This window comes from Microbacterium sp. Z12_35, from assembly GCF_058310475.1.
In genome coordinates this window covers 1,803,870-1,917,793 of the sequence record NZ_JBZEGJ010000001.1, presented here as the reverse complement: position 1 = coordinate 1,917,793, position 113,924 = coordinate 1,803,870, and the positions used below count along the sequence as shown (strand labels likewise).

Here is a 113,924-nt window from a genome sequence, read left to right as displayed (position 1 = left end):
CCCGGTCGACGCCGTCACCGCCGGGCACATCTATGCCGTCATCGGGCTCAAGGACACCACCACCGGTGACACGCTCTCCGATGCGCAGCACCAGGTTGTGCTCGAGTCGATGACGTTCCCCGAGCCGGTCATCGAGGTCGCCATCGAGCCGAAGACGAAGGCCGATCAGGAGAAGCTGGGTCTCGCGATCCAGAAACTCGCGGAGGAGGACCCGACGTTCCGCGTCGAGCAGAACTCCGACACCGGTCAGACGGTCATCCGCGGCATGGGCGAGTTGCACCTCGACATCCTCGTGGACCGCATGAAGCGGGAATTCAAGGTCGAGGCCAACGTCGGCAAGCCGCAGGTGGCGTACCGCGAGACGATCAAGAAGGCCGTCGAGCGTCACGACTACACGCACAAGAAGCAGACCGGTGGGTCGGGTCAGTTCGCGAAGATCCAGTTCGCGCTGGCACCTCTCGAGGTCACGGCCGACAAGACGTACGAGTTCGAGAACAAGGTCAGTGGTGGCCGGATCCCGCGCGAGTACATCGAGCCGACCAACCAGGGCTTCCAGGATGCGATGGCTGTGGGCGTGCTCGCGGGCTACCCCATGGTCGGCGTCAAGGCGACGCTGACCGATGGCGCCGCGCACGACGTCGACTCCTCGGAGATGGCGTTCAAGATCGCCGGTTCCATGGGCTTCAAGGAGGCCGTGCGCAAGGCGAACCCGGTCATCCTCGAGCCGATCATGGCCGTCGAGGTGCGCACGCCCGAGGAGTACATGGGCGACGTCATCGGCGACCTGAACTCCCGTCGTGGCCAGATCCAGTCGATGGAAGACGCCGCAGGCGTCAAGGTCGTCCGGGCCAACGTCCCGCTTTCCGAGATGTTCGGCTACATCGGCGATCTCCGCTCGAAGACCTCGGGCCGCGCCGTCTACTCGATGGAGTTCGACAGCTACGCCGAGGTTCCTCGCGCGGTCGCTGACGAGATCATCCAGAAGACCAAGGGCGAGTAACACTCGCCCGGATGTCGGGGGTTCCCGAGCCTGGCGACGGGCCCCCGGCATCCAGCAAACTCAATACCGACTCTCTAGTAATCTGAGAACCATCCCCGTAGCTGTCCGGTCGCAACCCAGTGCCCGGAAGTCCTACACGAACGTCCTGAGGAGGACCCAGTGGCTAAGGCCAAGTTCGAGCGCACCAAGCCGCACGTCAACATCGGAACCATCGGTCACGTTGACCACGGCAAGACCACGCTCACCGCCGCGATCTCGAAGGTGCTCGCCGACAAGTACCCGTCGTCGACCAACGTTCAGCGCGACTTCGCGTCGATCGACTCGGCGCCCGAAGAGCGCCAGCGCGGCATCACCATCAACATCTCGCACGTCGAGTACGAGACCCCGAAGCGTCACTACGCCCACGTCGACGCCCCGGGCCACGCTGACTACATCAAGAACATGATCACCGGTGCCGCACAGATGGACGGCGCGATCCTCGTGGTCGCCGCGACCGACGGCCCGATGGCTCAGACCCGTGAGCACGTTCTGCTCGCCAAGCAGGTCGGCGTGCCGTACCTGCTCGTCGCGCTGAACAAGGCCGACATGGTCGACGACGAGGAGATCCTGGAGCTCGTCGAGCTCGAGGTCCGCGAGCTGCTCTCCAGCCAGGACTTCGACGGCGACAACGCTCCCGTCGTCCGCGTCTCGGGCCTCAAGGCTCTCGAGGGTGACGAGCAGTGGGTCAACTCGATCGTCGAGCTCATGGAAGCCGTCGACGAGTCCATCCCCGACCCGGTGCGTGACAAGGACAAGCCGTTCCTCATGCCGATCGAGGACGTCTTCACCATCACCGGCCGTGGCACGGTCGTCACCGGTCGCGCCGAGCGTGGCACGCTGGCGATCAACTCCGAGGTCGAGATCGTCGGCATCCGCCCGACGCAGAAGACGACGGTCACCGGTATCGAGATGTTCCACAAGCAGCTCGACGAGGCGTGGGCCGGCGAGAACTGTGGTCTGCTTCTTCGTGGCACCAAGCGTGACGACGTCGAGCGCGGCCAGGTCGTCGTGAAGCCGGGTTCGGTTACGCCGCACACCAACTTCGAGGGAACCGCGTACATCCTCTCGAAGGACGAGGGTGGCCGTCACAACCCGTTCTTCACGAACTACCGCCCGCAGTTCTACTTCCGCACCACGGACGTCACCGGCGTCATCACGCTGCCCGAGGGCACCGAGATGGTCATGCCCGGTGACACCACCGAGATGTCGGTCGAGCTCATCCAGCCGATCGCCATGGAAGAGGGCCTCGGCTTTGCGATCCGTGAGGGTGGCCGCACCGTCGGCGCCGGCACGGTGACGAAGATCCTCAAGTAAGTCTTTCGACTTCACCGACAGGGGTCGGGCCTTCGGGCCCGGCCCCTGTCGTCGTATCCGGAGGCTGCCGTTTGTTTCGTTCAGATGAACAAACTGGGACTCAGTTAGCGGTCAGTTGTGGTTTTCCTGAGAATCTCGATAGATTGACGGAGAAGTAGCGGGGAAAGGTGCCACCTCCCCCATCCAGTTCGATCGCGGATGGATCTACGTATCCCTGCTTCGTGTCCTCTGCACGAAATCCAGCATCGGAGTATCGAATGAAGAACCTTCACACAAAGTTTGCCGCTGTCGTCATCGCGGCCGCCGCCTTCACCGCCGTTCCCGCCGCCGCCATGGCCGCTGGATCCGCCGCCTACCCCGACACCCAGGTCGTCTCGGGTGCGGCCGCTCTGGCGCCCGGCGCCAGCGCCACCTACGTCTTCGGCGGGTTCACTCCCGGTGAGGACGTCACCTTCACCCTGACGGGTGAGAGTGTCGCCGACCAGCACCTCGCCATCGTCCGCACCGCGGTCACCTCCACCACCGAGGTGAAGACGGCCGCTGCCGACGGCACCGCATCCGTCGTGGTCACCCTGCCCTCGAACGCGACCGGCACGTACACGCTGACCGCTGACAGCGCGTCGGTCGACCCGGCCAGCGTCACGATCTCCGTCGCTGCTGCCGGCGGGCTGCCGGCGACCGGTATCGACGCCGCTTCCATGACCAGCGTCTGGATCGGTGGTGGCGCCCTGCTCGCCGCCGGTATCGCCGTCACGAGCGTCGCGATGATCCGTCGTCGCCAGGCTCAGGAGAGCTGAGACCCGCATTTCGCACGAAGGCCCCTCGTCCGCGGACGAGGGGCCTTCGCCGTTCCGTGTCCAGCCCTCCCGGAGATCTCGGCCGACCGGGCACAATGGCGAGAATGGATCGGAAGGAGCACCCATGGGTGTGGATGACATCGTCAACAAGGGCAAGCAGTTGTTCGAGCAGAACCGCGACAAGATCGAGGAAGCGCTGAAGTCCGAGCGTGCCGAGGATGTCAGCGACCGCGTTCTCGATGGTGCGGCCGACGCCATCAAGAAGGTCGTTCCGCAGGAGCACCGGGCCAAGGTCGACGAGACGCGCGCGAACGTCGACAAGCACGTCGGCAACCAGTAGCCGACACCACAACACCGCAGGCTCCCCGCATGAGTGCGGGGAGCCTGCGGTGTCGGAGCTTCGGTCAGCGGCCGTCGGCCTGCAAGCGGCTGATCTCCCGGGCGACCTGATCCTGCCGTACGCGGAAGGGCGTCCGGCCGTAGATCAGCAGTCCCGCGATGACGGCGGCGACGGTCATCCCGAGGAGGGACCAGACGGGCCAGAAGTAGCCGCCCGGTGTGGTGAGCCCCCAGACCAGCAGCTGTGCAGCCGCGGCCAGGACCCAGAGGCCGATGATCGCCTTGTAGACGTTCTTCGCGACGACGATCCGGCGGGCGCGACGTTCCAGGGTGTATTCGTTCGTAGACATGATTTCTCTTTCTGGCTGCAGATCGCAGCCGGGTGTGGTGCGGTGGAAGGGCCGGCGGTCAGGATGACGCGACGGTGGAAGGGCGGGGGCTACGGCTGAATGCCGGAACCTTGCCGTAGAGGGTGGTGACGAGCAGCCCGAGCGCGATGCCGATCGCGCCCCCGATCCCGACGCTCACCCACGCGTCGGCGAGTCCTGCCGCGGGGTTCCCGTCGAAGTAGAACAGCGAGCGGATGCCGTCGACGATGGGGCGGAACGGTGCGAAGCTCGAGGTCCACTGGAAGAACGGGGGAGTGGCCTCCAGAGGAACGGTTCCGCCGGACGAGGCCATTGCCAAAGCGATGAAGAACACCGTGTTGACGAGGGCGCCGATGCCGGGGCCGAAGATTGCGAAGACGGTCAGGGCGCTGGCGCCGACCGCGGCGATGACGGCGCTGGAGAACAGCCAGAGGGCCCAGGGGTCCCCGATCGGGATGCCGATCACCTGTGTCGCCATCGTCTGCAGCACGAGCGCGGCCACCGGTGAAGCGATCAGCAGGATGGAGAGCTTTCCGAGGTACGTCCGCAGACGTGATGTCGGTACGAACGGTCGTCGCTGGACGACGGGGCCCACCTCGCTCGGCGCGAATCCCAGGGCGGAGTCGACGAGCGGCCCGATCAGGGATGCGCCGATGAACGCGATGAGAACAAGGATGAGTGCGTAGTAGAAGGCGCTGGTGCCGAGGCCCGCATGTGCGGGCAGCGGGTCGAAGGCGGTCGAGGTGATGTCGAACGGTTCCGCCAGCAGTGCGGCATTGGCCGCAGGCAGCGGAGCAGCACCGGCCGTGAGACGGGCGCCGAGCTCCTGTGCGACGCCATGAAGCAGCGGGACCACGTTGCCGCTGAGCAGCCCGTTGCTGAGGCCGCCGTCACCGGCGTTGGCGAAAATCGTCACGGTCGGTACGGATACGGGCCCACCGGTGGGCAGCAGCGTGGCTATGGAAGCGTCGAAGTCCGCGGGGAGCACGACCGCACCGGCGATCCGGTCCTCCTCCATGGCGAGCGACATCTCCCCGTCGGTCATCCGGGTGAAGGCGATCTTTCCCCCGCCGCCGTCCTCGATGGCATCGGCGACCGAAGAGGCCAGAGCCGGCGCGCTCCCGGACTGTTCCTCGACGACGAGCCCCACGGGGAGGTTCTCGAGGTTCGCCTGCGGGTCGGTCGTGCTCGACAGATAGATCGCGGGGAAGAGGGCGGAGATTCCGAGGATGAGCATCAGCGGGATGAGCCACGTTCGGAAGTTGGTCAGAACTCGTGCAGCGGACATTTCGAGCCGCTCCTTTTCTAGATAGTCAACTATCTATGAGTAAGATAGTACAGATATCCAAAGGAGTCAACATGAGGATTTCTGAACTGGTCAGCCGGGCCGACGTGCCCCTGGCAACCGTGAAGTTCTACATTCGAGAAGGCATGCTTCCGCCCGGCCGGGTGACGAGCGCCCGCCGCGCGGATTACGACGAGTCGCACCTGCAGCGGCTCCGGCTGATCCGTTCACTCACTGTCGTCGCGGGATTGCCGCTGAACCGTGCGAAGCGGATCCTCGAGATCATCGACCATCCCGAGGGCTCGCTGTACCACATGCTCGGGCAGGCCATCGAGGCGCTGGCGGGCAGTGCGGCGTCCGATGCGGCGACCCCCGGGGAGGGCGAGTCCGCGTCCCCGCGCGCTCGGGCCGCGCTGACCGATCTCGGGCCTGCGTACGCGAGGTCGGAGGATCGCATGGCGGCCTTTGCTCAGCTGGACGCTGCGCTGGCCGCAGCGGAGGAGTCGGGGGTCACCATCGACCGGGCGCAACTTCGGCTCTACGGAGAGCACATGGCAGCCATCGCTCGTGCCGAAGTCGACGCGTTGCCGCGCGAGAACCCGCGGGCCTCGATCCAGTACGCGGTGCTCGGTACGGCGCTGGGGGAGCCGGTATTGGCGGCGCTCCGCAGACTCGCCCACCAGAATCTCGCCGCGGGTCTCGAGGACAGCACGCGCTGATACGGGGCATCCACGCCGTCGTCGTACTTCCTCCGCTCCCACCACCTCATCCCTTCTTTCGGCGATAGGACTTAAGGCCCCATCCCAGGGTCCCGGGCCGAAGGGCCCTTCCGTGTTGCCAGAGCGCCGGTTTACGTTCGGTGCGCCAAAGGGTGCTGGTCACCCCGTCGACATGCGTCAACGAGGTGGTCATGATCAGAGGCACACACAGGGGGGCGGCTCCCGCCCCGCGCCGACTCGGACTGGGGCGCCCGTGGTACAGCGGCGGTGTCGTGGCACTGCTGACCGCGGTGCTCGTGTTCACCGGCGCCGGTGCGCCGGCCATGGCCGCTGTCACCCCTCCTGCCGGCCCGGCGGAGTCCGCCGCATCCGTCCCGCCCGAGCAGGACGCGCCGCCCGCGCCGGAGGCGCCCGCTCCTTCCCCGGCGCCCTCGCCGGAGCCCGCGCCGCCTGAGCCCGCGCCGCCTGCGCCCGCGGCGCCGGTCCCCGCGCCGCCCGAAGAGCCCGCCGCTCCCACCGCCGAGCCGGTGCCGCCCACGGAGGGAACCACCCCGGCACCGACCCCCACTCAGCCGCAGCCCGCCCCGCAGGCCACGGACGAGCCCGCGGATGTGGGCGTCCTCGCCGTGCCCGAACCGGGCTCCACCACGGCCGTGATCACCGTGAAGGTCGGCTCCGACCGCACCGGGATCACCGGGGTGACGAACCTCGCCGGCGTGGTGCTCCTGCTGAACGAGGGCGGCGCGTCCGGGCCGAACGGCACGCGCCCCGACGGGGTGGCCGGCACCGCCGACGGATGGGCCAAGTGCACGTCGGACGCCGCCGGGGACTGCTCGTTCATCGTGCCCAACACCGGCGTGGGGGCGTTCGGCTTCCCCCAGGCCAATCGCGACGACCGGTACTGGGTGGTTCAGGCCAGCGTGCCGGAGGGGTACTACGCCAACCCGTCGCTGCGCACCGGGCCCGGCACCGGAGGCGGCACGGCCACCGCGTACCAGTTCCGCACGGGCACCCAGTTGCGGGCCGGCAACGTCTACAGCTCGCAGAACGCCAGCAACTTCATGCTGTCGTCGGGCTCGCAGGCGACGGCATCCGGCGGCATCTGGCAGCAGTCGCGCAACAATCCGACCCTGAGCGCCTCCTGCGGCCTCGACGTCGCGCTGATCCTCGACCTATCGGGGTCGGTCGGATCCAGTACGGGGCAGCTGAAGGCCGCCGCCGACACATTCGTCGACTCGCTCGCGGGGACTCCGTCGCGCATGTCACTGTTCTCCTTCTCCACCGTCACGCCGGCGGAGGGGGCCAGCGCGAACTACCCGAGCCTGACCTCCGTGGCCACGGCCACCCAGGCCGATGCCTTCAAGAACCGGTACGCGAACTGGACGGCGGTGGGCGGCACGAACTGGGACCGGGGACTCGGTGTGGCGGCTGCGGCGAACACGGCGGCGAACAACTTCGACCTCGCCGTGATCATCACCGACGGCGATCCCACCCTCTACAACCAGCCCTACCAGGGGCCGGGCAACTTCAATCGCTTCCGCGAGACCGAGAACGGCATCTTCTCCGCCAACGCCCTGAAGGCCGGGCCGGCAGGCGGGTCCCCCACACGGCTCATCGCATTCGGCGTCGGTGACGGAGCGAGCGGCGCCGCGACGGCGCTGAACCTCCGCGCCATCTCCGGCCCCACCGCCTACGACGGTTCCAACGGCACGTCGGCCGACTACTACCAGACCGCCAATTACGCCGCTGTGGGGACGGCGCTGCGCACGCTCGCCCTCGGCAACTGCGAGGGAGACCTGACCGTCACCAAGCAGATCGTTCCCGCGTCCGCTCCGGCCGACTCGATCGAGGGGGCGACGCCCGCCGGCGCCGGCTGGCAATTCACCAGCGACATCGGCACGCCCGGCGTCACGACGCCCGAGCCGGTGCTCACGACGACCGCGACCGGCACGGGCACGGTGAGCTACCGACTGGAGTACCCCGGCGGCACGGATGCGGCAACGGTGACCGTCACCGAGGCGCAGCAGCCCGGGTTCACGCTGCAGCCGGTGGACGCGCAGAACGCGGTGTGCACGAATCTGAACACCGGTGACCCGGTCGTGCCCACTGCCTCGCCGACGAACGGCTTCACGGTCACCGTGCCCAGCACGCAGGCGGTCAACTGCACCGTCTACAACCGCGCCCCCTCGCCAGAGGCCGACATCACCGTGAGCAAGAGTTGGATCGTCAACGGCGTGACGTACGAGGAGGGCGCGCAGCCGAGCGATCTCTCCGCGCAGCTGCAGCTCACCGGGCCGGACGGCGCGGGCGCGACCGGTCAGGGGTGGGGCGTCACGCGGACCGGATACGCCCAGGGCGACACCGTCACCCTCTCCGAGCAGCTCACCCTCATCGACCCCACCCTGTGCACCGGCACCTCCGCGGTGACCAGCGTCAACGGACAGACCGTCCAGACGCCGCTCGGCGACGGGTACGACCTGGCGCTGACGCAGGCGCAGAACACCGCGACGATCACCAACACCGTCACGTGCGAGAGCCGCCTCACCCTCGCCAAGGAGGTGGACGGCGGCGACGCCGATCCGACCAGCTGGACGCTCAACGCGTCCTTCCTGCCCGACGCACCGGTTGCCGATGGACTCCCCGGGTTCTCCGGTGCATCCGGTGCCGACGAGGCGACGTCGCAGGAGGTCACCCCGGACGCCCGCTACCAGCTCTTCGAGAGCGGCGGCGACGCCCGCTACGTGCAGGTCGACGAGCGTACCGACCTGCAGGCCAACCCCCTGTCCACGGGGTCGGCGACGTGCATCCGCGTCGACGAGAACGGCGACAGGTATCCCGGCAGCGGCTACTCGGACGGGATCAACGGCGGCGTGAACGTGCCCCTGGGCTACCGCGTGCAGTGCACCTTCGTGAACCAGGACGCCCAGGTGACGCTCCTCAAGAACGTCGTCAACGACGACGGCGGTTCGGCCACGGCCGACGAATGGGAGCTCACGGCCACCCCGGCGACCCTCGAAGGTCTCACGCCCACCACCGTCACCGGATCCGAGGAGGTCTCGGCGGCGAGCATCATCCAGGTGCGCCCCGACCACGTGTACACCCTCACCGAGGAGTCGGCCGTCGAGGGGTACGAGTTCTCGCGTCTGCAGCAGCGCGTGGGCGAGGAGTGGGTGGATGTCGAGGCCAACCCCGATCCGGCCGGCTACCCGCGGCAGAACGCGGCGGGAGACTGGGAGGTCACGGTCCCGGCTCTCGGCAGCCCGGTGTACCGCTTCGTCAACGACGACGTCGCCCCCACCCTCACCCTGGTGAAGCGGGTCGTCACCGACACCGGCGGCACCGCGGTCGCAACGGACTGGACCCTCACGGCGACGACCCCCGATGGCCCGAACCTGAGCGGCGCGAGCGGCACCCCCGCGGTCACCTCGCAGGCTGTGACAGCAGGGGTCCCCTACACGATCGGCGAGACGGGGCCGGACGGATACGACTGGACGACCCTGAGCTGCACCGGATATCCCGACACGACGAGGGCGGCTCCGGAGCTGACCCTCCAGCCCGGTGACGCCGTCACCTGCACGCTGACCAACGACGATGTCGTCGTCCCGGTGACGATCGAGAAGTCCGACGGCGCCGCGGCGCAGTCCGCCGACGGGATATGGACCATCCGCTACCCCGTCGTCGTCACCAACACCAGCAGCACCCTGCCCACGACCTACTCGCTCACCGACGTGCCCGGCTTCGACGCCAGCTTCACCGTCCTCACACAGGGGTGGGAGGGCGCGCCCGATGTGACCGACGTGCCTCTGGAGGCCGGCGGCACCGACGAGTACACGTACGTGATCACGGCCGAGGTGAACCGCACCCCGGTCGACGCGTCGGCGCTGGAGTGCTCGACGACCGGAGGCGGATTCTTCAACACCGCCGAGGCGACCTACCCCGGCGGCGAGGCGAGCGACACCGGATGCGCCGTCCCGGCCGCTCCGACCGTCGAGAAGATCGCGCAGCCCTCGGTGCAGAACCTCACCACGGGCGAGTGGACGCTCAGCTACCGGGTCGCCGTGGCCAACCCCAGCCAGATCGAGCTGGCCTACGATCTCACCGATATTGCCGGGGAACTGCCCGCCGGCGTCACCGGGGGTACGTGGACGGCCTCGGATCCCGTTGCCGTCGGCGGTGGCACGTTCGTGCGCAGCCCCGATCCCGTGGGAGACGGGCCGCTCGCGACCGGCACGCTTCCCGCCGGTGCGACGCACACGTATACGCTCTCGCGCACCGTGACGGTGGCCGCATCCGTCGGCGACGAGGCGCTCACCTGCGGCCCGGTCATCGGCGAGGGCGGCGGCGTGTGGAACACCGCGACGGTCACGAACGGCATCGCCGAGCCCTCCTCCTCCGACTGCGCTCAGATCGAGCGCCCCGACGCCGACGTCACCAAGACGGTGACCTCGACGCGGCAGCTGGCGGACGGCACGTGGCAGATCACGTACGACATCGCGGTGGCGAACGCCTCGGATTCGCTCGCGGCGGTCTACAGCCTCGACGACACCCTGCAGTTCGGCGGCGACATCACGGTCGAGGGTGCCACGTGGACGGGCCCCACCGGCACGGGTGACTTCGCCGCCGACGGCACGGCCACCCTCGCGACGGACCGCGCACTCGCGCCGGGCACCACGGAGACCTACACCGTCGTCGCCCTCGCCGGCATCGACGCGGCGGCGTGGGAGGGCGGCGAGCTCGCGTGCGACGGCACGACGGCCGGCGGGTTCCTGAACACCACCACGCTCACCGTCGCCGGCGAGGAGGTTTCGGCCTCCGACTGCTCGGAACCCGCCCTGCCGACGATCGAGAAGGTCGGCGTCGCGGTGACCCAGGATCCCGACGCACCCACGCGATGGACCGTCACCTACGACCTCACCGTCACCTCGGGCGGCTACGACACCTTCTACTCGCTCGCCGACAGCCCGTCCTTCCCGGAAGGCGTCACCCTCGACGCCGGGACGGCCCAGCGCACCGACACGGAGGTCCAGCCGCTCCTGCCCGTGACTCGCGGCGTGGACTTCGTCACCGGCGTCCCACTGGCCGCCGGTGCGACCCACGTGTACCGCGTGACGTGGCAGGTCGAGCTCACCGATGCCTACAGCGAGGATGACGCCGCCTGCACCGGCGAGGCCGGCAGCGGGTTCTTCAACGCCGCCCTGCTGCAGGTCGGCGACATCCCGATCGACGCCACCGACTGCATCCCGGTCGACGAGCGGGTGTACCCGTCCGTGGCGAAGACGGTGACGACCACCGAGCAGGACCCGCAGACGGGCCTCTGGACCATCGAGTACGACCTCCAGGCGACCCTGCCCCCGCTCGGCGAAGACAACCCGAAGGGGCTGTCGGCGGCGTACGACCTCACCGACGCGCTCGATTTCGGCGACGGCATCGAGATCCGCAGCGCCTCGTGGTCGGGACAGTCCTCCGGCGACTTCACGTTCTCGCCCGAACCGGCGATGCTCGCCTCCGGCACGGCGATCGCGGCCGGGGCGACCCACACGTACACCGTGCGCGTGGTGGCCGCCGTCACCGCCGCCGCGGTGGAGGGCGGCACCACCGCGTGCCTGCCCGACGGGGCGGGCGGGTTCCTCAACACCGCGCAACTGACCTCGGCGACCGTGGAGACCGACGTGCGCGCGTGCTCGGAGCCGGTGTTCCCGGAGGTGGAGAAGACCGCCGTGGGCGAGGCGGTGCTCGACCCCGACACCGGGCTGTGGTCGGTCGTCTACGACATCGCCGTGCGTTATCCCGACGGCGCCGCCGACCCCCTTCCGCCGCTCGGGTACGTCCTCACCGACGTTCCCGACCTTCCGGAGGGCGTCGAGCTGGCCGGCGAATGGACCGCGGAGGCGGGCACGACCGACACCCCGGCACCGGACCAGCCCTCGTGGGACGGCACCGGCACGTGGACGATCGTGAGCGGCACCTTCGACCCCGCCGCCGACGGCGTCCGGGAGCACCTGTTCACCATCACCGCGCAGGTGCGCATCACCGCGACGCCGACCGGCGAGCCGGTGCAGTGCGACGACATCGAGGCACCGGGCATCCCCATCACCAACACCGCGACCGTCGTGTCGGGCGGGTACCGCGCCGACGACGACGCGTGCGAGCTCGTGCCCTTCGACGACGTCGGGATCGTCAAGACCACCGACGGCGTGGAAGGACCGCTGGAAGCCGGCGCCACGTTCGACTACGTGCTCACGGTGACGAACAACGGCACCCTGGATGCGACGGACGTGAGGGTCGCCGACCCCGTTCCGAGCCGCCTGATCGTCACCGCGATCGATCTCTCTGCGGCCCCAGGCTGGTCGAACGACAACGCGCCGGCGCTCGTGGACGAGGACAACGGCGTGGCGCTGAGCGCGGCGCGGCTCGCGCCGGGTGCGAGCGCACAGATCCGGCTCTCGGTGACGGTGGATGCGCTGCCTGCCCCCGACGTGGTCGCGCTCGGCCCCGACGACCCTGCGCCGACGCCGGAGCTGCCCGCGAGCGCCCTCGTCAACGAGGCGTGCGTCACGGCGGTGGGCGACAGCGACCCGAGCAACGACTGCGACGACGTCACGGTCCAGACCCGCGACATCGCCGCGGCGGTGTTCACGCGCTGCGTGACGGATGTCCCCACCCTCGGCTTCACCCTGGTCAAGACGCCCGATCTCGTGGCCGAGCCGGTCGAGCTTTCGTGGACGCCGGATGGTGCGAGCACGGCGACCGATCCGGCCTCGGTCGAGCGGTCCTACCCCGGAGGGTCGACGATCCACACGGACGAGTTCCCGTGGGTGGGCGTGACCTCCACGCCCGCCGGCATCGGGATCGACAACGCCGGCCTGCGGCCGCTGCGCGCGTCGGACTACGCCCCTGGTGGCGGGTATTACCTCCCCGGCACCACGACCGTCATGACGCCGGAGCAGCAGGCGCAACTCGTCGTCAACGGACTCATCGTCGATCCCAGCGAGGCCGACTTCGCCTGGCGCGGCGCCACCACCCTGACGCTCACCGTCAACCCGAGCCAGACGTTCCGGATAGCCGCGATGCCCGCCGGCGGAGACTGCGCGGCCGCGCGCCACTCGGAGGTGCGGATCGAGAAGACCACCGCCGTCGAACGCGTGGCGCCCGGGGGGGAGTTCTCCTACCAGCTGGAGACCGCCAACGTCAGCGACGACTCCGCGGCAGAGGGGGTCGTCGTCACCGACGAGATCCCGGCGGAGATCCGCATCACCGGCGTGTCCTGGCCGGGGGAGGGCGACCCCGACGTGTTCCCGAACTGGCGCACGTGCGCCGTGTCGGGCCAGAACAGCACCGGATACGGCGGAACGCTGCGCTGCGAGCTGTACGGGCCGCTTCATCCGGCCGGATCGGGGCTCGGCGCCTCCAGCGCCCCGACCATCACGCTCGACGCCATCGCGAGCCCGACCGCGGGCCAGCGCACCATCCGCAACATCGCCGTCGTGGAACACCACACCTTCGGCGACCCGGACGATCGCGGCACCGACAGCGACGACGCGCTCGTGCGGGTGTCGACGCTGCCGGCCACCGGCGGCGGGCCCGAGCTCGCGCTCCTCCTGTTCGCTCTGCTCGCCCTGGGTGGGGGAGCGGCGGGACTGCTCCTGCGGGATCGACGCCGGGAGGCGGATGCGCCGACGTCCTGAGGCCTGCGGTCCCGGATGCGACACGCCCGGGTTTGCGACACGCCCGGGCTGCACGTAGACTAGGGCAGTTCCACATTCCGGGAGCCGCCACGTGCGTGCTCCGGATCACTGCCAGGGCAGTGCATAGGCAGCGCGCAAGCGTGACGACCTAGGCCGCGGGCAGCAGAACAACACACCGACCCCCTGTGCTCCCTCCGGAGCCGTGCGTCCGCGCGCGGGGCGGGTCGGGCCGGATGCGAAAGCGTGCGGTTTGACAGCAGAACAGCGGTGCAGCATCGCCCGAAAGGGTGCCGAAGTGCCAGGCGCGCAAGCGCCACCGTGCGTCCAATGCCCGTGGTCCTAATGAACACAGTGGTAAGACGCGAGAAAGAGAGTGAGCAGACAATGGCGGGACAGAAGATCCGCATTCGCCTGAAGTCGTACGATCACGCCGGACTGGACTCGTCCGCGCGCAAGATCGTCGACACCGTGACCCGCGCCGGCGCCACGGTCGTCGGCCCTGTGCCGTTGCCGACCGAGAAGAACGTCGTCGTCGTCATCCGGTCGCCGCACAAGTACAAGGACAGCCGCGAGCACTTCGAGATGCGCACCCACAAGCGCCTCATCGACATCATCGACCCGACGCCCAAGGCCGTCGACTCGCTGATGCGTCTCGACCTCCCGGCCGACGTCAACATCGAGATCAAGCTCTGAGGTCCGACATGGCTGATATCAACTCCAAAGTTTCGAAGGGACTGCTGGGCACCAAGCTCGGCATGACCCAGGTTTGGGACGCGAACGGCAAGCTCGTTCCCGTCACCGTCATCGAGGTCGCTCCGAACGTCGTCACCCAGGTGCGCACGCCGGAGAAGGACGGCTACAACGCCGTTCAGATCGCCTACGGCCAGATCGACCCCCGCAAGGTGAACAAGCCGCTCACCGCCCACTTCGAGGCGGCCGGCGTCACCCCTCGCCGCCACCTCACCGAGGTGCGCACGGCGGATGCTGCTGACTACTCACTCGGTCAGGAGCTCACCGTGGAAGGCCTCTTCGAGGCCGGCCAGCTGGTCGACGTCGTCGGCACCAGCAAGGGCAAGGGCACCGCGGGTGTCATGAAGCGCCACAACTTCAAGGGCGTCTCCGCTTCGCACGGTTCGCACCGCAACCACCGCAAGCCCGGCTCGATCGGCGCCTCGTCGACCCCGAGCCGTGTCTTCAAGGGCATGCGCATGGCCGGCCGTATGGGTGGCGAGCGCGTGACCGTCCTCAACCTCACGGTGCACGCCGTCGACGCCGAGAAGGGTCTGCTGCTCGTCAAGGGCGCGGTTCCCGGCGCACGCGGCCGCATCGTCTACGTCCGCAACGCAGTGAAGGGTGCCTGATTCCATGGCTGACTCGACTCTCGCGCTCGACGTCGTGAAGGCAGACGGCGGAAAGGCCGGCTCCGTGGAGCTGCCCGCCGCCCTGTTCGACGTCAAGACGAACATCCCCCTCATCCACCAGGTCGTCGTCGCGCAGCGCGCGGCGGCTCGCCAGGGCACGCACTCGACCAAGCGTCGTGGCGAGGTCTCCGGTGCCGGCCGCAAGCCCTTCAAGCAGAAGGGCACGGGTAACGCCCGTCAGGGCTCGATCCGCGCGCCGCACATGACCGGTGGTGGCATCGTCCACGGGCCCAAGCCTCGCGACTACGGCCAGCGCACCCCCAAGAAGATGATCGCCGCCGCGCTCCTGGGCGCACTGAGCGACCGCGCTCGCGGTGACCGTCTCCACGTCGTCGACTCGTTCGGCATCGAGGGCGCCCCGTCCACCAAGGCGGCTGTGGCCGTCGTTTCCGCTCTCGCTCCGGCGAAGAGGAACGTCCTCGTCGTGATCGAGCGCGGTGACGAACTCGCCATCAAGAGCGTCCGCAACCTCGCGTACGTCCACGTGCTGAGCTTCGACCAGCTCAACGCCTACGACGTGCTCGTCTCCGACGACATCATTTTCACCAAGGCCGCCTACGACGCGTTCGTCGCGTCGAAGGCCGGCTCCACCGAGGAGGTCTCGGCATGACCGTCAACAAGGACCCGCGCGACGTCATCCTGAAGCCGGTCGTCTCCGAGAAGAGCTACGGGCTCATCGACGAGGGCAAGTACACGTTCTACGTGGACACCCGCGCCACCAAGACCGAGATCAAGCTCGCCATCGAGAAGATCTTCGGCGTGAAGGTCGCTGCGGTGAACACGCTGAACCGCACCGGCAAGGCACGCCGCACCCGCTTCGGGACGGGAAAGCGCAAGGACACCAAGCGCGCCATCGTCACGCTCAAGTCGGGCACCATCGACATCTTCACGGCTGTCGGCTGACGGTCGGGACAGAAGGACTCCAACTATGGCTATTCGCAAGTACAAGCCCACGACCCCCGGTCGCCGCGGCTCGTCGGTGGCGGACTTCGCTGAGATCACCCGATCGACGCCCGAGAAGTCTCTCCTCCGCCCGCTGTCCAAGACCGGTGGTCGCAACAACCAGGGCCGCATCACGACGCGTCACATCGGTGGCGGCCACAAGCGCCAGTACCGTCTGATCGACTTCCGTCGTAACGACAAGGACGGCGTGGACGCCAAGGTCGCTCACATCGAGTACGACCCCAACCGCACCGCGCGCATCGCACTGCTGCACTACGTGGACGGCGAGAAGCGCTACATCCTCGCGCCGAACAAGCTGAAGCAGGGCGACGTCGTCGAGTCGGGTGCCGGCGCCGACATCAAGCCCGGCAACAACCTGCCGCTGCGCAACATCCCCACCGGTACCGTCATCCACGCCATCGAGCTTCGGCCCGGCGGCGGCGCGAAGATGGCCCGTTCGGCCGGCGCCTCCGTGCGCCTGGTCGCCAAGGACGGCCCCTACGCGCAGCTGCGCCTGCCCTCCGGTGAGATCCGCAACGTGGATGCACGCTGCCGCGCGACCATCGGCGAGGTCGGCAACGCCGAGCAGTCGAACATCAACTGGGGCAAGGCCGGCCGCAACCGCTGGAAGGGCATCCGCCCGACCGTCCGCGGTGTCGCGATGAACCCGGTCGACCACCCGCACGGTGGTGGCGAGGGCAAGACGTCCGGTGGACGTCACCCGGTGTCGCCGTGGGGCCAGAAGGAAGGCCGCACGCGTCACGCCAACAAGGAAAGCGACAAGCTGATCGTCCGCCGTCGCACCGCCAGCAAGAAGCGCAAGTAGGTAGGAACAGAAGATGCCACGCAGTCTTAAGAAGGGCCCCTTCGTCGACGAGCACCTGCTTCGCAAGGTCGTGTCGCAGAACGAAGCGGGAACCAAGAACGTCATCAAGACCTGGTCACGTCGCTCGATGATCATCCCGGCCATGCTGGGTCACACCATCGCAGTGCACGACGGTCGCAAGCACATCCCTGTGTTCGTGACCGAGACCATGGTCGGTCACAAACTGGGCGAGTTCGCCCCCACCCGCACCTTCCGCGGCCACGTGAAGGACGACAAGAAGGGCCGCCGCCGCTGACGCGGTGGCGCTGAGAGGAGAGAGAAATGGTGGAGTCCATCGCACGTGTGCGACACATCCGCGTGACCCCTCAGAAGGCTCGTCGTGTCGTCGCGCTCATCAAGGGGAAGCAGGCCGAAGAGGCTCTGGCGATCCTGAAGTTCGCGCCGCAGAGCGCGAGCGAGCCGATCTACAAGCTCGTCGCCTCGGCGATGGCGAACGCTCGCGTCACGGCCGACAAGACCAACGAGTACCTGGATGACGCCGACCTGTACGTGGCCAACGCGTACGTCGACGAGGGCACGACGCTCAAGCGTTTCCAGCCCCGCGCCCAGGGTCGCGCATTCCAGATCAAGAAGCGCACGAGCCACATCACGGTCGTGCTCTCCACGCCGGCGGTCGCAGACGCTGCGACCGGCGCCGACGCCGGCACCACAAAGAAGGCGAGCAAGTAATGGGACAGAAAGTCAACCCGTACGGCTTCCGCCTCGGTATCACCACGGACCACGTGTCGCGGTGGTTCTCCGATTCGACGAAGCCGGGCCAGCGTTACGCCGACTACGTGGCCGAGGACATCAAGATCCGTCAGCTCCTGAAGACGCAGCTCGACCGCGCCGGTGTGAGCAACATCGAGATCGAGCGCACCCGTGACCGGGTCCGCGTCGACATCCACACCGCCCGCCCGGGCATCGTGATCGGCCGCCGTGGAGCCGAGGCCGAGCGCATCCGTGCCGACCTCGAGAAGCTCACCGGCAAGCAGATCCAGCTGAACATCCTCGAGGTGAAGAACCCCGAGGCCGACGCTCAGCTGGTCGCGCAGGGCATCGCCGAGCAGCTCTCCGCACGTGTGGCGTTCCGCCGCGCGATGCGCAAGGGGCTGCAGGGCGCGCAGCGCGCCGGCGCCAAGGGCGTCCGCATCCAGGTCTCCGGCCGCCTCGGCGGCGCCGAGATGAGCCGGTCGGAGTTCTACCGTGAGGGCCGTGTGCCGCTGCACACGCTTCGCGCGAACATCGACTACGGCTTCTACGAGGCGAAGACCACCTTCGGCCGCATCGGCGTGAAGGTCTGGATCTACAAGGGCGATCTCACCAACAAGGAGCTCGCACGCGAGCAGGCCAGCGCGCCGAAGTCCCGCGGTCGTGACGACCGTGGCGACCGTGGCGACCGCCGTCCGCCGCGGGCACCCCGCAACGAGGCCCCCGTGGCAGAAGGAGCGCCGGCGTAATGCTCATCCCCCGCAAGGTCAAGTTCCGTAAGCAGCACCACCCGGGACGCTCGGGTCAGGCCACCGGTGGCACGAAGGTCTCGTTCGGCGAGTTCGGCATCCAGGCCCTCACCCCCGCGTACGTGACCAACCGTCAGATCGAGTCCGCTCGTATCGCGATGACCCGTCACATCAAGCGCGGCGGCAAGGTGTGGATCAACATCTACCCCGACCGACCCCTCACCAAGAAGCCCGCCGAAACCCGCATGGGTTCCGGTAAGGGTTCGCCGGAGTGGTGGGTCGCCAATGTCAAGCCGGGCCGCGTCCTGTTCGAGGTCGCGGGCGTCAACGAGGAACTCGCTCGTGAGGCGCTGACCCGTGCCATCCACAAGCTGCCCCTGAAGGCACGCATCATCAAGCGCGAGGAGGGCGACGCGTAATGGCGATCGGCACCAAGACGCTCGCACCCAGCGAGCTCGACACGTTCGAAGACTCCCGTCTCGTGGAGGAGCTGCGCAAGGCCAAGGAAGAGCTGTTCAACCTGCGCTTCCAGTCGGCCACCGGGCAGCTCGAGAGCCACGGCCGCATCCGTGCGGTCAAGCGCGACATCGCGCGTCTGTACACCGTGATCCGCGAGCGTGAGCTCGGGATCCGTGCAACGCCCGCGCCTGTCGAGACCACGAAGGCGAAGAAGAGCAAGGCCAAGAAGGCGGACGCCGCTGACGAGGCCGTGAAGGAAGAGGCTGAGTGATGGCCACCACCAAGAAGACCGCTGAGGTCGCCCCCGAGCAGGCCGGTCACGAGAGCTCCGAGCGCGACGTCCGTGACGTCAACGCCCGTGGTTACCGCAAGGCCCGTCGTGGCTACGTCGTGAGCGACAAGATGGACAAGACCGTCGTCGTCGAGGTCGAAGACCGCGTGAAGCACCCGCTTTACGGCAAGGTCATCCGCCGCACCTCCAAGGTGAAGGCGCACGACGAGGCGAACGCGGCCGGCATCGGCGACCTCGTTCTCATCAACGAGACCCGTCCGCTCAGCGCCACCAAGCGCTGGCGCCTGGTCGAGATTCTCGAAAAGGCCAAGTGATCGCATGATTCAGAACGAATCCCGAATCAAGGTCGCCGACAACACCGGCGCCAAGGAGCTGCTCACCATCCGTGTGCTCGGCGGCTCCAACCGCCGGTACGCGGGCCTGGGCGACGTCATTGTCGCCACGGTCAAGGACGCCATCCCCGGCGGCAACGTCAAGAAGGGCGACGTCGTGAAGGCTGTCGTCGTTCGTGTCGTCAAGCAGACCCGCCGTCCCGACGGCTCTTACATCAAGTTCGACGAGAACGCCGCCGTGATCCTGAAGAGCGACGGGGAGCCCCGCGGCACCCGCATCTTCGGGCCGGTCGGTCGTGAACTTCGTGACAAGAAGTTCATGAAGATCGTCTCGCTCGCACCGGAGGTCATCTGATCATGGCGAAGATCAAGAAGGGCGACCTGGTTCAGGTCATCTCGGGCTCCAAGCCCGAGCGCGGCGGAGATCGCGGTAAGCAGGGCAAGGTCCTCGAGGTCCTCGTCGAGCAGAACCGCGTGATCGTCGAAGGCGTGAACTACGTCACCAAGCACACGCGCGTGGGTCAGACCCAGCGCGGCACCAAGACCGGTGGCATCGAAACCTTCGAGGCCCCCATCCACATTTCCAACGTCGCCCTCGTCGACCCCTCGACCAAGAAGCCGACCCGCGTCGGCCATCGTGTCGAGGAGCAGGTCAAGGATGGCGTCAAGCGCACGGTTCGCGTGCGCTTCGCGAAGAAGTCAGGCAAGGACCTCTGAATATGAGCACCGCGACTGCCGCGGCGGCTGGCAAGATCCAGCCCCGCCTGAAGCAGAAATACCGGAACGAGATTCAGCCGAAGCTGCAGGAAGAGTTCGGGTACACCAACGTCATGCAGATCCCCGGCCTGGTCAAGGTCGTGGTGAACACCGGCGTCGGTGAAGCCGCTCGCGACAGCAAGGTGATCGATGGTGCGGTCGACGACCTCACCAAGATCACCGGCCAGAAGCCGATCGTCACGAAGGCACGCAAGTCGATCGCGCAGTTCAAGCTGCGTGAGGGCCAGCCCATCGGCGCGCACGTCACCCTCCGCGGTGACCGCGCGTGGGAGTTCATCGACCGGCTCGTGAACCTGGCGCTGCCCCGCATCCGTGACTTCCGCGGCCTGTCGGACCGCCAGTTCGACGGCACCGGCAACTACACGTTCGGCCTCCAGGAGCAGGCAGTGTTCCACGAGATCGACCAGGACCGGATCGATCGGGTCCGCGGCTTCGACATCACGATCGTCACCACCGCGAAGACCGACGAAGAAGGCCGCTCGCTGCTGCGTCAGCTCGGCTTCCCGTTCCGCTCGGCCGACACCCAGGCCTAAGACCCCCACCCATTCATAGAAGGTCGTCTGTCGCGTAACGGCAGCCGAAACCTCATGATCGAAAGAAGCATCACATGACGATGACAGACCCGGTCGCAGATATGCTGACCCGTCTGCGCAACGCGAACTCGGCACACCACGACTCCGTGTCGCTGCCGAGCTCCAAGCTCAAGACTCACATTGCCGACATCCTCCAGCAGGAGGGGTACATCGCGGGATGGTCCGTTGAGGACGCCCGCGTCGGCCAGACGCTGACGCTCACGCTGAAGTACGGCCCGAACCGCGAGCGGTCGATCGCCGGCATCAAGCGCGTGTCGAAGCCCGGCCTGCGCGTGTACGCACGCTCGACCGAGATCCCCACGGTTCTCGGTGGCCTCGGCGTCGCCATCCTGTCCACCTCCTCCGGTCTGCTCACAGACCGCCAGGCCGAGCAGAAGGGCGTGGGCGGAGAAGTCCTCGCCTACGTGTGGTGATCTGACATGTCGCGTATTGGACGTCTTCCCATCGACATCCCCTCCGATGTCACCGTCACGGTGACCGGTTCGGATGTCGCCGTTCAGGGCCCCAAGGGTGAGCTGTCGCTCACCGTGGCGCGCCCCATCGAGGTCAAGGTCGAGGACAACCAGGTCTTCGTCTCCCGCCCCGACGACGAGCGCGAGTCCCGGTCGCTTCACGGCCTGACCCGCACGCTCATCAACAACAACATCATCGGTGTCACCCAGGGCTACACCAAGGGCCTCGAGGTCGTCGGCACGGGTTACCGCGTCGCCCAGCGCGGCGGCTCGGTCGAGTTCGCCCTCGGCTTCTCGCACCCCGTGCTCGTGGAACCCCCCGCCGGGATCACGTTCACGGTCGAGGGCAACAACCGCGTCACCGTGAGCGGCATCGACAAGCAGGCCGTCGGCGAAGCCGCGGCCAACATCCGCAAGATCCGCAAGCCGGAGCCGTACAAGGGCAAGGGTGTGCGGTACGCGGGCGAGGTCGTGCGTCGCAAGGCCGGAAAGAGTGGTAAGTAGCCATGGCTCTCAAGTCAAAGTCTGACGCCCGCAGCCGTCGTCACGGGCGCCTTCGCAAGAAGGTCGTCGGCACCGAGGTTCGTCCTCGTCTCGTCGTGACCCGCTCGGCGCGCCACGTCTTCGTCCAGCTGGTCGACGACAGCAAGGGCCACACCGTGGCCTCTGCATCCACCCTCGAGACGGACCTGCGTGCCCTCGACGGTGACAAGACCGCCAAGGCCCGCAAGGTCGGCGAACTCGTCGCCGAGCGCGCGAAGGCCGCCGGTGTCACCGACGTGGTCTTCGACCGCGGTGGCAACCGGTACGCAGGTCGCGTCGCCGCGATCGCCGATGGCGCCCGCGAAGGAGGGCTGAACCTGTGAGTGACAACAAGGAGACCGAAGTGACCGACGCGTCCCAGGCCGCACCGGCCACGGCCGAGACGGCCACGGCCGGCACGGCCGACGCCAGCCGCGAGCCTCGTGAGGCCCGCCGCGGCGGCCGCGAGCGCAACCCCAACCGTGGTGACCGTGGATCGCGCGACCGCAACGAGAGCCAGTTCCTCGAGCGCGTCGTGACGATCAACCGCGTGTCGAAGGTCGTCAAGGGCGGTCGTCGGTTCAGCTTCACGGCCCTCGTGGTCGTCGGAGACGGAAACGGTGTCGTCGGCGTCGGATACGGCAAGGCCCGCGAGGTGCCCCTGGCGATTTCGAAGGGCGTCGAAGAGGCCAAGCGCAACTTCTTCCGTGTCCCGCGCGTCGGCTCGACCATCCCGCACCCGGTGCAGGGTGAGGCCGCAGCCGGTGTCGTCCTGCTTCGTCCCGCGGCTGCCGGTACCGGTGTTATCGCCGGTGGCCCGGTGCGCGCCGTACTCGAGTGCGCCGGCATCCACGACATCCTGTCGAAGTCGCTCGGCTCGTCGAACACGATCAACATCGTGCACGCGACGGTCGCCGCACTGAAGCAGCTCGAGGAGCCCCGTGCCGTGGCCGCTCGCCGCGGCCTGGAGTACGACGCCGTCGTGCCCGGCATCATCATCCGCAACGAGGCCAAGGCCGCCGCTGCGGCGAAGGCAGGTGTCTGATGGCGAGCCGACTCAAGGTGACCCAGATCAAGTCCAAGGTGAGCGAGAAGCAGAACCAGCGTGACACGCTGCGCAGCCTCGGTCTCAAGCGGATCGGCGACGCTGTCGTCCGTCCCGACGACGCGCAGACGCGCGGCTACGTCAAGACCGTCGCCCACCTCGTCAAGGTTGAGGAGATCGACTGATGGCTGAAAACGAAACGGCGGCCGACAAGCCCGCCAAGAAGGCGCCGGCGCGCAAGCCCGCCGCCGCCAAGGCGACCAAGCCCGCCGCTGCGAAGACCGCTGCTCCCGCGACGCGCCCCGGCGTGCTCAAGGTGCACCACCTCCGGCCGGTCCCGGGTGCCCACACCGCGAAGACCCGTGTCGGTCGCGGTGAAGGCTCCAAGGGTAAGACCGCGGGCCGTGGCACCAAGGGCACCAAGGCCCGTTACTCGGTGCGGATCGGGTTCGAGGGTGGCCAGATGCCGCTGCACATGCGTACTCCGAAGCTGCGCGGGTTCAAGAACCCGTTCCGCGTCGAGTACCAGGTCGTGAATCTGGAGAAGCTCGCGGAGCTGTACCCCGCCGGTGGCGAGGTGACCGTCGGCGACCTCGTCGCCAAGGGTGCTGTGCGCAAGAACGAGAAGGTCAAGGTGCTCGGCACCGGCGACATCTCGGTGAAGCTGAACGTGACGGTCGACAAGGTCTCGGGTTCTGCCGAGCAGAAGATCGTCGCGGCGGGCGGCTCGGTCAACTGACCTCGCCTGCACCTCAGAGGGCCGGAGAGCGCTAGCCTCCGGCCCTCTGGGTTACCCTGGTTGTCTGTGCGCCTCTGCGCGCCGGAACCACTCTGGAGGAATCCACTTGTTCAGCGCCATCGCGCGGGTCTTCCGCACGCCTGACCTGCGTCGCAAGATCGCCTTCACCTTGGGCATCATTGCGATCTACCGGTTCGGCGCACACATCCCTACGCCGTTCGTGGATTTCCCCAACGTGCAGTCGTGCCTCGACCAGCAGGGCACCACTGAGGGCCTCCTGTCCCTGGTGAACCTGTTCTCCGGTGGCGCCCTCCTGCAGCTGTCGATCTTCGCGCTGGGCGTCATGCCCTACATCACCGCGACGATCATCGTGCAGCTGCTCCGCGTGGTCATCCCGCACTTCGAGACCCTTTACAAAGAGGGCCAGGCGGGCCAGTCCCGTCTGACGCAGTACACCCGCTACCTCACGATCGCCCTGGCGCTGCTGCAGTCGACCACGCTCGTCACGGTGGCACGCAGCGGGCAGCTGCTGGGCGTCGGTATCCCCGAGTGCGAGAACCTGCTCACCAACGACGTGTGGTGGGCGCAGCTGCTCATGATCATCACGATGACCGCCGGTACCGGCCTCATCATGTGGTTCGCCGAACTCGTCACCGAGCGCGGCGTGGGCAACGGCATGTCGATCCTCATCTTCACCTCGATCGCCGCGACCTTCCCGGCCGCCATGTGGTCGATCTGGCAGGCGCGCGGCTTCGAGGTCTTCCTCCTCGTGCTGGGCGTCGGAATCCTGGTCGTCGCTCTCGTGGTGTTCGTCGAACAGTCGCAGCGCCGCATCCCGGTGCAGTACGCGCGCCGGATGGTGGGGCGACGCACCTACGGCGGCACCAACACGTACATCCCGATCAAGGTGAACATGGCCGGTGTCGTGCCCGTCATCTTCGCCTCGTCGCTGCTGTACATCCCCGCGCTGATCGCCCAGTTCAACCAGCCGCAGGCGGGGCAGGAAGCCCCCGGCTGGGTGGTGTGGATCTCGCAGTACTTCACCACGGGCGACAACCCGCTGTACATGCTGGTGTACTTCCTGTTGATCATCGGGTTCACCTACTTCTACGTCGCGATCACGTTCAACCCGGTCGACGTCGCCGACAACATGAAGCGCTACGGCGGCTTCATCCCCGGCATCCGGGCGGGGCGCCCGACCGCGGAGTACCTCGACTACGTCCTCACCCGCATCACGCTGCCCGGGTCGATCTACCTCGGCCTCATCGCTCTGCTGCCGCTCATCGCCCTGGCCACGGTCGGTGCCAACCAGAACTTCCCGTTCGGTGGCGCGTCGATCCTGATCATCGTCGGTGTCGGTCTCGAGACGGTGAAGCAGATCGACGCGCAGCTTCAGCAGCGTCACTATGAAGGGCTCCTCCGCTGATGACCTCAGCCGCACGTCTGCTCATCGTCGGTCCGCAAGGATCGGGCAAGGGCACCCAGGGTGTCCGCATCGCCGAAGCGTTCGGCATCCCCGTGGTCTCGACCGGCGATGTGTTCCGCGCCAACGTCGCGGACGGCACGGAGCTGGGGACGCAGGTGAAGGAGATCATCGACTCGGGTCGCCTGGTTCCCGATGAGCTCACCAGCGCCGTGGTGCGCGACCGGTTGTCGAAGGAGGATGCCGCGAGCGGGTTCCTCCTCGACGGCTACCCCCGCAACCTCGCTCAGGTGCTGCAGCTCGACGACTTCCTCGAGGGGCGCGCGGAGACACTCGACGCGGTGATCGCTCTCGTCGTGCCGCGCGAAGTGTCGATCGAGCGGCTGACCAAGCGCGCCGAGGAGCAGGGTCGCGCGGACGACAGCGACCAGGCCATCGCTCACCGCCTGGCGATCTACGAGTCCGAGACGGCGCCGATCCTCGGCGTCTACGGCACCCGGAACATCGTCGACGAGATCGACGGGGTGGGGACGCTGGATGAGGTGACCGAGCGCATCTTCGCAGCGCTCGAGTCACGCGGCCTCGGTCGTTCGACCGCGGCCTGACGTGATCTTCCGCTCCTCCCTCTACAAGACCCCCGCGCAGCTGCGGGCCATGATCGAACCCGGCCTGATCACCGCGGCCGCGCTGGACGCGGTGCGCACGATGATCGCGCCGGGTGTGACGACGCTCGAGCTCGATGCCGAGGCATCCCGCGTCATCCGCTCGCGGGGCGCTCGCTCGAACTTCCAGCTCGTGCGCGGGTACCGGCATACTCTCTGCACCTCGGTGAACGAGCAGGTCGTGCACGGGATCCCCGGCGACCGCGTCCTGCAGGCGGGCGACCTCGTCTCGGTCGACGCGGGGGCGGAGCTGCAGGGGTGGAACGGCGATTCGGCCATCAGCGTCGTCGTGCCCGGGGATGCCCCGGCGGAGGTGGTGGCCGCGCGGCGGCGGCTGTCGGAGGTGACCGAAGGGTCGCTGTGGGCCGGGATCGCCGCGCTGGCGTCGGCGTCGCACCTGGGTGAGGTCGGTGCGGCCATCCAGGATCACATCGAGGCGCACAGTCCTTCGACGGGCGCGTACGGCATTCTGCGCGATTACGTGGGGCACGGCATCGGCCGCAAGATGCACGAGTCGCCGAGCCTGTTCAATTACCGCACGCCCGAGCCCGGCGCCGAGGTTCGTCCCGGACTGGCCGTCGCGATCGAGCCGATGGTGGTCGCGGGCGACCAGGAGACGTTCGTCGAGGACGACGGGTGGACCGTCTCGACCCTCGACGGGTCGGACGGCTCACACTGGGAACACAGCGTCGCGGTGCACGCTGGTGGCATCTGGGTGCTCACTGCGCCCGACGGCGGCGCGGAGCAGCTTGCCCCGTTCGGCGTGATTCCCAAGGAGATCGAGTAATCATGGCTGCGGAGCGCAAGGTCAACTGGTTCGCCATCGGCGTCACCGCCGCCGTGGTGGTCGTGCTCATCGGAGTCGCCGTCGCCGTGTGGTGGGGGAACGCCGTGGCGAACTCCGCCGGCGAGGCGCCGGACAGCCCCGTCGTGGATGCCTCCACCGGAGCGATCGCCGTCGGTGACGGCCCGGACACGGTGGACACCTACATCGACTTCATGTGCCCGATCTGCAACCAGTTCGAGCAGGCGTACGGTCCGACGCTCGAGGAGCTCGTCGCCGACGGCAGCATCACCCTCAACATCCACCCCATCTCGATCCTGGACCGCGCCTCGGACGGCACGGAGTTCTCGACGCGCTCGGCCGCTGCTGCGTACTGCGTCGCCGAGGACGCTCCCGATGCCGTGCTGCCGTTCGTGCAGGGGATGTTCGCGAACCAGCCGGAGGAGGGGTCGTCGGGCCTGACCGACGAGGAGATCATCGCGATCGCCCAGCAGGCCGGAGCTTCCGGCGATGTGGCCTCGTGCATCACCGACGGCACGTACACGCGCTTCGCCACGGCGATGACCCGCGAAACCCCCGAGCAGGAGGGCTCGCCCGGCATCTCGACGCCGACGATCGTGGTGAACGGCCAGGTGCTGGCGAACGCCACCGACCTGACCGGCGACCCCCAGGCCGACATCGTGGCCCGCCTGAATTAGCCCCCTCGTCCCTCCCGTCCCTCGTCCCTCCCGTCTCGTCCCTCGCACCCCCGGCGAGAAACGACATCCCGGACGAGAAACGGCGCGACGCGTCATGTCTCGTCCGGAACGTCGTTTCTCGCTCAGCGGGAGCGCGGATGGGGGCGGAGGGTCGCCAGCATCGGGTGCTGGGGAGCGAAGAGCTGCGGCACCCCGGCGTGCGTGAGGGCGGTGCAGAGGGGGGTGACGCGCGTCGCTCCGGCCAGATCCCAGCGGGCGAAACCGCGCTCGTAGCGTCGGAGGCGGTCTTCGCGCTGCTTCTCTTTGCGGATCCGTTGCGCCGCCTCCCCGGGGTCGGTCGTGTACTTGTCGTAGCCGTCGGATTCGCCGATCGCGCGGTACGTCGGCCAGTAGAAATCGGAGCGGTCCTCGAATCCCTCGTAGTGGAACACGTGCTGGAGCTGCGGGGGAGGGAAGCCGCTCCACTCCATCACGGCCCGGCTGACCGATTCGCCGACCGACTCCGCGCGACCATCCAGCCGGGGGAGTGCCCACCGCAGGCGCCTGCTCCCTCGGCCGTTCACCTGGGTGCCGGCGATCTGAGTCAGGAACTCCGGGCTCAGGATGGTCGGGAACGCACGCAGTGCGGCGTCACCGACGGCGAGTCCGAAGGCCGGTGGGAGGGCGCGGATGAGATCGACCGTGGTGTCGGCCGGGGACGTGAGGGAGATGCTCCCCGCACTGATCACGCGCGGGTCGGCGCTCGTGTGGACGGCCACGTCGCCGAACCGCTGCGATCGAGCCCGGCCGGGGTCGTACACGTGGATGTCGCGGGGCTCGCCGAACAACGGGAGGCCGAGGAGAGAAGCGGCGGATTCCAGGCAGAAGACCGCTCCCGGCGAGACCGACGCGAAGGCGTGCACTCGCGCCAGGTAGCGTTCCCAGGGTTTGAGTCCCTCCCACAGGTGGCGCGGCGCGTACACCCCGGGTCGTACTCTCACGCGGCGATCGTCGTTGCGGAGGCGCAACCCCGCGTCTTCGGCGTCCCGCGTGCGGAGGAGGGGAACGGGAGACGGTGCGAGCGTGTGACCGGAAAGAAGCAGCATCCCGCCATGGTGGGCCCGCGGATGCGCAGCATCCCCGCGCTCGCGCTTCCCCGTGGAGAACCCGCGCCATCCGCCCGCCGGGGAGGAGGAGTGCGTGCGCCCTCCACGCCCGCGAGAAACCACAATCCGGACGAGACAGGATGCGTCGCGCCGTTTCTCGTCCGGATCGTCGTTTCTCGCGGGACGAGGGCGGGCGAGGGCGGGGCGAGGGCGAGGGCGGACGGGCGAGGGCGGCTCTGGTTGCTGGACGGCGCAATACCACGTATGCTTGATCTTTGGTGCGTTGCGCCTCTATTGGCGTGTCACAGCACCGAACCCCATCCACCGCAGACCGACCGGTCTGCAACAAGCGATAGCGAGTATATGGCGAAGAAAGACGGTGTCATCGAGATCGAGGGTGTCATCTCCGAGGCCCTGCCCAACGCGATGTTCCGTGTTGAGTTGACCAACGGACACAAGGTGCTCGCCACGATTTCCGGCAAGATGCGGCAGAACTACATCCGCATCATCCCCGAAGACCGTGTCGTCGTGGAGCTCAGCCCCTACGACCTCACGCGGGGCCGAATCGTCTACCGCTACCGCTAAGACCGGTCGAGAAGTAACGGCCGCGCTCCGGCGCGGTACGAAGACAGCGAACAGGAAATCATGAAGGTCAATCCCTCCGTCAAGCCCATCTGCGATCACTGCAAGGTCATCCGCCGCCACGGCCGGGTGATGGTGATCTGCAAGAGCAACCCGCGTCACAAGCAGCGCCAGGGTTGACGTTCCGGCTGGGCGCGGCGGCTTAGCCGACGAGCCGCAGCCCTCACGACCACAACTGAACACATAACGGCAGGATCAGAACCCGCATCGGGGCAACCGGATGCGGGGGACACCTCGGGGCGGAGGCCCGGGCACCGATCCTGCTCCACACCTCCACGACACTCCTTTGGAGATCCGCATGGCACGTCTCGCCGGCGTCGACATCCCGCGCGACAAGCGCGTGGTCATCGCCTTGACCTACATCTACGGCGTTGGCCGTACCCGTTCGAACGAGATCCTCGCGGCAACCGGCATCGGCCCGGATGTTCGCGTCAAGGACCTTACCGACGACCAGCTCGTCGAGCTCCGCGACCACATCGAGGGCACCTACAAGGTGGAGGGTGACCTTCGCCGTGAGGTGGCCGCCGACATTCGCCGCAAGGTGGAGATCGGCTCCTACGAGGGCATCCGCCACCGTCGCGGCCTCCCTGTGCGCGGGCAGCGCACGAAGACCAACGCGCGTACCCGCAAGGGTCCGAAGCGCACGGTCGCCGGCAAGAAGAAGGCGCGCTAGGCTCCGCCGGCGCCCCAGGATTTAGGGAGAACCGCACACCATGGCACAGGCCAAGTCCGCTGCGCGCAAGCCGCGTCGCAAGGAGAAGAAGAACATCGCGTTGGGCCACGCCCACATCAAGTCGACGTTCAACAACACGATCGTCTCGATCACCGACCCGTCCGGCGCTGTCATCAGCTGGGCGTCTTCCGGTGGCGTGGGCTTCAAGGGCTCGCGCAAGTCCACCCCGTACGCCGCGGGCATGGCGGCCGAGTCCGCCGCCCGTCAGGCGCAGGAGCACGGCGTGAAGAAGGTCGACGTCTTCGTCAAGGGTCCGGGTTCGGGTCGCGAGACCGCGATCCGCTCGCTGACGGCCGCCGGCCTCGAGGTGGGGTCCATCCAGGACGTCACCCCGCAGGCGCACAACGGCTGCCGCCCGCCCAAGCGCCGCCGCGTCTGACCCAGTCCCCCTCTCTTCCACGCGGATGCCGCGGGGTTCCGCTCCTGCGGAGCCCCCGGCATCCCCGAGTACAACTCAACATCTCACCCACCGCACGTGTCATATAGCGGGCACGTGATCGAAAGGAACCCATAGTGCTCATCGCACAGCGTCCCACTCTGACCGAGGAGAAGATCGGGGAGTTCCGCAGCCGCTTCGTCATCGAGCCGCTCGAACCCGGCTTCGGTTACACCATCGGCAACGCGCTGCGTCGCAGCCTCCTGTCCTCCATCCCCGGTGCCGCCGTCACCAGCATCCGCATCGACGGCGTACTGCACGAATTCAGCACCATCCCGGGTGTGAAAGAGGATGTCACCGAGATCATCCTCAACATCAAGCAGCTGGTCGTTTCCAGCGAGCGCGACGAGCCCATCACCGCCTACCTGCGCAAGACCGGCGCCGGCGAGGTCACCGCGGCTGACATCTCCGCCCCCGCGGGCGTCGAGGTGCACAACCCGGATCTGGTGATCGCGACCCTCAACGACACCGCCAAGTTCGAGCTCGAGCTCACCATCGAGCGTGGCCGTGGCTACGTCTCGGCGACCCAGAACCGCAACGAGTACGCCGAGGCCGGTCAGATCCCGATCGACTCGATCTACTCGCCGGTCCTCAAGGTCAGCTACCGCGTGGATGCCACGCGCGCCGGGGAGCGTACGGACTTCGACAAGCTCGTGCTGGACGTCGAGAGCAAGTCCTCGATGGCCCCGCGCGACGCCGTCGCTTCCGCCGGCCGCACCCTGACCGAGCTGTTCGGCCTCGCCCGCGAGCTGAACGTCGAGGCCGAGGGTATCGAGATCGGCCCCGCGCCGGTGGAGACCGTTCTCTCCAACGAGCTGGCCATGCCGATCGAAGACCTCGACCTGTCGGTGCGTTCGTACAACTGCCTCAAGCGCGAGGGCATCAACAGCGTGTCGGAGCTCGTCGCCCTGTCGGAGACGCAGCTCATGAACATTCGCAACTTCGGTCAGAAGTCGGTCGACGAGGTGCGCGACAAGCTCACCTCGCTCGGTCTGTCGCTCAAGGACTCGGTGCCCGGATTCGACGGCGCCCAGTTCTACGGCGGCTACGACGAAGAGACCGTCTGACCGCGGCTTCCCGACACGAGACCTTCCAGGAGTAACTGAGACATGCCCAAGCCCACGAAGGGTCCCCGCCTCGGCGGCGGTCCCGCCCACGAGCGTCTGCTGCTTGCGAACCTCGCCGCGGCCCTGTTCACGCACAAGTCGATTCAGACGACCGAGACCAAGGCCAAGCGCCTGCGTCCGCTCGCCGAGCGCCTCATCACCTTCGGCAAGCGCGGCGACCTGCACGCGCGCCGCCGGGTGCTGAGCGTGATCGGTGACAAGGAGGTCGTGCACGTCCTCTTCACCGAGATCGCGCCGCTGGTCGCCGACCGCCCGGGTGGCTACACCCGCATCACCAAGATCGGCAACCGGAAGGGCGACAACGCCCCGATGGCTGTCATCGAGCTCGTCCTGGAGCCCGTGACCCCGAAGGTGAAGTCCACCAAGACGTCTCGCGCGACGGCACCCGCCGCCGCACCGGTCGCCGAGGACGCACCCGCCGAGGACGCACCCGTCGCCGAGGATGCTGCCGAGACCGAGGTGACCGACGAGGTCACCGAGGCGGATGCTGCGGACGACGCGTCGGCCGAGGCCGGTGCCGAGTCGCCCGAAGAGGGCGAAGCCGCCGAGGCTGCTGCCGAGGACGCGAAGAAGTAGCATCCTTCCCGGATCGACCGAGACCCCCGTCCATTTCGGACGGGGGTCTCGTCGTAGGCTGAATCGGTGACGGATGAACGAGTGATGGATCTCCCTTTGGCCGCGCGAGTACCCGCGCCCGTGCAGATCGCGGCGCCCCAGCACCCCGAGGTGGCGCGCTGGCGCGGCGCGACACCGGATGACATCGACGCGATGCACGCGCTGCTCGCTGCAGCCGGCCGGGTCGACCACCCGACGTACACCACCCCGCGGGAGGAGGTCGCCGACACGTTCGCGGTGGCGCACATCGACCATGCGCGCGACACCGTCCTCGCGTTCGCCGCGGATGGCACCCTCGTGGCGGTCTCGAGCGCGATCTTCCACCCCTCCCGCGACATCGCCCCCAAGGTGTATTTCGACGGCGCGGTGCACCCCGAGTACCGCCGGCGCGGCATCGGCGCGGTCGCTCTGCGTTGGGCGTACGACCGCGCCCTGCAGCACCTGGCCTCGATCGACGCTCCTCTCCCGGGCCAGGTGGCCTTCTACACCGAGGAGCGGAACACGGATGCGGCGGCCCTCGCCGAGCGGCTGGGGATGGCCACGGAGCGGTGGTTCACCACGATGGTCCGCGACCTCGGCGACCCGATCCCGCAGCGACCCGCGCCGGACGGCGCGTCGCTGGAGGCCTACACGCCCGACCGGGCGCTGGATGCTCTCGCTGCGCGCAACGACGCGTTCCGCGACCACTGGTCGAGCCTGCCCTCGGCCGAGGACGCGTGGCGGACATTCGTCGACGGCCCCTTCCTGCGCCCTGACCTGTCCACCCTCCTCGTCGAGGACGGCCGCATCGTCGCGTTCTGCCTCGCCTCGGTGAACGAGGACGACTGGGAGGCGCTGGGAGCGCCGAACACGTACATCGACCTCATCGGTGTCGTCCGCGATCGTCGTGGACGCGGCTACGCTCCCACCGTCGTCGCCCGCACTCTGGAGGCTGCCCGTGCGGCCGGGCTGCAGAAGGCGGTGCTGGACGTGGACACGGCCAGTCCGACCGGTGCCCACAGCCTCTACGAGCGCCTGGGATTCTCAGCCACCGATCGCGAGCGCGTGCTCACCCGCCACTTCTGACGAGACCAGCGGAGCCCTCCATCAACCCCGATTAGGCTGAGCGGGTGCGCATCCGTCTCGATATCGCCTATGACGGGACGCACTTCCGCGGCTGGGCGACTCAGCCGGGCCTGCGCACCGTGCAGGGCACGCTCGAAGCGGCGCTGACCCGCATCCTGGGCACGCGACCCCGGCTCGTGGTGGCCGGCCGCACCGACGCGGGTGTACATGCGTTGGGCCAGGTGGCCCACATCGACCTCGACGAGGCGCAGCAGTTGCGCCTGCCGCAGGGGCGCCGTGGGGGAGACCCCGTCGCCGCGCTCGCGGGCCGCGTGCGGGGGATCCTCGGTGCGTACCCGGACGTGACGGTGACGCGCTCGAGCCTCGCTCCCGACGGATTCGATGCGCGCTTCTCCGCGGTGTGGCGCCGGTACCGCTATCGGCTGGCCGATGCCGCGGCCGGATACGATCCGCTCGAGCGGCACCGCACCACCACGGTGCGTGCTGTTCTCGACGAGGCGGCGATGGATGCTGCCGCTCGGTCGCTGATCGGTCTCCACGACTTCGCCGCGTACTGCAAGCCGCGGGATGAGGCCACCACGATCCGGACCCTGCTCGATTTCCGGTGGGAGCGGGATGCATCCGGCGTGCTCGTCGCCGAGGTGAAGGCGGATGCGTTCTGTCACAGCATGGTGCGCGCGCTCGTGGGTGCGTGCGCCGCCGTGGGAGAGGGGCGCCTGGACATCGGCGAGGTCGCGCAGATCCGGGACGGGGGCATCCGCACCCCAGCGACGAAGGTGCTCGCCGCCCGAGGGCTCGCGCTCCTCGAGGTGGGATATCCGGCAGACGACCTGCTCGCCCAACGGGCCGACCAGACCCGCAATCGCCGCGATGCGGAGTGACGGCTATGAGCCCACTTGGGGAACGCTGAGGGTCCGTGTCAATCCTCTCCGTCCGCCGGCACGGTATGCCAGGGTGGGAACGAAATGAGAGTCATCTCGTACAACTTGCGCAAGCACCGCGCCGCCGGCGAGCTGGTCACGCTGGTCCAGCGCCACGGTGCCGATGTCCTCTGTCTGCAGGAATGCGACACCCGGGAGATGCCCGACGAGATCGGGGGCCTGCGGCTGGCCGAGGCCACGCAGCGCAACCGCTTGGGGCTCGCCGTCTACTACCGGGCCAACACCTTCCGTCCGGTGGAGGTGCGCGCCATCGCGCTGAAGAAGTCGTTGCACGACTACGTGCTCCGGCCCGCCGAAGAGCGGATGCTGGGGGTGCGTCTGCACGACATCGACCACGGTCGCGACATCATCGTCGCGTCGTTCCACGCTGCCCCCCTGACCGCGTTGAACTCTCTCCGACGGCATCAGATCCGGACGGCGCTCGCGGAGCTGCAGAACCTCGGGGCGGGGCTGCCGGCCCTCATGGTGGGCGACTACAACTACCCGGTGTTCAAGGAGAACCTCGGGCAGCAGGTGCGAGCGCAAGGGTACGAGCTGACGCTCAGCGACGCGCGCACGTACACGAGGTACCGGTTCTTCCGTGGCCACTACGACTTCGCCACGTCCTACCTGTTCGACATCGAGAACATCAGCACGCTGCCACAGGGGTCGAGCGACCATCTGCCGATCCTCGTCACCGCCCAGGTGTCCGCGGCGCGAGCGGCCGACGTGGCCTGAGCCGCACGGTGCCTTAGGCGGCGTCCCGCCGGCGCCGGACGACGGCGGTCGCCACCGCGACGGCCCCGCCCGCGACGGCCAGCGCGCCACCGCCGACCCAGATGCCCAGGTACGGACCGAAGTCCGCCCCGGTGGCGCTCAGGCCGTTGACGGTGACGGTGACGGTGTCACCCGGCGACGACGAGGTGAAGACGGCGATCGTATAGGCGCCTCGCGCGTCGGAGGGGAAGGTGAGGCGCACGGGGTCCAGTCCGCCCTCGGCGTTGGTCGTGGCGTCGCGGAAGGTCGCTGTGGAGACGGCAGCACGCACCATGCCGAACGTCACGTCGGCACCGTTCTCCCCGGTGACGGTGATGGTCGCCGGCTCGTTCGGGGCGAACGTGCCGTCAGCGACGGTGAGGCTCACGGTGCCGCCGGGTTCGATCGCGGCATCCGACACGCGCGCCGCGTCATCGTCGGGGTATGCCGTGGCTGCCATTGGCACGGCGAACACGGCGCCGGCTGCGAGCGCCACGGTGGCGACGACGCGGGGGAAGAGCTTATTCATCGAACCGCTTCCGGGGGAGGGAAGGAACTGCGCACAGCGCGACGCCAGTCTATCCTTCCGAGGGTCGGCAACCGTCGGGGAGGGCGGCTGCCTCGACCGGGTGAGCGGTGGGGGTGGTGACGACATCAAGGCTCGGGGTATGCGGCGTCCGGACCCGTATCGACGCCGTCGCCTCTTCTCCTGGGCGGAGGTACGTCGCCCAAGACAGAACGCGCCGACCGTCGTGCACTCCTCCGCCGAAGCCGACCGTCTCACCGGGTACCGGGCTCGCACCCTCCGCGGTGACGATCTCCGATCCGGCCGGCAGATAAAGGTAGGCCACGCTCTCCGTCGTGCCTGGGGGAGTACCGAAGGCGCCCCCGCCCGTGATGTAGTCCGGCAGGGACGCCGCATCCGCCGGCGCATCGCTGCGCAGCCGCACCGTCAGCACCGCATCCGGCGACCCCTCGGTGTCGGTGCACCATCCCACCGCCGTGGCGACGTTCATGTAGTAGTCCATCTTCGAGCCCGTGCCGTCGTTGAGGTACACGCCGAATTCGGTGCTCTTCGCATCCGTGTGCGGCAGGCGCCCCTGCAGGCTCGTGCCGTCCAGAATCGCCTGCTCGGCCGGGTCGGCGTTCCACAGGTACAGGCGCCGGTCCTGCCCGGCCTTGCCCAGTGCCGCGATGAGTTTGGCGGGATCCACGGCGCCGGATGACAGCGTGCCGAACACGGCCGCGGTGGCGGCGGCGAAGAACGCGTCTTGATCGACCGGCCGCTCGTAGCGCTGGTACACCTCGTTGAGCAGGAGGGGCACCGCCGTCTCCGCCGACAGCACGTCGCCGGTGGGGAGCGTCACAGGTCCCGTCGCTTCGAGAAGGTAGGACAGGGCCACCGGGTCCACCGCGACGACTCCGCTGACCTCGGTGCCGAACTCGCGCTTCCACATCTCCCGCGCGAGGGGCGCGCCGACGGTGAAATCAGGAACCTGCGTGACGTTCTGCACGTAGAGCGCGGGCCGCTCGTGGTAGATCTGCTCGACGTCGGCGGGAAGCTGCAGCACCGAATCGGTGTATCGCCGGAAGTCGCTCGTCGAGCCCTGAGCGCTGAGCGCGATCGTGCCACCCTCGGCGTGCACAACGGCCATGGCGCCGGCGATACCGCCCAGCGAGCGCCACTCGGCGTTGTTCTGGAAGAGCACGAGATAGTCGCGCGGCCCGTTGGCACCCAGCATCGCGGGCATGAGAGCCGTGGCCCGCTGCAGGGCGTCGGCGCCGGATGCGACATCACGGAAAAGGGTCTGCACTTCTGTGATCGGCTGACGCAGCGGCGCGACGAGCGCATCGGTGGGGATGCTGGCCACCTCGGCCGACGCGTCGGCGAGGCGCGCGGCGCTCCGGGTGGCCGGCTCGTTGAGGGCCGCGAGGGCAGCGATGTCGAAGCGGCCGTTCTGAGGCCGGAGCGAGTCGACCGAGAAGGAGGTCGCGACCTGGGCGAGGGGGGCGATGGCGTGGGTGGCGACGTCGTCAGCGGCCTGAGTGATCGTCGAGATCGCGCTCAACTGCGGGCCGATCCACGGCACGCCCTCGGCCAGCGCCCAGACCGGGTCGCCGGTGAGCGAACGGGCGGCGGACGTGTCGCGGGCGATCCTCTCCACGACGTCGGCCGCCTTCGACGGGTCGGCGAGAGCGGCCTCGGCGTCAGCGGCGGAGGCGCGGGCGTCGGTGAGGTGCCCGTAGGCGAGCACACCCCGCACGCCGATCCACACCGCGCCGAGAACGACGACGGCCAGCACGGCGGCGAGAATCCACGCGACGACGCGGCCCGCGACCTCTCGAGAGCGGCTCACGGGGTATTCGGTCACCCGATTCACCCTAGGCGAGCCCGGGGGGATGTCCTACGCGAGGGGGTGGGTCCGCTCCCCCTAGACTGGCGGCGAACGACGAAGGGTGCCTCATGGTTCGATCCGCCGGTCGCCGCGCACGAGTCGGCGCCGCGGCCGCTCTGACGGCGGTGTTCGCCCTCACCGGTTGTGGACCCGCCCCGTGGGATGTCGCCGACGCCGGAGGCGCGACGCCGACGCCGACGCGCTCCGCACCCCCCGTCCCCCAGCCGGTACCCAACGACCTCTCCAGCGGATCGACCGAGCGTGCGCTGCAGGCAGGCGCCGTCGCGGCCGCTGTCGACTACTGGTCGACGCTCTCCATGGACGAGTGGACACCCGGCGCTCTGAAGCCGATCAGCATGTCGATGACGACGACGGTCACACCGAACGACGGCCAGCAGGTGGGTTTGCAGCGCGTGTCGATGATCGCCGTCCCTGCCAACGCGACCGAGACCTTCCCGCCGCTCGAGGCCCAGGTCGACCAGTCGAACCAGACCGCCGGGTATCCCGTCCTTCCGCCGTACAGCTACTCGCAGACCTTTCGCATCGGCGCCGTCCCCGACGCCGCGACGCATGTGACGCTGCAGTTCACGTACGAGTTCCTCGTGCAGACCACACCGACCTCGAACGAGTACGCCAAGCAGACCGCCACCGACGGCGTCCGGATCGCCATCGCCGGTGGGGGTGCCAGCCCCAGCGCCACCGACGACTGAGGCTATGCGCCGATCCGCTGCCAGCGGTCTCCGCCGCGCTCCGATGCCTCGTCGCAGGCGTGCTGCGCGGCGGCGAGCAGGGCGGCGAAGTCGTATCCGACGACGTCGGCCGGCGCCCACCCGACGCTCGCCGATAGTTGCACGGAGATCGGCTGCGCCGCATCCATCTCGGTGATCTCCCGGAGCAGCGTGCGGACATGTTCGCGCAGCACGGCGCCGGGGCGGTCGATGAGCACGACCATCCGTCCGCGGCCGTCACGACCGATGTCCGCCTCGGCGGGGAAAGAGGTCCGGACGGTTCGCTCGAACCGCTCGACGATGCGGGCGAAGGGGGCATCGCCCGCGGCCGCGCGGATCTCCTCGGGGTCGTCGATGCGCACGGCCAGCAGCGCCCACGACGTCTCGGCGCCGGCGCGCGCGCGGGCGAGGCGGTCGGTGGCGGTGACGGTGAACTGCGGCCAGGACGCTGCGGTGTGGACGCCCACCGGCGAGACGGAGGTGAAGAACAGCAGGCTCACCGTCGCGCAGACGAGGTAGATGAGCATGCCCAGTGCGTTGAGCGTCCGGACGAAGGCGAGATCACTGCCGATGCCGGTCGGGAAGACGAGCCCGACGAGCAGCGTGAAGGCGCCGACGATGAGGAAGGCCGCCGAAACCAGACCGAGCGGGATCACCAGGCGGTCGTAGCGGTCGGCTGAGCGGCGGATCTCCAGCAACGTCAGGCCCGCGAAGACGGATGCGCCGAAGAACAGCACGCGGAAGATGAGTCCATACACGTCGGTGCCGCCGGCGAGGACGAGGGCGGCGGCGGAGACCAGCGACTGAACCAGCCCGATCCAGGGGAGGGCGCGCACACCACGTCGCGCTCGGAAGCCCGACCAGATGAGGGCGGGCGCGCCGAGCATGAGCCCCAGCCCGAGCAGTCGCACCGGTTCGTTGCCGAGCGCTTCGCCGGCGAGGCTCACCCATGTGCTCACCATGGCCAGGATGAAGGCGAGCGACCACAGCAGCGATGGGCGGGAAGGGCGCTGGAGGAAGCCCAGCCCGATGATCATGACCGTGCCAAGCGCGGCAACGACGGCCTGAGCGATCCCGAGATTTTCAACGGCGAGCGAACCCATGGACTGCGTCATGCCTCCGCGCCGGTCGGCAGGCTGATCGTTACCGTGGTGCCGGTGCCCTGCTCGCTTTCGACGCCAAGCGTACCCCGATGCTCTTCCACAATTGTGCGCACGATCCCCATTCCGAGCCCCGTGCCGGGGGTCGAGCTTTCCTGAGCCGTCCGCGCTCGGAAGTAGGGGTCGAAGATGCGCGGGATGTCTTCCGCGGCCATGCCGATCCCGGTGTCGGCGAAGTCCAGGACGACTCGCCCGTCGCGCTGCCTGCCCGAGATGCGGACCGACCCGCCCCCGGGGGTGTACTTGATGGCGTTGCTGAGGATGTTGTCGATCGCCTGACGCAGCCGGAAGGCGTCGCCGCGCACGGGAAGAGCCTCCGGGGCGTCGATCGTCACCTGCACACGGCGTCCGTCTGCCGCCGGCCGGAAGGACTCCAGCGACGCGTCGAGGATGCGGCGGCAGTCGGCGGAGGAGTCCACCTTGTGATCGCGCGCCTCGGCGCGCGATCCGGCGAGGATCTCGGAGATCAGGGTCTGCATCCGCTCGGCGGCGTTCTCGATGACCTGGAACTGCTCGCGGGTCTTCGGTGCCAGAGCGTCTCCGTCGAGGGCCAGTTCGGCATGACCCATGATCGCCGTCAGCGGGTTGCGCAACTCGTGGGAGACGACCGCCGCGAGTCGCTCGCGCGCCCGCTCGGCCTCGATGAGGGCGGTGATGTCGTGGACGATGAGCAGCGTGGTGTCGGGCTCGTCGGTGGAGGGGGTGAGCCGTCGCGTGGATGCGGACAGCGCGTGCCATTCGCCGTGCGTGTCGAACAGCCACACCCGCTCATCCTCGAACAGCTCGCCGCGTGCGGCACGGGCGAACGGGCGGTCGCTTTCGGGCAGAGGCTCCCCCCGTAGCGCGGCGTACTCCACCGAGCCGCCGGGGCGCTTGGGATCGTCGCGGTCGATGGCGTACAGCGACACATATGTCTCGTTGAGGGCGAGCACCTCGCCACCGCGGGAGAGGCGCGCGATGCCGGTGTCGAGGCCGTTGAGCATCTGCGAGACGCGCCGCTCTTGGCCGCTCACGCGGGAGAGCGTGCCTTGGAGCCGGCTGGCCTGCCGTCGCAGGAGGTGTTTGAACGCACGGCTCTGACGGGCGGAGAGGTACGTCGTGAGACCGATGAAGGTCAGTGCGAGGAGGACGACCATGAGCCGCACGGCGGTATCGGGGCCCAGGCCCGTCAGCGTGGCGTCCAGGATGATGACGGCCCCCACCACGGCCAGGGCCGTGATGAGCGCGGGCAGGGCGAAGTGCGTCGCGATCCAGATGATGGGGAAGACCCAGAAGAACCCGAACCGCAGCTCACTGTTGAACGCGAGGAAACTGACGCCGACGAGGTCGACGAAGGGCACCAGCAGGACCGCGTCCCGCGGCACGCGACGCCACGGCACGATGAGGGTCACCGCCGTCAGAGCGATGATGATCGCGATGCCCGTGGAGAAGGTCCAGAGGCCGAAGAGCGTCGGCTCCAGCGCCTGCACCACGAGTACGGTGACCACGACGCTCGCCGCCAGCACGAGCTGCAGCAACCAGATCGATCGGGTCCGGCTCTCGGGTGAATCGCCCTCTTCCTCGGGAAGAAGGCCATCGGCAGGCGACGTCGCCGGGAGGCTGTTCGCGACTGCCATACGGTGCAGTCTACTGACCCGGGTGTCCCCGGCCGCGCCATCCAGGCGGGCCTGTTTCTGATGACGGTGACCGCGCTCGCCGCAGCTTTCTTGCGCGAACCTTGCGGTGGTGCTGGCGAGACATGGGGCGTTCCTCGCGGCGGGTGTCGGAGTGTTGTTCCTGCCGGCAGCGCCGACGACCTCCGCAGATCAGGAAGAGAAACCGTGAACAAACCGCGCACCTCCCTCGCCCGCCCGGCGAATGCGCCTTTGTTCGCGCACCAGGACGTTCCGACTGCATCGGATGCAGGATTCCCGGACGAGTTCTCTTCCGTGCTGGAGAACACCACGGTCCACCGGTCGACCATCGGCTGCATCATCCCCGCGTACAACGAGGAAGAGTCGATCGCCGAGGTCATCGAGGCCCTGCTGAACCAGACGCGGGTGCCCGACGTCATCCACGTGGTGGTCAACAACACCTCTGACAACACGGTCAAGATCGCCTCGCAGTACAGCGGCCCGCACGAGATCTCCACCGACCTGGGCGAGCAGTTCACCGAGGTCTTCGTCCACGACATCGGCAAGAACCCCGACAAGAAGGTCGGCGCGCTCAACTACGGCTACTCCCTGGTCGAGGGTTACGACTACCTGCTCGGGGTCGACGGCGACACCATCGCCGACCCGAAGGCAGTCGAGTACCTCGAGTCGGAGGCCGTCGCCGACTCGCGTATCGGCGGCATCTCGGCGATCTACTCGATCGACGACCGCCGCATCAAGGGCCTCCTGGCGAGGTTCCTCATCGCCGGCCAGCGCACACAGTTCGCGGCATTCAACCTGCAGAATCTGCTGCGCGGCCGCAACATGGCGGTGCTCGGCGGACAGTTCTCGATCTTCGCCACGAACGCCCTGCGCGACGCGATGCAGCAGAACCACCAGAGCACGCCATGGGTGCGCGACTCCGAGGTCGAGGACTCTCTGCTGTCGTTGCAGATCAAGAGCGCCGGCTACCTCACCAAGATCAGCCCCTACGCTCGCGCGAACGTCGGCGGGATGACCACGCTCTCCGGCTACGACGCACAGCAGGTCAAGTGGACCTACGGTGCCATCGAGCTCATGTGGCCGGGTCAGCGTGGCGACACCAAGGGCCAGCCCTTCCACCCGAATCTGCGGGTGCGCTGGTTGGAGAACTTCGGCATGCTGACGAACCTCTTCGTGCGCGTGGCGTTCTTCACGCTGCTGGCCGGTTCGCTGTCGATCAATGCGTTCGTGTTCTCGCCGTGGTGGCTCATCCCGGTGGGGATGGCGATCGCGCTCAACATACGCATCGCCCGCACGATGAAGGAATGCAACGCTCGCGACATCCTCTTCGCCGCCATCTTCCTCCCCGCCGAAGCGTTCATGTGGGTGCGTCTCAGCCACTTCGTCCGCTCCTGGAGCCGGTTCTTCTCCCGCAAGAAGGTCGACAACTGGGCCATGCAGGCGCAGGCGGAGAAGGGCGGGGGGCTCGGCCACTGGGCCCCGCTGATCGTCCTCCTCGCGGTGGCGGTGGCGATGGCCGTCGTCTGGAACCTCGTGGGTCCGGTCGTGCAGTCCTCGATCCTCTGGATCGGCTGGCCGATCGTCGGTGTCGTCACCGTGCTGCAGACCGTGCTCATGGTGGGAAAGCTGTTCCGTCGCCAACACGGATACAAGGTCTGATGCGACCTGAACGCATCAGAAATGCGGGTGCGCTGGCCCTGGGGAGGGCCGGAGCACCCGGAAACCCCTCTGCTGTTTGGGGCTGCAGAGGCTGGTAGATCCCTGGGGTGATCTACCGGGCGGTCGGGGAGGAGAAGTGCAATCGGAAGGGCGGGCTGCCCGGGCCCTGCCTCCGGAGTGCACTTCTCCTCCCGACCTGCGTCCGGCCCTCGATCGAGTGGCCGCCCCCGGATGCTGCGCGAGCGACCGAGACGAAGCGTCGCCCCGTGCCGCGTCGGAACGGGTCGGCCCTGCCCCCCGGACGCTGAGCGAGCGTAGCGAGACGAAGCGTCGCTCCGGCGTGGGACCCTTCGTCTCGGTCGCTGCGCTCCCTCGCTCAGGGTCCGGGACCGGTCCGTCTCGGCTCCCGGACGCTGAGCGAGCGCAGCGAGACGAAGCGTCGCCCCGTACCCCGTCGGGACCGGTCCGTCTTGGCCCCCGGACGCTGAGCGAGCGCAGCGAGACGAAGCGTCGCCCCGTGCCGCGTCGCCCCGTGCTCGGTGTGACCCTTCGTCTCGGTCGCTGCGCTCCCTCGCTCAGGGTCCGGGACCGGTCCGTCTTGGCCCCCGGACGCTGAGCGAGCGCAGCGAGACGAAGCGTCGCCCCGTACGCGGCCCGGAAACTCTCTGGTGTGCGCTCCCGCCGGACAGGAGCGAGTGACGGGGAGACCACGCGTCAGCGCCGTCGTGTGCGGCGGCTCCATCCGGGAAGCTCGTCGTAACGGCCGGCGATGAGCAGCTCTTTCTTCGCCCGGCTCCATCCCTGAATACGCTTCTCCCAGCCGAACGCCTCATCGATACGATCGAACTCGCTGAACCACACCAGCTCCACGGGCAGACGCGTTCGCGTGTACTGCGCGCCTTCCCCGAACTGGTGCTGCGCCAGGCGCAGGTCGAGATCGGTTGTGCTTCCCGTATAGAGGGAGCCGTCGTGACACCTCAACATGTAGACGAAGCCCATGCCCGCACGGTAGCTCGCGTCACGTCGGGGTGCGGGGCCGGGGCGGACGGATGCGGATAACCGGCGTTCGCCGGCCCTTGGGGAGAGCGCTCTGTTGTCGACCGAGGGGGACCCTTCGTCTCGTCGCTTCGCTCCTCGCTCAGGGTCCGGGGCGGGCGCCCCTCGCTCGGGGTCCGGGGCGGGCGCCCCTCGATTCGGTCCGGGACCGGGACCGGGACGGGGCTGGGGAGGGCGGCGGACCCTTCGTCTCGTCGCTTCGCTCCTCGCTCGGGGTCCGGGGCGGGGGCTCCTCGCTCAGGGTCCGGGACGGGGGCTCCTCGCTCAGGGTCCGGGGCGGGCGCCCTCGACTCGGTGCGGGACCGGGAGGGGACGGGCTGGGAGCGGGGGCTACGGGGCGAGGTGCTCGGAGGTCAGGCGATAGCCGACACCCCGCACGGTCTCGATGTACCGCGGTGTGGTGGGGTTGTCGCCCAGCTTGCGGCGCAGGTTCGTCATATGGGCTTCGATCGCCCGCTTGTCGGCGTCGCCGACGAAATAGCTCGTGACGTACGACTCACCACGCAGCACCAGCGTGAGATCGGCCTTGCTCCGCACCCGGCGCTTGGACTCCAGCAGGGTCGCGAGCAGATCGAACTCGGTGCGGGTCAGTTCCAGCTCGTCACCACCCAGCAGCACGATGCGGCTGTCGGGGTCGAGCTGCAGGTCGCGGTGCACCAGCCAGGTCGCGTCGATGACGGCCACTTCGCCGGTGATGCGCTCGGCGACCTCGGTGCCCGGAGCAGTCTGCGATTCGGGGCCCTGCGTGGAAGGCACCAGGACCGGACCCGTTGAAGGGCGCTCGTCATATGCCACCGGCAGTTGCGTGGGGACGGACGCGTGCTCGCCCGGACGCATGCCGGGGATCGTCTGCGTGACCGGACGTGCTCCGGGGAAAGTGGGCCCGACCGGCCCCTGCTGCGCAGTGCCGGAGATCGCTTGCGTTCCCCCCGCGCGCGGGCGACGAAGGAGCGCCTCGATGCGGGCACGCAGTTCACGGGGGCGGAACGGCTTCACCACGTACTCGTCCGCGCCGGCACCGAGGCCGAGCACGACATCGGCCTCGTCCTCGAGTCCGGTCAGCATGATGATGTAGGTGTCGGACTGGGCGCGAATGCGGCGTGCCGCCTCAAATCCGTCGATGCCCGGCATGTTGACATCCAGCGTTGTGACCAGCGGCTGATACGCGATCACCGCGCGAACGCCGTCGATGCCGTTGCCGACCGAAACGGTCGAGAACCCAGCCGATTCGAGGACCTCTACGAGAAGGTGCCTGATATCCGGATCATCCTCGACGATCACGGCGGTCTTCTGCGCGTCCGCAGAGTCGCTCATGCTTTCATCGCCTCACTCGATCCGGTCGCTGTGTGTCGAGCGCAATCTTCGCATACTTCGGGGCCACCCATATGCCTGCGCCCCCATGCGTGGCGGATCCGCGCTTCAGCGCGCCTTCCGCGTCAGTTCAACGGCCGCCTCGGGCCACCACTCTCCAGCGGCGGGGCCGCCGGAGCAGGTGCCATCACTCTCGCCGGGGGGCTTGATCCACAGGTTGGTGTCGACCACACCATCGCCGTACGTGCCGCCCGGATCGCCGACCAGTCGCCCGGGCGGATTGCACCAGTCATCCCCGTCCGGGCCCGCCCCGTTGCGGGATGTATCGATGATCGCGTGGGCGCCGTCGAGCAACTCCGACAGCTGATGCGCGTACTCGAACTCCGCCGACGTGGTCTGGTAGTTGGACACGTTGGTCGCGAAGCCCCGCACCTGGTCGAGCACTCCGACGTCACGGATGAGGCGGGCCATCTCCTCGGCGGGGAGCCAGCTGGAATGGCCCCCATCGAGGTAGATCCACCTGTTCACGCCCGCCATCCGGTCCACCGCGCCGGAGAGCTGCTCGATGCGCTCGTTCAGGTTGCCGCACTCGGGAGCGAGGGCCAGGCTGTCGGGTTCGAGGATGACGATCTGGGGAACGTCTTGCGCGTTGCGCAGCGCCTGCCCGATGCGCTCGGTCCACGCCACGTACGCGTCCGGCTCGAGCCCCCCGGCGGAGTGCTGCCCGCAGTCACGCCCGGGCAGCCCGTAAACGACCACGGCGACGGACGCCTCCTGCTCCCTGGCCTGCCAGGCCAGGTGGGCGATGCGGTCCGCGACCGTTTCCAGCGGGTCGGCCTCCGGCGTCAGCCAGTAGGCCGTGGGCTGAGCCGCCAGGTACTCGGCGGCCGCGATCTCGTCGGGGGTGACTGCATCCCCGTCAGCCAGGGCGCGCGCCGCCTTCGAGTCGTCGGGAGCGACAACGGTGGTTCCTACGGCGGGTGGGCGGGCGGAGATCATCTGGAAGAAGGTCTGGGCGTGGATGCCGACGAGAGCGATGGCTGCGATGAGTCCGACGACCGCGAGAGAGACGCCGCCGATCAGCAGGATCTTTCGGATGCGACGACGATTCGCCGGTGGCGAGGTCGGTCTCATCATTTCCCTGGACTCTATCTGAGAACGCCCCGCGGACGGCGAAGAAAAGCCCCCGGCGGCGGATCGGAGTGAACGCCGTCAGGGGCTCGGCGACCGGTGCCGGGCCGCCAGGCACAGTATACGTGACGTGTCCCCCTTTTGGGGGACAAGAAGCACCCGCGGTGGAGGTGCGCAGATGGTTAGGCACGGGGGCTCGTGATGGTTAGCCGAATCCGCGTAGTACGCTCCGGACGTGGGAAAACTGGTTTACGCAACCTCCGGTGGATCGTTCGACATCGAGGATCGGACGTTGTCCCACCTTCGCGTGATCTTCATGAACAAGCTGCGCCGCGGCGAGCCCTTCATGTTCCATCACAGCGTCGGCGACGGCAGCGGGTCGCGGAGCTTGTGGATTCACCCCTCCGTCCCGCTGGTGTTCCACTTCTACGGCAGCCGGGCGCCGTCGCTCAACCGGCGTTGGGTGGATGACCTCATGCACGAGGCGAACGGACCCAACGGGCTGTTCCTCGTTCCCGAGCCCGACGCCGAGTCGGTGGGCGTACTGCAGGAGCGCGCCTAAGCGCACTCGTCGTCGACGGCCGCGCGCACGCGGTCGAGGAATGTTGCGACGTGCTGCGCCTCGGTCGGTGTGAGCGCCGAGGCGAACTCGCGGATCCGCGCGGTGAGCGGGTCGATGTCGGTGAGGTCGATGCTGCGGTCGAACGGGACGACGAACTTGCTGCGGCGATCTCGCGGGTTCGACTCGAAGGCGATGAGTCCTCCCGCGTGCAGGCGATCGAGCATGCCGGTGACGGATGCGGTGGACACCGCGAGGTGGTGCGCGATCTCGGTGGGGGTGACTGATTCGCCGTCGTCCGCGCGTTCGAGGATGTAGCGCATCGCGGCGCGCGCATTCTCGGTCGGACCGCAGGCGTTCTGGCGCCGGCGGGACAGCCGCGACTCGGAGAGGCGGAGACGCTCGACCGCCCGCACGGCATCGTCGAGCCTGTCCTGAGTGGCCGTTGGAGTCATGGGCATCCTCGCGTGGAAGCGGTCCTCGTATCGGGTAGGCCCAGTGTAGTTAGCCGAGGTGACTACTCAGGAGGTGAGGTTTCTTTGTTCACGCGGTGGCCACCTTCCCTCGCTTGCTGAGTAGCTAGTTTGCCTAGTAACGTGCGGATAACAGATCAACCGATCGTCGGCAGAGAGGACCGCATCATGGGGTACCTGTTTTACGGGAACACGGACCAGCCCATCGAGGTCTCCGACCGACTGCTGGCGCACATCAAGGTCGTCACGGCGACGAAGCTCCGTCGCGGGGAGAGCTTCACGCTCTCCTGGCGACACCCGGAAGACATCCCAGGCGGTCGCTCCACGATCTGGATGCACCCGGCCATCCCGCTGCGTTTCGTCTTCACCACGGCGGAGCCGGAGATGCTCAACCCCGTGTACCTGAAAGAACTCGCCAACTCGGCCAACTCTTCGGGTGGCCTGACGGTCGACCTGGCCACGCCGGTGCCCGCCCACAGCGACGCGCCGCAGGCCAAGACTGCTCGCGTAGCCGTCCCCGCACACGCCGCGTAGTTCCTCCGATACCTCCGCTAGGGGCTCGGCGACGGTGTCGCCGCGGCTCCGAAGACTCTCAGGAAGGTGCGGCGGCTTCGCGCCTTGTCGACCTCGTCGCCGGGCGGGGTATCGCTCATCTGCGCCTCTCGGACTGCGCGACCGAATGCGTCTCAGCGTAGGGGCGCGCCCGGATGCGAGACGAGACACCGGCTCCGCCGTCCGGTCGCCCGGTACTCGCGCGATCCGCGGCCGGCGACGGCCGCCGAGCGGCGGGGGAACCGTTCGGCGACCGTACGCCGGTCCCATCGGAGCGTGACACCTGTGCTCGACGACGGGAGCCCGGGGGACCCATCGTTACCGGGGGAGGCGACGACCACCCCATTGTGCGGCGGTCCAGGCGTGCACGGCGCGGGGTTGACGGAGCGGGGATTCGCACTTTTCGCTCCGCTGTACACCCGCCATCCAGACCGTGTCGATAGCGTCGGGGAATGACGAAGCCGCACGCGCCCGAGACGCGGGCGCGGCTCTGGGCCGCCGTCGGTGCGACCACCGCCGTCGTCGCTCTCGCGGTCGTGCTCATCCTGGCGCTCGCGCAGGGCGGTGCGCGCTCAGCAGGGTCGAATCCGTCCGCCGCCTCGGGGGACAGCTCCTCGCCCGAACCGTCGCCCACGGTGACGGCGACGGTGACGGCGACGCCCGGGTCAACGCCCCGCACCGCGCCACCGCTGCGGATGGCGGTCGTCGGTGACTCGATCAGCCACGGCGGTGACAGCCCCGATTTTCCCCGCGGCGCACTCGGGGAGCTCTCCTGGGTGCGGTGGGCTGTAGGTGACCGGCTGACGTTCGCCGGCGGCTGGGCGGTGCCCGGGGCGCAGACCGAGGCGATGGCCGACAACGCCCAGCCCTACGACGCCGACGTCCTCGTCATCCTCGCCGGGACGAACGACCTGGCCTTCGGGGTGCCGCCGGAGCAGACGGCGGCCAACCTCGCCCGGATCGCGGACACGACCGGCGTCGCGCGGGTCGTGCTCGCCAGCATCCCGCCCAACGATTTCGGCGCCGACGCGGTGACGCGTTACAACGCCGCCCTGCAGCAGCTCGCCGCCGACCGCGGCTGGGAGTTCGCGGATGCCGCGGCGGGGCTGCGGACCGAACAGAACACCTACCGCGAAGGATTGACGTGGGATGGCGTGCATCCCACCGTCGAGGGCGCACGACTGCTCGGCGAGGCTCTTCGCGGGCACATTCTCAACTGACGACAAGGAGACGACGTGCGCACATTCGCCCGATGGATGCTGGGGGCCGCGGTGCTGCTCGCGGGGCTCAGCCACGTGTTCTGGGCGCGCCGCGACTTCCAGGCGCAGGTGCCCGACTGGGCGGTGGCCGCCGGGCCGCTGGACAAGGATGCGGTCGTGGTGGCGTCCGGCGTCGTGGAGATGGCGTTCGGGGCGGCCCTGATCGCGCTCCCGCGTGAGCGGCGCCGGATCGGGGCGGCGCTCGCCGCGTTCTTCGTGGCGGTCTTCCCCGGCAACGTCGACCAGTGGCTCAAGAAGCGATCGGCCTTCGGGCTCGACACCGACCGCAAGCGTCTCGTGCGCCTCTTCTTCCAGCCCGGTCTCGTCGCCTGGGCGTGGTGGTCGACCCGCTAACAGCGCTCGAAGACGTACTCGGGGTCGGAGGGCGTTGACAGCTCCCGGTCCCGGAGCACGACCGACTCCGGCACCGCCGCGTCCGCGCACATCTCGGCGAACGGCCGGGGGAGAGCGTCGGTGTACTCGATGTCGAGCACACGCTCGCCGTAGACGGTGGCATAGGAGCCGCACTCGTCGTAGGCCGCGCATTCCTCGGTGACGGCGAAGTCGAAGCCTGCTTCGGCGGAGAGGAGCGCCGCGTACTCGGCCGCGTTCTTCTGCGCGGTGGCAAGGCCGGAGCGATGGGCGATCGCGACAAGCTCGGTTGCCAGGGCGACGTTGTCGTCGACGTCGAGGGCCCCGTCGGAGCGCGTGAAGGTGTCGAGGTTGTCGAACTCCACCGCATCGAACCCGGCGGCGGCGCATCCCTCGATCCACGGACCGGCAATGGCGGCGATGGCGGCCCGGCTCTCGGGTGAGGACGTGTCGAGGAGCACCTCATCCGGCCAGTCCGGGTCGATCACCGGTTCACCGTCGCGCAGCAGCAGCGTGCCGTCCGGCCAGTTGTCCTGTTCGCCGGGCTGGGTCTGAAAGCCGTTGACGTAGCAGATGGAGTACGCGTCGGCGAGCGGCTCCGCGGACCGGTCGCGCACGACGATCTCCACTCCGGCGGGCGGCGGGTACGCGCCACCGAGCTGGTAGTCCAGCGGTGCGCCGGCCGGGGGGAGGATGATCCGCGGCGAGATTTCGGGCGCGCTGCATCCCGAAACGAAAGCCGCGGCGCACACGAGGAGGGCCAGGAAGCGGTGGCGCCCCCTCGCCCTCCTCGACCTCGGGGTCATCGTGTCGGAGAGTCCGCGGAGTCCGGGGAGCCCTTCACCGCGCGGGTGCGCAACAGGCTCGCCACCGTCGCCACGGTGATCGTCACCGCGATGAACGTGAGGGAGAACCAGATCGGGATCTCGGGCGCCCACGCCACGGCCTCGCCCCCGTTGATGAACGGGAGTTCGTTCTCGTGCAGAGCGTGGAAGACGAGCCTCACGCCGATGAAGGCGAGGATCACTGCGAGGCCCTGAGCGAGGTAGACGAGCCGCTGGAGCAGCCCGCCGATGAGGAAGAAGAGCTGGCGGAGCCCCATGAGCGCGAACGCGTTGGCGACGAAGACGATGTACGACTGCTCGGTGAGGCCGTACACGGCAGGGATGGAGTCGACCGCGAAGATGAGGTCGACGAAGCCGATCGCGATGATGGTCAGCAGCAGCGGAGTGGCGTACCGGCGGCCGTCCCTCTTCAGCGTCAGGCGGTCGCCGTCGTACTCCTCGGTGACCGGAAGATGGCGGCGTACGAACCGCATGCCGCGGCCATCGGTGGGATTGCTCTCATGGTGCACGAACGCCTGACGGTAGGCCAGAACCAGCAGCAGCGCCCCGAAGAGGTAGAAGATCCAGGAGAAGTTCTCGATGAGGGTGGCCCCGACCGCGATGAAGGCGCCGCGCAGGATGAGCGCGATCACGATGCCGATCATCAGCACTTTCTGCTGGTAGATCCTCGGCACCGCGAACCCGGTCATCACGATGAGGAACACGAAGAGGTTGTCGATCGACAGCGCCTTCTCGGTGAGGTAACCGGCGTAGTACTCCCCGCCGTACTGCCAGCCCCACACCAGGCCGACCACGATGCCGAACAGCAGCGCGAGTCCGATGTAGAACGCCGACCACCGCGCGGATTCCCCGATGCTGGGCGCATGGGCCTTGCGCACGTGTGCGAAGAACTCGTAGATGAAGAACGCGATCGTGACGGCGATCGTGATCGCCCAGACGAGGAAGGGAACGTGCATCGGGACTCCTAGGAGGGTCGGCGTATCTGACGCCAAGGTCTCCTCCACCCGGAAACCGGGCCGACGGGCCGGGACGCTACGTAGAGTCCGTATTGACGGGTCCGCCGCGATGGGAGTACTCCCCTTGCTGCAACGACACTAACGGATCGTGCCGGCGAGAGGGCCGCGCACTGTTCTGGCGCGACGATGGGTGCGCCGGCGCGACGGGTGTGTGCGCTTTCGCTCGCAAACTCGTAACCACCGCGACACAGCCGTGGAGTACGGTCTGACTCATGGCTAGCCGCAAGGGAAAGTCGCGCTCGCGAGCGCCCATCCGTTCGCCGTACCGTCAGCCGATCTGGCTGGTCGTGGGGGTGTCGATCATCGCGCTCGGGACGATCGTGCTCGTCGTGGCTGCGTTCCTCACGTTCGGCCGCTGAGCCGGCGGCGCTGCTCTCCCGTCACAGGGCGCGGAGCCTCACAGGGCGCGGAGCCTCACAGGGCGCGCAGCTTCTCCAGCAGCGGCTCGGCGACCTCCGACACGAAGCGGTCCTGCTGCTCGTCGCCGACCTGCAGGATCGCGATGTCGGTGAATCCCGCGTCGACGTAAGGGCGCACGCTCTCGGCGAGCTCGTCGAGGTCGGGTCCGGTCGCGATCGACTGGGCGACGTCTTCCGGACGCACGAATTGGGATGCGGCGGCGAAGCCCGCGGGCGTCGGGAGGTCGGCATTGACCGCCCACCCGCCGCCGAACCAGCGGAACTGCTCGTGCGCGCGTTCGAGGGCCTTCTCGCGGTCGGGGTCCCAGCTGATCGGGATCTGGCCGATCTTGCGTGACTCGCCCGACTCGGATCCGCCGAGCGGGTGCACGGAACTCCACTTCTGCACGAGCTCGGCGTCGGGCTCGACGGCGATCATGTGCTCGGCCAGGTCGGCGAAGCTGTCGATCGACGCGTCGCCCGAGACGGCGACGCCGATCGGGACCCCATCGTCGGGGCAGTCCCAGATGCGCGCCGAGTCGACGCGGAAGTAGTGGCCCTCATAGGTGACGAGGTCGCCGGAGTGCAGTTCGCGGATGACCTCGAGTGCTTCGACGAGCATGTCCTGCCGTACGGAGACGGCCGGCCACCCCTCGCCCACGACGTGCTCGTTGAGGTTCTCGCCCGATCCGACGCCGAGGGTGAACCGGCCTTCCGAGAGAAGCTGCAGGGTGGCGGCCTTCTGCGCGACCACGGCGGGGTGGTAACGCATGGTGGGGCAGGTGACATAGGTCATGAGCCCGATGTTGGAGGTCGCGTAGGCGACGGCGCCGAGCACGGTCCACGCGTAGGGCGCGTGGCCCTGCGACATCAGCCAGGGCGAGTAGTGATCGCTGGAGACCAGGAAGTCGAACCCGGCGGTTTCCGCCTTCACGGCGTAGTCGACGAGCTGGCGGGGTCCGCTCTGCTCGGTCATGAGGGTGTATCCGAAACGCGTCATGGCGTCCTCCTTCGCAGGCTGCTCCTCGGCACGATACGGAACGCGACCTCGGCAACAGCGGGGGTTGCGGCCGGCGGATGGATGCGGCAGGGGCCGAGCCGCGAGTCATCATCAGATCCCGCTTCCGGTGTCAACCCTGAAACACTCTGCGGCGTGCGGGCCGCACCATGGGGCATGTGATTGACTTCCTCGGCGCCCGGCGTCGCACCGTGTGGCTTGCGATATGCGCTGGACTTGCGATCGGGGGAGCGTGCATCGCGCTGGCGGCTGGAGCGATCTCGGTGAGCGCCGTCGTTGACGCCGCCCTGGCGTCGCAGGGCGCGGGCGCGGCGGATGCCGCCGCGTTCCCCGGCATCCTCGGGGGTGTGGGTCTCCTGGCCATGATTCTGGGCGCGGCAGGCTTCGTCTGGCTCGTCTTCGCCGACCGCGCGCCCGGCTGGATGGCTGCCATGGCTCAGCGCGCGACCCCGGTATCGGCCGGACCGCGAGTCGAGCCGGCGCTCCAGGCGTCACTGGCCGGTCCCGGCGCATCCGAGTCCTGACCGAGCTGAGCCGTACCGGGCCGCCCGCCCGTATGGGCGCGCCGTTCGGGAGGTAGATGCACGTGGGGGAGGCCGGATGCTTGGGGCTCCGGACCTCCCGTTGCGGCATCTCCTCCCCGGGCGCCCGTTTGTCAGCGGCGTCGGGCGTTCGTCGCCGCATCCCCGTTCGTCGCATCGCCATTCGTCGCAGCGTCGGCCCGCGAGCGGCTTTTTCGGGGAGCGGTGTGCCGTTCGGGGAGCGGCGTGGCGTTTGGGAGGGGATGTGCACAGGGGAGGGCGGGTGTTGGGGATTCGGACCTCCCGGGGTGACATCTCCTCCTGAGGTGCACGCCTGTTGGCGGCGCGGGCGTCCGGTGGAATGCGCGTGGGGATGTCGGGTGTGCCGTTGGGGAGGGGATGTGCACAGGGGAGGGCGGGTGTTGGGGATTCGCCCCTCCCGAGGTGACATCTCCTCCTGAGGTGCACGCCTGTTGGCGGCGCGGGCGTCCGGTGGAATGCGCCTGGGGATGTCGGGTGTGCCGTTCGGGAGGGGATGTGCACAAGGGAGGGCGGATGTTGGGGATTCGGACCTCCCGCGGTGACATCTCCTCCTGAGGTGCACGCTCGCCGGCAGCGCGGGCGTCTGGCGGAATGGGTGCTTTGATCCGGGTGTGCCGTTGGGGAGGGGATGTGCACAGGGGAGGGCGGATGCTGGGGATTCGACCTCCCGAGGTGACATCTCCTCCTGTGGCGCACGTTCGCTGCACCCATCGATTGGGAGTGGCGTCTTGGTCCCACCCCGAACCACCCAACACGCCCCGGTGGCGCCTCCTGTCGAAGGGGCGGGTCTGGGAGGGGGAGACTTGTCAGGTGCCCATCATCGACAACGCCGTGTACGTCGGCGGCCGCCGCATCCAGAATCCCGAGAGCCTCGAGCAGACCTTCGAGTACATGCGGGCCAAGCAGGGAATGGCGTGGATCGGTCTCTTCCGGCCCACTCGTGAGGAGCTCGACCAGGTCGCCGCGGAGTTCTCGCTGCATCCCCTCTCCGTCGAAGACGCCCTGTCGGGGCATCAGCGGGCCAAGCTCGAGCGCTACGGCGACATCCTCTTCGCCGTCCTGCGTCCGGCGCGGTACATCGACTCCGCCGAGACGGTGGAGTTCGGCGAGCTCCATGTGTTCGTCGGCCCCGACTTCGTCGTCACCGTCCGTCACGCCGAGGTGCCCGACCTGGCACATGTGCGCCAGCGGATGGAGGCGCAACCCGAGCTCCTCGCGCGGGGCCCGGAGGCGGTGCTGTACGCGATTCTCGACGAGGTGGTCGACGAGTATGCGCCGGTGACCGCCGGCCTGCAGAACGACGTCGACGAGATTGAGGACCAGCTCTTCTCCAACGACGGCGGCGAGCTGTCGCGGCGCATCTACGACCTGTCCCGCGAAGTCATCATCTTCCAGCGGGCGGCCGAGCCGCTGAAGGGGATGCTGGAGTCGCTGCTCGACGGAGCCGGAAAGTACGGCGTCGACCTCGAACTGCAGCGGTCGCTGCGCGACGTGCTCGATCATTCGCTCCGGATCACCGACAAGCTCGGGTCGATGCGCGCGATCCTCGAGAACGCGCTCACCGTCAACGCGACCCTGGTGACGCGGCGACAGACGGAGACCGCGCTGACGCAGAACGAGCAGGTGAAGAAGATCTCGGGGTGGGCGGCGATCCTCTTCGGTCCGACGCTCGTGGGCACGATCTACGGAATGAACTTCACCTACATGCCCGAACTGGACTGGGTGTGGGGGTATCCGATGGCGCTCGCGCTGATGGCTGCGACCTCGGTGACGCTGTGGGGCGTCTTCCGCAAACGCCACTGGCTTTGACGCCCACCTGCTTCTGACGCGCACCTGGCGCCGACGCGCCCACGGCGGCGCGCGCGGGTGGCCCGCGGAATCCGCCCGCTCGCCTCCGGAGCATCCGCCGCCCGTCCTCGCCCGAGGCGAGGAGATCTGCCTGGGCGAGGATGGATGCGGCGGATAACGCCCTCGGTCGGGCAGATGCCCTCGCCCAGGGCGAGGACGCTCCCCTTCTTACCCTTACGGCACGCGGTAGCCGGCGGCCCGGGTCAGGGCGTACCACTCGGCGCGGGTGAGGGGCAGGTCCGATCCGAGGGCGGCGCCCGTGACGCGTTCGGGCGTGGTCGTGCCGAGGACGACCTGCATGCCCGCGGGATGCCGCGTGATCCAGGCCGTGGCGACCGCAATGGGCGGCACGTCGTAGGCGGTGGCGAGGTCGTCGATCACCGCGTTCAGCTCCGGGTAGTCGGGCGAACCGAGGAACACGCCACCGAAGAACCCCGACTGGAACGGCGACCATGCCTGCACCGTGATGCGGTTGAGGCGGCAGTAGTCGAGGATGCCGCCGGCGTCGCGGGTGACGGACTGGTCGATGTCCATGTTCCCGGCGAGACCCTGGGTAATGATCGGGGCGTGCGCGATCGACAGCTGCAGCTGGTTCGCGACGATCGGCTGGCGGACGGCGGAGCGCAGCAGGTCGATCTGCCGGGGCGTGTGGTTCGAGACGCCGAAGGCGCGCACCTTGCCGGCCGCCTCGAGCTCGTCGAATGCGCGGGCGACTTCCTCCGGCTCGACCAGCGCGTCGGGGCGATGCAGGAGCAGGATGTCGATGTAGTCGGTCTCGAGCGCACGCAGCGAGCCCTCGACCGCCTCCATGAGGTGCTCGTAGGAGAAGTCGAAGTACGGCCCGTCCTTGACGATGCCCGCCTTGGTCTGGATCGTGATCTCGGCCCGCTCCGACGACGAGAGCCGCAGTGCTTCGGCGAATCGCCGCTCGCACTGGTGCGTGTCGGAGCCGTAGATGTCGGCGTGGTCGAAGAAGTCGATGCCGGCGTCGCGCGCGGCGGAGACGAGCGTGCGGATCTCCTCGTCGCTCTTGTCGGTGATGCGCATCATGCCGGCGACGACGTTGGGGGCGCGGAGGCCGGTGGGGCCGAGGGGAACGGTTCTCATCGCCCCACGCTAACGCGCGCACGGCCGGGGATGGGTAGGTTCGGGGTATGACCGACCTCACGCGCCCGCAGACCCCCGACCCGTATCCGCTGCTTCCCGCGGTCGCTTCGTTCGAGGTCACGAGCGACGACATCACCGACGGGCAGCCGCTGAAGCCCGAGCAGGTCGCCGCCGCTGCGACAGGCGCCGCGACCGGCGATGTCTCCCCGCACCTGCGTTGGTCGGGCGCGCCGGAGGGCACGAAGTCCTTCGTCGTGACGTGCTTCGACCCGGATGCTCCGACTCCGAGCGGGTACTGGCATTGGGTGCTCGTCGACCTCCCCGCATCCGTCACCGAGTTGCCCGCCGGTGCCGCCGCCGCCCCGCTTCCCGGAAACGCGTTCCACGTGCGCAACGACGGCGGTGAGCCCGGATTCGCCGGCGCCGCGCCGCCGCAGGGCGACCAGGTGCACCGGTACTTCTTCGTCGTCCACGCCGTCGGCGACGACACCCTGGGGGTGACGCCCGAGGTGACGCCGGCGGTGGTGTCGTTCCAGCTCGCGTTCAAGACCCTCGGGCGCGCGATCATCCACGGCACGTTCCAGCACTGAAGGGCACCGAGATGACCTGGACGGATCGCTTGGGATTCTTCGGCGTGTGGATGCGGGGCAGCGACATCCAGCCCGCGCTGGCGCGCGAGATCGAGGCGCTGGGCTACGGGACGGTGTGGCTGGGCGGGTCGCCGCCCGCCGACCTCGAGCACGCCGAGCACCTTCTGGATGCGACGGAGTCGGTGGTCGTGGCGACGGGCATCGTGAACATCTGGAAGTCGGATGCGGCGGAGCTGGCCGACTCGTATCACCGCATCGTGGCGAAGCATCCCGGTCGGTTGATCCTCGGGATCGGCACGGGTCACCCCGAGGCCACGGCCCATCGCGCGCGGCCGTTACGGGCGATGTCGGAGTATCTCGACGTGCTCGACGAGCGCGACATCCCGGTCGATGATCGGATCATCTCGGCACTGGGTCCGCGGATGCTGGCGATCGCTGCCGAGCGGAGCGGTGGCACGCATCCGTATCTGACGGTTCCGAGCCAGACGCGCGAGGGCCGGGAGGCGCTCGGACCGGGCAAGCTCGTCGCCCCGGAGCAGACGGTCGTGCTCGATCCCGACGTCGTGTCGGCGCGGGAGTCGGCCCGGGCATTCCTCCGCAACTACCTGCGGCTGTCGAACTACACCGGCAACATGCTGCGCGCGGGCTTCACGGACGACGACATCGCCGGCGACGGAAGCGACGAGCTGGTCGACCGGATCGTGGTGCACGGCGATGTCCCCGACCTGGTGGCGGCACTCCGGGCCCACCTGGATGCCGGCGCCGACCACGTATGCGTGCAGGTGCAGCCGACGTCGGATGCTCCGCGTGCGCTGCGTGACCTGGCCGCGGCCCTTCCTCAGTAGCGCACGGGGTCGGCGGGAGCGCACCCGTCAGCGGGAGGGCGCCGGCTCGGCCTCCGGCGACAGAGGCGCCGCATCCGCGCGCTCGGAGACGGACGCCCGGGGCAGCGGACGCGGGTGGTCGTGGTGGTCGGCGGCCGTGATCGCGCGGCCCACCAGGATGCCGACACCGAGTGCGGCGAGGACCCACGCGGCGGCGATCGCCAGCCACGTCCACAGGGGGAGGGTGAGCATCTGACTCTCTCTGGGGGCGCAGGAGCGGGTCCGGGTGACCGCGACTGTGCACCTCGTGGGTGCGGCGAGCGTGTGCAGCGCCTGAAGGTGATCCGGGGAGGGGTATGCCGGGGCCCGAACTCTTTCCGGAAGAGAGTCCAGGCCCCGCCATCGGCGTTCCGTCACTTGCGTGACCCCCAGGGTGGAACGTCGGCGTCCTGGCTCCTGTCCCCAGCAGGAGCCCGGGTGACCCGGCCCCTCTCCCCAGAAGGGCGCGCGGTATCCCCGTTGATGAGACGACGTGGCGGACGATCTATTACGCAAATTGAAGAAGTTTTTCGGATTCCCTGGTTCGACCTCGATCCGACGGCGCGCCCCGGGTTGCGGTACGCCGGGAGGCTCTCTCCCGGAGGCTGATTTTCCTCGTGCGAGAGCGCCGACGCTGAGGCAGAATGGGAGGTCGAGTCGCGGGGGCTGACTCCGGTCGCCCGCGCTACGGACCTCGGATGGATCCCGGGGGCCGCGTCGGGGGGACGAACAATGACGCACGACCACGAGCTCGTGGGCGCCGACGGCGAGATGCCGGCCGACGCTGACCTGGTACATCGTTCGAGGTCGGGCGATGCCGACGCGTTCGGAGAACTGTGGCGCCGGCACTACGGCTCCGGGGTGGCTGTTGCCCGTTCCATCACCTCGACGCTCGACGCCGACGACCTGGTGCAGGAGGCGTTCGCGCGCATCTTCCAGTCGTTGCAGCGTGGGGGCGGGCCGGAGGGGTCGTTCCGCGCCTACCTGTTCACCAGCATCCGCAACACCGCCGCCGCGTGGGGTCGTGCCCGCAGCGAGACGACGATCGACGACCTCGAGGCGGTCGTCGACCCGGATGCGGCGGCGCACGTCACCGACGAGGCGCTTGACCGGTCGCTCACCCATGACGCGTTCCGGAGCCTTCCCGCCCGCTGGCAGGAGGTGCTCTGGTACACCGAGGTCGAGGGGATGAAGCCCGCCGAGGTGGCGCCGCTCCTCGGGATCAAGGCGACCGCCGTCGCTCAGCTCGGCTTCCGGGCTCGCGAGGGCCTGCGTGTGGCTTGGATCCAGGCGCACCTGCAGACGGTGGACGCCGACTCCGAGTGCCGGTGGGTCATCGAGCGCATGGGCAGTTACGCGCGCGGCAACCTCAGCGCCCGCGACCTGCGCCGCATGGAGCAGCACCTGTCCGAGCACGCGCCCTGCGCCGCCATCGCGGCCGAGGCCAAAGAGGTGTCCGGACGCCTTGCTCTCGTCCTGCTGCCGATCGTCGTGGGGACCGGCGCGACGGTCGCCGCGCTCGCCGCCCTGCGGGAGGGTGCGGGAGCGGCGGTCGCGATGGCCGCGATGCCGTCGTCGGTGGCCGCCGGCGGCTCGGCCTCGGGAGTGGCCGGCGGCACGGCGCTCGCCGCATCCCCGGCCGCTGTCGGGGCGGGCACCTCGGCTGCCGGCGTTGCCGCCGGAGCGACGGCCGCTGCCGGCTCTGCCGGAGGACTGGGCGGGACGATCGCGCTGGTCGCCGCCGGCATCGCCGTCGTGGGCGGCGTCTCGCTGGGCGCCGTGCACGGCGGCTTCGCGGGCGGGCGGGCGGATGCTGTTGCCGCGGTCGAGACGTCTGACCGGCCGCAGGATGCTGCGGTCGTGCCGTCCACGAGGGACGCGGCGTCGCCCGCGCCCAGCGATGCCTTAACGCTCCCGGGAATTCCGACCGATACGCCGACTCCGGAGACGTCGCCGCGCCCGCAGCCCACCGCATCCGCCGAGCCGGCACCGAAGGACGTGCCAGCCCCGATTCCCGCGCGGGAAGACGACCCCGCTCCGACGCCGGTGCCACCGTCCGAGCCGGCCCCCGCGCCCGACGCGACTCCGATCCCCACGCCGGAGCCCACTCCTACCCCGACGCCCACGCCGACACCCGAAGCGACTCCGGTCCCCACGCCGGAGCCCACCCCGACCCCGACGCCTGAGCCGGAGCCGACGCTGCCGGCCGGTTCACCGACGATCGCGGGTGCGGAGATCGTTCTCGTCGACGACCTGGTCACGGAGGTGCGCATCAGCCTGTCCGGCGCCCCTGGCGCGAACGTTCAGGCGCTGACGAACGGCGACGTGCGAGCGACCGCGACTCTCGACGACAGCGGTTTCGGCTCGCTGGTGGTCCGCCCCACGCTGGCGCAGATTCTCGCCGACGTGACCGTCGACCTCCGGTACACCCTCGGCGATCAGGCCGGCGAGGTCACGAGCAGGCGGCTCAGCGACCTCTGGTGATCGCGGCGAGACTTGCGGACAGTGTCCGGAGTCTCCGTTCCGGACCCTGAGCGAGGAGCGTAGCGACGAGACGAAGGGTCGAGGTCGGCGCTGGAAGTTCCTGGGAGGCGTTACCGATCCCCCCTGCCCGTGGCGTGGGACGGGAACCGACTGATCCTCGAGCGGGACGAGGATCTGCTCGGGCTGATCGAGCCCCCGAGCGTTCCGCGCGACACGGGAACTGCGCCAGGGCGACGCGCTACCCCGCGGGGGCGCGTTGACGGTAGGAATGGGAGCGTGTCGGACGCCGCAGCAATCGATCGGAAGATCATCGCACTGCTCGCGGCCGAGCCGCGGATCACGGTGAAGGACCTCGCCGCCCGCGCCGACATCGCGCCCGCGACGGCGCGGACACGTCTGAGGCGCATCATCCGCGAGGGCATCGCGGTCCCCACGGTCGTGCTGCATCCCGCCGTGCAGCGCGAGCACATCGTGTTCCACCTGCGGCTCGGCATCCGCGGCGAGGATCACGAGGCGCTCTTCGCCACCGAGGAACTCGCCTCGGCTCCCTGGGTCGCATATGTGGGTGAGGGTGACACGATCCTTGCTCAGTTCACCGCGCGAGATCTCGCGGGCATCCTCGACACTGTAGACACCGTCCGCGCGCGTCTTGAGGTGGAGAGCGTGGAGTTGGTTGTGTTCACGCGCATCTACCTCGGGGACGAGCTCGGCCAGCACCCGCCCACCGAGCGACTCGCGGCGGAACCGCACCGCATGCCCGACGACGTCGACCTGCGCCTCGTGGCGCTCCTGACCGCCGATGGCCGCGAGAACTTCACGGATCTCGCCGCGGAGGTGGGGCTGACCGTCGCCGCTACGCGACGCCGCGTCCTCCGTCTCGTCGACGATGGGATCGTTCGCTTCCACACGCGGATTCCGGGTCCCGACGCGCAGGAGAGGGCCGCGCTCGTCGACCTGACGGTCAAGGCGCGGAGCGTCCCCGCGATGCTCTCCTCTCTGACCGCTTCGGACCACGTCCGATACGTGAACGAGCAGACCGGCCCCTACAACGTCGCCTGCTACGTCGTCGCGCGTGACGAGCAGCCGTTCGAGGCCTATCTCGACGGCCTCCGGCACGACCCCCGCGTGTCGGCCCTTCGGGTCTCGCGCGTTCGCGCGGTTCGTCACCGCGCCAGCTGGACCGACTGACCGCTGCACGCCCCTCTCTCCGGCGTTTTAACCGGAACGAAACCTAGCCGGGTCCCTCGCCGACATATTGATGCCCTTATCTGTACCGAAAGAGGCCTCAACGCCAAATTCGGTCACAGTGTGCTGGATGCTGGCGCGCCACCATGCAACGCGAAGGGATCACCCACATGCATGTTTCTTCCCGACGGGGTCTAGGGGGCGGGCTTGTGCTGGTGGCCACGCTCGCCACGGCCGGGTGCGCGACGAGCGCGACCGCGCCGATCGACTCGGCGACCGCCGAGCTCGAGGTGGGCGCGCTGGACCTCTCGGGCTCCTGCCCGGCAACGGTCGTGATCCAGGCCGACTGGAACCCGGAATCGGAGCACGGCACTCTGTACGAGCTCGTCGGCCCGGACCCGGTCATCGACAGCGCGAACAAGACGGTGACGGGTCCGCTGATGACGGACGGGGAGTACACCGGCGTGAACGTGCAGGTGCGCGCGGGCGGCCCGGCGATCGGCTATCAGAGCGTGCAGTCCATGCTCTACACCGACCCGGACATCCTGATGGGGTACGTCGAAACCGTCGACGCGATCATGACGTCGGCCGACCTTCCCGTGGTGAGCGTTTTCGCGCAGTTCGAGGGCGATCCGACGATGGTGATGTGGGACCCCGAAACGTACCCGGATGCCGAGAGTATCCACGACCTCGGAGAAGCCGGTGTGACGCTGCTCACTTACGACGGCGAGGTGAAGACGGACTGGCTGATCAACGAGGGCATCTACCCCGCGGAGCTCATCGACCGCAGCTACGACGGCACCCCTGCGAGTTTCGTTGCGCAGGGCGGCACCATCGCGCAGACCGGCTACATCACGGCGGAACCCTACGTCTACGAACATGACGTCGAGGCCTGGATGCGGCCGGTCGCCACCGCGACATTCGGTGACGAAGGGTGGCCGAGCTACACGAACACGCTCGCGGTGAGGACCGATGATGTCGCGGCCGAGGCGGACTGCCTGAAGGGTCTCGTGCCGGTTCTGCAGCGGGCAGCCGTGACCTACCTCGACGATCCTGCCGAGACCAACGAACTGATCGTGGCGCTCGTCGCGGAGTACGACACCGGGTGGGTCTACGAAGCCGGCGTCGCCGAATTCGCCGCCGAGCGGGCTCGAGACCTGGGCCTCGTGAGCAACGGAGACGACGAGACCGTCGGGGATATGTCGGAGCAGCGCGTAACCGACAGCATCGAGCTGATGGGGCCGATCATGACGGCGACCGGCGCGGAGATGGCCGAGGGGCTCGCCCCGGAAGATCTCTTCACGAACGAGTTCATCGACCCCTCCATCGGCCTCGAGTGAGCATCCCGGGTGGAGAGACAAGGAGCCAAGCGACCATGACGAAAGAACTTGCATTCGGGATCTTCCAGTTCATCGGGCCGAGCGGGGTCACGGTCGGAAGCTGGGCGCACCCCGACAACGAGGCGCCGCTGAACTTCCTCGACATCGACCATTGGACGCGATTGGCCGCCCGCTTCGAGGAGGCGAAGATCGACTTCATCTTCTTCGCCGACGCGTACAGCTACGCGACGCTCGACGGCGCGGTCATCCCCAACTCCCTGGAGGATGCGGTCAACTCGCCGAACGGTGACCCGATGACGATCGTCTCGGCCCTCGCGGCCGCCACTGAGAACCTCGGATTCGTGGTCACCTCGTCGACGACGGTAGAGAAGCCGCAGCAGGTCGCCAGGCGCTACGGCACGCTCGATCACTTCACCAAGGGGCGGATCGGCTGGAACATCGTGACGGGCTCGGGGCAAGCCGCCTCGGCCAAGCTCTTCGGCGAGGAGATGATCGCGCACGACCGTCGGTACGAGATGGCGGAGGACCACGTGCAGCTCTCTCTGAAGTTGTGGGAGGGGTCGTGGGAGGAAGACGCGCTGCGCATCGACAAGGAGGCCCGCGTCTACGCCGACCCGGCGAAGGTGCACGAGATCGATCACGACGGTCCGTTCTTCAAGGCGCATGGGATGCTCGCCGTGCCGCCCTCGCCCCAGCGGACCCCGATGCTCCTTCAGGCGGGCACGTCACGCCAGGGCAAGGCGCTCGCCGCGAAGTATGCCGAGATGGTGTTCCTCGCCGGCGGCGATCCGGCTCACGTCGCCGCGAACATCCGCGATATTCGGCGGCTCGCCGTCGAACAGGGGCGGTCAGCGGATGACATCAAGTTCGTCATCGGCGCTCTGTTCGTGGTCGCGCCGACGCACGAGGAGGCCGTCGCGAAGCGAGAAGAGATGCTTTCCCTCACGACCATCGAGGGCGCCGCTACCGCCTACGCGTATTACACGGGCATCGACCTCCTGAAATACGACCTGGATTCCCCGCTGCCGAAGGACATGACCACCGAGCAGGGCCGGAGTAGCGTCGAGCGCTTCCTCGGTGAGAACGCCCCGACGGTGCGGGAGATCCTGGACGACTACCGGCGCAACGGGGTCAACGGCACGGCGTTCGTGGGCGATCCCGTCGAGGTGGCCGATCAGGTGCAGGCCTTCGTCGAGCAGACCGACGCCGACGGCTTCCTGGTTCAGCCTTACCTGACCCCGGGCACCTACGACGACTTCATCGATCTGCTGCTGCCTCAGCTGCGCGCCCGCGGTCTCGCGAAGATCGACTACCAGGGGCGCACCCTCCGGGAGCACGTGTTCGGGGAGGGCCGTGCTCGGCTCGAGGCGCCCCACCCCGCGGCTGCCTACCGTGCACCGGCGCGGGCTACCGCGATCGCCTGAGGATCCGGGATGACGAGCACGGAGGCCCCGCCGCAGGTCACGAGCGACACCGCGCTGCTCGAGTTCGCCGGCGTCGACATGGAATTCGCCGACGGGACGGTCGCTTTGTCGGGTGTCGACCTCACCGTCCGTCGCGGCGAATTCGTTTCGGTGGTCGGCCCGTCCGGATGTGGGAAGAGCACGCTCCTGCGGATCGCTTCGCAGCTGGAGGCAGCATCCGCGGGAGACGCGACGGTCAGAACCGCTCGCATCGGCTACGTGTTTCAGGACGCGACCCTCCTGCCGTGGCGGGATGTCGAGGCGAACGTCGAGCTGTTGACGGAGCTGAACGGTGTGGCGAAGGACGAGCGGCGTCGACGCGCTCGCGAGGCGATCGATCTCGTCGGGCTGGGCGGGTTCGAGCGCCACCTGCCGAGGCAGCTTTCGGGTGGGATGCGGATGCGCACGTCGCTCGCCCGTTCTCTCACCCTCGAGCCGGAGCTCTTCCTCTTCGACGAGCCCTTCGGCGCGCTTGATGAGATCACCCGAGAGCGACTGAATGACGAGCTACTCCGGATCTTCACCGAGCGCGACTTCGCGTCGCTGTTCATCACTCACTCCGTCGCGGAAGCGGTGTACCTCTCTACTCGTGTGGTGGTGATGTCGGGCAGGCCCGGTCGCATCGTGGATGAGTTCGAGGTGCCGTTCGCGCACCCTCGCGACCCGGATGTGCGGTTCGATCCGGCTTTTGCCGAGCTCTGCGGCAGGATTTCCCACGCCTTACGAGAAGGACACAACTGATGGCAACCGTCGAACTGCAGCGAACGGAGACGGCGTCATCTCTCGCGGGGCGCGGGACGTCATCCCGCGGCAGGGCGTCTGCGCGTTTGGGCGCGGTCTGGCCACCACTTGCCGTTGCGGCGGCGGTGATCGTCGTCTGGTACGTCGTCACCTACGCGGTGCTGGACGACAGGTCCCGCTTCCTGCTGCCCCCTCCGCACGCCATCTTCACGGACGCGTTCTTCGACCCGCGTGTGCTGTCTGAGCTGATGATGTCGCTGTGGCGGACGGGCAGTGTCACCGTGGTCGGCCTCGCGCTTGCCATCGTCATCGGCATCTCGTGGGCGGTCGCCATGGCGCAGGCGCGCTGGGTGGAGCGATCACTCTTCCCCTACGCGGTGATCCTGCAGTGCATTCCGATCCTCGCGCTCGTGCCGCTGATCGGATTCTGGTTCGGGTTTGACTTCCCCGCGCGCGTGATCGTGTGCGTCATGATCGCACTCTTCCCCATGGTCTCGAACACGCTCTTCGGTCTGCAGTCCGTCGATAAGAGTCAGCGCGACCTGTTCACGCTGCAGAAGGCGAGCAGGTGGACCGTACTCCGAAAGCTGGAGTTTCCCACGGCGCTGCCCGCCATCTTCGCGGGCATCCGCATCGCCGCAGGCGCGTCGGTGATCGGCGCGATCGTGGGCGATTTCTTCTTCCGCAAGGGGGAGCCGGGGCTCGGCGCCCTGATCTCCAATTACCAATCACGCGTCCAATCCGCGGAGCTGTTCGCGGCGATCCTCACCGCGGCGCTCTTCGGGGTTGTCATCTTCCTCCTCTTCGGATGGCTGCGGACGCTGGTCGTCGGGCGGTGGGACCCGAGCAGGTCCTGAATCCGGTGAGGTAACCGGTCTGCTGCGCGCCTCGGATGGCGGGGCCGCGGTGGCCGCCGACGCGAAGCGAGATGTGTATCCGGCCGTGCCCGCCGCGATCGAATACCGAGCCGCGGCCGGGGCAGAGCAAGCCGGTGCGCGCTCGCGAACTCGGTTACCCAGTACAAGGGGGAGATTCCGCTCGTCGCGACAGCTTCAACACCGCTGGCGACAAGGAGGTCCTGTGACCAGCGGTCAGAAGGGTGGTGGGTCGGCGTCGGGGATGAACGCGACCCGCGGCGGGACCTTGTCGACGTAGTCCCGCTTCAGGGGAGACGTCCATCGGATCGACCCGTCGGGTAGCTGCGCCGCGACCCAATCCGTCTCGGTTTTCAAGGTGTGATGTCGTTTGCAGAGGCAGGCGAGGTTGCAGATGGCGGTCTTTCCGCCGAGAGCCCAGTCGAGATTGTGGTCGTGGTCGCACAGGCGCGCGGGCATGCGGCATCCGGGGAATCGGCAGTGGACGTCGCGGGCGTTGACGAACCGTTGCATCTGGCTGGCTGCCCGATACGCGTCCACGGCGAGCACGATTCCCGTGATCGGGTGGGTGAGGATGCGCTCCCATCCAGGGGCGCCGGCCATGAGGCACCGGGCGGTCTCGGCGTCGATGGGGCTCTTGCCCTCGATGCTCGCGCCCCGGTCGTCTTCCCCGGCGGCGGTGAGAGCGGGTACGACGACCTGGATCTGTGCGCGGATGGCACCGAGGCCGCCGGACATCTTGTCTTGCGTCGGATCGATGGCGGGTTGGCCGGTCAGGAGCATGTCGCAGACCAAGTCAGCTCTGATCTGGTCGAGCGAGCGAGTATCGACCACCTCCACCTGCCCACCTGTGCTCGCGTCGGTGTCGTTGGCCGTGTGGGTGTCGGTGTCGGCGTGCATGCCCGCGTCGGTTTCCGTCCCCGCCTGCCCCCGTTCGCGTTGCTCGGCGGCATCGGCCGTGACCTGGCGGATGGCTTTGCCCTGTTGGGTGAGGCGGTCGTAAATCCCGTGACCGACCGCGGCGGCGACGATGAGTTCGAGCTTCACCATCCCGTCCCCCAGTTCGGCGAGAGTGACGGCGCGGCCTTGCTCGGCGCGCTCGAACCGGGTCGTGATCGATTCGGGATGCAGTTGTTCGGCGAGCCCGCGGGCGTAGTCACGGGTGCGGGCGACGGTCTCCGCCTCGGCCCATTCCAGGACCACCTGTTCGAACGCGGCGCGCTGCTCGGCGTCAGGGAGGACGCACCCGGCGTCTTGGATGACCGTGGCGTGCCGAGCGCTGATCCGTCCGGCGGCGAGTGCGTCGACCGTCGCCGGGAAGTGCTCTACGAGGTCGAGGGCGTCGGACATGCGACTCTGCACCACGCGGTCGCTCCAGTGCACCGCGGCGCCGATCTCGGCGGCGATCGAGCGCAGCTCCATCTCCCGGGTGCGCTGCGTGATGTGTTTGCCCTCCATCCGCCGCAGCGCGATCCGCATGGCAGCGGCCAGGTGTGCGACCTTCGTCGCCTCGAGCGCAGCGATCTCCTGCTCGGTGTCGCGGAGCCCGTCGACGACGGCAGCGAGCTGCGCGCTTTCGCCGATAGGTCCGACACTGTCCGAGCTGTTCATACTCAGAGTCTCGCACCTACCACCGACATTGGAGCTGGGCTAAATCACCCCTGTGGAGAAGTTGCGAACCGGGGATGCTGGGGAGGAGTTCGAGACGTTACGGACGTCTCGGCCACCCCCGCCCGCGAGCCGCTCCCACGAGGTCAGCGTCCGCGTCGCCCGACGCCCCCATGGCCGACGCTCCTCCATACGCACCCGCCGCCGGCCGCATCCCACGAGGTCAGCGCCGGCGTCGCCCGCCGCGCCCAGGCCTCGCCCGCCGCCGCCCGCTGCCCATCGGCCGCACCTACCAAGTCAGCGCTCGCCCGCCGCGCCTCCGCGGGATGCTGCTCCACAAGCCCGCGGCCCACCGCCCCCGCGGGATTCTGCTCCACAAGCCCGCGGCCCACCGCCCCCGCGGGATTCTGCTCCACAAGCCCACCACCCACCGCCCCGCCCACGCCCCGCCGGGCCCGCCCCCCGAAACGCCCCCCGCTACCTCCGCTCATCACCCCCTGCAACCCCGATGCGCCGCCACCACCCGGCCACAAGGCTCGGGGCTACTAGACCCCCGCCACGCCCAAAGCCACCCCCGGAAGGCCTCACCCGTGAGCAATCACCTCCTCTCTTCCCCAAGCGCATCCCCGCGCCACGTCGACGCCCCCGTCGTGCCGAGCACAGGAGCACTCACCCCGCTCGGCCTCTCGTCGTCCCACATCACCGGAGGCTTCTGGGCGCAGCTGCAGAACCTCAACGCGTCGACGATGATCCTGCACTGCTACGAGTGGATGGAGCGGCTCGGCTGGATCGGCAACTTCGACGCCGCCGTCGAGGGGCGTGTGCCGGAGGATCGCACCGGGCGCGAGTTCAGCGACTCCGACGTGTACAAGCTCGTCGAGGCGATGGCGTGGGAGATCGGCCGCACAGCGGATGCGGCGCTGGAGGAGCGCTACGCGGATGTCGTCGCGCGCATCGTCCGTGCGCAAGAACCCGACGGCTACCTCAACACGATGTTCGGCCGTCCCGGGCAGGCGCCCCGGTACTCGGATCTCGAATGGGGACACGAGCTGTACTGCTACGGCCACCTGTTCCAGGCGGCGGTCGCCCGCAGCCGCACACGGGGCGAAGACGACCTCGTCCGCGCGGCGCGACGGGCGGCCGACCACGTGTGCGACGTGTTCGGGCCTGGCGGCCGCGAGGCGGTGTGCGGCCACCCCGAGGTCGAGACCGCCCTCGTCGAGCTCGCTCGCGAGACGGGGGAGGAGCGCTACCTCGAACAGGCGCGCCTGTTCGTCGAGCGCCGGGGACGTGGCATCCTCGCCGACATCGACTTCGGCCGCGAGTACTACCAAGATGACGTGCCCGTGCGCGACGCCGAGGTGCTGCGCGGCCACGCCGTGCGCGCGACCTACCTGGCCGCGGGAGCGATCGACGCCGCAGTCGAGACCGGCGACGCCGACCTCCTCCACGCCGTCGAGCGGCAGCTGGCCCGTACGGAGGCCCGCCGCACGTACGTGACCGGCGGCATGGGCGCCCACCACGAGGGCGAGTCGTTCGGCGCCGACTGGGAGCTTCCGTCCGAGCGCGCGTACAGCGAGACGTGCGCCGGCGTCGGCTCACTGATGGCGCATCACCGGATGCTGCTGGCCACGGGCGACGCGTCGTACGCCGACGCCGTCGAGCGTGTGCTCTACAACGTCATCGCCACATCCCCCGGAGCCGACGGCCGTTCGTTCTTCTACACGAACACGCTGCAGCGTCGCACCCCCGGTACCGTGCCCGCTCCGGATGAGGTGAGCCCGCGAGCGGCGGCGAGCATGCGCGCCCCCTGGTTCGCGGTGTCGTGCTGCCCGCCGAACGTGGCGCGCACGCTGGCATCCCTCGACGGATACGTGGCGGCCAGCGACGCCGACAGCCTCTACGTGCTGCAGTACGCGCCCGCCTCCATCGAGGCCCAGCTGGCCGGTGGTCGCCTCGTCGCCGAAGTGACCACCGAGTACCCGCACGCGGGCACGATCACCGTGTCGGTGCAGGATGCTCCGCCCACGGGAGCCGAGCTGGCACTGCGCGTGCCGGCTTGGGCCGGGGATCAGTCCGTGCTCACCGTCGGCGGCGAGACTCGACAGGTGAACCCGGGCTGGGCGCGTACGTCGGTGCAGGCGGGCGACACCCTGGTGCTCGAACTCCCGGTGCGGGCTCGACTGATCTACCCCGACCCGCGCGTCGACGCACTCCGCGGTCAGGTGGCGGTGCAGCGCGGCCCGGTCGTGATGTGTCTCGAGCGGGCCGCCGAGGAGCACCTGTCAACGGAGGAGCTTCGGGTCGCGGGCGAGCCCCGCGAAGAAGACGGGCGCGTTCTCCTGCCGATGACCGGGGTGTCGTTCGCCGACGAGGAGTGGCCGTTCGCCGAGCGGCCCTTCGAGCCCGCGGTAGCCGACTCGTTCGAGGTCGAGCTCATCCCGTACTACGACTGGGGCAACCATGGACCGTCGACGATGCGCGTGTGGATGCCGGTGAGTTGAGGGGAGCCCGGGACCCCGCGGCGGCCTTTGATACCCACAGCAGAACGTGCGCGCAAGGTAGCCGCGAGGGTTCCTCAGGGAACCGTAAAGATGGTTATTCCGGGGATAGCTTTACAAGTGCGGTCGTGCCACTGGGGGGTGGCGCGAACGTCTGGAAGGGTCTGCCGAAGACACGGAGATTCGCTTTCACGCGACTGGGGTTGCGGGTGAAGCGGATCAGCGTGGGGGAGACCGAGCTGTTCCGCTGGCTTGCCTCGGAACAACGAAAAGCCCCCGGCTCGCATCGGAAGGTGCCAGCCGGGGGCTTCATATTTGGATCCGTCGGAGATCGCGAGGACGGCCGTCGTTCGGGCCGCCCCATGCCGAAGTACTGCCAGCCGGCAGCTCGCCACGCGCCCGCGTCGAGGCAGTTGCGCCGGTCGACCAGCACTTACGCGTCTGCCCCGATAGAGCGGTGGCATCTCCCTTAGGGTGAAGGCCACCCATGCGCGCCAGCCCGTCGCGGACGAGCCCCACTCCGATGGGTGCGTCGCCTGCGGCAGGCGGGCACGTCGCCCGGGCCCGCCTGCCGCCTGATGGTAGCGTTCCCTGGCGGTCGCGGTGCGGGCGCGAACGTTGGTGGAGGTGGTCGAGTGGTCAGTGTCGGACGGCCACCCACCGTCAAGGAGGTCGCCGCCCGTGCGGGCGTGAGCCCGATGACGGTGTCGCGCACACTCGCCGGGGGGACCAACGTCCGGCCGGATGTGCAGGCGCGCGTGATGGCCGCGGTCGCGGAGCTCGGGTACCGCCGCAACGAGAACGCCCGCAGCATTCGGCCGGGTCAGAGCAGCGGGCTCATCGGCGTCGCGATCACCAATATCGCCAATCCCTATTACGGCACTTTCACTCTCGGGGTGGAGGAGGCGGTGTTGGCGTCGGGGCGGCGGATCATCCTCGGCAACACCGCGGAAGACCCCGACCGCGAGCGTCAGCTGGTGCACGACTTCCTCGGACGGCGCGTCGATGGTCTCATCGTCGTTCCCACCGACAGCGATGGTGCGCATCTGCGCCGGTCCATCGCCGAGGGTGTTCCCGTGGTGCTGGCCTCGCGACGGCTCCCCGGCGTGTCGGCCGACAGTGTCGTTCTGGACGACGAGGGCGGCGCCCGGGCCGCTACCGAACAGCTGCTGGGCCAGGGGCACCGACGGATCGCATTCCTCGGTAACGCCTCGGCGATCTTCACCGGTCGACGTCGCCTCGCCGGTTTCGAGGCAGCGCACGGGGCGCGGGGCCTCATCGTCGATCCCGACCTGGTGCGCGTCGGCCAGCAGGACGTGCCGGCGGCGCAGGCTGCGACCGCAGCCCTTCTCGCCCTTCCCGAACCGCCGACCGCCATCTTCTGCGCCAACAACCGGAATGCAATCGGTGCTGTTGCGGAAATCGGGACCCGCGTGAAGGCGGGATCCATCGCGCCGATCGAGATCATCAGCTTCGACGACTTCGAGCTCTCCCAGCTGATGCCCGTGCCAGTCGGCGTCGTGGAGCACGATCCGCGCGAGCTCGGCCGTGAGGCCGCTCGCCTCCTCGTGGCGCGCCTGGATGGGGCTGATGAGGCGAATGATCCCCGCGAGGTCGTGCTTCCCGTCCGGCTGGCGGGCCGCGCATAACCGCGGGGGAGTGCTGATTGGCAACCGACCGATAGCGCTGGTAACGTTACCAATTACCGGGCGAAGGGGGCGGGATGCAACTGGGCATCGACTTCGGCGGCACCGACATCAAAGTCGGCGTCGTCGACCGTAGCTTCGCCGTCGTGGCCTCCGGGGCTGTTCCCGTTTCCGGTACCCCCAGCGACTTCGAGCGCGCAAGCGACCTGGTTGACGAGGTCCTCGCGGGCCGGGTACCGGATGCGGTGGGCGTCGCATTACCGGGCGTCGTCGACACGAAGGGGCGGATGCTGCACGCCAATGACAAGTACGAGTGGATGCGTGATCGTGACATCCGCGAAGATTTCGCGCATCGCTTCGGCGTGCCGACCATCGTTGAGAATGACGCGCGTGCGGCGCTCGTCGGGGAGTGGCGTCACGGCGTTGCGTCCGACGTGGACAACGTCGTTCTCCTGACCCTGGGTACCGGAATCGGCACGGCCGCCGTGATGGAGGGTCGCCTCGTGCGCGGCGCTCGCGGCCACGCCGGCATTCTCGGCGGACACCTCACTACGGACGTCCATGCGGCGGCGTGCCCATGCGGCAACGTCGGATGCGGCGAGTCGCTGGCGAGCGCGTGGGCGCTGGGGCATCGCGCTCCGGGAGTTGCACCTGACCTGAAGACGCTGTTCGCGGCCGCCGCTGGCTCGGAGGCTGCGTTGCTCGCGCAGGCATATCTCCGGGTGTGGGGTGCCACGGCCGTGACCCTCTGCCACATGTACGACCCCGACGTCGTCGTTCTGTCAGGCGGCGTGCTTGCGGCGGGGGAGGGCGTGCGCGGTCCTATCGAAGCGTACGTCCACCGGCACCTCTGGCCCTCTGCACACCGCCCGCAGGTTCGCATCGCGGCCCAACCGCAATTCTCGGTGGTTCGTGGGCTGGCTGCGCTGGCGCGGGATGCCCGTGATTCGGATGACCCCGTGACGCGGTGACCCGCCTCGTCACCGAAGGAAGGAAAGATCGATGACGGACGCGACACGCGCCCCTTCGACCCCGGCAACAGCCACCTACGACACGCAGCCGACAATCCCGCTGCCCGAGGGCGCACGCATCCTGCGCGGTCCCGAACTGTGGCGACGACTCGCGGAGACGGCCGCCGAGAGGGCTGGACAGCGAACGCCGCTCGTCCTGGCGGATGCGTACCCGGGAGCTGACGTGGATGCGGTGATCGCCGAGGTCACCGCCGCGCTTCCGCAGTGGCGCGTCATAGACGTTGAGGAAGCAGCTCGCCCCGTCACCGAGATCGACGCGATGATCGCAGCCAATCTGACGGACGACCGTGTCTTCGGGGTGATGAGTCACGCCCGGCTTGCGGACTTCTACGACGCCGATCAGCTTGCCGCGCTGGCCGCCGAGATCGACACGTCCGACGTCCCGGTCCTGGTGACCGGCTGGGGCGCGGCCCTGCTGGAGGGGCTGGTCCAAGGTTCCGGGCGCACCGTGCTCGCCCTCATCGACATGGCTCGGTGGGAACTTCAGCTGCGGCAGCGAGCGGGTGCACCCAACTGGCGATCGAGCAACGGCTCCGAGGACAACCTTCGCAAGTACAAGCGCGGATTCTTCGTGGAATGGCGTGCGGCCGACCGGCACAAGATGGAGTTGTTAGATCGGCTGGATTTTGTGATCGATGGGAACGCCATCGCACCGTCCGCCGAATCCGGAGATAGGGCCGCAGCCGGGGGCATCGACGGCGATGCTTTCCGCGCCGCCCTCCGGGGCGCCACGCAGCGTCCGTTCCGGGTCGTGCCCTTCTTCGATCCGGGCGTCTGGGGCGGGCAGTGGATGAAGCGCGTGATCGGTCTGGATGAGGCCAAACAGAATTACGCGTGGTGCTTCGATTGCGTGCCCGAGGAGAACTCACTGCTTCTCGAGGGTGAGGGCGGTGTCATCGAGATCCCCGCGATGGACCTGGTCCTCTCGGAGCCGGTCGGGCTGCTCGGCGCTCGAACGTTCGCGCGCTTCGGCGCGGAATTTCCCATCCGGTTCGACTTCCTCGACACAGTGGAAGGTCAGAACCTCAGCCTGCAGGTGCACCCCCTCACCGATTACATTCAGCGCACCTTCGGTATGCACTACACCCAGGACGAGAGCTACTACCTCCTGGATGCGGCCGACGATGCCGTGGTCTATCTCGGTCTGCGCGAGGGGATCGATCCAGAGGCGATGATGCGAGATCTGCGGACCGCGGAGGCCGGCGGGGAGGGATTCGACGCCGAGAAGTACGTCAACGTCTTCCCCGCTCGTGCGCACGATCACTTCGCGATTCCCGCCGGTACGGTGCACTGCTCGGGCGCTGACTCGATGGTGCTCGAGATATCGGCCACTCCCTTTATCTTCACGTTCAAGCTTTGGGACTGGGGGCGCGTGGGTCTGGACGGCGTTCCCCGCCCTGTGCATCTCGACCACGGAGAGCGGAACATCCAGTGGGACCGCGACACCGCGTGGGTGAGGGAGAACCTCCTCGACCAGGTGGAAGTGCTGTCCGAAGCCGACGGCGTCCGCGAGGAGCGCACCGGGCTGCACGCCCTGGAGTTCCTGGAGACGCGGCGCCACTGGTTCGTCGACCGAGCCGCACACGACACGGAGGGCACCGTCAACGTGCTCAACCTGGTGGAAGGTGACGAGGTCCGCGTCGTCAGTCCCGACGGAGCCTTCGACCCGTTCGTCGTGCATTACGCAGAGACGTTCATCGTCCCGGCCGGCGTCGGCCGATATGCGATCGAACGCACCGAGAACTCGCGGAGCGAACGCTTCGCGACCGTCAAGGCCTACGTGCGGGGAACCCGCAACGAGGCCGAATGACTGGACATCAGGGTGCCACTCGGCCATTCTGATATCGTTACCAAGCCGATGCGCGCGGGATAGCGTGCCATCTGTGGACATCAAGGAGGATTCCGCACACATGAACCGCACACACAGCACACGACGCCGGTGGGCAGCAGCCGCGGTGGGAGTGGCCCTTGCCGCATCTTTGGTCGCCTGTAGCCAGGGCTCTTCCAGCGGCAGCGGCGACACCGACGTGGTCACCCTGAACGGTGACCGCGCAGACTTCGCTGACGGCTACGCCCTCGCCGGTGACGCGCTCAAGGAGATCACGGGCTTCCAGCTCGAGGCCCGTGACGTTCCGTCGACCGAGAACTACCAGCAGATCGTGCGCTCGTCGCTTCAGACGTCGAGCACGACTGACCTGGTGAAGTGGTGGAACGGCTACCGCCTTCAGGAGTTGGTCCGCTCCGGCGGGCTCGCCGATCTGACGGAGGAGTGGGACACCGCAGTCGACGAGGGATGGGTCAACCCCGACACGCGCGACAGCTTCTCGTATGACGGCAAGGTCTACGGCCTGCCGCTCTACAAGAGCTACTGGGTGGTCTTCTACAACAAAGACGTCTTCGAGCAGGTGGGCATCGAGGCGCCCACCACATGGGAGGAGTTTGAGTCGAACAACGCCAAGATCAAGGACGCGGGCGTCACGCCGCTGTTCGCGACGCAGCAGGCCGGATGGACGTCGTTCATCTGGTTCGCCGAGATCCTGTCGAAGCTCGACCCGCAGTTCTACTCCGACCTCATGGACGGCAAGGCAAAGTACACGGACGAGACCGCGCAGCAGGCCATGAAGATCTGGTCGGACATGTACCAGGCTGGATGGTTCACCGCGGCCGACACTGCGTGGGACAACGAGCCGTCGCTGTTTGCGGCGGGAACCGTGGCCCAGGTGCCGATGGGAACTTGGCGCAACGGCACGTTCGCTGAGGGGATGGATGAGGACAGCTACGGTGCCTACCTTCTTCCCGCCATGGACGGCGTCGACCCGTCGGTGATCGTGGAATCCGGTGTGGTGACCCTCGCCGCCAAGGCGCCCAATGCCGAAGGCGCGAAGGAGATCATGGCCAACTGGCTGAACCCCGACGTTCAGGAGCCGTGGATCACCGAGCTGAAGGACACCTCCGCCAACCCGATGGTGACGACGGACGATGCCGTGCTCGGATCGGTGCTCGACCAGGTTCAGGAGAAGCAGCCCGTCGAACTGGTCCGCTACTGGGAGGCCGGCCCGCCGGCGCTCATCGAGGGCGGCGTGCAGTTCTTCGGTGCCTTCATGGCCGACCCGAGTGAAGCGAACATCATGCCCACCCTCGAGAAGCTGCAGGCGCTGGCGGATTCCGAATGGGCGAACTGGAAGGCCGCGAAGTAGTGGAGTCTTCCACCCTGGAGGCCCCGGCCCGGGAGCGATCGCTCCCGGGCCGGGGCCCCCGGCGTCCCGGCACGTCTCGTCCCGGAGCGCAATTGACGCGCGACCGGTGGACCGCGATCCCGTTCCTGCTGCCCGCGGCCGGGCTCGTGGCGGTCATGCTGCTTCTGCCGTTCGTGCTCACGTTCGCGCAGAGCTTCACGCAGGACAACGGCTTCACCTCACGGCCGAACGGCATCGACAACTACATTCGGCTGTTTCAAGACCCGACCTTCGGTCAGTCTCTGATCAACACGCTGCTGTGGATCGTGGGAACCCTGATCCTGCCGGTCGGGTTCGGCCTGCTCGTCGCGGTCTTCACGAACCAGATGCGCGGCGGGCGCTGGATCCGCTACGCCTTCATCCTGCCGTACGCCCTGTCCGGCACCGCGACCGCCGTCATCTGGGGCTTCATCCTCCGCTCCGACGGTGCGCTCAACCAGGCCATCACCTTCTTCGGCGGAGCGGCTCCGGCCTCCGGCTGGCTCCTGACCTGGCCGACGAACACCATCGTCATGATCTTCGCCAGCACGTGGCAGGCGACCGGGGTCGCGGTCATCCTCTTCCTCGTCGGGCTGCAGGCGATCCCGACCGAGACGATCGAAGCCGGCACCCTCGACGGCGCGTCGGGCTTCCGGCTTTTCTGGCACGTCATCGTGCCGCAGCTGCGCCCGGTCACCGTCGTCGTCATCGGCATGTCCATCGCGAACAGCCTGCGTGTGTTCGACATCATCTGGCTGCTCACCAAGGGCGGTCCGGGAGCGGCGTCGGAGACCCTCGCGGTGACGATGTACCGCCAGACGTTCATCGTGAGCGACTACGGCTACGGCGCGGCGGTCGCCGTCATCCTGTCCATCATCGTGGTCGGCGCCTCCTGGACGTACCTGCGCCAGCAGCTGAAGGCGGTGTGACATGACCCGCGTCATCCGCAATATCTTCCTGGCCGTGTTCGCGATCGTGTGGACGCTGCCGATCTATCTGCTCATCGTGAACGCGATCACGCCCGTCGCGAACTACCGCGGCCAACCGCAGTGGCTGCCGAACGGGTTCGCGCTCTTCGAGAACATCGCGGCCGCGTGGAGTCAATCGGGGCTGGGCCTGGGCATGGTCAACAGCCTGATCTACTCCACCGTCTCGGCCGGGATCGCGGTGCTCGCTGCGGCTCTCGCCGGCTTCGCCGTCGTCGTGATGCCCGCGCGGTGGCCGACCTTATGGTTCTGGCTGATCTACCTCGGCACGCTGCTGCCGCTGCAGATCTTCCTCGCGCCACTGTTCCGCGGGTATGTGGGTGCCGGGCTGTATGACACGACCCTGGGGATGATCCTCATCTACTCGGCCATCTGCGTCCCCTTCGCATTCTTCATCGTGCGGAACTACCTGACGACTCTGCCGCCCGAGGTGACGGAGGCGGCGAAGCTCGACGGCGCAGGATGGGGACGGCTGTTCGCTCAGATCCACCTGCCGCTCATCCGGTCATCGCTGTTCGCCGCATTCATCTTCCAGTTCACCTGGGTGTGGAACGACCTGCTGTTCGGCATCACGCTGACGACCAGCCCGGATCGCCGGCCGGTCATGGCGGCGATGGCCGAGATCAACGGCGGGTTCGTCAGCCTCGGCCCGCCCGTGGTGCTCGCAGCCGCGCTGCTCGTGTCGATTCCGACGGTGGTCTTGTTCCTCACCTGTCAGAGGTTCTTCGTCAGCAGCCTCCGGGGAGTCGGATGACGCGGCTCGCCTCGCCGCGCCACAGCGATGAGCTGGCGGCGGAGTTCGAGCGGTTGACGCGGTTCTTCGCCGAGCCACGGGGACTCGATCGTCTGAGATGGCGCCGCACCGACGGAACGGTGGACGCCAGCCGCCCAATCGCGCTCTATGGCACGGCCAGGCTCGCCCACTGCTTCCTCCTCGCTGCGGCTCTCGGCGTTCCCGGCGCCAAGGAGGGCGCGGACGACGCGCTGGCCGCGCTCCTCGACCGGCACCTCGATCCGGAGACCGGCGCGTTCGTCGATTCGCTGGACGCCGATGGCACGCGGGCGGCGGGGCCGTACGGCGCCTACGCGCACGCCTTCGTGTTGCTGGCCGGAGCGAGCGCCCTCAGTGCCGGTCACCCCAGCGGCGACCGCCTGTTCACGCAGGCCGCCGGCGTGATCGACGATCTCTTCTGGGATGACGCCGTCGGCGCCGCCGACGAACTGGTCCAGGCGGGGAAGCCGGTCGGTTCCTACCGGGGCCAGAACGCCAACATGCATCTCGCCGAGGCGTCGATCGCCGCCTACGAGGCAACCGCGGATGCCCCGTGGCTGGAGCGCGCCATCCGGCTCGCGCAGCGATTCGTGCTCGACGTGGCGCCGCACCACGACTGGCGCGTGCCCGAGCACTATACGACGCAGTGGACCGTCGACCCGGGGTTCGGCGCGGACGCCCCGGATGATCCGTTCCGTCCGTTCGGAACCCTTCCCGGTCACTCGTTCGAGTGGGCCCGGCTGCTGACCTATCTGGCGGTGCACGATGCGGGCGGAGCGGCGCAGTGGACCTCGGCGGCACGCGCCCTGTTCGACCGCGCCCTCCAGGACGGGTGGGATGAGGAGCACGGCGGCATCGTCTACTCGGTGGGATTCGACGGGATGCCCGTCAATCGGCATCGCATGCACTGGGCGGTCGCAGAGGCACTCGGCGCCGCTGCATCGCTTTTCTCCCTGACCGGCGACGAGGGCTATCGCGCCTCGTACGAGCGCTTCTGGGACTTCACGACCACCCACCTGGTCGACCGTGCCGGGGGTTCGTGGTGGCACGAACTCGATCCGATGAACCGGCCGGACCTCACCACCTGGGATGGCAAGCCCGATCTGTACCACGCGGCACAAGCCACGCTCTATGCCCGCATCGACCGGCCGCGCGGGGTCATGGAGGCGGCGCTGAACGGCGAGCTGCACCCCGAGCATCGCCGGGCCCACTGACGAGAGAGGACTGCCGCATGACGCAGATCACGCGCATACTGATCGCGAATCACACGCACCACGACATCGGGTTCAACGACTACCAGGATGTCGCTTTCCGTCAGCACGGCGAGTTCGTCCGCGACGCACTCGACCTGATCGAGAAGACGGCCGATCGCGAGGAGCCGGATCGCTACCGCTGGGTGTGCGAGGTCACGACACCCGTGGTCCGCTACCTGCGCGACGCCGGTCAGGCCGAGCAGGAGCGCTTTCGGTACTGGCAGCAGCAGGGCGCGATCGATGTGGCGGCGATGCAGTACAACCTGACGCCGCTGCTGAACCCCGAGCAGATGCGGCGAAGCCTGTACCCGGTGCGCGTGCTCCGCGAGGAGATGGGCATCACCGTGGAGACCGCGATGCAGGACGACGTCAACGGCATCAGCTGGCTCTTCGCCGACCTGCTTCCGGTGATCGGCGTGGACTTCCTGACGCTGGCGATCAATCAGTCGCGTGGGCGTGCGCCGCGGCCCTTCCCGGGCGGGTTCTGGTGGGAGGGGCCGGCCGGCGGACGGCTCCTGACGTGGAACGGCTTCCATTACCTCTTCGGCCGCAGCCAGGCCAAGCTCGGCGACTGGCGGCTCGTGGACCAGTCGCTGCCGTTCTATCTCGACGCGCTTGAGCAGGACGAGTCGTTCCCGTACGACACGCTGTACGTCGAGTCCACGCATCCCATGCGGGTGGACAACGGCCCGCCCGACGCGCGCATGGCCGACTTCGTCCAACGGTGGAATGCGGAGGGGCGCACGCCCGCCCTTGAGTTCTCGACCCCCCGGGTCTTCCGCGACTACCTTCGCGACAACTGGAGCGATCAGCTGCCCACCTGGCGCGGCGACTGGACGGACTGGTGGGCCGACGGTGCGGCCTCGAGCGCCTACGAGACGGCCCTGAACCGCTCGACCCACGAGATCGTGGGGGCGGCCGAGACACTCGGGGCCTGGCTGCTCGCGGATGGCCGCTCACCCGATCTCGCGGGCCAGTTCGTGGAGAACGTGTACGAGTCGATGACCCTCTACGACGAGCACACGTGGGGCGGGTTCTCCAGCATCGACGCCCCCGACTCGCTGTTCACGAAGGCGCAGTGGAACAAGAAGGCGAACTACGCGTACGACGCCGCGATGCACAGCCACGACATGCTCGCACGGAACGCGCGACAGCTCGCGGACTCCCTGGCCGACCGCGTGCCGGAGGGACGCTTCAACTTGGGAGACGTCGACACCGATGTCGCCTACCCGACCGACCCGGCCGCGGAACTTCTGGTCTTCAACACCCTTGCGTTCGAACGGACCGTCACCGTCGAGGTGCCCGAGTTCCGGTCAGGCGGTGCGCCGGCCGGGATGCTGGAGAGCTTCTTCCCGCGTGATGTGCCGTGGGGCGGCCCGCCGCACACGGATCTCGCGCGGGTGCGGGTGACGGTTCCCGGTTCCGGCTATGCGTTCGCGCCGCTGGACGGAGCGATCGACGAGGTCGACTTGAGAACCTCGGAAGGGGATCACGTCGCCACCATCGAGAACGCGTTCTACCGGGTCACCGTCGACAAGGCCACGGGCCGTGTAACCGAGTGGGTGGAGAAGGAGACGGGGCACGACTTCGCCGGCGCTTTCGACGATGGAGTCTTCGGCGAGGCCGTGCACGAGGTGGTGGACTCGCCTGCCGGACGGGACGCGCTCTATCTCCAGGACTTCGGAAGCTGGGACTTCGGATACTGGCAGACCGACCCGCCGTTCGACCGGCAGCGCCCGACTTCTGTTCTCGCCACTCGGGTCGTCCGCGAGCCGGGTCTCGTGGCCATCGAGGCGGACGTCGCGTTGCGCGGCGCCCGTTCGGCCACCCTGCGGGTCGCACTACCGGCGGGGGAGCGGGTGCTGCACCTGGACTGGCGCCTCGACAAGGCTCCGCAGGTGGAGCCGGAGTCCGTGTACGTGGTCTTCCCGCTCGCGTTGGATGGCCAGCACTACACCGCGGACGTCAACGGCGTCGCCCTCCAGCCCGGGGTCGAGCAGCTGCCCGGCGCCGTGCGTGACTTCTTCCCGATCCGCTGGTGGGTGGATGTCAGTGATGCGGACCGCGGGGTCACCGTCGTGCCGCTCGATGCCCCGCTCGTGCAGTTGGGTGGAATCACCACCAACCAGATCGCGGATGACTTCGAACCGGAGCATCCCGCGATCGTCTCGTGGGCGATGAACAACCACTGGATGGTGAACTTCAAGGCGAGCCAAGAGGGCCCGGTTCAGCTCCGGTACCGCCTGACCACGCACGCGGGCGGGTGCGACGTCGCCTCCGCGCAGCGATTCGCCCAGGAACAGGCCGTGCCTCCGATCGTGCTGCGCGACTACATCCCACGGCGTGCCCGGAGCGGACACTTCCTTGCGGTGCCGGATGGGTCGGGGCTCGAGGTGACTCTCAAGCCCGCTACGTTCGGTGACGGCCTGATCCTCCGCGTGCGCAATGTCACGGAGTCTGCGTTACCCGTCGACGTCTCCCGCATCCTCGAGGGGGTTGGCAGCGCGGTCGAGACGACGGTGCTCGAGGAGGATGACGCACCGCCGTTCTCAGGCACCCTGGCACCCCGCACCGAGCACGCGTGGCGAGTGGTCCCGGAGAGTCGCTCTCGGTAGAACCGTAGGGACGGACAGCGAGTCGTTCAGGGCCGCCCATGCCGTAGTACTCCCACCCGCCACTCGCCACGCACCCGCGTCGAGGCAGTTGCGCCCGCCGACGAGCGCCTTCCCGCTCACGAGCGACCCGGCATGTTCGGGAGACAGCTCCCGTCGGTACTCATCCCACTCGGTGACGACGTGACGGCATCTGGTTTACGGCCTCAAGCAGCCCCACTCAACGAGACACTCGCTCTGGGGCTTGAGCGGCCATCCAGAGCGGCGACGTACGTTCGCGCCTCCGTAAATGCGACGCCGATCCTGAGCGACGTCCAGCGGGCCAGCTCAGGCGTCGATGCGTGGTACGACTGGGTCGTCGCCCCGGCTTCGGGCCCTTGTCAAAGCGTCACCCCAGAGCGGAGAACCATTCAGTTAACGCCGAGGAACTGGTCTCTCGGTTCTACTTCCACATGGGCCGTCCGTAGTGTCCTAAGCCAACCTCGTGACGACGGGGTTACGTATCGGAAACGCGCGTCCGATACGCTCGCGAGCGTGACTCGGGGCAAGCCGCAGACGACCAAGAGCGCGTTCCGTGGTGATATCCAGGGTTTGCGCGCAATCGCCGTGGGGGCCGTAGTTCTGTACCACGCGGGGGTTCCCTTCCTCCCAGGTGGTTATGTCGGCGTTGACATCTTTTTCGTTATCTCCGGATTCCTGATCACGTCACACCTTCTAACAGGGCTGGAGCGCGAGGGGCGAATTCGCTTCGCGAGCTTCTACGCGCGTCGCGCGCGACGCATCCTCCCTGCGTCGTTCCTGATCCTGATCTTGTCCGTTGTCGCGGCGTTGATCTGGTATCCGCCACTGCTCCTTAACGAGGTGTGGCGGGGGGCCGCCGCGACCGCGCTCTACGTTCCGAACATGCTGTTCGCGATCGACGGGACGAACTACCTTGCCGAGTCGGTCCCGTCTCTCTTCCAGCACTACTGGTCGCTCGGCGTCGAGGAGCAGTTCTATCTCGTGTGGCCGGTGCTGCTCGCCGCGGGTTGGCGGTTCATTCGATCACGTCGCGCTCTGTTCGCCGCACTTCTCGTTGTCGTAACTCTCTCGTTCGCCGCATGCGTCCTTCTCACGTTCCGATCGCAGCCATGGGCGTTCTTCTCGCTCCCGACTCGAGCGTGGGAACTGGGGGCGGGCGGGGTCGTCGCCGTCCTTCTCTCTCGTCGCCCTCGACTCTTGCCGGCGGGCGTGTCCGCGGTCGTCGGGTGGTCCGGTGTGGCGGGCATTCTGGCTTCGGTGGTGTTGTTCACGTCGCTCACGCCGTTCCCGGGTTACTGGGCGGCGGTTCCTGTGGCCGCGACCGCTGCCGTCATCCTCGCGGGAGCGACACCATCTCCTTACGGCCCTGGGTCGGTACTGTCCACCCGAGGGATGCTCTTCGTCGGCGCGATCTCCTACTCGCTCTACCTTGTCCACTGGCCCGCGCTGCTCGTCCCCCAGGCTGCCATCGGATTCGGGACCACCCTCCCGCTGTGGCTGACGCTCCTCATCGCAGCCGCGTGTGTACCCGCAGCATGGTTAATGTACAAGTTCGTCGAGAACCCTGTACGCGACGCCCCCTTCCTCGCGAAGGCACGCCCTCGCCGCTCGCTCCTAATGGCACTGGCAGCGTCGGCAGCGTCGGTGGCTATCGCCGCGACCGCTCTCGTCGCATACAACGCTGCCCCGATGGATGCCGGACGCAGTGCCACTCCTTCAGCTCTCACTTCCCCGCCAGCGGTGACCACCTTCGTCCCCGCCAACCTGACCCCCAGCCTGACCAAGGTGTCAGAAGACGCCCCGAGCATCTACGGCGATGGGTGCCACGTCGGGGTAGAGGCCCGCGCCGCTCAGGACTGTCTGATAGGGGATCCTGCCTCGCCGAGGATCGCGCTGTTCGGAGACTCCCACGCGGCGCAGTGGTTCCCGGCGCTCGCACGGTTCGCCGTCGACGAGGGATATTCCGTGCAGGTCTTCACGAAGTCGGCGTGCCCGCCGGCAGACGTAACCATCATCCGAGACAGCGTGCCGTATGAGGCCTGCGACGCGTGGCGGCAGGATGTCATCGCGAGGCTCAATTCGGACCCACCCCAGTTCGTGGCGTTGTCTGGCTTCGCCAATGTCGACTACGAGATGGGAACGGGCACGGTCCCCGGGACCTGGGGTCGTGGCCTCGCGAAGACACTTGCAGCCATCGATGTCCCTGCCGTCGTGCTCGCTGATACTCCGGCCATGGGGACTACCCCCGCGATCTGCCTGTCAGCGAACCTCATGGACACTGAGGCCTGCGCGAAGCCCACAGCAGAGGCGATCAACGCCCCTATCCGCGACGCCGAGGAGCAAGCCGCCTCAGAGCAAGGCTCATCGTACGTCGATCTCCTGGCCTACTTCTGCACCGCCGAGTGCTCCCCAGTTATCGGTGACATCCTGGTGTACCGCGACGACAATCACATCACCTCGGTCTTCAGCGCAGCTCTTTCAAAGGTTCTCGGCCAAGCCCTTTCCGCTGGCTCGCCGTAGAACGAAAAATGGCCCTCCCCCACCGCGGTGGGGCGGGCCATTCGCCATTCCTCAGATCGATGCGCGCCAGTTCGTCACGCGTTGTTGTCGGGGGCGCTTCCACCGCCGCTTGAGACAAGGTCGAGCCGGTGGGTTCCGCGTTTCCGTAAGGGGTTGGTCACAAACACCCAGCCCAGTACCGCCCGATGGCGCTCGGCGGCGACCCAGTTGACGGTGCCACCTTCGACCATGGACATATTCGGCGATGTGTACGCCGGCCCGCTGCCCGGCTTCGGAGCCGCGACTGCGTCAACCGTGGTGGTTGGTAGATCTTTGCGCGCTACGGACGCCCCATGCCGAAGTACTGCCAGCCGGCAGCTCGCCACGCACCCGCGTCGAGGCAGTTGCGCCCGTCGACGAGCACCTTCCCGCTCACGAGTGACCCGGCATGTTCGGGCGACAGCTCCCGTCGGTACTCATCCCACTCGGTGACGACGATGACGGCATCTGCACCGCGCAGTGCCTCGTCGCGGTCTTCAACGTAGTTGAGTTGCGGGTGGATGCGGCGGGCATTCTCGATCGCCGCAGGATCGGTGATCGTCACCCACGCCCCGAGCCCGTGGAGGCGCACGGCGACGTCGAGGGCGGGGGAGTCGCGGATGTCGTCGCTGTGCGGCTTGAACGCCGCACCGAGGACGGTGATGTTCTTCTTGAAGACCGCTCCGCCGAGCGCGTTGACCACGAGGTCGACGGCCCGGTCACGGCGGCGGAGGTTGATGGCGTCGACCTCCCGGAGGAAGGCTACGGACTCGCCACGGCCAAGTTCTTCGGCTCGTGCCGAGAAGGCCCGGATGTCCTTCGGCAGACACCCACCGCCGAACCCGATGCCAGCCCCGAGGAACCGTCGACCGATGCGGGCGTCGTGCCCGATCGCGTCAGCCAGCGTGGTCACATCAGCGCCGGTGACCTCAGCGATCTCCGCCATCGCGTTGATGAATGAGATCTTGGTCGCGAGGAACGCGTTGGCCGCGACCTTCACGAGCTCCGCCGTGGCGTAGTCGGTGACGATGAACGGCGTGTCCTTCGCGATGGAGGGGTGGTACACCTCACGCAGTACGTCAGCTGCCCGCTCCCCGTCCTCTCCGGCAGGGACGCCGGCCACGAGCCGGTCGGGGTCGATCGTGTCTTGCACAGCCCACCCCTCGCGCAGGAACTCCGGGTTCCAGACGAGCGTCGCACCAGTGGGCGTGACGCGCTCAGCCAGGTCCGCTGCGGTGCCTACCGGAACAGTCGACTTACCGGCCACGACGTCGCCGGCAGAGAGGTATGGCAGCAGCCCATCGACGGCGGCGTTCACGTACGTCATGTCGGCCGCGTAGCCGTCCTTGACTTGCGGGGTGCCGACGCCGACGAAGTGGACCTTGGCGCCCTGCGCCTCCGACATGTCGGTCGTGAAGCGTAGGCGGCCGGACTGAATTCCCTCGGACAGGATTTCCGATAGCCCCGGTTCGAAGAACGGCGCCTCGCCCTTCGACAGCGACGCAATTTTCCGCTCGTCGACGTCGATTCCGACCACGTCGTGGCCGATCGACGCCATCGATGCCGCGTGTACGGCGCCGAGATACCCGCAACCGATCACAGACAGCCTCATATGACTCCTCACAGGTTCCAATTACGCGTCCTATAGGAACGCGTCCGTTAATACCAGATGCCGGTTTCGATCGATGACGGGCCGCGCGTACGTCCGTGGGTGGGTGGGTCTACCTGACGCGTAGATAGCTCTCGGTTGGTCGGCGGTCAGAGACGGGCACGATCGTCTCTTCCGGGTGGTCTCCGACCGCGATGAACATGATGATCTCTTCCGAGGGGTCGATCGAAAGTAGCCGTTGAACGGCGTCGCGGTCACGCGCGTAGAGACATGCGTTCAGCGGGACCGCCGCGAGGCCTTCTGCTTCCAGCCCGTATAGCACCGACATCGCGTAAAGCCCGCCGTCGATAAAACCTTGGTTTCTCTCCACCGGACTGACGAACACACTGTTGGAGACGGTGACACAGAGCAGCACTTCAGGCATTTGCCGATAGCTGAAGCCGCGCTGATGCTTGAGAACCTCGCGGGCGAGCTCCTTGTCTTCGGTCCAATAGACCCGCCACCCCTGGCGGTTACACACGGAGGGAGTCTTCTCGGCGCTCTGCACGGCGTTCATCACGCGATCCGTATCGATTCCAGCGCCCGAGAAGTCTCGGACGCTGGATCGCCCCCGGCTCAGTTCGAAGAAGCCCTTTGTGGCGTTGGTGGCTTTGTCGGCCCGCTTCACGGCCTTAACGCCTGCGCGGCTATAGATCTCGGGGGAATCGGGAGTGAGGAACCGCGGGTCAATAATCTCCGTCAAGAACCGGATTTCGTCCTGATGTTCCGCGTGCCGCTCACGGTAACGCTGGAGTATCGACAGGCCTTCGACGAATGCATACGAAGACTTCTCGAATCCACGCTGTGTGTATACGGCGAGGGCATCGTTAAGGTTGCGGAGAGCCTTTCGCCCCCGACCGGGGCGCCAGTCCGCCCGCTGCGCGAGCCCCTTTTCGAGTGCGTGAACGTTGTACATGATGCGGCCGACCAACTGCTCGTACTGGCTGTCGAATGTGGACAGCGACGAGTAACGCCAGAATCGCACGTTGTCGCGGAATGCGTGGACGGTCAGCCGTCCCGCCTGCGCAACTCGCTTTACGGACTGCTTTGGTCTACTCGCATTGATCTTCATACGCTCACGCTCTCTATACCGTGCTGAGGACGCTGGACAGATACGTGGTGGTCCGCTCTCTCTCCCGGTCGCGGATAGCGCGAACCCCGGAAAAATCGATTGGCCTGGTTAGCAGTGCGGCAAGGTCGTCGCGAGGGCGGATTGCTCGGTCACTCAACCCAAGCACCTCGAGCAGGTAGCCCAGCTTTTCCTCGTTCCCGTATCCGTGCCCCGAACTTGTGCGAATGATGGTCGCGAAAGGGACCTCGTTGATGATCGAGAAGATGGTCCCATGGAACGTGTCTGTGACCACTGCCGCTGCGTCCCGGAAGTATGACAAGAGCGTGAACGGATCACAGTCGACGAACTCATCGGCCGACGATTGAAGCCCCCCGAGGGCGAGGACGCGTGCGCCGATACTGTCGGCAAAGCGGCGCACGTCCGCGTTTTCGTCAGGAGCGAGACGGCCGGAATACCCGTACACGATTACATACTTGCCGCGCCGGGCGGATTCGCCGGCGGCGGGGGGCAACGTGGAAAAGTCGTGGACCAGGGTTGGATCCAGATGGATCTCTGGGGTCTGGCCCGTGAGGGCTTCGACCACTCGCTGCGAGTTACGATCACGGACGGAAATCGCGTGGAAGCGCGAAAGATCTTCCGCGAGCTCCCCTCGGATACCTGCAGCCTCGATCTTGGCAAGGGTCGTGTTGCCGAAAGAGGCGGCGTAGGACACGACACGCCGTGCGCGGGACGCGTGCCCGAAAAGGTCCCGAGCGTACCCCACATTGACGTTGCTCTGGACGCAGTTGAACACTTCATCGCTACCGATGACCTGCAGATCGAGATCCAGGTCGCGGCTTCGGTTAGTGGGCACTCCAATCAGCGGGAAGTACTTGGAAGCGTATGTGCGCTTGTGGTTGAAGAACCGAAGTTTGTCTCGCAACGTTGCGTCGACATCGCTGTAATCGCGAAGCTTCGCCAGCGCCCGGCCGACGCGCCCGCGTGGCTCACGCGGTTGATTTTCCGCCGCAACGAGCGTCGGCCCGGGTTCGTAATCGACGAATGACACACGCGACTCCGGCTGCGTCTCTTCGATAAGCCTTCGCAGCGCGTACGCCTGCAGCGACGATCCGTAGTTGAAGATCCGCTGCATCGACATAATGCCCACTGACGCCACGCCCGTCACCTGTCCTTGACTTGTTTCGCGGCATCGACGGGCGCGTTGTTCGTGCCGTCGAGGCTGCCGGCGGCTCGCACGGCATCAGCCTACTGCGACTTCTTGCGCCCGACGCATCGCGTTAACACATCGCTCCTACACTGGACGGGTGAGTGAAAGCAGGGCGAAGTCAATACCCCCCGCTCGGTCGCGCGTTCCTCTTCTTGGTGTCGATGTCACCCCGCTGTCGGTCGGCGAGACGGTGGAGCTTGTACTGGACCGTGCCCGATCGCGGAATGGCGTAGTGATCGGAAACCTCAACTTGCACGGCGCGTACGTCTTCCACACGGATCCTAAGTTCCACGCATATTGTGAATCGTGTGACGTGATCCTCGTCGATGGTGCTCCCATCGCGTGGTTTGGACGGATCCCGACCCGGTTGCGAGTCGGAAGCACCGACTGGCTCGACGCTTTCATGCCCGTTGCGGACGGGCTGTCTGTCCTTGCTGTCGGCGGAACGAAGCACGCTGCCCGCGCTACGGAGCATCACATGAACGAACATTTCCCAGGCGTGCGCTGGAGCGGGATTGATGGCTACAGCAGCTGGGTAGTGGAGGCTGAGCTTCGCAGGCAGATCGACGATGCGGATGTTGTCTTGGTCGGGATGGGAATGCCGCTCCAAGAACACTGGATCCTGCGGAATAAGAATCTGCTTGAAGGAAAGGTTGTTGCCAACGTCGGCGGCTGCTTTGACTACTACGCCGGAGTTCAGCACCTTGCTCCACGTTGGATGGGCCGCATGGGACTTGAATGGCTGTATCGCCTCGCGCGCGACCCCCGTCGGCTGGCGTACCGCTACTTGGTCGAGCCGTTCAAGTTGACCGGGCTCTTGATCGCTCAGCGATTCCGCTTACGCAAGCAAGTGCAAGGACGCGACCACGATGCCACGTCCGGAGAGATCCGGCCGTCACAGGTTCGACTCTGATGAGTGCCCCATAGACGACATGGAACGTAACCTTTGATCGACACTCTGGGGTCAACACCCCCAACAAAAGCACCGCGAATCGGCGCAGATGGCGCGGCGCGAGACGTCGAGCACGCGATGCGCTTTGGCCGTGTGGTAGTCCTGGCGATGGGGCTATACCCCCTGGTCTGGGCTACTGGGTTCGCGGGCGCCCTGATGGCAGCACTCGCTGTGGCTTCGGGGTTCTACATCATCCGGACAAGGATCGTCGGGCTCGCGTTCCTACCACTGTGTATAGCTGTACTCAACGTGATGTCGATTCCAATCGGTCTGCTCGCCTTCAATGTCGATGCCAGCCGAGCAATCTCCGCTCTGTATAACGCGGGTGTCTGGATAGTCATTGCGGCCATCTTGGATGCTGCTGCGAAGCACGACTTTCGCCGGGATCTGAGCCTGCGCCTTCTCCTTGTCCTTGTGGTTCAGGTGCTGCTGGTGATCCTCGCCCTTCAGGTCTTTCCTCAGCGCCTGCCAGTCCCTATCTTTAGCGAGATCGCTAGTCGGCTGCCCGGAAACTTCGGCGACCTAGGGCGGCCAGACATGGTCACAGCGTCCTGGATAGGCCGGGTCGAAATGCGGACATCCGGGATGATGAGCCAAGCGGTTTCGGCGGGGGGCTTCGCCGCCGCGGCGGGGCTAATCGTGGCGTCCATTAAGACCATTCCGTGGTGGGCGCGTGCGCTGGGCTTGGCCGCCGCTCTCCCTGTTGCTTACTACTCGCTCAGCCGAACGACATACGCTCTGATCCCACTCGTGATATTGGCGGCGGCGTGCGTCGCGGTGGCCAAGCGGAATCAGCTTGTGGCGGCTGGAATAGTGGCGGTTTCTCTCATCCTGGGCCTAGCCGCCGCGATAAATTGGCGAACCGCAATACTCGCAACCCTTGATGAAGTCGATGATCTCCGGGGGGGTTCTTCGGCGTCGCGGGGCGAGGTGTACGGTGCAACGCTGTCCTACATTGGGGCTCATCCTTTCCCGGTGCTCGGTTATGGCGTCAAGCCTCGCGAGGAGGGCCTCGTTGCGTCGGTGGGAACGCATTCAACCGTGCTCGGGTTGGCGTTTCGCGCTGGCCTCCTCGCTGCCGTTCTCTTCGTCGTGCTTATCGTCGCGCTTGTTGCGCGGGCGGTTCGCGAGGGAGATGTCACAGCCGCGATTGCGGGCCTGTTCGTAGGGATCTGGGCCGTTCAAGCTGATCTAGACGCTGGGCACATCATTCCCCTGCTGCTCGCGTTTGCTATTGCGCCGTCCTCGGGGATGGGTGAGACGACGCTGCGAGCAGGGGAGAGAGCCCGCCTCCGCAGATGAGAGGACGGCCCCTCGCGCTTGAGCGGCGGGTGACTGCTGCGTGACAGGATCGCGGCCGCATTCCGGGAGAGCCCTCGGCGGTCCGATGACCTGCGAAGTAACCACAGGCGTGTGAGCCGAACCTACTCCGAGGTCCCCTCGGCAGACTGCTTGTCGACTGTGCTGGGAGGCCACCGAAGCGTTTAGGCGTCTGCTCCTCAGTTGGGTTCACAGTCAGAACGATGAAAGTACATAGGCCATAACGAGGCCCTGGCGGTGGTGCACTTCCTAGGTGGGTGACTTCTAACGTCGCCGACAATCATGTCGCTCGAGCACGGTGCGCTGAGCAGCATCTGGGGGCGTATGCGTGACCTGCAGGGTCACGATGACACTCCGAGAGCTTTGCGTGCAAACGTGAGCAGTGGCTTTGCTACCGGCGTTGCGGCGGCGCGTAAGGCGGCGACCACGAGCCGTCGCTTGGCAGCAGGGTGGAGATGGGACGCGATCTCAACCGCATCATCCGTCGCGCCCCAGATGGCGGAACGAATCGCTGAGTGCATGTAGCGCCGCTGAAGGATGGGGTGGTCATCTGGCACCAACGCGCCCGGCCCCTCCGCCTCAATTCGCTGTAGCCAGTAGTCGGCCTCCGCCGCCGGCATGTCGACAAGTTGGCGGGCGGCGATGGAGTAGCGCGCCTGTTTGGCGAGCTTGCGGGGGTGGTAGGAGACGCCGTCAAATTGGACATAACGCTCGTACAGCGGCTCCTTTACGGTCGCCAGCCGCGCCACTTGGACAAGTCGTAGCCACAGGTCGACGTCCTGCGAATTGCTGAATGCCACGCGATACCCGCCCACCGCGTCATAGGCAGATCGGCGGATCATGACCTCCCCATGGGAAAAAACATTGCGCTCCATCAACGAACTTAAGTCTGCCGCGTCAGCATCCGGCTTGCGTAGCCGGCGTATCCCTTCATGCTCAACGATGTTGTAATACCAACAACCCACAGCGCCCACTTCGCGGCGGGCATCGAAAAGCTCTACTTGGCGTTCCAGGCGTGAAGCGTGGGACACGTCTCCCGATCCCTGGATGGCGATGAACTCGCTATCTGTGTCCGCGATCGCCTCAGCGAGGCCTCTCACGAACCCCAGGTTGGACTTATGCGCTCGCACCCTCAGGCGGGAGTCCTCTGCCGTGTCAGCGAATCGCTCTATTGCAGCCGCGGTGCCGTCGCTCGAAGCATCATCAAACACCACTAACTCCAAGTCGGCGTACGTCTGAGAGAGGATGGAGGATAGCGTCCGATCGACGACGTCGCTCCGGTTGTAATATCCCGTGATCACCGATACTCGAGGCATTTGGTCCGTCCTTCGCTCTTGTCGCCGAGGGGCGCGTGGTGGCTATCTCTTGAACCAGTGGAAGACACGTCTAATCCTTTGCGCAGACGCGTCCTTGATCGCCCGGACATCGGCGCCACGGGGGAGCAGAAGGTCGCGGATCGGCACTTGATACCGCCGATTACAAGCGAGAACGTAAACGGCCCACAAGGTGAACTGTCCGGACACCAGGGCGGCTGCTCCCCCAATCAGCCCCCACGCAGGAACAGCCAATAGCGCCACAACAAGGTTGACAGCAAGGCTGGCAACGATCGCTGGTGTTCCGAAATAGGGCCGGCCACTCCCAGCGAGGGTGGGGTAAATGATCTTGCATGCCGCTGCAGGCGCAAGACCGAGCGCCATCACTTGCAGCGCTCCTCCAGCGCTCGCGTACGCGGAGCCAGCAAGCGTGTGCAATAGCAACGGTGCGAGCGGTGCGACGGCTATCGCGAGCAGCCCGAACGACCAGAACATCCAGGAACTCATGCGGGCGCTGCGCGCCACGCTCGACGTTGGCTTATCGGTGCGTGCTGCGCTCGAAAATAGCACCATGCCCAGGGCCGCTGCCACCTCAAGGAGGATCTCGTTGACTCGCACAGCTGCGAAGAACCGCCCTGCTTCGGCAGCACCATGCGTTGCCTCCAAGATGAACATTGAGAGGCGTGCGCCCAGCATGAGGAGGAAGAGATTGATGGCGAATATGCCACCATATCCGACCATCGCGGGGATCGGACGGAACTGTACTCCGAGGCGGCCCGCGCCGCGTAACGCAAACCAGAGCACAACTGGCACGGTGATTGCGAACCCAGCGGCCTGCGCCCAGAGCGCCGACTCGATCGTTACGTGGCCAGCAACGAGCAGTGCTATCACGACGACCATGAGCGCCGTTCGGGGGAGGTTCTCCCCCACGGTAAACGCTCCGATCTGACCCCTCCCGAGGCTAGTACCTTGCAGGAGGCTGATCAGCAGCGCGCTCGCGACCGTGATTGCGATCGTCCACGAGAGCACGTCGTTGGCGATCGGGGCGCTCGCCCCGTACAGGGTCAAGATGGTGGCAGTCGAGGCTGCCGCAAGGACTGGCCATACAACGAGCGCCGTGCCGATGGCGGAGCCTGCTGACAGGCGCTTCTGGCCGATCCAATACGCGAAGGACTGGCGTAGGCCCAGGGTGCCGATAGAGGCGGCGAGCGCTACCGCCGTCGTGACGAGCCCGTACCACCCGAACTCGGATGGGGCCAGGAACCTCGCAAGGATAACGAAGGTGGCGAACTGAGCGATCCTTGTTACCCCGCGACCAAAGACCACGGTTGCCGCTTGCCCAGCGATTCCGCTCACGATCGCCGAAACGACGGAACGGCTTTGTGCGCGGGCATCACGTCGCCCGTCGGCGACACATAGCGCACTTCACAGTCCATCATGAATCCGGTGTCCTCAAAGACCCTCTGTCGAGCATGTTGGATGACGTTGAGCACGTCATCCGACGTCGCGCCGCCCGTGTTGACCACAAAGTTTGCGTGCTGCGTTGAGATTTGTGCCCCGCCGTAGCTGTACCCCTTGAGCCCGGCGGACTCGATAGCTCTGCCAGGCGGGCCCACAGTGTCGTACATCCCGGGGTCCGACAGAAATGTCGAGCCGCAGCTTGGTAGCTCCTCCGGAAACCGCGATCGCCGTGTCTCCATGACTGCATCCATCGAAGCATGTACCTGGCTTGCGGACGCTTTCTCCAGACGTAGATCGACCTCAACGATGACCGCGTCCATGCGTTGGATGGCCGAGCTGCGGTAACCGAACGCGCACTCCTCCTGAGAGAGCGTGATGCGGCCCCCTGATCGGTCAAGACAAACCACACGGTCGACGTTGAGGCCGATCCCCTTGCGCTGGCTACCACCGTTCATCGCCACAAGGCCGCCCAGCGTCCCGGGGATGCCCACGGTATGTTCGAGGCCCGACAACCCTGCATCGGCCGTGGCCCGGGCGAGGGCAGGGACCGACACCCCCGCTAGCGATCTCACGCGCGCGCCACGGATTTCTACCCCTGCCATTGCGCTGGAGATTCGTAGGATCACGCCGTCGAAGCCTGCGCTGTCGAAAAGCAGATTGGACATGTCCCCAACCGCCAGAAACGGTATGTCCGTGGAGGCAAGGTGTTGCAGGAATTGAGCGGTTTCTTCTGCCGACTCCGGCTCCACTACCGCTGCCGCGCGCCCTCCGATCCTCCAGCGTGAAAGCTCGCTGAGAGGCACCTCCAACCGACTCCTCGACGGGAGCGTAGCGTTTATAAATCCGCGGAGCTCCGACCTAACGTGCATCCGCGCCCAACAGTTCCTTAACGTTGGCGGGCGCGTGAGCGTCCTCGAAGACCGAGATCTGAGATCCAAGTCGCCGTAGCTTTGTCTCCAGGTCGTTGTATCCACGAAGCGCCATCTGGACGTTCTGTATAACCGACCGCCCAGGCGAGCACAGCGCGGCAATCACAACTGCCATCGATCCGCGGAGGTCGGTCGAGTTCGCTACCCCTGGGACGAAGCGCGCGGGACCGTGCGTCGTGATCTTCCCGCGCTCCGCCTGGAGGTGCTCGCCTTGCACCAGTTTCGCGAGTTCGCCCACGAATGCGATCCGTTCGGGGTACCTGTAGTCGTAGATGCGCGATGTGCCGGGCGCCGCCAACCCAAGGAGAACGTAGAACGCCTGCATGTCGGAGATCACGCCTGGATGTGCGCCGCAGGCCAACTCGAAGGGCTGCACGCTTCCCGACGTCAGGCAATCAGGCGTTACGTGGACGGAGGAGGAGTTCCTGAAGAGGTCCACTCCTGCTTGCTCGATGTGAATCAGTGGTACCTCCATCGACGAGAACGGCACGCGGTCGATGGTGAGGTGGCCGCCGGAAAGGATCGCGAACACAATCCAGGTGAGCGCTTCAATCCGGTCCGGCATTACCTCCATGCGGGCACCGCTGAGTGCCGCGTTGCGACCTTCGACGACGATGTGACTCGTTCCGAACACGGCGATGTCTGCGCCCATGCGGCGCAAGAGGGAGATTAGGTCGTTGACTTCCGGCGTAATATACGCGTTGAAAATCTGAGTCTGGCCCGAAGCGACGCTCGCACACAGCAGCGCATTTTCGGTCCCACCAACCGTGGTGATGGGGAAGTTGATCGTCCCCCCAATGAGGCCGCGCTTGGTCGAGACCTCGATGTGGTCCTCCAGCTCTCTCACCGTGGCGCCGAGCTGTTCCCACACCATGATGTGGAGATCATAGCCACGCGACCCGGCGGTGCCTCCGCCAATCGGGCAGCCGCCAGGGTACGGAATGCGGGCGATCCCCGTTCTCAGCAACTGCGAAGCTGCAAGCAGGTAGGTCGTGCGGATCGGGATGTCGTATTGATCGCGGGTAAGTAGATTCGAATTCAGTTCGCGGGCCGTGACAGCGACCGTTTCCGACTCGTCGTCCACCGAGATAGTGGCGCCGGTGTTACGGCCGAAGGCGATTTTATGCCCCACGTCGACCAGCTTCGTGGGGAAGTTGGTCAGTTCGACGCGGTCATCGCTAAGAAGAGCGGCGGATAGGAGCCTAGTAGCCGAGTTCTTGGCCCCGCTCACACGAACGTGTCCTACGGGAGGGACGGAGCCATCAATCACGGCATACATGTGGTCTTCTTTCAGTTCAAAGGCGAAAGGGCGAAAAGGCGGAGGGTCTAGTGGGCGGAATCGCCTGGAGCCATGGCGGCGCGCGCGGTCTTCGACATGATCACGATGTCGCCAAGGAGCGTCCAATTCTCGACGTACGAGAGGTCCAAACGCACCGTTTCCTCCCATGTGAGAGTGGAACGACCGCTCACCTGCCAGAGACCGGTGATGCCGGGTTTCGCCAGGAATCGACGGTGGACGTGGTCTGCGTACATAGCAACTTCGTTGGGCAACGGAGGGCGAGGCCCAACGAGCGACATCGAGCCGCCGAGCACGTTGAAGAGCTGCGGGAGTTCGTCGAGACTGAACTTGCGCATCAGACGGCCCACACGGGTCACCCTCGGATCGTTCTTCATCTTGAACATCACTTCGTTACCGGAGTCGCGCTCCTGTTTGGCAAGTTCTCCCAGTCGCTCCTCCGCGTCGACGACCATCGAGCGGAACTTGAGCATCGTGAACTCTGCCCCGCGAAGCCCGATGCGCGTCTGGCGGAAGAGCACCGGACCGTGGCTGGTGAGGCGGACGGTGATGGCAAGGAGCAGGAACAGCGGGCTGAGAACGATCAGCCCGAGCACACTTGCTACGAGATCGACGCCACGTTTGAGGAGCGCCTGGCCCTTGCTGAAGCGAGGGGTCTCGACGTGGATCAACGGGAGGCCGGCGACGGGACGGGTGTGGAGCCGAGGGCCAGCAATATCGACGATGCTTGGCGCGAGCACAAGGTGCTGCTTGCCCGCCTCCAGACTCCAGGAAATCTCCTTGACCTTATCCGGCGGTAGCTCGTCAGTGCTGGTCACGGCGACGGTGTCCGCCCCCGTGGCTGCGATTGCGCGGCTCACGGCGTCAACGTTCCCCATGACAGGGATCGTCGTTCCGGGGATTCGATCGGCGATCTTGCCTGAGGGTACACATGCGCCGACTACCCGGTAGCCGACGCTGCTCGAACGCTGAAGCTCCCGCGCAATCTGGGTGACGGAATTGAGGGAACCGACCAGGAGCACCTTCGCGGAGAACTCGCCTCGCTGGCGCTTCATGATCAGCCACTGGCGCCAGACCCAGCGGCCCAACACGAGCGTCACGATGCCCAGCGGCAGGCTGATCAGGAGGTAGCCGCGCGCAAGGTCGATCTGCGCCAGGAAGGCGATGATCGCGATGAGGCCGAAGAGCCGAAAGCTCGTATCCGCAACGCGGACATACTCCTGGGAGCCGGTGCCGATGACCCGCTCACTGCGGGAATCGATCAGCGAGAGAGCCCACATCCACGCCAGGATGAGCAACGCCGAGAAGGCCCAGTACGACAGATCTGTTATGCGCGCGTCGTGAGCCATCGCGACAGTGGCGTTGCCTGTCCCGAACCAGGCGATCTGTGCTCCATACACGACCCACACCAGCACGAGAAAATCCGTGATCATGAGACGACGCGCATAGGTGCGGCGCCATCGGGAGGCAGGGCCAGCGGTCTTCCCGGGGCGATCCGACGGCGCGGGGGCGCTGCGGTCGGGTGCGGCAGCCTGCTCCCGGTTGCTTTCGGTGCTCTGCGACGCCGATGTCGCGTCGACCCTTAGGTCTGACGTCACAGTTCTGTTCCCTTCCGTCGTATGGCACCCCAACGGACATGTTCTCAGGTGGGGTAACGCTAACACCGCCGTGTAACGCGCGCGTGACTTAATGGGGGACACATGGGGGACAAGGACGCTGAGCGGAAGGGCCGTTGGTCCCGCTTTGCTCGCTCGGCGACTGGGCGCGTCCGGGGTGGCGCTTCGTCTCGCTTCGCTCGCTCAGCGGCCGGCGTGCGCGCTCGCTCAGCGGCCGGTGCGTGCCCTCGCTGGGCGGCGGGCGAGGGACAGGGTGCTCACGGGAGGCGGAGGAGCGCGTCGCCGGACCAGATGAGAGCGCCACGGTCGGTCGTGGCCACGGCCAAAGGGGCATCGGGGTCGACGGCGGCGCACCCGAGAGGGGCTGACTGCGTGAAACCAGCGCCGGTCAGGGACGTCAGCTCGAGGCCTTCACAAGCAGCCGACCGCGCGGCCACCACGATGCGGTTGCCAGCAACACCGAGGGCAACAGTATCCGTCGTCGGCAGCGGGAACCATTGGCCGTTGCCGCCGAGGGTGTGGGGGGTGCCCTCGCAGACGAGGGCTACCGTCGACCCGGCGCTTCGGAAGCTCCGCGGATCGGCGCATGGCGCGGCAACCGGGCCTTGACGAGTGATCAGAGTCGCGGGGGCGGCGGGGTCGAGGTATCGCGACGAAGCGAGCAGCTCAGGGTACGGCTCCCAGAACTCGCCCTGCGTGAAGGTGCGGAGCACTTGCGTCTCACAACCGTCGCCCATCCGCGCGAGCGCTTCCGCCTCCGTGCCCGCGAAGGCATCGAGGGAGAGAAGCTGCCCGATGCCGCGGTACAGCGGCGTGACGTCCTCCCACGTCTCTCCGCCGTCGGCGGAGCGCTCGAGTAGTGGCGCCGTCTCCCCGCATTCACCGGCGACGCCGCGCCACATCCCGCCGGAACCCACAGAGAGGAAGCGCTCTTCGACACGGGGGTACGAGGAACCGGGTGCGGGCGTCGGCGACGGCGTGCTCTCCGCAGTCGGAGTGGCCGATGCCTCGAAAGAGAAGGAGGGCGCCGGCGCGCTTCCGCTCGGCGCCCGCTCGGGCCGAACGCGATCCACGGCGAGGACCGCCAAGACGACCGTGCCGACCGCGAGCGCGGCGATGAGCACCCCGGCGAGCCATCGCGCGGAGGTGCTGACGCCGGGCGGCCGTCGGGCCATCACGCTCCTGGGTCAGGGCAGAAGATTGGGTTCGGTGGTTGGTCTCGTTGTCGTGGGGTCCGCGGAGCGGCGGTTGCGGCGGGCTTTGTCGGCCTTGGCGTTCGGCTTCTCGGCAGGCTGCGCGGCGTAAGTGCCGTATCCGCCGTACCCGTACCCGTACCCATATCCGTAGGCGTCGGGGCCGCGGGTCGGCACCATTGAGAGCACGACGCCGGCGACCTTCGCGCCGACGGTCTCGAGCGCGTCGAACGCTCCACCGAGCTGGCTCGTCGTCGTGCGGCCGGCCGCCACGATAACGATGGCACCCGCTGTCGCTCGCGAGAGGATAGCCGCATCCGTCACCGGCAGCAGCGGCGGAGCGTCGCACAGGACGACGTCGAACTCCTTCGACAGCGCCTCGAGAAGCTGGCCCATCTGCTTCGACCCGAGCAACTCGCTCGGGTTCGGCGGAATCTTGCCGGCCGGCAGCACGTACAGCGGGCGCTTGCCCCAGGGGAACATGACATCGGCGACCCGAGCGCGGCCGATGAGCACGTCGGTGAGACCGGCGCCGCCTTCGATACCCAGATAGTCGGCAATCTTGGGCTTCCGCAGGTCGCAGTCCAGGAGCGCGACACGCTTGCCCGCGTCCGCGAGAGCGAGCGCGAGATTGAGCGTGGTGGTCGACTTTCCCTCGCTCGGCAGGCTCGAGGTGATGACGAAGCTGTGTCCGCCGTCCATCTCGAGGAACTGCAGGTTCGTGCGCAATGCGCGGAAAGCCTCGGAGCGGGTGTTGTGCGGATCGGCGTCGAGGATGAGAGGCCGCTCCCGCGCCTTCGGGTCGAAGGGGATGGCACCGATGAGCGGCCGGGCGGTGAGGGCCTCGATGTCGCGGGCGTTGCGCACGCGGTTGTCGAGCACCCCCCGGAGGACGGCGATGCCGAGCCCTGCGGCAAGTCCGACGAGCCCGCCCAGTACGAGGTTCAACGGCACGTTCGGGCTGACGGGCCTGAGCGGAGGCAGGGCGTCCTTCACCCGGCTGAGCTGGACCGGGCTCGTGGACTGGCCTTCGCGCGTCTCGATCGTCTCAACCGCGGCGGTAAGGCTGGCGGCGATCGCGTTGGCGAGATCGGCGGCCATCACCGGGTCGGCGTCTTCGACCGAGATGTCGATGAGGAAGGAGTTCAGGGGCGTCGACGAGGTCACCTGAGCGGCGAGGGCGTCGGCGGTGCCTTCCAGGCCCAGCTCCGCGATCACCGGGTTCAGGACGAGCGGGCTCTCCACCAGTTGCACGTAGGTGCCGACGCGCTGGAGGGCGAAGCTGCCGCCCTGCTGCAGCTCCGCAACGCTGCCGCCCGCCTCGGCCGACACGAAGACCCGGCTGGACGCCTCATACATAGGAGTACGAGTGAGGGAGTACCCGGCGGCGACCGCAATACCGAGGAGTGTCGTGGCGACGATCACAAGCCAGTTCTTGCGGAGGATGCGGATGTAGTCGCTGAGCTCCATGAGGCCTCTCGGGGGGTGGGGCTGTACGCGATCATCCTGCCATACAACATGTTTCCGACCTGTGTCGGATGGGTCGCGTGCTTGACTCACGAAAGGGCGGCGCGCACGACGCGAACCACCTCGAGAACTCCCGGAAGGAGCTGCGCGGTTGAGCGCTGGTACGTCTCCCACGAACGCCGGTACGGGTCGATGACGTCGTCATCCGCCGGGTCGGCGAGCGGCTCGAGATCGCCGCGGCGCGCGTTCAGCATTTCGACTGCGGCACGGACACGAGCGTGGGGGTCGGTGCCCGCCGCATCCGCTGCCTCGCGGATGTCGGCGTCGGGTATTCCGTGTGCGAGGCGTTCGAACTCGCGCACAGTGAACGTGGAGCGCACGCGAGCGGGCGAGAGCTCGGCGATGTCGCGGCGGTGCTCGCGCGACATCGCGAGCACCAGGTCGGGCGTCTTCAGCTCCCGCTCGCTGAGCCAGCGGGCGCGGTGCGCTGCGCTGTCATCGTCGGCGACCCCGAGGGATGCGGCCATCTGCGCCGCCTCGGGCGTCATGGGATGGTCGACGAGACCCTTCGTCCCGGCGCTGGAGACGCCGACGTCGAGGGGGGACAGCCGCGAGCGGAGGAGCTGCTCGGCGAGCGGCGAGCGGCAGATGTTGCCGGTGCAGACGGTGAGGATCTCGATCGTCGGTGACGCGGACTCGTCTTCCCGGGGAGCGAACATACCGCTCAGGTCGAGGTCGAGCATCGTGCCCTTCGGATCGGTTGGTGTCGGATCGGGTGGTGTCGGTGGGGCGGGGGGCGCTTCGTCTCGCTTCGCTCACTCAGCGGCCGGGGACGCCGGGTGTGAGTGTATCGAGGCCGGCTGGCGCGCTATCTGCCCGACACGGCGGTGGGTGCGGCCCTCGCGGCAACGAGCGGCCACCTGGCGATCGTGCTGCGCGGTGCGGGTGTGGATGCGGCGCCCGCCTTCCCCGAGGGGATCGTCGAGCTTCCGGTGTCCGACAGTGATGCCGATCTCCTGCGCGGGCGCACCGGGCTGCACGACGGGGGAGTGGTCGTGGTTCGACCGGATCGGTACGTCGGCTTCATCGGGAGCGGCGTCGTGGAAGGGCTCAGCACCTACGAGCGACTCCTCGAGAGGTGACGTGTCGCGACGACCGCGGGCTGGGGCGGATGCGCCGCTCCCGGCTCGGCGCGGGAGCCCGGTAACGTGGGCGTCGATGACCGAGCCGACCGACGCCGCGCGCCGCGACCTCCTCTTGCCCGAGGCTGAGTTCGAGTCGGCGCCGGCTGGCGGCGAGCAGTCGCCGCGGTCGGGACGCCGCCGTTCACCACGACGGCGCCGCACGTGGATCGAAGGCGGCACCTCGGTGCAGCGCTGGGGCTGGGAAATGCTCGGGTGGGCCGTGCTCGCCCTCGGCGCGGGGATGGTTGCCGCCGCAGCGCTCAACGAGTTCGTCCCCCAGCCGCTCGGATCGACCCTGTCGCTGCTCGTCCTGTGGGTCGCCTTCGCGGTGCCGGTGATCGTCGCGTTCACCCGGTCTCGCCCTCGGGCCCTGTTGCGCTTCCGCCCGCTGGACCTCCTCTATGGCATCGGCCTCGGCATCCTGCTGCGCCTCGCGCAGGGATGGATCGAGCTCGCCGCTGGGGGGAGCGGCGAATGGCCGTCGTATCCGTCGGCCGGTGGGGCGCTGCCTTCGGGGTGGTTCTTCGAGGAAGTGCTCGGAGCGACGCTGATCGCGCCGGTGCTGGAGGAGTTCTTCTTCCGCGGGCTCGTCCTGGTCGCGGTCTACACCGCCGTCCGTCGCATCGCGGGACGCGGGACGGCCGCGTTCGCCGCCGTGCTCGTGTCGACCGGACTCTTCGTCCTGGCGCACGCGCTGCTGGTGCCCATCCCGTGGGACGACGCCGTCGCGCTGGCCCTCGTCGGAGTAGTCAACAGCCTTCTGGTGCTCTTCACCGCCCGGATCTGGGCGGCCGTGCTCGCGCACGTCGTTTACAACGGCCTCTGGGTCGCGCTCGCCACAATCGGCACGGCGCTCGGCGGATCGTCCGGCGCCACCCTCGGCTGAAACGGAGAACCCCTCCTCCGCGGCAGAGCGGAGGAGGGGTAGAAACCGACCGGTACAGGTGCCGTGCACCGGGTTGCATCGGGTTATCGGGCGCCACACTATTCCTGCAAGCGCTCCTTCCGCCACATTTTGCCCGCCGATTAGGGGATTAATTAGGGGATTCGGCGTTGTCGGTGAGGTGCGGAGGTTCAGCTGGCCTCGGGGTGGGGCGGGATGGTCCGGGTCGCGCGACCGATTCCGAGGGCCAGCACCACGCCGACGGCCGTGCCGAGGGAGTTCGCGAGCAGATCCAAAGCGCTTGCCGTGCGCCCCGGGAGGACCACCTCTTGCACGAGTTCGATCGCCAACGACGCCCCGACGCCGCACGCGAGGGCGATCGGCCACGAGCGGAGGAGCGGGGTCAGCAGAACCCCGAAGGGGACGAACAGGGCGACGTTCGCCGTGAACTCGATTCGCCGGTACGTCGCCCACGGGAAGACCCGCTCGATGGCCGACAGCAGCGGACCGGCATCGCGGTCGACATGCGTCGGCCAGAACGCGATGAGCGCCAGCGCGACGGCGTAGAAGAGCAGCGCCGCGACGAGCGCGCGACGCGTGCGCGGATCGGCGGGGGGACGGAGCATCCCGCCACGATAGGTGCTCGGGGTTACTGCGGCATTTCGTCCCGGAGGTTTATCGGGCGGGCGCTTCGTCTCGCTGCGCTCGCTCAGCGTCCGGGGGTGCGCTGCGCTCGCTCAGCGTCCGGGGGAAGCGCTGCGCTCGCTCAGCGTCCGGGGGAAGCGCAGCGCTCGCTCAGTGACGGAGAGGGGTCAGGCGGAGGGGAGGTGGACGGAGACCGTAGTGCCGGCGCCGACCGTGGACGCCAGCTCCACCCGGCCGCCGAGGCGCTCCACGATCTCGCGCACGCTGGCCAGGCCGACGCCCGAGCCGCCATCGGCGGGATCGGACAACCGGCCGCGCTGGAACGGCTCGAAGATCGTCGGCAGGTCCTCGGGGGCGATTCCGCGACCGGAGTCGGAGATGCGGACGACGACCTGGGTGCCCAGGTTCTCGATGACGATCCGGATGATGTCGTCGCTGTACTTCGCGGCGTTGTCGAGCAGGTTGGCGATCGCGCGCCGCAGCATCGAGGCGTTCGTGAGCGCTCGCAGACGCCGATCGCTGACGATCTCCAGCCGCTGATACGCGTTTCCGGGGAGCACCAGCTCGCCGGCTTCGCGAGCCAGAGACCCGAGCACGACACTGTCGAGCCGGTCTGCGACCCCACCGCCGATGTGGGAAGTGAGTTGCCCCATCATCTCCACGAGGTGGTCGGTCACCGTCGAGACACGGTCGATGAGGGCGTGATGTTCGGGCGCGGCCTCCTCGAGCAGGTCGACGTATCCACGGAGGGCGGTGATGGGGGAGAGGTAGTCGTGCGCGAAAGAGCGCAGGAAAGCCTCGCGCTTCTCCTCCTCGCGCTTGTCGGCCGTGAGGTCGCGCGTCATCTTCACGAAACCGGTCAGGGTCGAATCCTCCGCGTGGATGGCTGTCAGCACGACCTTGGCCCAGAACAGCGACCCGTCCGCCCGCACTCGCCAGCCGGAGTCGTCGGCGGAGCCGCTGCGGATGGCGCTCTCCAGCAGCCGCGCGGGAAGGTGGCGCTCTCGATCCTGCGGCCGGTAGAACCGCTCGATCGATGAACCGACGATCTCCGACGCCTTGTAGCCCTTGATGCGCTCGGCGCCCGGGTTCCACGTGCGCACGCGCCCCGCGGTATCGAGCCGGATGATCGAGATCGACGTGACCTCAGACGCCCAATCGCCCGACTGGCCCACCGCCAACAACGGAGCATGAGGGGCACGCGGTTCGGGGGCTCGCTCGTCGACAGTCCGCTCCGCGGCGGCCACGCGGCGGAACGCAGGGTCGATCGGATGTGCACGGTGAGGTGCGCTACGGCTCATTTCGGTGCCCCCAGAAATGACGCAACCCAAACCCGGACGGATCGCGATCTTGACCTCACACTCTAGCCAACTGTCCCCCATTTGGGGGACAATCCCACAAATTCTCCCGGGTCATCGCCTCTCAGGCAGTTTGTCCGCTGCATCCGGATGCCGTAAGCTGGTCGTTTGGTACACGCCGTCTGCTGGCGTGCCACCGCGAACGTGAGCCCTCCACTGGTGTCTTCGCTCCTCGGCCTTCGGCTCGAGGGAGAAAAGCCCCCGGAGCGGGATTCACGAACACCTCCGTTCGAATCAGAAAGCAGCACTATTGTGACGCGCACTTATACCCCCAAGGCTGGCGAAGCTCAGCGCGACTGGCTCGTGATCGACGCGACCGACGTCGTTCTCGGCCGTCTCGCCTCGCACGCCGCCGTTCTCCTCCGCGGCAAGCACAAGGCCACCTTCGCCAACCACATGGACGCCGGTGACTTCGTCATCATCATCAACGCCGACAAGGTCGCGCTGACGGGCCAGAAGCTCCAGAAGAAGAAGGCCTACCGCCACTCGGGTTACCCGGGCGGCCTCAAGTCGGTCACCTACGAAGAGCTTCTCGCGAAGAACCCTGAGCGCGCCGTAGAGAAGGCCGTCCGCGGCATGCTGCCGAAGAACAGCCTCGGCGCGCAGCAGCTCACCAAGCTCAAGGTCTACCGCGGCGCAGAGCACCCTCACGGTGCGCAGCAGCCCAAGACGTACACCTTCGACCAGGTCGCCCAGTAAAGCGCCGATTAAGGATCACTCGTGTCGAACATCGAGAACTACTCCACTGAGACGCCGACCGACTCGGTCGCCGTCGCCGCCGAGCGTCCCGTCCTGAGCGTGCCCGGTGCCGCCGTCGGTCGCCGCAAGCAGGCCATCGCCCGCGTCCGCATCGTTCCCGGCACTGGCGTCATCACCGTCAACGGCCGCACCTTCGAGGACTACTTCCCGAACAAGCTGCACCAGCAGCTCGTGAAGGACCCCTTCACCGTGCTCAACCTGACCGACGCGTACGACGTCATCGCGCGCATCTCCGGCGGTGGCCCCTCGGGCCAGGCCGGCGCGCTGCGCCTCGGCATCGCGCGTTCGCTCAACGGCATCGACGTCGAGAACAACCGCGCCACCCTGAAGAAGGCCGGCTTCCTCTCCCGCGACGCCCGCGTCAAAGAGCGCAAGAAGGCCGGTCTCAAGAAGGCCCGCAAGGCGCCTCAGTACTCCAAGCGCTGAGTTCGGCTCGTTCCATGCCGCTTTTCGGCACGGACGGGGTGCGGGGGCTGGCCAACGGCCCCCTCACCGCCGACCTCGCGCTTCACCTGGCCCAGGCGACCGCCGTCGTCCTGGGCCAGGGCCGTACCGCCGAGGCGCGTCGCGCGGAAGGCCGACGGCTCACCGCGGTCGTTGCCCGCGATCCTCGCGTCTCGGGTGAGTTCCTCGCTGCCGCCGTGTCGGCCGGGCTCGCCTCATCCGGTGTCGACGTGCTCGACGCGGGTGTCATCCCGACCCCGGCCGCCGCGTTCCTCATCGGCGACATCGATGCCGACTTCGGCGTCATGGTCTCGGCGTCGCACAACCCCGCGCCCGACAACGGCATCAAGATCTTCGCCCGCGGCGGCGTCAAGCTGCCCGACGAGGTCGAACGGCGCATCGAAGCCGCCCTCGGAACCGACAAGCTCCAGCCGACGGGCGCCGGGGTGGGCCGCATCCGCCGCTTCGCCGACGCGGAAGACCGCTACGTCGTGCACCTGCTCGGCTCCCTCCCGCACAGCCTCGACGGCATCCACGTCGTGCTCGACTGCGCCCACGGCGCGGCGGCCGGCGTCTCGCCCGAGACGTTCCGGGATGCGGGTGCCCGCGTCACGGTCATCGGCGCCGACCCCGACGGCCTGAACATCAACGACGGCGTCGGATCCACGCACCTCGACCAGCTCGCGAAGAAGGTGCTCGAGGTGGGCGCTGATGTCGGGATCGCCCACGACGGCGACGCCGACCGCTGCCTGGCCGTGGATGCGGAGGGCCGCATCGTCGACGGAGACCAGATCATGGCGATCATCGCCGTGGCGATGAAAGACCGCGGTCACCTCGTCGACGACACGCTCGTGGCGACCGTGATGAGCAACCTCGGACTCCACCGCGCGATGGCGGACAACGGCATCCGCGTCGTCCAGACCGCCGTCGGCGACCGTTACGTGCTCGAGGCCATGAGCGAGGGCGGCTACGCGCTCGGCGGTGAGCAGTCGGGTCACGTCATCATGAGCGAATTCGCCACGACCGGTGACGGCCTGCTCACGGGCCTGCACCTCGTGGCCGAGATGGCCCGGCAGGGGAAGTCGCTGGCCGAGCTGGCTTCGGTCATGACCGTTTTCCCGCAGGTCCTGGTGAACGTGCGCGACGTCGACCGCGACCGCGTGGCAACCGACGAGGTGCTGCAGGCCGAGGTCGAAGCCGTGACGGCCGAGCTCGGCGACACCGGACGCGTGCTGCTGCGCGCATCCGGAACCGAAGCCCTCGTACGGGTCATGGTCGAGGCGGCGGACGCCGAATCGGCCCAGGAGTACGCCGACCGCATCGCGTCGGTCGTGCGCGACCGCCTGGCGGCGTAGCGCGCTGCTCCGCACGCGCTTCATCCGATGACGCGGGGGTTACCTCCGCGAAACATCTGCTGCGTATCCTGGCGGTGCAACGTAAGCCGTTGCGGGCCACCGGGACAAAAAAACTCGGTGGAACAGTGAGAGACGTCGGCGTCGCTCGAACCCGCCTCGCGGCTATGTTCGGCGACCGCGTCTCACCCTCCTGCCAATCGGTGAAAGTGTGAGAACGAATATGACTGTGAAAGTTTCCATCGTCGTCGGCAATCCCAAGCCGCAATCGCGAACGCTGAAGGTGGCCACCACCCTCGCCGAGCGCCTGTTCGCCCCCGGCTCGTACGAGCTGACGGTGATCGACCTGGCCGAATACGAGGCCGACATCTTCGCGTGGCCGTCGGAGACGATGGCCGCCTTGAACGCCGGCGTCGCCGACAGCGACCTGGCCGTCTTCGCGTCGCCCACGTACAAGGCGACCTACACCGGACTCCTGAAGGCATTCCTCGACCGGTACCCCGCCAACGGACTGTCGGGGGTCGTCGCGATCCCCGTGCTGACGGGGGCGGATGCGACGCACTCCATGGGTCCGACGCACAACCTCGCCCCGCTGCTCGCGGAGCTGGGCGCGATCGTCCCGGGCCGCGGGTTCTACTTCGTCTCGAGCCAGATGGACCGCCTCGACGACCTCGTGGATGCGGCGGCCGCCGAGTACCGCGGCAACCTGGCGCGGCTCGCCTCCGTCGCCGGTGCCACCCTCGTGGATGCTCCCGCCGCGGCAGCGGAGGTCGTCCGGTGAGCGGCGTCGACCCCCGGGCGTTCCGCGACACGCTCGGGCACTTCGCATCCGGCGTCACGATCGTCAGCGGCATCGACGACGACGGACCGATCGGGTTCACCTGCCAGTCGTTCTACAGCGTGTCGATGGATCCCCCCCTGATCTCGTTCAGCGTCATGACGACGTCGACGACGTACCCCCGCATCCGCGACACCGGCCGGTTCGCCGTCAACGTGCTGTCGCACCATCAGCACGACGTGTCGTCGCAGTTCGCCCGCAAGGGTTCGGACAAGTGGGCCGGCGTCTCCTGGACGCCCACGGAGGCCGGGAATCCGGTGATCAACGACACCCTCATGTGGCTGGATTGCGAGATCTGGGCCGAGCACGAGGCCGGCGATCACCTGATCGTGATCGGCCGAGTGCTCGAACTGAGCCCGCCGGAATGGCACCGGCATGAGCCGCTGCTGTTCTTCAAGGGCGTGTACCGCCACCTCCGCGAGCTCGCGAGCTGACGGTCCCCGACCTACCCCGGAGCCTGAGCGAGCGCGGCCTGACGCTTCGTCTCGCTGCGCTCGCTCAGCGTCCGGGGGCCCTGTTTCGCCGTACCGGGCCCTGAGCGAGGAGCGTAGCGACGAGACGAAGGGTCGGCGCCGGGCGGCTACATCGCGAGCGACTCGATGTAGCGCAGCAGCACGCCCTCGCGAAGCGCCCATGGCGACACCTCGAGCTCCTCGACATCCATCGACTTCATCGCCTGGTGCAGCACCACCGCACCCGCGACGATCTGGACGGCGCGATCCGCGGTGATCCCCGGCAGCTCCTGCCGCGTCTCAGCCGGGATGCGGGCAAGACGCGGAATCCACGCCTTCAGGTCGCGCCGGGGGAGCACCATCCGCTCGATGCCCGACCACCCGGGTACGGGATACCCGGCGAGTTTCGCCAGTGAGCGGATCGCCTTCGACGACCCCACGACATGGTCGGGCCGCGGGAGCGCCGCGAAGCGCTTGGCCACCGGTGCGAGAACGGATGCGGCGTGCCGACGCAATGCCTCGAGCTGGAAGTCGGTCGGCGGATCGTCGGGCAGGAACTCCAGCGTCATCCGCCCTGCTCCCAGCGGCACGGAGTCGGCGAGGTCGGGCAGCTCGTCGGCACCGCCGGCGAGCTCGAGCGATCCGCCACCGATGTCGAACAGGAGGATCTGCCCCGCCGACCACCCGAACCAGCGACGGACCGCGAGGAACGTGAGCCGGGCCTCGGTGTCGCCACCGAGCACCTGGAGCGGCTGCCCGAGCGTCTCCTCGATGCGCGCGATGACGGCCGGGCCGTTCGTCGCCTCCCGCACCGCCGATGTCGCCGTGGCCAGCAGCTCGTCCACCCGCTCCGCAGCGGCTATCGCGCGGGCCTCGGCGACAGCATCCACCAGCGCTGCCACACCGGCGGGGTCGATGGAGCCGTCGGGAGTGAGGTGCTGCATGAGCCGCAGCGCTGTGCGACGGCTCGTGGATGCGGTGGGCCGCCCGCCGGGGCGGGCGTCGGCGATGAGCAGATGAACGGTGTTCGAGCCGATGTCGAGGACCCCAAGGCGCACGGATCGAGCGTAGCGGGGCGGCGCGCCGCTTCGTGACCGCGCGGGGCGACGCTTCGTCTCGCTGCGCTCGCTCAGCGTCCGGGGGAGGGGCTGCGCTCGCTCAGCGTCCGGAGGCGGGGAGGGGAGGGCGGGAGCGACGGCGGCGCTCGCACCAGATGGTGAAGGAGCCGTAGGCCAGGACAGCGCCGGCCACGAGCACGATGAAGGCCGCGGTCATCGGGCGCTCCCATCGCAGGTCGGCGGAACGGAGCACGAGCGACAGGCAGATCGCGGCCAGGCTCACCAGCTGCGCCTCGAACAGGATGCGGAACGAGCTCCACCGCCGATCCCACAGCAACGCGACGTTCACGACGCCCGTGAGGCTCAGGACGGCGCCGGTCACGCGACCGGTCAGCGGGGTCAGGTCCCACGCCCAGAAGGATGCGGCGAACGCGGGCGCGAGGAAGACGACCGCGCCGAAGAGGAAAGCGGCCGCGCCGATCGCCACGAGCCCCAGCGCCGCGAACGACGGGATGATGACATCCGCCGGGTCGGGCTCGACCTGAGCATGCCGGCGTTGCACGATCGCCAGCACGACGACGATGAACGGCGTCGTGGCGTAGAGCGTGATCCACACCCAGAACGACACGTTCATGGAGAACCGGTCGAGGTGCAGGAGCGTGGCGACCAGCAGAGCGCCCGCGAACACCGCGACCGCCGGGAAGCCATGCTGCACCCGATGCCACCGCCGCTCCCTCGCGACGCGCACGAAGTACCAGATGCCGCCCACGTAGGCCGATGCCAGAAGGTACGCCGACAGCGGCGGGGTGATCGGCCACGCGAACAGTTCGCCGGTCCGGTCGGGGAACACATACAAGAGGAATGCCGCGGCGATCAGGAACGGCAGAATCGCCAACGCCACCCCTCGCGTGGTGCGCAGGACGACGTCGTCCCGACCGTCCGATCGCGCGGAGGAGTCGCGCGCGTCAGCGGGCGACCGCATCCAGCACCTCCTGCGGCGACATCGCCATGCCCCGCACGACCGCCGCATCCAACTCGGCGCGGGCGCCATCGTCGGCCAGCGCCTCGAAGGCGGGTGCGTACAGGGCGGCCTGGCCCCTGTCGTTCGCGCCCATCCGCCGGCGTAGTGCGGCTGCGGAACCCAGCAGGAGCCCCGCCTCTTCGACGTCGCCCCGGAGCGCCGCGACCCCGGCGCGGCCCTCGAGTCCATAGGCGATGCCCTCGTCGTGCCCCAGTTCCAGCGAGGTCTCCAGGCCTTCATGGAAGTCGGATGCGGCGGCCTCGATGTCGCCCCGCGCCAGACGCGCCCACCCCCGGTGATGCTCGGCGATGACGATGCCGAGGCGCTCCCGGTTGGCGGTGGCCAGGCTCAGACTGCGCTCGAACAGCTCGAGGGCACCGTCCGTATCGCCGATCATGAGGTCGACGCGCCCCATGGTCACGAGTGCCATCGCCTCGCCCCACCGATCGCCGATCGACGCGAACCCGTCGATCGAACGGGTGAGGATCTCGTGCGCGCCGGCGACGTCGGGTCCCTCCCTCCGTCCGAGAAGCGCGAGACCCAGGGAGACGCGTGCCAGCGCGGCACCGCCCGCGTCGCCCGCCTGCTCGAACAGCTCGGCGCTGCGGGTCAGGCCGGGGATGACGTCCAGGCCCGGATGTTGCCAGAACTCGATGGCATGGGTGTAATACTGCGCGACCGCCTCGGTCCACGGGCTGAGAGGGATGCCCTCCCGCGCGCTGCGTTCGAGCACGTCGGCCATCCGTGCCTGCTGGGCTCCCAGCATCCCCGAGAGCCACGCGTACAGGTAGAGCGCCCAGGCCATGCGCGCCAGGTCGTCGAACCTCCCGTCGTCGCTGAGAAAGCGGAGGACGGCGACGAGGTTCTCGGACTCGGCGTCGAGGCGGTGCAGCCACGCGAGCTGGCTCGGACCGCTCATGTCGTGCGAGGCGGTGTCGGCGAGCGTGCGGTAGTACTCCGACCAGCGTTCCCGCACGGCGTCGTCGCTGCCCAGCTCGTGGGCGTACGCATGGACGAGGGACAGGAGCGTGAAGACGCGGACCCCCCGGCGGTCGCGCTGCTGCAGGAGGCTCGCATCCACGAGCACGTCCAGCGCGGTGGCCGCATCCACATCGGGTATGCCGGCGAGCGTCGCCTCGGCGGCGGCGCGGGTGAAGGGTCCGGCGAAGACCGCCAGTGCAGCCAAGGCCGAGCGCGTCGGAGCGTCGAGCAGGCGCACGCTCCATTCGATCGTGGCGCGGATCGTCTGCTGACGTGCCGGCAGGTCGCGGGCGCCGTCGACGAGGAGCGACAGGGCGGAGTCGAGGCGCTCGAGGATCTCCTGCGGCGTATGCGACCGCATCCGCGCGGCGGCCAGCTCGATGGCCAGCGGGATGCCGTCCAGCGCTCGACAGATCGCTGCGATGGTCGCCGTATCGGCTGCCGTGAGCCGGAAGCCGGGAAGCACCGCCGCCGCGCGCTGCACGAAGAGAGCGACGGATGCAGTGGCCTCCAGCGCCTCGACGCTCTCGTCGTCGCCCGGCGAGGCGAGCGGCGCGACGGCGTAGACGTGCTCGGCGCGCAGGCGCAGCGGCGAGCGGCTCGTGACGAGGATCGTGAGGTCGGGGACCGCGGTGACCAGGCGCACGAGGACATCCGCTCCGTCGAGCACCTGCTCCATATTGTCGAGCACGAGGACCATGTCGCGACCCTCGAGGGCGGCCAGCAGCGATGCTTCTACCGGGCGTTCGCCGTCGTCGCGCAGGCCCACCGCGCGCGCGATCGCGGGCACCACGCGGTCGGGGGACGTGATCGACTCCAGCAACGCGAAGGCGACCTCACTGCCGGACGCGGCGAGGGTGGTCGCCACCTCGATCGCCAGGCGGGACTTGCCGATGCCGCCCGGTCCGACGAGGGTGACGATGCGCGTGGCCGGGTCGCGGAGCATCCGCACGATTTCGTCGCGTTCACCGTCGCGCCCGATGATCGGCGTGTAGGCCGAGGGGATGGCGGTGCCCGCCGAGGTGGTCGGCGGTTGCGCGAGAGAGCGCCGGGAGGCGCGGGCGGCCGCGTCGAAGCGATCGGCGAGCAGGGTCGAGAGGTCATTGATGACGAGGTCGCGGAGTTCGTCAGCATTCCGGAACGATTTGTACGACACGCGATCGTCGGTGCGGATGCGGGCGAGCATCGCCTTGAGGGGCTCCTCGCGCTCAGGTGCGGGGGCCTTGATATAGATGAGCGAGGGGAGGTCGCCGGAGAGGCGGTACTCGTCTTCGAGGCCGGAGAACTCCTCGCCCGGGGCGACCCAGCCGTAGCTCTGCCAGTAGATGCCGAGGAAGATGTCGCTCTGCTCGAGGTAGGAGCGGTACAGCGAACGAGGCGGATGCGGACGGGCGCCGAGCTCGAACATCACCGGCGCGAGGCGCAGGCTCTCCACCGCTTCGCGTACCGCCGCTCTCTCGGGCTGGAGCTCCCCGAGGGTGGAGCTGACGAATACGCGGAGCCGCTGGTCGGGCGTCCTGATCGGGTTGGGCTCCATGGCGGTGGCCCCTCCGGGCTTGAACTCTCGCCACCAAGGGTATCGCGGCGCGCGGCGCAGCGGTGGGGGACGCAGCATCCCGGGCCGAGGAGATCTGCCCGGGCGAGGACGGATGCGGGCCGGAGTGTCCTCGCGTCGGGAGATGTCCTCGCTCCGGGCGGCTCGAGCCGCAGCGCGCGCGGATTAGTGGGGTGTCACGCGACGGACGAGCGGGTACAGCCCCGCGGCGAGGGCGAGGACACCGGCGATGACGAAGTCGATCCGCAGTCCGGCGATGTCCACGAGCACACCGCCCAGGAGGGATCCGAGCGCGATGGACCCCTGCATCGTGGAGACCAGCACAGCGGATGCTGCTTCCGGCGCGCCCGGTTGGGAGGCCATCATCCAGGTCTGCAGGGAGAGCGGGACGATGCCCCACAGGAGCCCCCACACGGTGAACAGTGCGCCGACGACGATGCCCCACCCGGCGATGAGCGGCAGCAGCACCAGGATTGCTCCAAGAACGAGCGACACACCTGCAAGCGTCGCCAACCGGTTCTTCGCAATGAGGTAGCCGCCGAGCAGCGTGCCGAACACGCCCGCGACACCGTACGCGACGAACAGGGCCGTGACGACCCCGGCTTCCAGGTGTGCTTCGTCCACCAGGAAGGGGGTGATGAACGTCGACGCTGCGAACTGACCGGTGACCACCAGAACAGAGGCGATCAGCGCGACTCGGGCGGGTGGCGACTGGAACACCCGGCTCAGTTCACGCCACTTCATGCCGACGGTGGGGCCGATCCGGGGCAGCAGCACAAGCTGCGCGAGAAGCACGATCGCCGACAGTGCCGCAGCGCTCAGAAACACCGCGCGCCAGCCCGCGAGCTGGCCGATGAACTGTCCCGCGGGCAGACCGATCACGGTCCCCGCGGAGATGCCGGCCAAGATGATCGACGTCGCTTTCGTACCCTTCCTCTCGCCCGCAAGCCGGAACCCCAGCGAGGGCACGACAGCCCAGAAACCGCCCAACGCGACCCCGACCAGCACGCGACCCAGAAGCAGGATCGCGAAGGTGGGCGCGAACGCTCCGATGATGTTCGCCAGGAGCAGCAGGAGGCCGAGAAGAAGCACGAGCCGGTTTCGAGGGATACGTGCCAGGCCCACCACGACCAGCGGTGCGGAAATCGCCGCGACCAGCCCGGGAACCAGAATCATCAACCCCGCGGTTCCGGTCGAGACCTCCAACTCCCCGGCGATCTGCGGCAGCACGCCGATGGGGAGGAACTCTGTGGCGACGAGGATGAACGCGCCGAGGGCCAGGGAGGCGACCGCCAACCACATCCGCATCCCCGGGAGGGGCGGGGTGTGTGCTCGCGTGGAACCGGTGTTGCGTGTGGTGGTGCCGTCCATTACGTCTCCGATGGCAGTAGTGCGTGAGAAAGTTCGGCCCACTCGTGGCGCGGAAAGCCGCGGGTGTCCGTCAGGACCTGGATGGCGACGTGGTCGGCGCCCGCAGCGTGCTGCTCCTGGACCCGCCGGACGATGGCGTCCATGTCTCCCCAGGCGACGGTGGCGTCGATGAGCCGGTCGCTACCGCCCCCGAGGAAGTCGTCATCGCCGAAGCCGGCTCGGCGCAGGTTCGCCTGATAACTGGGGAAGCCGAAATACATGCCGATCCCGGCGCGCGCGGTGGCTCGTGCTCGGGCGGGGTCGGTCTCCAGAACGACCGCTTGGTGGGGCGCGATGAGGGCTTCAGGTCCCAGCAGCGAACGGTAGTTCGACGTCAGGCCGGGGGTGACCAGGAAGGGGTGGATGCCTGCGGTGCGGTCGCCGGCGAGGGACACCATCTGCGGTCCGAGCGCCCCGAGGAGCCGCTCTTGCGGTGGTGGTTCGCCGGCATCCGCGTCCAGCTCGTCGAGGAAACGCCGCATCTCGGAAAGAGGGCTCGCGAACGTGTGTCCGCTGGCGGCTGCCGCTTGCGGGTTGCTCACCCCGAATCCGGTGAGGAGACGCGAGCCGTACTGCTCTCGCAGCCTGGCGTGCTCCGAGGATGTGCGGCGTGCGTCCTCAGACCAGATACTCACAACTCCGAGGGCGACACTCGTGCGTGAACCGGCCGCGAGGAGTCGTTCGGCGCTGGCCCAGATCCCGGGGCCGCCGGCGCCGGCAATCCACATCGCACCCCACCCCTGATCGTTGAGTTCCGCGGCGACCTGGTCGACCTCCGGGTTGCGGCTACGGAGCTCCATGCTCCAGATGCCGACCGGCCCGATCGGTACGGAACTTTTCATGGCTGCTGCCTCTCTGAGACCACCGCTTGGCGAACTGTTTCGCGACGCCGGCACCGACTCCCCGCGAACCGCGCGTCACCAGTGCGGACTTACCGATCGGGCTTGAAGTTGCATCTGTCATCGCAGTCCTATTAATTCTATTCTCCGCAGTACACAAACGCGTGGGTGCCGATGCTATTCCGAGAAGGCGGAATATTTGTTCCTGACAGTGCGGACGCGGTCGGCGGCATGCCGCGAGGACGGCCGCGGGAGTTCATTACAGGCGACGCGCTCGATGAGGCACTCGAGGTCTCTGGCGCAGGGGATACGCAGGCACGACTCCCACCTTCGCGGGGAACGTGACTGAGCGTGCCGGGCCGAGGAGATCTGCCCGGGCGAGGATGGATTCGGGCCGGAGCGTCCTCGCGTCGGGAGATGTCCTCGCTTCGGGCGGGGGTGGGGCCGGGTGCGCGGGTGTGCGGGGTGGG

General features: G+C 67.9%; 110 protein-coding genes (1 of these 110 only partly in view). 75 read left to right on the top strand and 35 right to left on the bottom strand.

What is annotated here, in order from left to right; all coding sequences use genetic code 11:
• The 4 genes from fusA to AC4FS1_RS09295 form a co-directional block, all read left to right on the top strand.
• Positions 1–1,000, top strand: partial view of an elongation factor G gene (gene fusA, locus AC4FS1_RS09310; protein ID WP_491154424.1) — the 3' end only. 1,115 nt of this gene lie to the left of the window's left edge; the window shows 1,000 of its 2,115 coding nt (coding positions 1,116–2,115); the start codon falls outside the window, past its left edge; the stop codon is at positions 998–1,000.
• 159 nt (positions 1,001–1,159) lie between these two features.
• Positions 1,160–2,353 carry an elongation factor Tu gene (gene tuf / locus AC4FS1_RS09305; protein WP_491154422.1) on the top strand — a complete coding sequence of 398 codons (1,194 nt, stop codon included), beginning with the start codon at positions 1,160–1,162 and terminating at the stop codon, positions 2,351–2,353.
• A 257-nt stretch (positions 2,354–2,610) separates the two neighbouring features.
• Positions 2,611–3,150 (top strand): LPXTG cell wall anchor domain-containing protein, encoded by a 540-nt coding sequence (locus tag AC4FS1_RS09300; RefSeq protein WP_491154420.1) that lies wholly within the window; start codon positions 2,611–2,613, stop codon positions 3,148–3,150.
• Positions 3,151–3,274: 124 nt separating this feature from the next.
• Positions 3,275–3,490, top strand: coding sequence for a hypothetical protein (locus tag AC4FS1_RS09295; protein WP_491154418.1), 216 nt, complete (start codon positions 3,275–3,277; stop codon positions 3,488–3,490).
• 64 nt (positions 3,491–3,554) lie between these two features.
• Here the strand turns inward: AC4FS1_RS09295 and AC4FS1_RS09290 are convergent, their stop codons facing one another.
• Positions 3,555–3,839, bottom strand: a complete 285-nt coding sequence (locus AC4FS1_RS09290; protein WP_491154416.1) for a hypothetical protein — start codon at positions 3,837–3,839, stop codon at positions 3,555–3,557.
• 58 nt (positions 3,840–3,897) lie between these two features.
• Complete coding sequence (locus AC4FS1_RS09285; protein WP_491154414.1) at positions 3,898–5,145, bottom strand: YhgE/Pip domain-containing protein; 1,248 nt, start codon at positions 5,143–5,145, stop codon at positions 3,898–3,900.
• A gap of 71 nt (positions 5,146–5,216) precedes the next feature.
• Here AC4FS1_RS09285 and AC4FS1_RS09280 point away from each other — a divergent pair, with 71 nt between their 5' ends.
• The 26 genes from AC4FS1_RS09280 to AC4FS1_RS09155 all read left to right on the top strand — a co-directional run bounded on the left by AC4FS1_RS09280 (position 5,217) and on the right by AC4FS1_RS09155 (position 27,012).
• Entirely contained in the window at positions 5,217–5,861 is a 645-nt protein-coding gene (locus tag AC4FS1_RS09280) for a MerR family transcriptional regulator (protein ID WP_491154413.1), read from the top strand.
• A gap of 191 nt (positions 5,862–6,052) precedes the next feature.
• Positions 6,053–13,546, top strand: a complete 7,494-nt coding sequence (locus tag AC4FS1_RS09275) for a hypothetical protein (RefSeq protein WP_491154411.1) — start codon at positions 6,053–6,055, stop codon at positions 13,544–13,546.
• 384 nt (positions 13,547–13,930) lie between these two features.
• Entirely contained in the window at positions 13,931–14,239 is a 309-nt protein-coding gene (gene rpsJ / locus AC4FS1_RS09270) for a 30S ribosomal protein S10 (protein ID WP_045246810.1), read from the top strand.
• An 8-nt stretch (positions 14,240–14,247) separates the two neighbouring features.
• Positions 14,248–14,907 carry a 50S ribosomal protein L3 gene (gene rplC / locus AC4FS1_RS09265; RefSeq protein ID WP_491154409.1) on the top strand — a complete coding sequence of 220 codons (660 nt, stop codon included), beginning with the start codon at positions 14,248–14,250 and terminating at the stop codon, positions 14,905–14,907.
• 4 nt (positions 14,908–14,911) lie between these two features.
• Positions 14,912–15,577 carry a 50S ribosomal protein L4 gene (gene rplD / locus AC4FS1_RS09260; protein WP_491154407.1) on the top strand — a complete coding sequence of 222 codons (666 nt, stop codon included), beginning with the start codon at positions 14,912–14,914 and terminating at the stop codon, positions 15,575–15,577.
• The gene (gene rplW, locus AC4FS1_RS09255; RefSeq protein ID WP_491154405.1) at positions 15,574–15,870 is read left to right on the top strand and encodes a 50S ribosomal protein L23; all 297 of its coding nucleotides are present in this window, start codon (positions 15,574–15,576) and stop codon (positions 15,868–15,870) included. The genes rplD and rplW overlap by 4 nt, the downstream gene beginning before the upstream one ends.
• A 25-nt stretch (positions 15,871–15,895) precedes the next feature.
• Positions 15,896–16,735, top strand: coding sequence for a 50S ribosomal protein L2 (rplB, locus tag AC4FS1_RS09250; protein ID WP_491154403.1), 840 nt, complete (start codon positions 15,896–15,898; stop codon positions 16,733–16,735).
• A 13-nt stretch (positions 16,736–16,748) separates the two neighbouring features.
• Entirely contained in the window at positions 16,749–17,030 is a 282-nt protein-coding gene (rpsS, locus tag AC4FS1_RS09245) for a 30S ribosomal protein S19 (protein WP_147911206.1), read from the top strand.
• Between the two features lie 26 nt (positions 17,031–17,056).
• Complete coding sequence (gene rplV, locus AC4FS1_RS09240; protein WP_491154401.1) at positions 17,057–17,464, top strand: 50S ribosomal protein L22; 408 nt, start codon at positions 17,057–17,059, stop codon at positions 17,462–17,464.
• Positions 17,464–18,234, top strand: a complete 771-nt coding sequence (rpsC, locus tag AC4FS1_RS09235) for a 30S ribosomal protein S3 (protein ID WP_491154399.1) — start codon at positions 17,464–17,466, stop codon at positions 18,232–18,234. The genes rplV and rpsC overlap by 1 nt, the downstream gene beginning before the upstream one ends.
• Positions 18,234–18,653, top strand: coding sequence for a 50S ribosomal protein L16 (gene rplP / locus AC4FS1_RS09230; RefSeq protein WP_400852303.1), 420 nt, complete (start codon positions 18,234–18,236; stop codon positions 18,651–18,653). Before rpsC ends, rplP begins: the two co-directional genes overlap by 1 nt.
• On the top strand, positions 18,653–18,964 hold the full coding sequence (gene rpmC, locus AC4FS1_RS09225; protein ID WP_491154397.1) for a 50S ribosomal protein L29: 312 nt from the start codon (positions 18,653–18,655) through the stop codon (positions 18,962–18,964). Before rplP ends, rpmC begins: the two co-directional genes overlap by 1 nt.
• A complete protein-coding gene (gene rpsQ, locus AC4FS1_RS09220) occupies positions 18,964–19,299 on the top strand; it encodes a 30S ribosomal protein S17 (RefSeq protein ID WP_491154396.1) in 336 nt (111 codons plus the stop codon). The genes rpmC and rpsQ overlap by 1 nt, the downstream gene beginning before the upstream one ends.
• Positions 19,300–19,303: 4 nt before the next feature.
• Complete coding sequence (rplN, locus tag AC4FS1_RS09215; RefSeq protein ID WP_484510406.1) at positions 19,304–19,672, top strand: 50S ribosomal protein L14; 369 nt, start codon at positions 19,304–19,306, stop codon at positions 19,670–19,672.
• Between the two features lie 2 nt (positions 19,673–19,674).
• Positions 19,675–20,034, top strand: a complete 360-nt coding sequence (gene rplX / locus AC4FS1_RS09210; protein WP_491154394.1) for a 50S ribosomal protein L24 — start codon at positions 19,675–19,677, stop codon at positions 20,032–20,034.
• 2 nt (positions 20,035–20,036) lie between these two features.
• Positions 20,037–20,627 (top strand): 50S ribosomal protein L5, encoded by a 591-nt coding sequence (gene rplE / locus AC4FS1_RS09205; protein ID WP_491154392.1) that lies wholly within the window; start codon positions 20,037–20,039, stop codon positions 20,625–20,627.
• Between the two features lie 74 nt (positions 20,628–20,701).
• Positions 20,702–21,100, top strand: coding sequence for a 30S ribosomal protein S8 (gene rpsH / locus AC4FS1_RS09200; protein WP_491154390.1), 399 nt, complete (start codon positions 20,702–20,704; stop codon positions 21,098–21,100).
• Between the two features lie 6 nt (positions 21,101–21,106).
• Complete coding sequence (gene rplF, locus AC4FS1_RS09195) at positions 21,107–21,643, top strand: 50S ribosomal protein L6 (RefSeq protein ID WP_491154388.1); 537 nt, start codon at positions 21,107–21,109, stop codon at positions 21,641–21,643.
• Between the two features lie 2 nt (positions 21,644–21,645).
• Positions 21,646–22,005: a 50S ribosomal protein L18 gene (gene rplR, locus AC4FS1_RS09190; protein WP_491154387.1), complete on the top strand. Its 360-nt coding sequence runs from the start codon at positions 21,646–21,648 to the stop codon at positions 22,003–22,005.
• Positions 22,002–22,706, top strand: a complete 705-nt coding sequence (rpsE, locus tag AC4FS1_RS09185; RefSeq protein ID WP_484510412.1) for a 30S ribosomal protein S5 — start codon at positions 22,002–22,004, stop codon at positions 22,704–22,706. Before rplR ends, rpsE begins: the two co-directional genes overlap by 4 nt.
• A complete protein-coding gene (gene rpmD / locus AC4FS1_RS09180) occupies positions 22,706–22,891 on the top strand; it encodes a 50S ribosomal protein L30 (protein ID WP_135063347.1) in 186 nt (61 codons plus the stop codon). Before rpsE ends, rpmD begins: the two co-directional genes overlap by 1 nt.
• The gene (rplO, locus tag AC4FS1_RS09175; protein WP_491154385.1) at positions 22,891–23,445 is read left to right on the top strand and encodes a 50S ribosomal protein L15; all 555 of its coding nucleotides are present in this window, start codon (positions 22,891–22,893) and stop codon (positions 23,443–23,445) included. The genes rpmD and rplO overlap by 1 nt, the downstream gene beginning before the upstream one ends.
• Positions 23,446–23,551: 106 nt before the next feature.
• Positions 23,552–24,871: a preprotein translocase subunit SecY gene (gene secY / locus AC4FS1_RS09170; protein WP_491154383.1), complete on the top strand. Its 1,320-nt coding sequence runs from the start codon at positions 23,552–23,554 to the stop codon at positions 24,869–24,871.
• Positions 24,871–25,473 carry an adenylate kinase gene (locus AC4FS1_RS09165; RefSeq protein ID WP_491154381.1) on the top strand — a complete coding sequence of 201 codons (603 nt, stop codon included), beginning with the start codon at positions 24,871–24,873 and terminating at the stop codon, positions 25,471–25,473. The genes secY and AC4FS1_RS09165 overlap by 1 nt, the downstream gene beginning before the upstream one ends.
• Position 25,474: 1 nt before the next feature.
• Positions 25,475–26,317, top strand: coding sequence for a type I methionyl aminopeptidase (gene map, locus AC4FS1_RS09160; protein WP_491154380.1), 843 nt, complete (start codon positions 25,475–25,477; stop codon positions 26,315–26,317).
• A 2-nt stretch (positions 26,318–26,319) separates the two neighbouring features.
• Positions 26,320–27,012, top strand: coding sequence for a DsbA family protein (locus AC4FS1_RS09155; RefSeq protein WP_491154378.1), 693 nt, complete (start codon positions 26,320–26,322; stop codon positions 27,010–27,012).
• 122 nt (positions 27,013–27,134) lie between these two features.
• Here AC4FS1_RS09155 and AC4FS1_RS09150 read toward each other — a convergent pair whose 3' ends face one another.
• Positions 27,135–28,097 carry a hypothetical protein gene (locus tag AC4FS1_RS09150; protein ID WP_491154376.1) on the bottom strand — a complete coding sequence of 321 codons (963 nt, stop codon included), beginning with the start codon at positions 28,095–28,097 and terminating at the stop codon, positions 27,135–27,137.
• Positions 28,098–28,460: 363 nt separating this feature from the next.
• Here AC4FS1_RS09150 and infA point away from each other — a divergent pair, with 363 nt between their 5' ends.
• From infA to AC4FS1_RS09105, 9 genes are all read left to right on the top strand, one after another.
• The gene (gene infA / locus AC4FS1_RS09145; protein WP_028496510.1) at positions 28,461–28,682 is read left to right on the top strand and encodes a translation initiation factor IF-1; all 222 of its coding nucleotides are present in this window, start codon (positions 28,461–28,463) and stop codon (positions 28,680–28,682) included.
• Between the two features lie 60 nt (positions 28,683–28,742).
• Positions 28,743–28,859: a 50S ribosomal protein L36 gene (gene rpmJ / locus AC4FS1_RS09140; RefSeq protein ID WP_005050492.1), complete on the top strand. Its 117-nt coding sequence runs from the start codon at positions 28,743–28,745 to the stop codon at positions 28,857–28,859.
• A gap of 178 nt (positions 28,860–29,037) precedes the next feature.
• Positions 29,038–29,412 (top strand): 30S ribosomal protein S13, encoded by a 375-nt coding sequence (gene rpsM, locus AC4FS1_RS09135; protein ID WP_491154371.1) that lies wholly within the window; start codon positions 29,038–29,040, stop codon positions 29,410–29,412.
• A 40-nt stretch (positions 29,413–29,452) separates the two neighbouring features.
• Positions 29,453–29,851, top strand: a complete 399-nt coding sequence (gene rpsK / locus AC4FS1_RS09130; protein ID WP_023954078.1) for a 30S ribosomal protein S11 — start codon at positions 29,453–29,455, stop codon at positions 29,849–29,851.
• Between the two features lie 134 nt (positions 29,852–29,985).
• Positions 29,986–30,975, top strand: a complete 990-nt coding sequence (locus AC4FS1_RS09125; protein WP_491154368.1) for a DNA-directed RNA polymerase subunit alpha — start codon at positions 29,986–29,988, stop codon at positions 30,973–30,975.
• A 42-nt stretch (positions 30,976–31,017) separates the two neighbouring features.
• A complete protein-coding gene (rplQ, locus tag AC4FS1_RS09120) occupies positions 31,018–31,611 on the top strand; it encodes a 50S ribosomal protein L17 (RefSeq protein WP_491154367.1) in 594 nt (197 codons plus the stop codon).
• 66 nt (positions 31,612–31,677) lie between these two features.
• Complete coding sequence (locus AC4FS1_RS09115; protein WP_491154365.1) at positions 31,678–32,715, top strand: GNAT family N-acetyltransferase; 1,038 nt, start codon at positions 31,678–31,680, stop codon at positions 32,713–32,715.
• 44 nt (positions 32,716–32,759) lie between these two features.
• Positions 32,760–33,596, top strand: a complete 837-nt coding sequence (gene truA, locus AC4FS1_RS09110; protein WP_491154363.1) for a tRNA pseudouridine(38-40) synthase TruA — start codon at positions 32,760–32,762, stop codon at positions 33,594–33,596.
• 84 nt (positions 33,597–33,680) lie between these two features.
• Positions 33,681–34,373 carry an endonuclease/exonuclease/phosphatase family protein gene (locus AC4FS1_RS09105; protein WP_491154362.1) on the top strand — a complete coding sequence of 231 codons (693 nt, stop codon included), beginning with the start codon at positions 33,681–33,683 and terminating at the stop codon, positions 34,371–34,373.
• A gap of 13 nt (positions 34,374–34,386) precedes the next feature.
• Here AC4FS1_RS09105 and AC4FS1_RS09100 read toward each other — a convergent pair whose 3' ends face one another.
• Positions 34,387–34,920 carry a cell wall protein gene (locus tag AC4FS1_RS09100; protein WP_491154360.1) on the bottom strand — a complete coding sequence of 178 codons (534 nt, stop codon included), beginning with the start codon at positions 34,918–34,920 and terminating at the stop codon, positions 34,387–34,389.
• A 49-nt stretch (positions 34,921–34,969) separates the two neighbouring features.
• Positions 34,970–36,763 carry a DUF4012 domain-containing protein gene (locus AC4FS1_RS09095; protein WP_491154358.1) on the bottom strand — a complete coding sequence of 598 codons (1,794 nt, stop codon included), beginning with the start codon at positions 36,761–36,763 and terminating at the stop codon, positions 34,970–34,972.
• Between the two features lie 92 nt (positions 36,764–36,855).
• Here AC4FS1_RS09095 and AC4FS1_RS09090 point away from each other — a divergent pair, with 92 nt between their 5' ends.
• Entirely contained in the window at positions 36,856–37,497 is a 642-nt protein-coding gene (locus AC4FS1_RS09090; RefSeq protein ID WP_491154357.1) for a hypothetical protein, read from the top strand.
• Between the two features lie 2 nt (positions 37,498–37,499).
• Here the strand turns inward: AC4FS1_RS09090 and AC4FS1_RS09085 are convergent, their stop codons facing one another.
• Both AC4FS1_RS09085 and AC4FS1_RS09080 read right to left on the bottom strand, forming a co-directional pair.
• Complete coding sequence (locus AC4FS1_RS09085; protein WP_491154356.1) at positions 37,500–38,630, bottom strand: hypothetical protein; 1,131 nt, start codon at positions 38,628–38,630, stop codon at positions 37,500–37,502.
• Positions 38,627–40,291: a sensor histidine kinase gene (locus tag AC4FS1_RS09080; RefSeq protein WP_491154355.1), complete on the bottom strand. Its 1,665-nt coding sequence runs from the start codon at positions 40,289–40,291 to the stop codon at positions 38,627–38,629. The genes AC4FS1_RS09085 and AC4FS1_RS09080 overlap by 4 nt, the downstream gene beginning before the upstream one ends.
• 249 nt (positions 40,292–40,540) lie before the next feature.
• Here AC4FS1_RS09080 and AC4FS1_RS09075 point away from each other — a divergent pair, with 249 nt between their 5' ends.
• On the top strand, positions 40,541–41,968 hold the full coding sequence (locus tag AC4FS1_RS09075) for a glycosyltransferase family 2 protein (protein WP_491155690.1): 1,428 nt from the start codon (positions 40,541–40,543) through the stop codon (positions 41,966–41,968).
• 714 nt (positions 41,969–42,682) lie between these two features.
• On the opposite strand, the gene AC4FS1_RS09070 is transcribed toward AC4FS1_RS09075, so the two are convergent.
• The 3 genes from AC4FS1_RS09070 to AC4FS1_RS09060 form a co-directional block, all read right to left on the bottom strand.
• Positions 42,683–42,967, bottom strand: coding sequence for a GIY-YIG nuclease family protein (locus AC4FS1_RS09070; RefSeq protein ID WP_491154353.1), 285 nt, complete (start codon positions 42,965–42,967; stop codon positions 42,683–42,685).
• 387 nt (positions 42,968–43,354) lie between these two features.
• A complete protein-coding gene (locus AC4FS1_RS09065) occupies positions 43,355–44,338 on the bottom strand; it encodes a response regulator transcription factor (protein WP_491154351.1) in 984 nt (327 codons plus the stop codon).
• Between the two features lie 105 nt (positions 44,339–44,443).
• Positions 44,444–45,472 carry a glycoside hydrolase family 6 protein gene (locus tag AC4FS1_RS09060; RefSeq protein ID WP_491154349.1) on the bottom strand — a complete coding sequence of 343 codons (1,029 nt, stop codon included), beginning with the start codon at positions 45,470–45,472 and terminating at the stop codon, positions 44,444–44,446.
• A 229-nt stretch (positions 45,473–45,701) separates the two neighbouring features.
• Between AC4FS1_RS09060 and AC4FS1_RS09055 the strand changes: the two genes are divergently transcribed.
• Positions 45,702–46,028, top strand: coding sequence for a DUF7882 family protein (locus tag AC4FS1_RS09055; protein ID WP_491154347.1), 327 nt, complete (start codon positions 45,702–45,704; stop codon positions 46,026–46,028).
• Here the strand turns inward: AC4FS1_RS09055 and AC4FS1_RS09050 are convergent.
• Positions 46,025–46,480 carry a MarR family winged helix-turn-helix transcriptional regulator gene (locus AC4FS1_RS09050; protein WP_491154345.1) on the bottom strand — a complete coding sequence of 152 codons (456 nt, stop codon included), beginning with the start codon at positions 46,478–46,480 and terminating at the stop codon, positions 46,025–46,027. The genes AC4FS1_RS09055 and AC4FS1_RS09050 overlap by 4 nt on opposite strands.
• A 186-nt stretch (positions 46,481–46,666) precedes the next feature.
• Here AC4FS1_RS09050 and AC4FS1_RS09045 point away from each other — a divergent pair, with 186 nt between their 5' ends.
• The 3 genes from AC4FS1_RS09045 (at position 46,667) to AC4FS1_RS09035 (ending at position 48,663) form a co-directional block, all read left to right on the top strand.
• Positions 46,667–47,032 (top strand): DUF7882 family protein, encoded by a 366-nt coding sequence (locus AC4FS1_RS09045; RefSeq protein ID WP_491154343.1) that lies wholly within the window; start codon positions 46,667–46,669, stop codon positions 47,030–47,032.
• 470 nt (positions 47,033–47,502) lie between these two features.
• Positions 47,503–48,270 (top strand): SGNH/GDSL hydrolase family protein, encoded by a 768-nt coding sequence (locus tag AC4FS1_RS09040; protein WP_491154342.1) that lies wholly within the window; start codon positions 47,503–47,505, stop codon positions 48,268–48,270.
• 15 nt (positions 48,271–48,285) lie between these two features.
• Positions 48,286–48,663, top strand: a complete 378-nt coding sequence (locus AC4FS1_RS09035; RefSeq protein ID WP_491154340.1) for a DoxX family protein — start codon at positions 48,286–48,288, stop codon at positions 48,661–48,663.
• Here the strand turns inward: AC4FS1_RS09035 and AC4FS1_RS09030 are convergent.
• Both AC4FS1_RS09030 and AC4FS1_RS09025 read right to left on the bottom strand, forming a co-directional pair.
• Positions 48,660–49,487 (bottom strand): endo alpha-1,4 polygalactosaminidase, encoded by an 828-nt coding sequence (locus AC4FS1_RS09030; protein WP_491154339.1) that lies wholly within the window; start codon positions 49,485–49,487, stop codon positions 48,660–48,662. The genes AC4FS1_RS09035 and AC4FS1_RS09030 overlap by 4 nt on opposite strands.
• Entirely contained in the window at positions 49,484–50,482 is a 999-nt protein-coding gene (locus tag AC4FS1_RS09025) for a TerC family protein (RefSeq protein ID WP_491154337.1), read from the bottom strand. The genes AC4FS1_RS09030 and AC4FS1_RS09025 overlap by 4 nt, the downstream gene beginning before the upstream one ends.
• Before the next feature lie 272 nt (positions 50,483–50,754).
• Between AC4FS1_RS09025 and AC4FS1_RS09020 the strand changes: the two genes are divergently transcribed.
• Positions 50,755–50,901, top strand: a complete 147-nt coding sequence (locus tag AC4FS1_RS09020; RefSeq protein ID WP_491154335.1) for a hypothetical protein — start codon at positions 50,755–50,757, stop codon at positions 50,899–50,901.
• Between the two features lie 55 nt (positions 50,902–50,956).
• Here AC4FS1_RS09020 and AC4FS1_RS09015 read toward each other — a convergent pair whose 3' ends face one another.
• Complete coding sequence (locus AC4FS1_RS09015) at positions 50,957–51,940, bottom strand: TIGR03557 family F420-dependent LLM class oxidoreductase (protein ID WP_491154333.1); 984 nt, start codon at positions 51,938–51,940, stop codon at positions 50,957–50,959.
• Between the two features lie 281 nt (positions 51,941–52,221).
• Between AC4FS1_RS09015 and AC4FS1_RS09010 the strand changes: the two genes are divergently transcribed.
• Both AC4FS1_RS09010 and AC4FS1_RS09005 read left to right on the top strand, forming a co-directional pair.
• Positions 52,222–52,482, top strand: a complete 261-nt coding sequence (locus tag AC4FS1_RS09010) for a hypothetical protein (RefSeq protein ID WP_491154331.1) — start codon at positions 52,222–52,224, stop codon at positions 52,480–52,482.
• Positions 52,483–53,331: 849 nt separating this feature from the next.
• Entirely contained in the window at positions 53,332–54,330 is a 999-nt protein-coding gene (locus AC4FS1_RS09005) for a magnesium and cobalt transport protein CorA (RefSeq protein WP_491154330.1), read from the top strand.
• 213 nt (positions 54,331–54,543) lie between these two features.
• On the opposite strand, the gene AC4FS1_RS09000 is transcribed toward AC4FS1_RS09005, so the two are convergent.
• Complete coding sequence (locus AC4FS1_RS09000; protein ID WP_491154328.1) at positions 54,544–55,476, bottom strand: aldo/keto reductase; 933 nt, start codon at positions 55,474–55,476, stop codon at positions 54,544–54,546.
• A 47-nt stretch (positions 55,477–55,523) separates the two neighbouring features.
• Here AC4FS1_RS09000 and AC4FS1_RS08995 point away from each other — a divergent pair, with 47 nt between their 5' ends.
• Together AC4FS1_RS08995 and AC4FS1_RS08990 are read left to right on the top strand one after the other, a co-directional pair.
• Entirely contained in the window at positions 55,524–56,066 is a 543-nt protein-coding gene (locus AC4FS1_RS08995) for a YbhB/YbcL family Raf kinase inhibitor-like protein (protein ID WP_491154326.1), read from the top strand.
• A gap of 11 nt (positions 56,067–56,077) precedes the next feature.
• Entirely contained in the window at positions 56,078–56,911 is an 834-nt protein-coding gene (locus tag AC4FS1_RS08990) for an LLM class F420-dependent oxidoreductase (RefSeq protein ID WP_491154324.1), read from the top strand.
• 27 nt (positions 56,912–56,938) lie between these two features.
• On the opposite strand, the gene AC4FS1_RS08985 is transcribed toward AC4FS1_RS08990, so the two are convergent.
• Positions 56,939–57,142, bottom strand: a complete 204-nt coding sequence (locus AC4FS1_RS08985; RefSeq protein ID WP_491154322.1) for a hypothetical protein — start codon at positions 57,140–57,142, stop codon at positions 56,939–56,941.
• 519 nt (positions 57,143–57,661) lie between these two features.
• Here AC4FS1_RS08985 and AC4FS1_RS08980 point away from each other — a divergent pair.
• The 6 genes from AC4FS1_RS08980 to AC4FS1_RS08955 all read left to right on the top strand — a co-directional run bounded on the left by AC4FS1_RS08980 (position 57,662) and on the right by AC4FS1_RS08955 (position 64,999).
• Positions 57,662–59,413 carry a sigma-70 family RNA polymerase sigma factor gene (locus AC4FS1_RS08980; protein WP_491154320.1) on the top strand — a complete coding sequence of 584 codons (1,752 nt, stop codon included), beginning with the start codon at positions 57,662–57,664 and terminating at the stop codon, positions 59,411–59,413.
• A gap of 276 nt (positions 59,414–59,689) precedes the next feature.
• Positions 59,690–60,601, top strand: a complete 912-nt coding sequence (locus AC4FS1_RS08975) for an Lrp/AsnC family transcriptional regulator (protein WP_491154318.1) — start codon at positions 59,690–59,692, stop codon at positions 60,599–60,601.
• Between the two features lie 206 nt (positions 60,602–60,807).
• The gene (locus AC4FS1_RS08970; protein ID WP_491154316.1) at positions 60,808–61,938 is read left to right on the top strand and encodes an ABC transporter substrate-binding protein; all 1,131 of its coding nucleotides are present in this window, start codon (positions 60,808–60,810) and stop codon (positions 61,936–61,938) included.
• 35 nt (positions 61,939–61,973) lie between these two features.
• Positions 61,974–63,362, top strand: coding sequence for an NtaA/DmoA family FMN-dependent monooxygenase (locus tag AC4FS1_RS08965; RefSeq protein WP_491154314.1), 1,389 nt, complete (start codon positions 61,974–61,976; stop codon positions 63,360–63,362).
• Between the two features lie 9 nt (positions 63,363–63,371).
• Positions 63,372–64,142, top strand: a complete 771-nt coding sequence (locus AC4FS1_RS08960; RefSeq protein ID WP_491154312.1) for an ABC transporter ATP-binding protein — start codon at positions 63,372–63,374, stop codon at positions 64,140–64,142.
• On the top strand, positions 64,142–64,999 hold the full coding sequence (locus AC4FS1_RS08955) for an ABC transporter permease (protein WP_491154310.1): 858 nt from the start codon (positions 64,142–64,144) through the stop codon (positions 64,997–64,999). Before AC4FS1_RS08960 ends, AC4FS1_RS08955 begins: the two co-directional genes overlap by 1 nt.
• A 234-nt stretch (positions 65,000–65,233) precedes the next feature.
• Here AC4FS1_RS08955 and AC4FS1_RS08950 read toward each other — a convergent pair whose 3' ends face one another.
• Positions 65,234–66,628 carry an HNH endonuclease signature motif containing protein gene (locus AC4FS1_RS08950; RefSeq protein ID WP_491154308.1) on the bottom strand — a complete coding sequence of 465 codons (1,395 nt, stop codon included), beginning with the start codon at positions 66,626–66,628 and terminating at the stop codon, positions 65,234–65,236.
• A gap of 587 nt (positions 66,629–67,215) precedes the next feature.
• Between AC4FS1_RS08950 and AC4FS1_RS08945 the strand changes: the two genes are divergently transcribed.
• From AC4FS1_RS08945 to AC4FS1_RS08900, 10 genes are all read left to right on the top strand, one after another.
• Positions 67,216–69,129 carry a glycoside hydrolase family 127 protein gene (locus tag AC4FS1_RS08945; protein WP_491154306.1) on the top strand — a complete coding sequence of 638 codons (1,914 nt, stop codon included), beginning with the start codon at positions 67,216–67,218 and terminating at the stop codon, positions 69,127–69,129.
• 632 nt (positions 69,130–69,761) lie between these two features.
• Positions 69,762–70,775 (top strand): LacI family DNA-binding transcriptional regulator, encoded by a 1,014-nt coding sequence (locus AC4FS1_RS08940; RefSeq protein ID WP_491154304.1) that lies wholly within the window; start codon positions 69,762–69,764, stop codon positions 70,773–70,775.
• A 74-nt stretch (positions 70,776–70,849) separates the two neighbouring features.
• Entirely contained in the window at positions 70,850–71,743 is an 894-nt protein-coding gene (locus tag AC4FS1_RS08935; RefSeq protein WP_491154302.1) for an ROK family protein, read from the top strand.
• Positions 71,744–71,774: 31 nt separating this feature from the next.
• Positions 71,775–73,613, top strand: coding sequence for a class I mannose-6-phosphate isomerase (locus tag AC4FS1_RS08930; RefSeq protein ID WP_491154300.1), 1,839 nt, complete (start codon positions 71,775–71,777; stop codon positions 73,611–73,613).
• A 100-nt stretch (positions 73,614–73,713) separates the two neighbouring features.
• Positions 73,714–75,000, top strand: a complete 1,287-nt coding sequence (locus AC4FS1_RS08925) for an ABC transporter substrate-binding protein (RefSeq protein WP_491154298.1) — start codon at positions 73,714–73,716, stop codon at positions 74,998–75,000.
• 92 nt (positions 75,001–75,092) lie between these two features.
• Complete coding sequence (locus AC4FS1_RS08920) at positions 75,093–75,947, top strand: carbohydrate ABC transporter permease (RefSeq protein ID WP_491154296.1); 855 nt, start codon at positions 75,093–75,095, stop codon at positions 75,945–75,947.
• Between the two features lies 1 nt (position 75,948).
• Entirely contained in the window at positions 75,949–76,758 is an 810-nt protein-coding gene (locus AC4FS1_RS08915; protein ID WP_491154294.1) for a carbohydrate ABC transporter permease, read from the top strand.
• On the top strand, positions 76,755–77,990 hold the full coding sequence (locus AC4FS1_RS08910; RefSeq protein WP_491154293.1) for an AGE family epimerase/isomerase: 1,236 nt from the start codon (positions 76,755–76,757) through the stop codon (positions 77,988–77,990). Before AC4FS1_RS08915 ends, AC4FS1_RS08910 begins: the two co-directional genes overlap by 4 nt.
• 17 nt (positions 77,991–78,007) lie before the next feature.
• Positions 78,008–80,644 carry a glycoside hydrolase family 38 N-terminal domain-containing protein gene (locus AC4FS1_RS08905; RefSeq protein WP_491154291.1) on the top strand — a complete coding sequence of 879 codons (2,637 nt, stop codon included), beginning with the start codon at positions 78,008–78,010 and terminating at the stop codon, positions 80,642–80,644.
• Between the two features lie 132 nt (positions 80,645–80,776).
• Entirely contained in the window at positions 80,777–83,182 is a 2,406-nt protein-coding gene (locus AC4FS1_RS08900; protein WP_491154289.1) for an acyltransferase family protein, read from the top strand.
• Positions 83,183–83,501: 319 nt separating this feature from the next.
• Here the strand turns inward: AC4FS1_RS08900 and AC4FS1_RS08895 are convergent, their stop codons facing one another.
• The 3 genes from AC4FS1_RS08895 to AC4FS1_RS08885 form a co-directional block, all read right to left on the bottom strand.
• A complete protein-coding gene (locus AC4FS1_RS08895; protein ID WP_491154287.1) occupies positions 83,502–84,812 on the bottom strand; it encodes a UDP-glucose dehydrogenase family protein in 1,311 nt (436 codons plus the stop codon).
• 109 nt (positions 84,813–84,921) lie between these two features.
• Positions 84,922–85,920 (bottom strand): nitroreductase family protein, encoded by a 999-nt coding sequence (locus AC4FS1_RS08890; protein ID WP_491154286.1) that lies wholly within the window; start codon positions 85,918–85,920, stop codon positions 84,922–84,924.
• A gap of 13 nt (positions 85,921–85,933) precedes the next feature.
• Complete coding sequence (locus tag AC4FS1_RS08885; RefSeq protein WP_491154284.1) at positions 85,934–87,052, bottom strand: polysaccharide pyruvyl transferase family protein; 1,119 nt, start codon at positions 87,050–87,052, stop codon at positions 85,934–85,936.
• A 172-nt stretch (positions 87,053–87,224) separates the two neighbouring features.
• Between AC4FS1_RS08885 and AC4FS1_RS08880 the strand changes: the two genes are divergently transcribed.
• Together AC4FS1_RS08880 and AC4FS1_RS08875 are read left to right on the top strand one after the other, a co-directional pair.
• A complete protein-coding gene (locus AC4FS1_RS08880) occupies positions 87,225–88,040 on the top strand; it encodes a WecB/TagA/CpsF family glycosyltransferase (protein ID WP_491154282.1) in 816 nt (271 codons plus the stop codon).
• 195 nt (positions 88,041–88,235) lie between these two features.
• Positions 88,236–89,381 carry an O-antigen ligase family protein gene (locus AC4FS1_RS08875; protein ID WP_491154280.1) on the top strand — a complete coding sequence of 382 codons (1,146 nt, stop codon included), beginning with the start codon at positions 88,236–88,238 and terminating at the stop codon, positions 89,379–89,381.
• A 359-nt stretch (positions 89,382–89,740) separates the two neighbouring features.
• Here AC4FS1_RS08875 and AC4FS1_RS08870 read toward each other — a convergent pair whose 3' ends face one another.
• The 8 genes from AC4FS1_RS08870 to AC4FS1_RS08835 form a co-directional block, all read right to left on the bottom strand.
• Complete coding sequence (locus tag AC4FS1_RS08870; RefSeq protein WP_491154278.1) at positions 89,741–90,715, bottom strand: glycosyltransferase family 2 protein; 975 nt, start codon at positions 90,713–90,715, stop codon at positions 89,741–89,743.
• Between the two features lie 42 nt (positions 90,716–90,757).
• Complete coding sequence (locus AC4FS1_RS08865) at positions 90,758–92,068, bottom strand: oligosaccharide flippase family protein (protein ID WP_491154276.1); 1,311 nt, start codon at positions 92,066–92,068, stop codon at positions 90,758–90,760.
• Complete coding sequence (gene murB / locus AC4FS1_RS08860) at positions 92,065–93,042, bottom strand: UDP-N-acetylmuramate dehydrogenase (RefSeq protein WP_491154275.1); 978 nt, start codon at positions 93,040–93,042, stop codon at positions 92,065–92,067. The genes AC4FS1_RS08865 and murB overlap by 4 nt, the downstream gene beginning before the upstream one ends.
• Complete coding sequence (locus AC4FS1_RS08855; protein WP_491154273.1) at positions 93,032–94,381, bottom strand: UDP-N-acetylglucosamine 1-carboxyvinyltransferase; 1,350 nt, start codon at positions 94,379–94,381, stop codon at positions 93,032–93,034. The genes murB and AC4FS1_RS08855 overlap by 11 nt, the downstream gene beginning before the upstream one ends.
• Before the next feature lie 47 nt (positions 94,382–94,428).
• The gene (locus AC4FS1_RS08850) at positions 94,429–95,832 is read right to left on the bottom strand and encodes a sugar transferase (protein ID WP_491154271.1); all 1,404 of its coding nucleotides are present in this window, start codon (positions 95,830–95,832) and stop codon (positions 94,429–94,431) included.
• A gap of 440 nt (positions 95,833–96,272) precedes the next feature.
• Positions 96,273–97,190 (bottom strand): hypothetical protein, encoded by a 918-nt coding sequence (locus tag AC4FS1_RS08845; RefSeq protein ID WP_491154269.1) that lies wholly within the window; start codon positions 97,188–97,190, stop codon positions 96,273–96,275.
• A gap of 12 nt (positions 97,191–97,202) precedes the next feature.
• The gene (locus AC4FS1_RS08840; protein WP_491154267.1) at positions 97,203–98,678 is read right to left on the bottom strand and encodes a tyrosine-protein kinase domain-containing protein; all 1,476 of its coding nucleotides are present in this window, start codon (positions 98,676–98,678) and stop codon (positions 97,203–97,205) included.
• 86 nt (positions 98,679–98,764) lie between these two features.
• Positions 98,765–99,418: an arsenate reductase/protein-tyrosine-phosphatase family protein gene (locus AC4FS1_RS08835; protein ID WP_491154265.1), complete on the bottom strand. Its 654-nt coding sequence runs from the start codon at positions 99,416–99,418 to the stop codon at positions 98,765–98,767.
• Positions 99,419–99,520: 102 nt separating this feature from the next.
• On the opposite strand from AC4FS1_RS08835, the gene AC4FS1_RS08830 reads away from it, so the two are divergent.
• Both AC4FS1_RS08830 and AC4FS1_RS08825 read left to right on the top strand, forming a co-directional pair.
• Positions 99,521–99,817: a hypothetical protein gene (locus AC4FS1_RS08830; protein WP_491154264.1), complete on the top strand. Its 297-nt coding sequence runs from the start codon at positions 99,521–99,523 to the stop codon at positions 99,815–99,817.
• A gap of 76 nt (positions 99,818–99,893) precedes the next feature.
• Positions 99,894–100,745 (top strand): CPBP family intramembrane glutamic endopeptidase, encoded by an 852-nt coding sequence (locus AC4FS1_RS08825; RefSeq protein ID WP_491154262.1) that lies wholly within the window; start codon positions 99,894–99,896, stop codon positions 100,743–100,745.
• Between the two features lie 188 nt (positions 100,746–100,933).
• On the opposite strand, the gene AC4FS1_RS08820 is transcribed toward AC4FS1_RS08825, so the two are convergent.
• Positions 100,934–101,368 (bottom strand): VanZ family protein, encoded by a 435-nt coding sequence (locus AC4FS1_RS08820; RefSeq protein WP_491154260.1) that lies wholly within the window; start codon positions 101,366–101,368, stop codon positions 100,934–100,936.
• Positions 101,369–101,554: 186 nt separating this feature from the next.
• Positions 101,555–102,562 (bottom strand): PAS domain-containing sensor histidine kinase, encoded by a 1,008-nt coding sequence (locus tag AC4FS1_RS08815; protein WP_491155688.1) that lies wholly within the window; start codon positions 102,560–102,562, stop codon positions 101,555–101,557.
• Positions 102,563–102,997: 435 nt separating this feature from the next.
• On the opposite strand from AC4FS1_RS08815, the gene rplM reads away from it, so the two are divergent.
• From rplM to AC4FS1_RS08790, 5 genes are all read left to right on the top strand, one after another.
• Positions 102,998–103,444: a 50S ribosomal protein L13 gene (gene rplM / locus AC4FS1_RS08810; RefSeq protein WP_491154258.1), complete on the top strand. Its 447-nt coding sequence runs from the start codon at positions 102,998–103,000 to the stop codon at positions 103,442–103,444.
• A gap of 21 nt (positions 103,445–103,465) precedes the next feature.
• Positions 103,466–103,930 (top strand): 30S ribosomal protein S9, encoded by a 465-nt coding sequence (gene rpsI / locus AC4FS1_RS08805; protein WP_491154256.1) that lies wholly within the window; start codon positions 103,466–103,468, stop codon positions 103,928–103,930.
• A 14-nt stretch (positions 103,931–103,944) separates the two neighbouring features.
• Positions 103,945–105,303: a phosphoglucosamine mutase gene (gene glmM, locus AC4FS1_RS08800; RefSeq protein WP_491154254.1), complete on the top strand. Its 1,359-nt coding sequence runs from the start codon at positions 103,945–103,947 to the stop codon at positions 105,301–105,303.
• Between the two features lie 220 nt (positions 105,304–105,523).
• Positions 105,524–106,081: an NADPH-dependent FMN reductase gene (locus AC4FS1_RS08795; protein WP_491154252.1), complete on the top strand. Its 558-nt coding sequence runs from the start codon at positions 105,524–105,526 to the stop codon at positions 106,079–106,081.
• Positions 106,078–106,572: a flavin reductase family protein gene (locus AC4FS1_RS08790; protein WP_491154250.1), complete on the top strand. Its 495-nt coding sequence runs from the start codon at positions 106,078–106,080 to the stop codon at positions 106,570–106,572. The genes AC4FS1_RS08795 and AC4FS1_RS08790 overlap by 4 nt, the downstream gene beginning before the upstream one ends.
• Positions 106,573–106,718: 146 nt before the next feature.
• On the opposite strand, the gene AC4FS1_RS08785 is transcribed toward AC4FS1_RS08790, so the two are convergent.
• From AC4FS1_RS08785 to AC4FS1_RS08765, 5 genes are all read right to left on the bottom strand, one after another.
• Complete coding sequence (locus tag AC4FS1_RS08785; RefSeq protein ID WP_491154248.1) at positions 106,719–107,648, bottom strand: Ppx/GppA phosphatase family protein; 930 nt, start codon at positions 107,646–107,648, stop codon at positions 106,719–106,721.
• 100 nt (positions 107,649–107,748) lie between these two features.
• The gene (locus AC4FS1_RS08780) at positions 107,749–108,630 is read right to left on the bottom strand and encodes a hypothetical protein (RefSeq protein WP_491154246.1); all 882 of its coding nucleotides are present in this window, start codon (positions 108,628–108,630) and stop codon (positions 107,749–107,751) included.
• Entirely contained in the window at positions 108,614–111,187 is a 2,574-nt protein-coding gene (locus AC4FS1_RS08775) for a DUF4062 domain-containing protein (RefSeq protein ID WP_491154244.1), read from the bottom strand. Before AC4FS1_RS08775 ends, AC4FS1_RS08780 begins: the two co-directional genes overlap by 17 nt.
• Before the next feature lie 183 nt (positions 111,188–111,370).
• The gene (locus AC4FS1_RS08770) at positions 111,371–112,576 is read right to left on the bottom strand and encodes an MFS transporter (protein ID WP_491154243.1); all 1,206 of its coding nucleotides are present in this window, start codon (positions 112,574–112,576) and stop codon (positions 111,371–111,373) included.
• Entirely contained in the window at positions 112,576–113,457 is an 882-nt protein-coding gene (locus AC4FS1_RS08765) for a TIGR03620 family F420-dependent LLM class oxidoreductase (RefSeq protein WP_491154241.1), read from the bottom strand. Before AC4FS1_RS08765 ends, AC4FS1_RS08770 begins: the two co-directional genes overlap by 1 nt.
• Positions 113,458–113,924: the final 467 nt, after the last annotated feature.

Coding starts and splice junctions, on each gene's coding strand:
- AC4FS1_RS08990 (WP_491154324.1), top strand. CDS start 56,078: ATGACCTGGACGGATCGCTTGGGATTCTTCGGCGTGTGGATGCGGGGC.
- AC4FS1_RS08840 (WP_491154267.1), bottom strand. CDS start 98,678: ATGGAGCTCAGCGACTACATCCGCATCCTCCGCAAGAACTGGCTTGTG.
- AC4FS1_RS09150 (WP_491154376.1), bottom strand. CDS start 28,097: ATGCTGCTTCTTTCCGGTCACACGCTCGCACCGTCTCCCGTTCCCCTC.
- rplV (WP_491154401.1), top strand. CDS start 17,057: ATGGTGGAGTCCATCGCACGTGTGCGACACATCCGCGTGACCCCTCAG.
- AC4FS1_RS09000 (WP_491154328.1), bottom strand. CDS start 55,476: ATGAGAACCGTTCCCCTCGGCCCCACCGGCCTCCGCGCCCCCAACGTC.
- AC4FS1_RS09045 (WP_491154343.1), top strand. CDS start 46,667: ATGGGGTACCTGTTTTACGGGAACACGGACCAGCCCATCGAGGTCTCC.
- AC4FS1_RS08795 (WP_491154252.1), top strand. CDS start 105,524: ATGACTGTGAAAGTTTCCATCGTCGTCGGCAATCCCAAGCCGCAATCG.
- AC4FS1_RS08875 (WP_491154280.1), top strand. CDS start 88,236: ATGGCAGCACTCGCTGTGGCTTCGGGGTTCTACATCATCCGGACAAGG.
- rplO (WP_491154385.1), top strand. CDS start 22,891: ATGGCTGAAAACGAAACGGCGGCCGACAAGCCCGCCAAGAAGGCGCCG.
- rplF (WP_491154388.1), top strand. CDS start 21,107: ATGTCGCGTATTGGACGTCTTCCCATCGACATCCCCTCCGATGTCACC.
- rpsM (WP_491154371.1), top strand. CDS start 29,038: ATGGCACGTCTCGCCGGCGTCGACATCCCGCGCGACAAGCGCGTGGTC.
- rplC (WP_491154409.1), top strand. CDS start 14,248: ATGGCTGATATCAACTCCAAAGTTTCGAAGGGACTGCTGGGCACCAAG.
- AC4FS1_RS09065 (WP_491154351.1), bottom strand. CDS start 44,338: ATGAGCGACTCTGCGGACGCGCAGAAGACCGCCGTGATCGTCGAGGAT.
- AC4FS1_RS09070 (WP_491154353.1), bottom strand. CDS start 42,967: ATGGGCTTCGTCTACATGTTGAGGTGTCACGACGGCTCCCTCTATACG.
- AC4FS1_RS08850 (WP_491154271.1), bottom strand. CDS start 95,832: ATGATCACGGATTTTCTCGTGCTGGTGTGGGTCGTGTATGGAGCACAG.
- rpsQ (WP_491154396.1), top strand. CDS start 18,964: ATGGCCACCACCAAGAAGACCGCTGAGGTCGCCCCCGAGCAGGCCGGT.
- rplE (WP_491154392.1), top strand. CDS start 20,037: ATGAGCACCGCGACTGCCGCGGCGGCTGGCAAGATCCAGCCCCGCCTG.
- AC4FS1_RS09280 (WP_491154413.1), top strand. CDS start 5,217: ATGAGGATTTCTGAACTGGTCAGCCGGGCCGACGTGCCCCTGGCAACC.
- rpsK (WP_023954078.1), top strand. CDS start 29,453: ATGGCACAGGCCAAGTCCGCTGCGCGCAAGCCGCGTCGCAAGGAGAAG.
- AC4FS1_RS09060 (WP_491154349.1), bottom strand. CDS start 45,472: ATGATGAGACCGACCTCGCCACCGGCGAATCGTCGTCGCATCCGAAAG.
- AC4FS1_RS08895 (WP_491154287.1), bottom strand. CDS start 84,812: ATGAGGCTGTCTGTGATCGGTTGCGGGTATCTCGGCGCCGTACACGCG.
- AC4FS1_RS08960 (WP_491154312.1), top strand. CDS start 63,372: ATGACGAGCACGGAGGCCCCGCCGCAGGTCACGAGCGACACCGCGCTG.
- AC4FS1_RS09300 (WP_491154420.1), top strand. CDS start 2,611: ATGAAGAACCTTCACACAAAGTTTGCCGCTGTCGTCATCGCGGCCGCC.
- rpsS (WP_147911206.1), top strand. CDS start 16,749: ATGCCACGCAGTCTTAAGAAGGGCCCCTTCGTCGACGAGCACCTGCTT.
- AC4FS1_RS09085 (WP_491154356.1), bottom strand. CDS start 38,630: ATGACGCAGTCCATGGGTTCGCTCGCCGTTGAAAATCTCGGGATCGCT.
- AC4FS1_RS08925 (WP_491154298.1), top strand. CDS start 73,714: ATGAACCGCACACACAGCACACGACGCCGGTGGGCAGCAGCCGCGGTG.
- AC4FS1_RS09040 (WP_491154342.1), top strand. CDS start 47,503: ATGACGAAGCCGCACGCGCCCGAGACGCGGGCGCGGCTCTGGGCCGCC.
- rplN (WP_484510406.1), top strand. CDS start 19,304: ATGATTCAGAACGAATCCCGAATCAAGGTCGCCGACAACACCGGCGCC.
- AC4FS1_RS09105 (WP_491154362.1), top strand. CDS start 33,681: ATGAGAGTCATCTCGTACAACTTGCGCAAGCACCGCGCCGCCGGCGAG.
- rpmJ (WP_005050492.1), top strand. CDS start 28,743: ATGAAGGTCAATCCCTCCGTCAAGCCCATCTGCGATCACTGCAAGGTC.
- rplW (WP_491154405.1), top strand. CDS start 15,574: ATGACCGTCAACAAGGACCCGCGCGACGTCATCCTGAAGCCGGTCGTC.
- AC4FS1_RS08900 (WP_491154289.1), top strand. CDS start 80,777: ATGTTCGGGAGACAGCTCCCGTCGGTACTCATCCCACTCGGTGACGAC.
- infA (WP_028496510.1), top strand. CDS start 28,461: ATGGCGAAGAAAGACGGTGTCATCGAGATCGAGGGTGTCATCTCCGAG.
- rplX (WP_491154394.1), top strand. CDS start 19,675: ATGGCGAAGATCAAGAAGGGCGACCTGGTTCAGGTCATCTCGGGCTCC.
- AC4FS1_RS08905 (WP_491154291.1), top strand. CDS start 78,008: ATGACGCAGATCACGCGCATACTGATCGCGAATCACACGCACCACGAC.
- AC4FS1_RS08950 (WP_491154308.1), bottom strand. CDS start 66,628: ATGAACAGCTCGGACAGTGTCGGACCTATCGGCGAAAGCGCGCAGCTC.
- rplP (WP_400852303.1), top strand. CDS start 18,234: ATGCTCATCCCCCGCAAGGTCAAGTTCCGTAAGCAGCACCACCCGGGA.
- AC4FS1_RS09025 (WP_491154337.1), bottom strand. CDS start 50,482: ATGCACGTTCCCTTCCTCGTCTGGGCGATCACGATCGCCGTCACGATC.
- AC4FS1_RS09080 (WP_491154355.1), bottom strand. CDS start 40,291: ATGGCAGTCGCGAACAGCCTCCCGGCGACGTCGCCTGCCGATGGCCTT.
- AC4FS1_RS08845 (WP_491154269.1), bottom strand. CDS start 97,190: ATGGCCCGACGGCCGCCCGGCGTCAGCACCTCCGCGCGATGGCTCGCC.
- AC4FS1_RS09275 (WP_491154411.1), top strand. CDS start 6,053: ATGATCAGAGGCACACACAGGGGGGCGGCTCCCGCCCCGCGCCGACTC.
- rpsC (WP_491154399.1), top strand. CDS start 17,464: ATGGGACAGAAAGTCAACCCGTACGGCTTCCGCCTCGGTATCACCACG.
- rplD (WP_491154407.1), top strand. CDS start 14,912: ATGGCTGACTCGACTCTCGCGCTCGACGTCGTGAAGGCAGACGGCGGA.
- AC4FS1_RS09090 (WP_491154357.1), top strand. CDS start 36,856: ATGGTTCGATCCGCCGGTCGCCGCGCACGAGTCGGCGCCGCGGCCGCT.
- AC4FS1_RS08980 (WP_491154320.1), top strand. CDS start 57,662: ATGACGCACGACCACGAGCTCGTGGGCGCCGACGGCGAGATGCCGGCC.
- AC4FS1_RS08965 (WP_491154314.1), top strand. CDS start 61,974: ATGACGAAAGAACTTGCATTCGGGATCTTCCAGTTCATCGGGCCGAGC.
- rpsH (WP_491154390.1), top strand. CDS start 20,702: ATGACGATGACAGACCCGGTCGCAGATATGCTGACCCGTCTGCGCAAC.
- AC4FS1_RS09285 (WP_491154414.1), bottom strand. CDS start 5,145: ATGTCCGCTGCACGAGTTCTGACCAACTTCCGAACGTGGCTCATCCCG.
- AC4FS1_RS09155 (WP_491154378.1), top strand. CDS start 26,320: ATGGCTGCGGAGCGCAAGGTCAACTGGTTCGCCATCGGCGTCACCGCC.
- AC4FS1_RS09290 (WP_491154416.1), bottom strand. CDS start 3,839: ATGTCTACGAACGAATACACCCTGGAACGTCGCGCCCGCCGGATCGTC.
- AC4FS1_RS08780 (WP_491154246.1), bottom strand. CDS start 108,630: ATGCGGTCGCCCGCTGACGCGCGCGACTCCTCCGCGCGATCGGACGGT.
- AC4FS1_RS09020 (WP_491154335.1), top strand. CDS start 50,755: ATGGCTAGCCGCAAGGGAAAGTCGCGCTCGCGAGCGCCCATCCGTTCG.
- AC4FS1_RS08855 (WP_491154273.1), bottom strand. CDS start 94,381: ATGTATGCCGTGATTGATGGCTCCGTCCCTCCCGTAGGACACGTTCGT.
- AC4FS1_RS08770 (WP_491154243.1), bottom strand. CDS start 112,576: ATGGACGGCACCACCACACGCAACACCGGTTCCACGCGAGCACACACC.
- rpsJ (WP_045246810.1), top strand. CDS start 13,931: ATGGCGGGACAGAAGATCCGCATTCGCCTGAAGTCGTACGATCACGCC.
- AC4FS1_RS08890 (WP_491154286.1), bottom strand. CDS start 85,920: ATGAAGATCAATGCGAGTAGACCAAAGCAGTCCGTAAAGCGAGTTGCG.
- AC4FS1_RS08955 (WP_491154310.1), top strand. CDS start 64,142: ATGGCAACCGTCGAACTGCAGCGAACGGAGACGGCGTCATCTCTCGCG.
- rplB (WP_491154403.1), top strand. CDS start 15,896: ATGGCTATTCGCAAGTACAAGCCCACGACCCCCGGTCGCCGCGGCTCG.
- AC4FS1_RS08915 (WP_491154294.1), top strand. CDS start 75,949: ATGACCCGCGTCATCCGCAATATCTTCCTGGCCGTGTTCGCGATCGTG.
- glmM (WP_491154254.1), top strand. CDS start 103,945: ATGCCGCTTTTCGGCACGGACGGGGTGCGGGGGCTGGCCAACGGCCCC.
- rpmC (WP_491154397.1), top strand. CDS start 18,653: ATGGCGATCGGCACCAAGACGCTCGCACCCAGCGAGCTCGACACGTTC.
- AC4FS1_RS08775 (WP_491154244.1), bottom strand. CDS start 111,187: ATGGAGCCCAACCCGATCAGGACGCCCGACCAGCGGCTCCGCGTATTC.
- AC4FS1_RS08835 (WP_491154265.1), bottom strand. CDS start 99,418: ATGCTCGACCTCGACCTGAGCGGTATGTTCGCTCCCCGGGAAGACGAG.
- AC4FS1_RS08820 (WP_491154260.1), bottom strand. CDS start 101,368: ATGCTCCGTCCCCCCGCCGATCCGCGCACGCGTCGCGCGCTCGTCGCG.
- AC4FS1_RS08885 (WP_491154284.1), bottom strand. CDS start 87,052: ATGCAGCGGATCTTCAACTACGGATCGTCGCTGCAGGCGTACGCGCTG.
- AC4FS1_RS09165 (WP_491154381.1), top strand. CDS start 24,871: ATGACCTCAGCCGCACGTCTGCTCATCGTCGGTCCGCAAGGATCGGGC.
- AC4FS1_RS08825 (WP_491154262.1), top strand. CDS start 99,894: ATGACCGAGCCGACCGACGCCGCGCGCCGCGACCTCCTCTTGCCCGAG.
- rplR (WP_491154387.1), top strand. CDS start 21,646: ATGGCTCTCAAGTCAAAGTCTGACGCCCGCAGCCGTCGTCACGGGCGC.
- AC4FS1_RS08765 (WP_491154241.1), bottom strand. CDS start 113,457: ATGAAAAGTTCCGTACCGATCGGGCCGGTCGGCATCTGGAGCATGGAG.
- rpmD (WP_135063347.1), top strand. CDS start 22,706: ATGGCGAGCCGACTCAAGGTGACCCAGATCAAGTCCAAGGTGAGCGAG.
- AC4FS1_RS09030 (WP_491154339.1), bottom strand. CDS start 49,487: ATGACCCCGAGGTCGAGGAGGGCGAGGGGGCGCCACCGCTTCCTGGCC.
- AC4FS1_RS08870 (WP_491154278.1), bottom strand. CDS start 90,715: ATGCCTCGAGTATCGGTGATCACGGGATATTACAACCGGAGCGACGTC.
- AC4FS1_RS09050 (WP_491154345.1), bottom strand. CDS start 46,480: ATGACTCCAACGGCCACTCAGGACAGGCTCGACGATGCCGTGCGGGCG.
- AC4FS1_RS09100 (WP_491154360.1), bottom strand. CDS start 34,920: ATGAATAAGCTCTTCCCCCGCGTCGTCGCCACCGTGGCGCTCGCAGCC.
- AC4FS1_RS08995 (WP_491154326.1), top strand. CDS start 55,524: ATGACCGACCTCACGCGCCCGCAGACCCCCGACCCGTATCCGCTGCTT.
- AC4FS1_RS08910 (WP_491154293.1), top strand. CDS start 76,755: ATGACGCGGCTCGCCTCGCCGCGCCACAGCGATGAGCTGGCGGCGGAG.
- AC4FS1_RS08935 (WP_491154302.1), top strand. CDS start 70,850: ATGCAACTGGGCATCGACTTCGGCGGCACCGACATCAAAGTCGGCGTC.
- AC4FS1_RS09295 (WP_491154418.1), top strand. CDS start 3,275: ATGGGTGTGGATGACATCGTCAACAAGGGCAAGCAGTTGTTCGAGCAG.
- AC4FS1_RS09015 (WP_491154333.1), bottom strand. CDS start 51,940: ATGACGCGTTTCGGATACACCCTCATGACCGAGCAGAGCGGACCCCGC.
- murB (WP_491154275.1), bottom strand. CDS start 93,042: ATGCACGTTAGGTCGGAGCTCCGCGGATTTATAAACGCTACGCTCCCG.
- AC4FS1_RS08930 (WP_491154300.1), top strand. CDS start 71,775: ATGACGGACGCGACACGCGCCCCTTCGACCCCGGCAACAGCCACCTAC.
- AC4FS1_RS08985 (WP_491154322.1), bottom strand. CDS start 57,142: ATGCTCACCCTCCCCCTGTGGACGTGGCTGGCGATCGCCGCCGCGTGG.
- rplQ (WP_491154367.1), top strand. CDS start 31,018: ATGCCCAAGCCCACGAAGGGTCCCCGCCTCGGCGGCGGTCCCGCCCAC.